Annotated in this window: 123 protein-coding genes, 1 tRNA gene and 8 pseudogenes (2 of these 132 only partly in view); 81 read left to right on the forward strand and 51 right to left on the reverse strand. The window is 53.8% G+C overall.

The annotated features are described in order from the left end of the window. Positions 1–411 carry the 5' portion of a class I SAM-dependent methyltransferase gene (locus PISL_RS06670; protein WP_011763036.1) on the reverse strand. It extends 87 nt beyond the left edge of the window, so only the first 411 of its 498 coding nucleotides appear in the window; it begins with the start codon at positions 409–411; its stop codon lies off the left edge, out of view. After that, positions 408–1,529, reverse strand: coding sequence for a hypothetical protein (locus PISL_RS06675; RefSeq protein ID WP_011763037.1), 1,122 nt, complete (start codon positions 1,527–1,529; stop codon positions 408–410). Before PISL_RS06675 ends, PISL_RS06670 begins: the two co-directional genes overlap by 4 nt. A gap of 49 nt (positions 1,530–1,578) precedes the next feature. On the opposite strand from PISL_RS06675, the gene glcV reads away from it, so the two are divergent. The 4 genes from glcV (at position 1,579) to PISL_RS06695 (ending at position 5,224) form a co-directional block, all read left to right on the forward strand. After that, complete coding sequence (glcV, locus tag PISL_RS06680; RefSeq protein ID WP_011763038.1) at positions 1,579–2,649, forward strand: glucose ABC transporter ATP-binding protein GlcV; 1,071 nt, start codon at positions 1,579–1,581, stop codon at positions 2,647–2,649. Between the two features lie 57 nt (positions 2,650–2,706). Then, complete coding sequence (locus tag PISL_RS06685) at positions 2,707–3,888, forward strand: thiolase family protein (protein ID WP_011763039.1); 1,182 nt, start codon at positions 2,707–2,709, stop codon at positions 3,886–3,888. A gap of 69 nt (positions 3,889–3,957) precedes the next feature. Next, positions 3,958–4,761 carry an NAD+ synthase gene (locus PISL_RS06690; protein WP_053240394.1) on the forward strand — a complete coding sequence of 268 codons (804 nt, stop codon included), beginning with the start codon at positions 3,958–3,960 and terminating at the stop codon, positions 4,759–4,761. After that, on the forward strand, positions 4,754–5,224 hold the full coding sequence (locus PISL_RS06695; protein ID WP_011763041.1) for a PadR family transcriptional regulator: 471 nt from the start codon (positions 4,754–4,756) through the stop codon (positions 5,222–5,224). Before PISL_RS06690 ends, PISL_RS06695 begins: the two co-directional genes overlap by 8 nt. 34 nt (positions 5,225–5,258) lie before the next feature. Here the strand turns inward: PISL_RS06695 and PISL_RS10875 are convergent, their stop codons facing one another. Further along, positions 5,259–5,429: a hypothetical protein gene (locus PISL_RS10875; RefSeq protein ID WP_167827644.1), complete on the reverse strand. Its 171-nt coding sequence runs from the start codon at positions 5,427–5,429 to the stop codon at positions 5,259–5,261. Positions 5,430–5,506: 77 nt separating this feature from the next. On the opposite strand from PISL_RS10875, the pseudogene PISL_RS06700 reads away from it, so the two are divergent. From PISL_RS06700 to PISL_RS06715, 4 genes and pseudogenes are all read left to right on the forward strand, one after another. Continuing rightward, positions 5,507–6,031 (forward strand): annotated as a pseudogene (locus tag PISL_RS06700) (hypothetical protein); the annotation flags it as partial. Between the two features lie 325 nt (positions 6,032–6,356). After that, positions 6,357–6,944, forward strand: coding sequence for a ribonuclease HII (gene rnhB / locus PISL_RS06705; RefSeq protein WP_011763043.1), 588 nt, complete (start codon positions 6,357–6,359; stop codon positions 6,942–6,944). Between the two features lie 49 nt (positions 6,945–6,993). Continuing rightward, positions 6,994–7,602, forward strand: coding sequence for a 30S ribosomal protein S5 (locus PISL_RS06710; protein ID WP_011763044.1), 609 nt, complete (start codon positions 6,994–6,996; stop codon positions 7,600–7,602). Then, positions 7,599–8,132 (forward strand): 50S ribosomal protein L30, encoded by a 534-nt coding sequence (locus tag PISL_RS06715; protein WP_011763045.1) that lies wholly within the window; start codon positions 7,599–7,601, stop codon positions 8,130–8,132. The genes PISL_RS06710 and PISL_RS06715 overlap by 4 nt, the downstream gene beginning before the upstream one ends. Here PISL_RS06715 and PISL_RS06720 read toward each other — a convergent pair whose 3' ends face one another. Then, entirely contained in the window at positions 8,133–8,738 is a 606-nt protein-coding gene (locus PISL_RS06720; protein ID WP_011763046.1) for a site-2 protease family protein, read from the reverse strand. Between the two features lie 1,001 nt (positions 8,739–9,739). Then, entirely contained in the window at positions 9,740–9,985 is a 246-nt protein-coding gene (locus tag PISL_RS06730) for a hypothetical protein (protein ID WP_011763047.1), read from the reverse strand. Positions 9,986–10,270: 285 nt separating this feature from the next. Between PISL_RS06730 and PISL_RS06735 the strand changes: the two genes are divergently transcribed. From PISL_RS06735 to coaBC, 3 genes are all read left to right on the forward strand, one after another. Beyond that, positions 10,271–12,037 (forward strand): S9 family peptidase, encoded by a 1,767-nt coding sequence (locus tag PISL_RS06735; RefSeq protein ID WP_011763048.1) that lies wholly within the window; start codon positions 10,271–10,273, stop codon positions 12,035–12,037. Positions 12,038–12,488: 451 nt separating this feature from the next. Then, positions 12,489–13,364 carry a polyamine aminopropyltransferase gene (speE, locus tag PISL_RS06740; RefSeq protein WP_011763050.1) on the forward strand — a complete coding sequence of 292 codons (876 nt, stop codon included), beginning with the start codon at positions 12,489–12,491 and terminating at the stop codon, positions 13,362–13,364. Further along, a complete protein-coding gene (gene coaBC / locus PISL_RS06745) occupies positions 13,357–14,574 on the forward strand; it encodes a bifunctional phosphopantothenoylcysteine decarboxylase/phosphopantothenate--cysteine ligase CoaBC (protein ID WP_011763051.1) in 1,218 nt (405 codons plus the stop codon). Before speE ends, coaBC begins: the two co-directional genes overlap by 8 nt. On the opposite strand, the gene PISL_RS06750 is transcribed toward coaBC, so the two are convergent. After that, positions 14,557–15,252 (reverse strand): ferritin family protein, encoded by a 696-nt coding sequence (locus tag PISL_RS06750; protein WP_011763052.1) that lies wholly within the window; start codon positions 15,250–15,252, stop codon positions 14,557–14,559. The genes coaBC and PISL_RS06750 overlap by 18 nt on opposite strands. A gap of 51 nt (positions 15,253–15,303) precedes the next feature. Here PISL_RS06750 and PISL_RS06755 point away from each other — a divergent pair, with 51 nt between their 5' ends. Together PISL_RS06755 and malQ are read left to right on the forward strand one after the other, a co-directional pair. After that, positions 15,304–15,735, forward strand: a complete 432-nt coding sequence (locus PISL_RS06755; protein WP_011763053.1) for a hypothetical protein — start codon at positions 15,304–15,306, stop codon at positions 15,733–15,735. Further along, positions 15,736–17,175, forward strand: coding sequence for a 4-alpha-glucanotransferase (gene malQ / locus PISL_RS06760; RefSeq protein WP_011763054.1), 1,440 nt, complete (start codon positions 15,736–15,738; stop codon positions 17,173–17,175). Positions 17,176–17,433: 258 nt separating this feature from the next. Here the strand turns inward: malQ and PISL_RS06765 are convergent, their stop codons facing one another. Genes PISL_RS06765 through PISL_RS06780 form a run of 4 tightly spaced genes read right to left on the reverse strand, consistent with a single transcriptional unit; the run spans position 17,434 to position 20,036 of the window. Then, complete coding sequence (locus PISL_RS06765; protein WP_011763055.1) at positions 17,434–17,664, reverse strand: hypothetical protein; 231 nt, start codon at positions 17,662–17,664, stop codon at positions 17,434–17,436. Continuing rightward, on the reverse strand, positions 17,664–17,969 hold the full coding sequence (locus PISL_RS06770) for a hypothetical protein (RefSeq protein ID WP_011763056.1): 306 nt from the start codon (positions 17,967–17,969) through the stop codon (positions 17,664–17,666). Before PISL_RS06770 ends, PISL_RS06765 begins: the two co-directional genes overlap by 1 nt. A gap of 18 nt (positions 17,970–17,987) precedes the next feature. Next, positions 17,988–18,893, reverse strand: a complete 906-nt coding sequence (locus PISL_RS06775; RefSeq protein ID WP_011763057.1) for a 2-hydroxyacid dehydrogenase — start codon at positions 18,891–18,893, stop codon at positions 17,988–17,990. Between the two features lie 15 nt (positions 18,894–18,908). Then, positions 18,909–20,036, reverse strand: coding sequence for a fucose isomerase (locus PISL_RS06780; protein WP_011763058.1), 1,128 nt, complete (start codon positions 20,034–20,036; stop codon positions 18,909–18,911). A 28-nt stretch (positions 20,037–20,064) separates the two neighbouring features. Here PISL_RS06780 and PISL_RS06785 point away from each other — a divergent pair, with 28 nt between their 5' ends. Together PISL_RS06785 and PISL_RS06790 are read left to right on the forward strand one after the other, a co-directional pair. Then, complete coding sequence (locus PISL_RS06785) at positions 20,065–21,195, forward strand: ABC transporter permease (protein ID WP_245218342.1); 1,131 nt, start codon at positions 20,065–20,067, stop codon at positions 21,193–21,195. Further along, entirely contained in the window at positions 21,192–21,929 is a 738-nt protein-coding gene (locus tag PISL_RS06790) for an ABC transporter ATP-binding protein (RefSeq protein WP_011763060.1), read from the forward strand. The genes PISL_RS06785 and PISL_RS06790 overlap by 4 nt, the downstream gene beginning before the upstream one ends. Here the strand turns inward: PISL_RS06790 and PISL_RS06795 are convergent. Both PISL_RS06795 and mqnC read right to left on the reverse strand, forming a co-directional pair. After that, positions 21,877–22,596 carry an MqnA/MqnD/SBP family protein gene (locus PISL_RS06795; RefSeq protein WP_011763061.1) on the reverse strand — a complete coding sequence of 240 codons (720 nt, stop codon included), beginning with the start codon at positions 22,594–22,596 and terminating at the stop codon, positions 21,877–21,879. The two genes, PISL_RS06790 and PISL_RS06795, sit on opposite strands and share 53 nt — an antisense overlap. Continuing rightward, on the reverse strand, positions 22,589–23,635 hold the full coding sequence (gene mqnC / locus PISL_RS06800; RefSeq protein WP_011763062.1) for a cyclic dehypoxanthinyl futalosine synthase: 1,047 nt from the start codon (positions 23,633–23,635) through the stop codon (positions 22,589–22,591). Before mqnC ends, PISL_RS06795 begins: the two co-directional genes overlap by 8 nt. Before the next feature lie 11 nt (positions 23,636–23,646). Between mqnC and PISL_RS06805 the strand changes: the two genes are divergently transcribed. Next, positions 23,647–24,768: a CofH family radical SAM protein gene (locus tag PISL_RS06805; protein WP_053240397.1), complete on the forward strand. Its 1,122-nt coding sequence runs from the start codon at positions 23,647–23,649 to the stop codon at positions 24,766–24,768. Positions 24,769–24,813: 45 nt separating this feature from the next. Continuing rightward, the gene (locus PISL_RS11715) at positions 24,814–25,050 is read left to right on the forward strand and encodes a mannosyltransferase family protein (protein ID WP_167827731.1); all 237 of its coding nucleotides are present in this window, start codon (positions 24,814–24,816) and stop codon (positions 25,048–25,050) included. 578 nt (positions 25,051–25,628) lie between these two features. Here PISL_RS11715 and PISL_RS06810 read toward each other — a convergent pair. After that, positions 25,629–26,063 (reverse strand): CBS domain-containing protein, encoded by a 435-nt coding sequence (locus tag PISL_RS06810; RefSeq protein WP_011763064.1) that lies wholly within the window; start codon positions 26,061–26,063, stop codon positions 25,629–25,631. Between the two features lie 1,256 nt (positions 26,064–27,319). Beyond that, positions 27,320–27,622, reverse strand: a complete 303-nt coding sequence (locus tag PISL_RS06815; protein ID WP_011763065.1) for an MTH1187 family thiamine-binding protein — start codon at positions 27,620–27,622, stop codon at positions 27,320–27,322. A 44-nt stretch (positions 27,623–27,666) separates the two neighbouring features. On the opposite strand from PISL_RS06815, the gene PISL_RS06820 reads away from it, so the two are divergent. Further along, positions 27,667–28,470, forward strand: a complete 804-nt coding sequence (locus PISL_RS06820) for a KaiC domain-containing protein (RefSeq protein ID WP_053240398.1) — start codon at positions 27,667–27,669, stop codon at positions 28,468–28,470. Here the strand turns inward: PISL_RS06820 and PISL_RS06825 are convergent. Beyond that, complete coding sequence (locus PISL_RS06825) at positions 28,467–28,823, reverse strand: hypothetical protein (protein WP_011763067.1); 357 nt, start codon at positions 28,821–28,823, stop codon at positions 28,467–28,469. The two genes, PISL_RS06820 and PISL_RS06825, sit on opposite strands and share 4 nt — an antisense overlap. A 282-nt stretch (positions 28,824–29,105) precedes the next feature. Between PISL_RS06825 and PISL_RS11180 the strand changes: the two genes are divergently transcribed. From PISL_RS11180 to PISL_RS06840, 3 genes and pseudogenes are all read left to right on the forward strand, one after another. Beyond that, positions 29,106–29,399: a hypothetical protein gene (locus PISL_RS11180; protein WP_011763068.1), complete on the forward strand. Its 294-nt coding sequence runs from the start codon at positions 29,106–29,108 to the stop codon at positions 29,397–29,399. A 72-nt stretch (positions 29,400–29,471) separates the two neighbouring features. Continuing rightward, on the forward strand, positions 29,472–30,740 hold the full coding sequence (locus PISL_RS06835; RefSeq protein ID WP_011763069.1) for an MFS transporter: 1,269 nt from the start codon (positions 29,472–29,474) through the stop codon (positions 30,738–30,740). A gap of 182 nt (positions 30,741–30,922) precedes the next feature. Next, a pseudogene (locus PISL_RS06840) lies at positions 30,923–31,645 on the forward strand (TIGR04084 family radical SAM/SPASM domain-containing protein); the annotation flags it as partial. 82 nt (positions 31,646–31,727) lie between these two features. Here the strand turns inward: PISL_RS06840 and PISL_RS10890 are convergent. Both PISL_RS10890 and PISL_RS10895 read right to left on the reverse strand, forming a co-directional pair. Then, positions 31,728–31,946 (reverse strand): annotated as a pseudogene (locus PISL_RS10890) (zinc ribbon domain-containing protein); the annotation flags it as partial. A 347-nt stretch (positions 31,947–32,293) separates the two neighbouring features. Then, on the reverse strand, positions 32,294–32,506 hold the full coding sequence (locus PISL_RS10895; RefSeq protein ID WP_167827645.1) for a hypothetical protein: 213 nt from the start codon (positions 32,504–32,506) through the stop codon (positions 32,294–32,296). A gap of 10 nt (positions 32,507–32,516) precedes the next feature. Here PISL_RS10895 and PISL_RS06845 point away from each other — a divergent pair, with 10 nt between their 5' ends. The 5 genes and pseudogenes from PISL_RS06845 (at position 32,517) to PISL_RS06865 (ending at position 37,487) form a co-directional block, all read left to right on the forward strand. Continuing rightward, positions 32,517–33,764, forward strand: a complete 1,248-nt coding sequence (locus PISL_RS06845; RefSeq protein ID WP_053240560.1) for a zinc ribbon domain-containing protein — start codon at positions 32,517–32,519, stop codon at positions 33,762–33,764. Between the two features lie 207 nt (positions 33,765–33,971). Then, positions 33,972–34,321, forward strand: a pseudogene (locus tag PISL_RS10900) (putative peptide-modifying radical SAM/SPASM domain-containing protein); the annotation flags it as partial. Between the two features lie 302 nt (positions 34,322–34,623). Next, positions 34,624–35,640 carry a pyridoxal 5'-phosphate synthase lyase subunit PdxS gene (gene pdxS / locus PISL_RS06855; protein WP_011763073.1) on the forward strand — a complete coding sequence of 339 codons (1,017 nt, stop codon included), beginning with the start codon at positions 34,624–34,626 and terminating at the stop codon, positions 35,638–35,640. After that, positions 35,637–36,245 carry a pyridoxal 5'-phosphate synthase glutaminase subunit PdxT gene (gene pdxT, locus PISL_RS06860; RefSeq protein ID WP_011763074.1) on the forward strand — a complete coding sequence of 203 codons (609 nt, stop codon included), beginning with the start codon at positions 35,637–35,639 and terminating at the stop codon, positions 36,243–36,245. Before pdxS ends, pdxT begins: the two co-directional genes overlap by 4 nt. Before the next feature lie 30 nt (positions 36,246–36,275). After that, entirely contained in the window at positions 36,276–37,487 is a 1,212-nt protein-coding gene (locus tag PISL_RS06865; RefSeq protein WP_011763075.1) for an Nre family DNA repair protein, read from the forward strand. Here the strand turns inward: PISL_RS06865 and PISL_RS06870 are convergent. Beyond that, the gene (locus PISL_RS06870; protein WP_011763076.1) at positions 37,455–38,003 is read right to left on the reverse strand and encodes a class I SAM-dependent methyltransferase; all 549 of its coding nucleotides are present in this window, start codon (positions 38,001–38,003) and stop codon (positions 37,455–37,457) included. The genes PISL_RS06865 and PISL_RS06870 overlap by 33 nt on opposite strands. Before the next feature lie 45 nt (positions 38,004–38,048). Between PISL_RS06870 and PISL_RS06875 the strand changes: the two genes are divergently transcribed. Further along, positions 38,049–40,262: a bifunctional alpha,alpha-trehalose-phosphate synthase (UDP-forming)/trehalose-phosphatase gene (locus tag PISL_RS06875; RefSeq protein ID WP_011763077.1), complete on the forward strand. Its 2,214-nt coding sequence runs from the start codon at positions 38,049–38,051 to the stop codon at positions 40,260–40,262. Between the two features lie 121 nt (positions 40,263–40,383). Here PISL_RS06875 and PISL_RS06880 read toward each other — a convergent pair whose 3' ends face one another. Together PISL_RS06880 and PISL_RS06885 are read right to left on the reverse strand one after the other, a co-directional pair. Continuing rightward, positions 40,384–41,607, reverse strand: coding sequence for a glycosyltransferase (locus tag PISL_RS06880; RefSeq protein WP_011763078.1), 1,224 nt, complete (start codon positions 41,605–41,607; stop codon positions 40,384–40,386). Next, entirely contained in the window at positions 41,604–42,197 is a 594-nt protein-coding gene (locus PISL_RS06885) for a mechanosensitive ion channel family protein (protein ID WP_053240400.1), read from the reverse strand. The genes PISL_RS06880 and PISL_RS06885 overlap by 4 nt, the downstream gene beginning before the upstream one ends. A 63-nt stretch (positions 42,198–42,260) precedes the next feature. Between PISL_RS06885 and PISL_RS06890 the strand changes: the two genes are divergently transcribed. From PISL_RS06890 to PISL_RS06895, 3 genes are read left to right on the forward strand one after another with little or no spacing between them, the layout of a single operon-like run. Beyond that, a complete protein-coding gene (locus tag PISL_RS06890; protein ID WP_053240401.1) occupies positions 42,261–42,479 on the forward strand; it encodes a hypothetical protein in 219 nt (72 codons plus the stop codon). Between the two features lie 13 nt (positions 42,480–42,492). Then, on the forward strand, positions 42,493–42,615 hold the full coding sequence (locus tag PISL_RS11550; protein WP_280531756.1) for a hypothetical protein: 123 nt from the start codon (positions 42,493–42,495) through the stop codon (positions 42,613–42,615). A gap of 16 nt (positions 42,616–42,631) precedes the next feature. Then, the gene (locus PISL_RS06895) at positions 42,632–43,774 is read left to right on the forward strand and encodes an LUD domain-containing protein (protein WP_011763080.1); all 1,143 of its coding nucleotides are present in this window, start codon (positions 42,632–42,634) and stop codon (positions 43,772–43,774) included. Positions 43,775–43,776: 2 nt separating this feature from the next. Here PISL_RS06895 and PISL_RS06900 read toward each other — a convergent pair whose 3' ends face one another. Genes PISL_RS06900 through PISL_RS06915 form a run of 4 tightly spaced genes read right to left on the reverse strand, consistent with a single transcriptional unit; the run spans position 43,777 to position 48,850 of the window. Next, positions 43,777–46,221: an aldolase/citrate lyase/malate synthase family protein gene (locus tag PISL_RS06900; RefSeq protein ID WP_011763081.1), complete on the reverse strand. Its 2,445-nt coding sequence runs from the start codon at positions 46,219–46,221 to the stop codon at positions 43,777–43,779. 30 nt (positions 46,222–46,251) lie between these two features. Continuing rightward, positions 46,252–47,634: an FAD-binding oxidoreductase gene (locus PISL_RS06905; protein ID WP_011763082.1), complete on the reverse strand. Its 1,383-nt coding sequence runs from the start codon at positions 47,632–47,634 to the stop codon at positions 46,252–46,254. Beyond that, positions 47,631–47,930, reverse strand: a complete 300-nt coding sequence (locus PISL_RS06910; RefSeq protein ID WP_011763083.1) for a 4Fe-4S dicluster domain-containing protein — start codon at positions 47,928–47,930, stop codon at positions 47,631–47,633. The genes PISL_RS06905 and PISL_RS06910 overlap by 4 nt, the downstream gene beginning before the upstream one ends. Continuing rightward, complete coding sequence (locus PISL_RS06915) at positions 47,927–48,850, reverse strand: heterodisulfide reductase-related iron-sulfur binding cluster (protein ID WP_011763084.1); 924 nt, start codon at positions 48,848–48,850, stop codon at positions 47,927–47,929. The genes PISL_RS06910 and PISL_RS06915 overlap by 4 nt, the downstream gene beginning before the upstream one ends. A 267-nt stretch (positions 48,851–49,117) precedes the next feature. On the opposite strand from PISL_RS06915, the gene PISL_RS06920 reads away from it, so the two are divergent. Then, positions 49,118–50,704 carry an L-lactate permease gene (locus PISL_RS06920; RefSeq protein ID WP_011763085.1) on the forward strand — a complete coding sequence of 529 codons (1,587 nt, stop codon included), beginning with the start codon at positions 49,118–49,120 and terminating at the stop codon, positions 50,702–50,704. Positions 50,705–50,728: 24 nt separating this feature from the next. After that, on the forward strand, positions 50,729–51,889 hold the full coding sequence (locus PISL_RS06925; protein ID WP_011763086.1) for an LUD domain-containing protein: 1,161 nt from the start codon (positions 50,729–50,731) through the stop codon (positions 51,887–51,889). Here PISL_RS06925 and PISL_RS10905 read toward each other — a convergent pair. Beyond that, positions 51,877–52,175 (reverse strand): annotated as a pseudogene (locus PISL_RS10905) (oligopeptide/dipeptide ABC transporter ATP-binding protein); the annotation flags it as partial. The gene PISL_RS06925 and the pseudogene PISL_RS10905 overlap by 13 nt on opposite strands. 149 nt (positions 52,176–52,324) lie before the next feature. Beyond that, a complete protein-coding gene (locus PISL_RS06930; protein WP_011763087.1) occupies positions 52,325–52,765 on the reverse strand; it encodes an SRPBCC domain-containing protein in 441 nt (146 codons plus the stop codon). A gap of 46 nt (positions 52,766–52,811) precedes the next feature. On the opposite strand from PISL_RS06930, the gene PISL_RS06935 reads away from it, so the two are divergent. The 10 genes from PISL_RS06935 (at position 52,812) to PISL_RS06980 (ending at position 60,238) form a co-directional block, all read left to right on the forward strand. Next, a complete protein-coding gene (locus PISL_RS06935) occupies positions 52,812–53,597 on the forward strand; it encodes a hypothetical protein (RefSeq protein ID WP_167827646.1) in 786 nt (261 codons plus the stop codon). Between the two features lie 101 nt (positions 53,598–53,698). Then, positions 53,699–55,291, forward strand: a complete 1,593-nt coding sequence (locus PISL_RS06940) for a cytochrome ubiquinol oxidase subunit I (RefSeq protein WP_011763089.1) — start codon at positions 53,699–53,701, stop codon at positions 55,289–55,291. After that, complete coding sequence (locus tag PISL_RS06945; protein WP_011763090.1) at positions 55,288–56,391, forward strand: cytochrome ubiquinol oxidase subunit I; 1,104 nt, start codon at positions 55,288–55,290, stop codon at positions 56,389–56,391. Before PISL_RS06940 ends, PISL_RS06945 begins: the two co-directional genes overlap by 4 nt. Before the next feature lie 94 nt (positions 56,392–56,485). Further along, a complete protein-coding gene (locus PISL_RS06950; RefSeq protein WP_245218344.1) occupies positions 56,486–56,854 on the forward strand; it encodes a PaaI family thioesterase in 369 nt (122 codons plus the stop codon). Then, positions 56,851–58,497: a citramalate synthase gene (gene cimA / locus PISL_RS06955; RefSeq protein ID WP_167827733.1), complete on the forward strand. Its 1,647-nt coding sequence runs from the start codon at positions 56,851–56,853 to the stop codon at positions 58,495–58,497. The genes PISL_RS06950 and cimA overlap by 4 nt, the downstream gene beginning before the upstream one ends. Next, entirely contained in the window at positions 58,482–58,697 is a 216-nt protein-coding gene (locus tag PISL_RS06960) for a hypothetical protein (RefSeq protein WP_011763093.1), read from the forward strand. The genes cimA and PISL_RS06960 overlap by 16 nt, the downstream gene beginning before the upstream one ends. Then, the gene (locus PISL_RS06965; protein ID WP_011763094.1) at positions 58,697–59,251 is read left to right on the forward strand and encodes a PIN domain-containing protein; all 555 of its coding nucleotides are present in this window, start codon (positions 58,697–58,699) and stop codon (positions 59,249–59,251) included. Before PISL_RS06960 ends, PISL_RS06965 begins: the two co-directional genes overlap by 1 nt. Further along, on the forward strand, positions 59,191–59,394 hold the full coding sequence (locus PISL_RS06970; RefSeq protein WP_011763095.1) for a hypothetical protein: 204 nt from the start codon (positions 59,191–59,193) through the stop codon (positions 59,392–59,394). The genes PISL_RS06965 and PISL_RS06970 overlap by 61 nt, the downstream gene beginning before the upstream one ends. Before the next feature lie 266 nt (positions 59,395–59,660). After that, a complete protein-coding gene (locus PISL_RS06975) occupies positions 59,661–59,990 on the forward strand; it encodes a hypothetical protein (protein WP_011763096.1) in 330 nt (109 codons plus the stop codon). After that, a complete protein-coding gene (locus PISL_RS06980) occupies positions 59,969–60,238 on the forward strand; it encodes a hypothetical protein (RefSeq protein WP_011763097.1) in 270 nt (89 codons plus the stop codon). The genes PISL_RS06975 and PISL_RS06980 overlap by 22 nt, the downstream gene beginning before the upstream one ends. Positions 60,239–60,660: 422 nt before the next feature. Here the strand turns inward: PISL_RS06980 and PISL_RS06985 are convergent, their stop codons facing one another. Together PISL_RS06985 and panB are read right to left on the reverse strand one after the other, a co-directional pair. Then, the gene (locus PISL_RS06985; RefSeq protein WP_011763098.1) at positions 60,661–61,419 is read right to left on the reverse strand and encodes a 4-phosphopantoate--beta-alanine ligase; all 759 of its coding nucleotides are present in this window, start codon (positions 61,417–61,419) and stop codon (positions 60,661–60,663) included. After that, positions 61,416–62,201: a 3-methyl-2-oxobutanoate hydroxymethyltransferase gene (panB, locus tag PISL_RS06990; RefSeq protein WP_011763099.1), complete on the reverse strand. Its 786-nt coding sequence runs from the start codon at positions 62,199–62,201 to the stop codon at positions 61,416–61,418. Before panB ends, PISL_RS06985 begins: the two co-directional genes overlap by 4 nt. Before the next feature lie 28 nt (positions 62,202–62,229). On the opposite strand from panB, the gene PISL_RS06995 reads away from it, so the two are divergent. The 3 genes from PISL_RS06995 (at position 62,230) to PISL_RS07005 (ending at position 64,538) form a co-directional block, all read left to right on the forward strand. Beyond that, positions 62,230–63,081 (forward strand): ketopantoate reductase family protein, encoded by an 852-nt coding sequence (locus PISL_RS06995; RefSeq protein WP_011763100.1) that lies wholly within the window; start codon positions 62,230–62,232, stop codon positions 63,079–63,081. Next, positions 63,054–63,830 carry a hypothetical protein gene (locus tag PISL_RS07000; RefSeq protein WP_011763101.1) on the forward strand — a complete coding sequence of 259 codons (777 nt, stop codon included), beginning with the start codon at positions 63,054–63,056 and terminating at the stop codon, positions 63,828–63,830. The genes PISL_RS06995 and PISL_RS07000 overlap by 28 nt, the downstream gene beginning before the upstream one ends. A 438-nt stretch (positions 63,831–64,268) precedes the next feature. Next, positions 64,269–64,538 carry a hypothetical protein gene (locus PISL_RS07005; RefSeq protein WP_011763102.1) on the forward strand — a complete coding sequence of 90 codons (270 nt, stop codon included), beginning with the start codon at positions 64,269–64,271 and terminating at the stop codon, positions 64,536–64,538. Here the strand turns inward: PISL_RS07005 and PISL_RS07010 are convergent. From PISL_RS07010 to cbiS, 3 genes and pseudogenes are all read right to left on the reverse strand, one after another. Next, positions 64,492–64,734: a TIGR00304 family membrane protein gene (locus PISL_RS07010; protein WP_342364419.1), complete on the reverse strand. Its 243-nt coding sequence runs from the start codon at positions 64,732–64,734 to the stop codon at positions 64,492–64,494. The genes PISL_RS07005 and PISL_RS07010 overlap by 47 nt on opposite strands. A 138-nt stretch (positions 64,735–64,872) precedes the next feature. Continuing rightward, a pseudogene (locus PISL_RS07015) lies at positions 64,873–65,238 on the reverse strand (molybdopterin-dependent oxidoreductase); the annotation flags it as partial. Positions 65,239–65,602: 364 nt separating this feature from the next. Next, a complete protein-coding gene (gene cbiS, locus PISL_RS07020) occupies positions 65,603–66,592 on the reverse strand; it encodes a bifunctional adenosylcobinamide hydrolase/alpha-ribazole phosphatase CbiS (RefSeq protein ID WP_011763104.1) in 990 nt (329 codons plus the stop codon). A 73-nt stretch (positions 66,593–66,665) separates the two neighbouring features. On the opposite strand from cbiS, the gene cobT reads away from it, so the two are divergent. The 4 genes from cobT to PISL_RS07040 all read left to right on the forward strand — a co-directional run bounded on the left by cobT (position 66,666) and on the right by PISL_RS07040 (position 70,385). Further along, complete coding sequence (gene cobT, locus PISL_RS07025) at positions 66,666–67,655, forward strand: nicotinate mononucleotide-dependent phosphoribosyltransferase CobT (RefSeq protein ID WP_011763105.1); 990 nt, start codon at positions 66,666–66,668, stop codon at positions 67,653–67,655. Further along, a complete protein-coding gene (locus PISL_RS07030; protein WP_011763106.1) occupies positions 67,643–68,569 on the forward strand; it encodes an aminotransferase class I/II-fold pyridoxal phosphate-dependent enzyme in 927 nt (308 codons plus the stop codon). The genes cobT and PISL_RS07030 overlap by 13 nt, the downstream gene beginning before the upstream one ends. Further along, complete coding sequence (locus tag PISL_RS07035; protein WP_011763107.1) at positions 68,548–69,231, forward strand: adenosylcobinamide-GDP ribazoletransferase; 684 nt, start codon at positions 68,548–68,550, stop codon at positions 69,229–69,231. Before PISL_RS07030 ends, PISL_RS07035 begins: the two co-directional genes overlap by 22 nt. A 278-nt stretch (positions 69,232–69,509) precedes the next feature. Continuing rightward, a complete protein-coding gene (locus tag PISL_RS07040) occupies positions 69,510–70,385 on the forward strand; it encodes a CobD/CbiB family cobalamin biosynthesis protein (protein WP_011763108.1) in 876 nt (291 codons plus the stop codon). On the opposite strand, the gene PISL_RS07045 is transcribed toward PISL_RS07040, so the two are convergent. Next, positions 70,351–70,812, reverse strand: coding sequence for a cob(I)yrinic acid a,c-diamide adenosyltransferase (locus PISL_RS07045; protein ID WP_011763109.1), 462 nt, complete (start codon positions 70,810–70,812; stop codon positions 70,351–70,353). The two genes, PISL_RS07040 and PISL_RS07045, sit on opposite strands and share 35 nt — an antisense overlap. A gap of 39 nt (positions 70,813–70,851) precedes the next feature. Here PISL_RS07045 and PISL_RS07050 point away from each other — a divergent pair, with 39 nt between their 5' ends. From PISL_RS07050 to PISL_RS10915, 3 genes are all read left to right on the forward strand, one after another. After that, complete coding sequence (locus PISL_RS07050; protein ID WP_011763110.1) at positions 70,852–71,688, forward strand: NTP transferase domain-containing protein; 837 nt, start codon at positions 70,852–70,854, stop codon at positions 71,686–71,688. A 428-nt stretch (positions 71,689–72,116) separates the two neighbouring features. Beyond that, a complete protein-coding gene (locus PISL_RS07055; RefSeq protein ID WP_011763111.1) occupies positions 72,117–72,530 on the forward strand; it encodes a hypothetical protein in 414 nt (137 codons plus the stop codon). Further along, a complete protein-coding gene (locus tag PISL_RS10915; RefSeq protein WP_167827647.1) occupies positions 72,455–73,117 on the forward strand; it encodes a hypothetical protein in 663 nt (220 codons plus the stop codon). Before PISL_RS07055 ends, PISL_RS10915 begins: the two co-directional genes overlap by 76 nt. Positions 73,118–73,164: 47 nt before the next feature. Here PISL_RS10915 and PISL_RS07060 read toward each other — a convergent pair whose 3' ends face one another. Beyond that, entirely contained in the window at positions 73,165–74,343 is a 1,179-nt protein-coding gene (locus tag PISL_RS07060; protein WP_011763113.1) for an ATP-binding protein, read from the reverse strand. Positions 74,344–74,822: 479 nt separating this feature from the next. Between PISL_RS07060 and PISL_RS07065 the strand changes: the two genes are divergently transcribed. Beyond that, positions 74,823–75,089, forward strand: a complete 267-nt coding sequence (locus tag PISL_RS07065; protein ID WP_011763114.1) for a HEPN domain-containing protein — start codon at positions 74,823–74,825, stop codon at positions 75,087–75,089. 84 nt (positions 75,090–75,173) lie between these two features. Then, positions 75,174–75,359 carry a hypothetical protein gene (locus PISL_RS07070; RefSeq protein ID WP_053240405.1) on the forward strand — a complete coding sequence of 62 codons (186 nt, stop codon included), beginning with the start codon at positions 75,174–75,176 and terminating at the stop codon, positions 75,357–75,359. Here the strand turns inward: PISL_RS07070 and PISL_RS07075 are convergent. After that, a complete protein-coding gene (locus PISL_RS07075; RefSeq protein WP_011763115.1) occupies positions 75,356–75,814 on the reverse strand; it encodes a PaREP1 family protein in 459 nt (152 codons plus the stop codon). The genes PISL_RS07070 and PISL_RS07075 overlap by 4 nt on opposite strands. A 42-nt stretch (positions 75,815–75,856) precedes the next feature. Then, complete coding sequence (locus PISL_RS10920) at positions 75,857–76,006, reverse strand: hypothetical protein (RefSeq protein ID WP_167827648.1); 150 nt, start codon at positions 76,004–76,006, stop codon at positions 75,857–75,859. Between the two features lie 86 nt (positions 76,007–76,092). Here PISL_RS10920 and PISL_RS10925 point away from each other — a divergent pair. Both PISL_RS10925 and PISL_RS07080 read left to right on the forward strand, forming a co-directional pair. Continuing rightward, positions 76,093–76,269, forward strand: a pseudogene (locus PISL_RS10925) (zinc ribbon domain-containing protein); the annotation flags it as partial. Between the two features lie 446 nt (positions 76,270–76,715). Then, on the forward strand, positions 76,716–77,078 hold the full coding sequence (locus PISL_RS07080) for an aspartate 1-decarboxylase (RefSeq protein ID WP_011763116.1): 363 nt from the start codon (positions 76,716–76,718) through the stop codon (positions 77,076–77,078). 266 nt (positions 77,079–77,344) lie between these two features. Here the strand turns inward: PISL_RS07080 and PISL_RS07085 are convergent, their stop codons facing one another. Further along, positions 77,345–78,550, reverse strand: coding sequence for a zinc ribbon domain-containing protein (locus PISL_RS07085; RefSeq protein WP_011763117.1), 1,206 nt, complete (start codon positions 78,548–78,550; stop codon positions 77,345–77,347). 280 nt (positions 78,551–78,830) lie between these two features. Between PISL_RS07085 and PISL_RS10930 the strand changes: the two genes are divergently transcribed. After that, entirely contained in the window at positions 78,831–79,073 is a 243-nt protein-coding gene (locus PISL_RS10930) for a hypothetical protein (RefSeq protein ID WP_167827649.1), read from the forward strand. A 266-nt stretch (positions 79,074–79,339) separates the two neighbouring features. Then, positions 79,340–80,446, forward strand: coding sequence for a 4Fe-4S binding protein (locus PISL_RS07095; RefSeq protein ID WP_011763120.1), 1,107 nt, complete (start codon positions 79,340–79,342; stop codon positions 80,444–80,446). On the opposite strand, the gene PISL_RS07100 is transcribed toward PISL_RS07095, so the two are convergent. Continuing rightward, entirely contained in the window at positions 80,427–80,642 is a 216-nt protein-coding gene (locus PISL_RS07100; RefSeq protein ID WP_011763121.1) for a hypothetical protein, read from the reverse strand. The genes PISL_RS07095 and PISL_RS07100 overlap by 20 nt on opposite strands. Before the next feature lie 55 nt (positions 80,643–80,697). On the opposite strand from PISL_RS07100, the gene PISL_RS07105 reads away from it, so the two are divergent. Both PISL_RS07105 and PISL_RS07110 read left to right on the forward strand, forming a co-directional pair. Further along, a complete protein-coding gene (locus PISL_RS07105) occupies positions 80,698–81,030 on the forward strand; it encodes a hypothetical protein (RefSeq protein ID WP_011763122.1) in 333 nt (110 codons plus the stop codon). 80 nt (positions 81,031–81,110) lie between these two features. Beyond that, positions 81,111–81,797 (forward strand): DUF973 family protein, encoded by a 687-nt coding sequence (locus PISL_RS07110; protein WP_053240406.1) that lies wholly within the window; start codon positions 81,111–81,113, stop codon positions 81,795–81,797. A 19-nt stretch (positions 81,798–81,816) separates the two neighbouring features. On the opposite strand, the pseudogene PISL_RS11320 reads toward PISL_RS07110, so the two are convergent. Together PISL_RS11320 and PISL_RS07115 are read right to left on the reverse strand one after the other, a co-directional pair. Continuing rightward, positions 81,817–82,087, reverse strand: a pseudogene (locus PISL_RS11320) (zinc ribbon domain-containing protein); the annotation flags it as partial. 129 nt (positions 82,088–82,216) lie between these two features. Then, positions 82,217–82,540 carry a hypothetical protein gene (locus PISL_RS07115; protein WP_053240407.1) on the reverse strand — a complete coding sequence of 108 codons (324 nt, stop codon included), beginning with the start codon at positions 82,538–82,540 and terminating at the stop codon, positions 82,217–82,219. 500 nt (positions 82,541–83,040) lie between these two features. Between PISL_RS07115 and PISL_RS07120 the strand changes: the two genes are divergently transcribed. From PISL_RS07120 to PISL_RS07140, 5 genes are all read left to right on the forward strand, one after another. Further along, a tRNA-Met gene (locus tag PISL_RS07120) sits at positions 83,041–83,117 on the forward strand. A 104-nt stretch (positions 83,118–83,221) separates the two neighbouring features. Next, positions 83,222–83,488: a hypothetical protein gene (locus PISL_RS07125; protein ID WP_011763124.1), complete on the forward strand. Its 267-nt coding sequence runs from the start codon at positions 83,222–83,224 to the stop codon at positions 83,486–83,488. Continuing rightward, the gene (locus PISL_RS10935; RefSeq protein WP_245218345.1) at positions 83,479–83,616 is read left to right on the forward strand and encodes a hypothetical protein; all 138 of its coding nucleotides are present in this window, start codon (positions 83,479–83,481) and stop codon (positions 83,614–83,616) included. The genes PISL_RS07125 and PISL_RS10935 overlap by 10 nt, the downstream gene beginning before the upstream one ends. A gap of 145 nt (positions 83,617–83,761) precedes the next feature. Next, on the forward strand, positions 83,762–85,030 hold the full coding sequence (locus tag PISL_RS07130; RefSeq protein WP_053240409.1) for a zinc ribbon domain-containing protein: 1,269 nt from the start codon (positions 83,762–83,764) through the stop codon (positions 85,028–85,030). A 305-nt stretch (positions 85,031–85,335) separates the two neighbouring features. Then, complete coding sequence (locus PISL_RS07140) at positions 85,336–85,986, forward strand: class I SAM-dependent methyltransferase (protein WP_011763126.1); 651 nt, start codon at positions 85,336–85,338, stop codon at positions 85,984–85,986. Here the strand turns inward: PISL_RS07140 and yjjX are convergent. The 3 genes from yjjX to PISL_RS07155 form a co-directional block, all read right to left on the reverse strand. Further along, entirely contained in the window at positions 85,974–86,507 is a 534-nt protein-coding gene (gene yjjX, locus PISL_RS07145) for an inosine/xanthosine triphosphatase (protein WP_011763127.1), read from the reverse strand. The two genes, PISL_RS07140 and yjjX, sit on opposite strands and share 13 nt — an antisense overlap. After that, positions 86,504–87,115, reverse strand: a complete 612-nt coding sequence (locus PISL_RS07150) for a methyltransferase domain-containing protein (protein ID WP_011763128.1) — start codon at positions 87,113–87,115, stop codon at positions 86,504–86,506. The genes yjjX and PISL_RS07150 overlap by 4 nt, the downstream gene beginning before the upstream one ends. A 187-nt stretch (positions 87,116–87,302) precedes the next feature. Next, positions 87,303–88,310, reverse strand: a complete 1,008-nt coding sequence (locus tag PISL_RS07155) for a M20/M25/M40 family metallo-hydrolase (RefSeq protein ID WP_011763129.1) — start codon at positions 88,308–88,310, stop codon at positions 87,303–87,305. Between the two features lie 74 nt (positions 88,311–88,384). On the opposite strand from PISL_RS07155, the gene PISL_RS07160 reads away from it, so the two are divergent. The 3 genes from PISL_RS07160 to PISL_RS07170 all read left to right on the forward strand — a co-directional run bounded on the left by PISL_RS07160 (position 88,385) and on the right by PISL_RS07170 (position 91,171). After that, entirely contained in the window at positions 88,385–88,648 is a 264-nt protein-coding gene (locus tag PISL_RS07160) for a Fis family transcriptional regulator (protein ID WP_011763130.1), read from the forward strand. Beyond that, positions 88,645–88,953, forward strand: coding sequence for a cupin domain-containing protein (locus tag PISL_RS07165; protein ID WP_011763131.1), 309 nt, complete (start codon positions 88,645–88,647; stop codon positions 88,951–88,953). Before PISL_RS07160 ends, PISL_RS07165 begins: the two co-directional genes overlap by 4 nt. Before the next feature lie 565 nt (positions 88,954–89,518). After that, complete coding sequence (locus PISL_RS07170) at positions 89,519–91,171, forward strand: S49 family peptidase (RefSeq protein WP_011763132.1); 1,653 nt, start codon at positions 89,519–89,521, stop codon at positions 91,169–91,171. On the opposite strand, the gene PISL_RS07175 is transcribed toward PISL_RS07170, so the two are convergent. Continuing rightward, positions 91,152–92,087, reverse strand: coding sequence for a DHHA1 domain-containing protein (locus PISL_RS07175; protein ID WP_011763133.1), 936 nt, complete (start codon positions 92,085–92,087; stop codon positions 91,152–91,154). The genes PISL_RS07170 and PISL_RS07175 overlap by 20 nt on opposite strands. A gap of 432 nt (positions 92,088–92,519) precedes the next feature. Between PISL_RS07175 and PISL_RS07180 the strand changes: the two genes are divergently transcribed. After that, positions 92,520–93,203 (forward strand): ABC transporter ATP-binding protein, encoded by a 684-nt coding sequence (locus PISL_RS07180; protein ID WP_053240413.1) that lies wholly within the window; start codon positions 92,520–92,522, stop codon positions 93,201–93,203. On the opposite strand, the gene PISL_RS10940 is transcribed toward PISL_RS07180, so the two are convergent. The 7 genes from PISL_RS10940 to PISL_RS07210 all read right to left on the reverse strand — a co-directional run bounded on the left by PISL_RS10940 (position 93,123) and on the right by PISL_RS07210 (position 98,382). Continuing rightward, the gene (locus tag PISL_RS10940; RefSeq protein WP_425331202.1) at positions 93,123–93,491 is read right to left on the reverse strand and encodes a hypothetical protein; all 369 of its coding nucleotides are present in this window, start codon (positions 93,489–93,491) and stop codon (positions 93,123–93,125) included. The two genes, PISL_RS07180 and PISL_RS10940, sit on opposite strands and share 81 nt — an antisense overlap. A gap of 1 nt (position 93,492) precedes the next feature. Further along, positions 93,493–94,575 carry an ATPase domain-containing protein gene (locus tag PISL_RS07185; protein WP_011763135.1) on the reverse strand — a complete coding sequence of 361 codons (1,083 nt, stop codon included), beginning with the start codon at positions 94,573–94,575 and terminating at the stop codon, positions 93,493–93,495. Between the two features lie 55 nt (positions 94,576–94,630). After that, a complete protein-coding gene (locus tag PISL_RS07190; protein WP_011763136.1) occupies positions 94,631–95,419 on the reverse strand; it encodes a type II secretion system F family protein in 789 nt (262 codons plus the stop codon). Continuing rightward, entirely contained in the window at positions 95,416–96,894 is a 1,479-nt protein-coding gene (locus tag PISL_RS07195; protein WP_011763137.1) for a type II/IV secretion system ATPase subunit, read from the reverse strand. The genes PISL_RS07190 and PISL_RS07195 overlap by 4 nt, the downstream gene beginning before the upstream one ends. Then, positions 96,867–97,613 carry a type II secretion system F family protein gene (locus tag PISL_RS07200; protein ID WP_011763138.1) on the reverse strand — a complete coding sequence of 249 codons (747 nt, stop codon included), beginning with the start codon at positions 97,611–97,613 and terminating at the stop codon, positions 96,867–96,869. The genes PISL_RS07195 and PISL_RS07200 overlap by 28 nt, the downstream gene beginning before the upstream one ends. Positions 97,614–97,642: 29 nt before the next feature. Then, positions 97,643–98,071 carry an archaellin/type IV pilin N-terminal domain-containing protein gene (locus tag PISL_RS07205; RefSeq protein WP_011763139.1) on the reverse strand — a complete coding sequence of 143 codons (429 nt, stop codon included), beginning with the start codon at positions 98,069–98,071 and terminating at the stop codon, positions 97,643–97,645. 65 nt (positions 98,072–98,136) lie between these two features. Further along, complete coding sequence (locus tag PISL_RS07210; RefSeq protein ID WP_053240414.1) at positions 98,137–98,382, reverse strand: hypothetical protein; 246 nt, start codon at positions 98,380–98,382, stop codon at positions 98,137–98,139. 48 nt (positions 98,383–98,430) lie between these two features. On the opposite strand from PISL_RS07210, the gene PISL_RS07215 reads away from it, so the two are divergent. The 9 genes from PISL_RS07215 to PISL_RS07250 all read left to right on the forward strand — a co-directional run bounded on the left by PISL_RS07215 (position 98,431) and on the right by PISL_RS07250 (position 107,878). Then, positions 98,431–98,829, forward strand: a complete 399-nt coding sequence (locus PISL_RS07215) for a hypothetical protein (protein WP_011763140.1) — start codon at positions 98,431–98,433, stop codon at positions 98,827–98,829. Beyond that, positions 98,826–102,329 (forward strand): hypothetical protein, encoded by a 3,504-nt coding sequence (locus PISL_RS07220; protein WP_011763141.1) that lies wholly within the window; start codon positions 98,826–98,828, stop codon positions 102,327–102,329. Before PISL_RS07215 ends, PISL_RS07220 begins: the two co-directional genes overlap by 4 nt. A 1-nt stretch (position 102,330) precedes the next feature. Further along, positions 102,331–102,555 (forward strand): hypothetical protein, encoded by a 225-nt coding sequence (locus PISL_RS07225; RefSeq protein WP_053240416.1) that lies wholly within the window; start codon positions 102,331–102,333, stop codon positions 102,553–102,555. 270 nt (positions 102,556–102,825) lie between these two features. Beyond that, positions 102,826–103,881: a DUF1646 family protein gene (locus tag PISL_RS07230; RefSeq protein ID WP_053240417.1), complete on the forward strand. Its 1,056-nt coding sequence runs from the start codon at positions 102,826–102,828 to the stop codon at positions 103,879–103,881. A gap of 54 nt (positions 103,882–103,935) precedes the next feature. Then, positions 103,936–104,196, forward strand: a complete 261-nt coding sequence (locus PISL_RS07235; protein WP_011763144.1) for a hypothetical protein — start codon at positions 103,936–103,938, stop codon at positions 104,194–104,196. Positions 104,197–104,339: 143 nt separating this feature from the next. After that, positions 104,340–104,555, forward strand: coding sequence for a hypothetical protein (locus tag PISL_RS11325; protein ID WP_245218347.1), 216 nt, complete (start codon positions 104,340–104,342; stop codon positions 104,553–104,555). Beyond that, positions 104,515–104,853, forward strand: coding sequence for a DUF996 domain-containing protein (locus PISL_RS07240; protein ID WP_245218348.1), 339 nt, complete (start codon positions 104,515–104,517; stop codon positions 104,851–104,853). The genes PISL_RS11325 and PISL_RS07240 overlap by 41 nt, the downstream gene beginning before the upstream one ends. A gap of 436 nt (positions 104,854–105,289) precedes the next feature. Further along, entirely contained in the window at positions 105,290–106,159 is an 870-nt protein-coding gene (locus PISL_RS07245; RefSeq protein ID WP_053240418.1) for a S1C family serine protease, read from the forward strand. Positions 106,160–106,429: 270 nt separating this feature from the next. Further along, a complete protein-coding gene (locus tag PISL_RS07250; protein WP_011763146.1) occupies positions 106,430–107,878 on the forward strand; it encodes a hypothetical protein in 1,449 nt (482 codons plus the stop codon). Here the strand turns inward: PISL_RS07250 and PISL_RS07255 are convergent. Then, a complete protein-coding gene (locus tag PISL_RS07255) occupies positions 107,859–109,109 on the reverse strand; it encodes a zinc ribbon domain-containing protein (protein ID WP_011763147.1) in 1,251 nt (416 codons plus the stop codon). The genes PISL_RS07250 and PISL_RS07255 overlap by 20 nt on opposite strands. A 325-nt stretch (positions 109,110–109,434) precedes the next feature. Here PISL_RS07255 and PISL_RS07260 point away from each other — a divergent pair, with 325 nt between their 5' ends. The 3 genes from PISL_RS07260 to PISL_RS07270 all read left to right on the forward strand — a co-directional run. After that, positions 109,435–109,758: a hypothetical protein gene (locus tag PISL_RS07260; protein WP_011763148.1), complete on the forward strand. Its 324-nt coding sequence runs from the start codon at positions 109,435–109,437 to the stop codon at positions 109,756–109,758. Positions 109,759–109,820: 62 nt separating this feature from the next. After that, a complete protein-coding gene (locus tag PISL_RS07265) occupies positions 109,821–110,213 on the forward strand; it encodes a hypothetical protein (RefSeq protein WP_011763149.1) in 393 nt (130 codons plus the stop codon). Positions 110,214–110,368: 155 nt separating this feature from the next. Beyond that, a protein-coding gene (locus PISL_RS07270; RefSeq protein WP_167827650.1) for a hypothetical protein crosses the window boundary here: on the forward strand, positions 110,369–110,386 show its 5' end (the start). The gene runs 357 nt beyond the window's last position; 18 of the gene's 375 nt are visible here — the first part of the coding sequence; the start codon lies at positions 110,369–110,371; the stop codon falls past the right edge of the window.

Consider the following 110,386-nt stretch of genomic DNA (forward strand, 5'->3'; position numbering starts at 1 on the left):
CATCTTTTTCTCTAGCTCCCAGGCGCTGTGTGGATTTGTGACGCCGGCCGACTCGGGGGTCCAGTCGTACACTACCACGAGCCGCTTTGCCACACGTTCCATTTCCTTCAGCGCGGCGGCCACGTTTTTTATGTGGTGTAAGGCGGCGACTGAAACCGCCGAGTCGCACTCGCCGTCTCTAAACGGGAGGGACTCGGCTGGCGCCAGTATTGCCTTCAGGAGACCGGCTTTTACGAAGTCTCTAAAGGCCGACCTTAAATAGGAGATAGCTCCCGGATCTATGTCTATTGCGCATACCTCTAGCCCACGTCTTAGTAATAAGAGAGTTGTATTGCCGTAGCCTGCGCCTACCTCTACGACTGTGTGTCCAAGGTCGAAATCTTCGAGATCTTTTACAATTTCCTCTATCACAATTGTTTCAATGCTAGCTTGGCGGCGGCTTCGGCGTTTTCGGCTTTTACCACGGCGAGGAAGCCCGACGCATGTTTAAAGACGACCTCGGATCCTTGTAGTTTTCTAAAGTCTATAACGTCTGCATGTCTGTCAGGGCGCCAGAGGGTATAAGCGCCTGGATTTCTTTTATCTTTTACTACGATAAAAACAGGCTCTACGGAGATTATGCCAAGGTCTTGAAGGGCATTCCAGAGGGGGCCTGGCGGGAGGTAATCTTCTACTGCCACCGCCGTGATAGGCCCTCTAATTATGGTATAGCGACCTGTTGCCGCCGCTTCAGCTGCCTTTCTAGCCTCTGAGTAATGCCTCTCTAGGCCTTTCAATACATAGGGCTCAAGCTCGGGCACTGCCAGTACGGCGTAACACCCAAAGTCTATTCCAAAACTCGTCTCTAGCGCGTCTTTACTCATGGAAGTGGTTAAAACGTCTTTTGTGGCGGCTAGCATAAGTCTCAGTGTATTAAATGTCCTTGGGAATTTTTCGACTAGGTCTATAAATGGGATACGTTCGGCGATTTTAAAAGCCTCTGCAAAACTGGGGAGGTCTACTTCGAGCTTTGAATACACAGCCTCGGCTAATAGATCTAGGAATTTTGTCTCTTTAACTAAGCCGAAGGGGGTTGTCTCGGCGAAATATTTAGCTATGCCGTTGTTAAGAGAGTTCCCATAGGGCCCCGACCAACGTTTCGCCACGGGGCCAAAACGGTCGTAGAGATCTATATAATGTAATAGCGTAGCGATGAGAGGTCTAGTCTTAAGGTCAAGAGCTACTGTCACCTGTATTATTGTAGAAGGTTCGTCTGCAGGGTCTTTAACACCATGGTGATCCAATACTACGAATCTCTCTGGCAATACGTCTCTAAATGTATCTCCGATGTCAAATATGATCACATCGCCGTCTAGTTTAATTATTTCCTCTGCCGTGTTTAGCCTATATATGGCTTCAGCGCCGTGTCTATAGAGGAGGGCTGCGGCAAGTGTGTCATCCATATGGGCTACGCCTCCGTGTGTTACAGCCTTGAACTTTGCCCTCCTGATAATTTCAGCCGCCTTAATAACATCATTTAGCCAACTCATTTAGCTTTAGAACATATCTAAACTTAAATTTCTGTGTCTTGTAAAATACGTGGTTTCTGTTATAGTTCAAAACTTGTGGAAGATTTACCCCCCTAATGTTCATGCCTTGAGAGATGTAAATGTTGAAGTTAAGGACGGCGAGTTTTTAGTGATGTTGGGCCCCTCAGGGTCTGGCAAAACGACGTTTATCAGATGTATAGCTGGTCTTGAAACGCCTACTAAAGGCCGCATTTTCTTTGGCGATAGGCTCATAGTAGACATAGAGAGAGGTGTAAACACTCCACCTGCCAAAAGAAGTGTAGGTATGGTTTTTCAAAACTGGGCGCTTTACCCACATATGAAGGTTTTTGACAATATAGCCTTTCCACTTAAAATCAAGAAAGTACCAAAACACGAGATTGAGAAGAAAGTAAGAGAGATTGCCGAGGCGTTAGATATCGCAGATCTTTTAGACCGCTATCCGCGGCAACTCTCGGGAGGTCAGCAACAGAGGGTTGCCATAGCGCGGGCGTTGGTGAAAGAGCCACAGATACTGCTTTTAGACGAGCCTTTTTCTAACCTAGACGCCCGTCTCCGTATTTCTGCAAGAGAGTTTGTCAAAAGTCTCCAGAGGAAGCTAAAAATCACGACTATACTCGTTACACATGACCAACACGATGCCTATGCTTTAGCCGATAGGATTATGATAATTAACAACGGCGTTATTCAACAAGTAGGCACCACAGAGGAGATCTTGAATAGCCCGGCTAATACATTTGTAGCACAGTTCTTTGGCGATCCCCCCATAAATCTTGTCGAGGGGGAGGGACGTGGCGAATATGTGGATCTTGGCGATCTTAAAATACCAATAATGGCGCCTCTCGGCAAATTACAAATAGGCATTAGGCCAACGGACATCTATATTGCAGAGACTCCACTATCTCCAGAAGACTTGGAGCTCCCTCCTGGCCGTGTGAAACTCGTAGAGTATCTGGGTTTTACGCCTATTGCCGTAGTTAAATGGGAAAGAACAGAGTTGAGAACCGTGGTATATAACAGAGTTAAAGAGGGCGATTTAGCTAAAGTGTATTTAAAGAGAGACGGTATAAAGCTTTTCAAAGATGGAATAAGAGTGCGTTAAATATATTTCATAAAGTTCAAATCCACAATCTTTAATTACCACACCTAGATTCTCATTATGGGCGTCGTTATAGTGGGGTATGTACGCACGCCCATAGGGAAGTTCGGTGGTGCGTTTAAAGATGTAAAAGCGCCCCAGCTTGCCGCGTTTACAATTAAGAAGTTACTAGAGAGAACAGGGATAGAGGGGAGGATAGTAGAGGAGGTAATCTTTGGCTCTACTTTGCAAGGAGGGATGGGCCAGAATCTATCTAGATACGCAGCGCTACTGGCTGGACTGCCTGTAGAAGTTAGTGCATACACAGTCAATAGGGTTTGTTCCTCTGGTATGCAAGCCATCATTGATGCATATAGAGAAATTGCCCTGGGAGATGCCTCAGTTGTTATAGCCGGCGGCGCCGAGTCTATGTCCACTCCGCCTATTTGCCTACCTCAAGACGCTAGATGGGGAATGAGACATTTCATCGGGAGACGCGTAGAGCTTATAGACTTGATGGTGTACGACGGCTTGATTGATCCAACAAACGGCTTAATTATGGGAGAGGAGGCCGAGATGGTTGCCAGAGAGCATAAGATGACTAGAGAGGAGCTCGATCGGATTGCATACGAAAGCCATATGAGAGCCTGGCGTGCCACTGAAAATAAGTGGTTTGACGACATGGAGCCTGTAGATGGCGAATTTGGCGGAGTTAAACTAGACAGAGACGAGGGGATTAGGCCTGATACCTCTTTGGAAAAACTCGCAAAACTCAAGCCAGCCTTTAGGCCAGACGGCCTTTTGACAGCCGGTAATTCAAGTCAGCTTTCCGACGGCGCCGCCGCCCTCTTACTAATGTCCGAGGAGAAGGCGAGAGAGTTAGGCGTAAGGCCTATTGCGCGTATATTGGGGTACAGCTGGCACATGGTAGAACCATGGCGTTTTACAGAGGCTCCAGTATATGCAATCCAGAAGTTGTTAAAGAAACTAGGCGTTGGCTTGGACTATTTTGACTATTTTGAAGTAAACGAGGCGTTTGCTGTAGTTAACGTTTTGGTACATAAGCTACTGGGTATACCATATGACAAGCTTAATGTCTTTGGAGGTGCCATAGCGTTAGGGCATCCGCTTGGCGCATCAGGAGCGAGGATTGTGACTACCTTGATTTCTGTTTTAAGGAGAATGGGCGGCAGACGTGGTATTGCAGCGTTGTGCCACGGCACGGGGGGTGCTACAGCATTAGCAATAGAGTTAGTGACGTAAAGTCAAAAATAGTGGTTGCAAGTTTTCACATATAATAACAGTTATATAGGAACAGACTTGTTTGTGTTTATGGACTATCGTATCGTAGTGGATGCTATAGATTACGAGAAGGCGCGTCTAATAATTACGTCGTTTATCAAAGAGTACGTTGCCGGAGCTGGCGTCAATGGGGTGGTTATAGGCCTCAGCGGCGGTGTGGATTCAACAGTTACCGCGGCGCTTGCAGTAGAGGCCCTGGGTAGTGGGAGAGTTTTGGGTTTGTTTATGCCGTCTATTTATACACCTAAGGAGGATGAGAAAGATGCCATAGAAGTGGCTAATAGGTTAGGCATTAGACTTATCAAAGTGGATATCATGCCAATAGTAGAGGCGTATGCCAAGTCTATCCCAGATTATTCGCCTGACGATAGAGTATCTGTAGGTAATATAATGCCGAGGGTTCGCATGTCGATACTCTACTACTATGCAAATAGATATAATATGTTAGTCGTCGGTAGTGGCGATAGAAGTGAGTTATTACTGGGGTACTTTACAAAATATGGCGATGGGGGGGTGGACTTTTTACCAATCGGCTCTTTATATAAGGTACAGGTTAGAGAAATGGCGAGGAGGTTGGGCTTTGGTTGGATATCTGAAAAGCCAAGTAGCCCCCGGCTGTGGCACGGCCATACGGCTGAGGGCGAGCTCGGCGCGCCGTATGAGGTCTTAGATACAGTACTTTATGCCATATTTGATAAAAAGATGCCGTTGGACAAGGCTAGGGAGATGTTTGGAGAGGTCGTAGATCTAGTAATTAATAGAGTAAAGACTAATGCCCATAAGTTAAAGCCTCCTCCTTACCCTGATTTAACGCCGGCACGAAGAGATGTTTAAAAGACGGCGCGGGATTTTCAAAGGCGTTGTTCTCTATATCTTAAAGTCTAAACCACTCAGTGGGTATGAGATACTGAAAGAACTTAGTAAATTGACGGCGGGTAGATTCGTGCCGTCTCCTGGCACTCTCTATCCGCTTCTTTCATATTTAGAATCTGAAGGATTTATAGAAGCTAGAGAGACGTATGTAGGTAAAAGGAGGAAAAAGATATACGCCTTGACGCAACGTGGAGAGGAGTTCTTAGGTAAACTCTTAGAAGACGAAGAATTTAGAAGTCTCATACAGACATTAGAAAGCGGCGGTGTTGAAGACGATTTATTAGTGGCTATAAGAGACGAGCTTGTATACATAGACGAAGTTTTTGACGAAGTCGAGGGCAGAGATAAAGCAGTTCTAGAGGAAATCTATATAATCTTAAGGCGTCTAGAAGACAAAGTTTTAGCTAAACTAAAGCAAATATGAAATCCCTCTTACACAGGGGTTAAGCTTGTGACTACTATTCCAGAAGTTTTTGAGCTATCCTTACTTTGTGTATGTTATATAGATGAAGCGCGGCGTCTTTTAGCGTAAAGAACTTCATTTTACATTTTGTACAGACTATGTGTTTCACCCCCCATTGATCTATTTCCACAGAGAGATACGACCTAAGTTCCTGAGGCACATCCATACCTTAGATAGATGATCGTTTAATATCTTATTATGCCCCTCTTACACGGCGCCGGCCCTCTTCGGAGGGGCTCGGGGGATCGTCTCCTTATGCCAGACAGGCTGGAGTTTGCGCATGGGATAATCGAGGAGGTGTTTCCTAAGTACGGGTTGGGGAGGTACTTCATAAAGCAGGGAAAGGTGTTCTGGCGTGATGTGGCATTTCACAGAGCGGTCCCCCTTGACGCTCAATTGAGAGTTGAAAACGAGAGAGACGTGGGCAGAGCGGTCTTCGTCGACCTCAAGAGTGGCGTTGTTAGAGTGCGGCGACTACAGAGGACGTTCACAGTTCGTCTTAGGAAACAGACCGTCGAGTGGATTAGGCGGAGGTTGGAAGAAGACGCCAAGCTCAAGTTGGCGTTTCTTGGCATAGAGAAGCGGAAGGACAGGAAGGAATTAACATACGGAAAGCTCTATATAGCGCTTGTCTTTGCTAGAGAGGCCCAACCGATCATGTCGAAAGCTATCGTCGCCGTGTATGTCAACCGCCTAGACCACGGCATGGTGATCGGCGTTGTAAAAGACCGAAAAATTGTGAAACGATATAGGATGAGAGAAGTGGGAAACAGACATATGCAGTGTCTCACTCGTGGCCTCAACGACGCACGTAATAACATCCCCATACACTGGGCAAAGAGGAGGTATTGGGAGTTGTTGGAAAAGACTAAACAACCCGCTTTCCCCCGGAGACCACCACACTTTTAAACTCGTAAGTTTCTTCACTCATGAACCAACCGGCCCTGGGAACCGGCCGACTCCGCCGAGCCCGTCCGCGCGGGCACGGCCGGTTCCCCCTGTCCCCCGCGGCCCGAAAGGGCGTCGGCGGGGGCGGGCTCGGAGTCTCCAGGGAAGGTCGGCGTCGTGAAAAGAGGGTACATTAAAGAAATGTATGATTTGTGGAATTGATGAAGCAGGAAGAGGGCCTGTTGTGGGGCCTATGGTGATTGCAGCCGTGGCAGGAGACGGGGAGAGGTTGCTACAGCTAGGGGTGAGAGACTCTAAGACGTTGAGTCCTACAAAAAGAGAGGTTATATATGCCAGAATTATTGAGGTTGCAGATTGTGTAAACTACGTAGTGGTGGAGCCTCACATAATCGACGAGTATGTAAGACGCAGGATGTTAAATTCGTTAGAGTTGGATTTTACGGCTAGGCTTATAGAGCTGTGTCCAGCCGAGTTGTATTATGTAGATTCTCCAGATGTTAACTCTAGGCGGTATGGAGATGCCTTATCTTTCATAACTGGTCGTAGAGTTGTAGCGTTACACGGCGGAGAATCAGTGCCTCAAGTCGCCGCCGCTAGTATTGTAGCTAAGGTTATCAGAGATAGGCTGATAGATATACTTAAGCGTGAAATTGGCGACTTTGGTAGCGGCTATCCTTCAGATGTAAAAACTATAGAGTGGCTTCGTTTGGGTAAGATACCTGTTGAATGTGTAAGACGCAGTTGGAGAACGTTGCGATATCTTAACACATAACCTTGCCCTATGGTAGAAATTATTTAAATAGGTTTTGTTTGCCTCGTATGTGAGCGTCGTCGATTTAAGTCTTTGGGAACCTCGTACAGAGTTGGGGAGGTTAGTAAAAGAGGGGAAGATAAGGACGATAGATGAGATATTTGCAAATAACTACATTATAAAAGAGCCCGAAATTGTAGACATACTACTGCCAGGTTTAAAACAGGAGATTTTGAACATAAATGTAGTTCAGAGACAGACGCATGCCGGCGAGCGTAGTCAGTTTCAAGTTGTTGTCGCAGTCGGAAATGAAGATGGATACGTTGGCGTCGGCATTGGAAAGGCGAAACAAGTGAGACAAGCCATAGAGAAGGCTGTTAGAGAAGCTAAGCTTAATTTAACGCCTGTGAGAAGGGGGTGTGGTTCTTGGAAATGTTCATGTGACGAGCCGCACAGCGTGCCCTTTGTAGTAAGGGGAAAGTCCGGCTCTGTGGAGGTTACTTTAATCCCAGCGCCTAAAGGCGTTGGGCTGGTGGCTGGAGATGTTGCAAAAGTCGTGCTTAGGCTTGCTGGGATTAAAGACGTTTGGACACAAACACGGGGAGACACTAGGACAACTCTAAACTTCGCCATGGCCGTTTACAACGCGTTAAGAAACACCTATTACTTCAAGATATGATGGAGACAAAGGAGAAGGTAGTATATCCACGTTACGCAGTAATACGGCTCAGAGGTATACCAACGACGCCTAGAGATATAGCGACTACATTACATTTGCTAAGGCTCAGGAGGAAGTTTACTATGGTAGTCGTGCCAGGGACGCCGAGTATAATTGGTATGATACAGAAGGTGAATGACTGGGTTACCTGGGGTGAGATTGATGCAGATACTCTTGCAGAAGTTTTGAAAAAGAGGGGACGTATAGTCGGCGACAAGCCTTTGACATTGGAATACCTCCAGAAGTGGGGCTGGCAGTCTTTTGAAGAGGTCGCGCTTGCCTATATAACAGGCGAGATAGACAGCCTCTCCTGTAGAAAAGTCAGAGTAAGAGAAGGCCAGAGGCCGCCTTGTATACCATATCTAAAGCCGTTCTTTAGGCTACATCCGCCGCGCGGCGGCCTCAATAGTGTTAAACTGCATTTTTCAGTAGGTGGAGACTTGGGGTATAGAGGGCCTTTGATAAATGACTTGATACGTAGGATGTTATAACTACCAAAGTATATACACTAGCCAACCGGCTGTTATTATTAAGATAAGCCACATAATAAAGTTTGACTTAGCCATTTTACTTCCGTCTAGCGTTGGGAGTGGGAGCATGTTAAAAAACGCTAGCCACGCGTTTATATATGCAAAAAACCAAAAGATACCCGATTTAAACAGCTCCATGAACAATATGCCGAGTAGTGCAAATGCGACATTGGCAAGAGGGCCGGCTGCGGCTATGTAAAATACGTCTCTTCTCTCGTCGCCGCGGCCGTAGAGTCTAAATGGTGATATCACCACCGCCCCAGGTGCGGCAAATACAAATCCAAAGAATAGTGGGAGGATTATCGCAAGGGGTAGGAGTGTGTAATCGGCTTGAAACATTGCAAAATACCCCAGTCTCCGTGCCACTTGTCTATGGGCAAGCTCATGGCCTATAAATGCAAAGAGTAAGACAAAGAAAGTCACCGGGAGATACCGGGCTACGAGCCCCCAGTTTATCCCTCCAAAAATGCCCCGTCCAGCCATCGAGATGGCAAACCCTATTGACAAGACTACAAGCGCTATAGCTAAATCTATCAACTCTCTTTTCCTAAGATGTTGATCATACACACTGACATCCAATTCCTAGAGTTTAAATCTCTTAATGCTAGGAGAGCTCTCTTAAACAGCTTACGAAGGCGGCCACCAGATCTATGAACTTCTCTCTTTTAGTACAGCCTCCTTTGTTACACCGGCCCTCTCCGGGCCCGCGGGTACGCCTTTTGGCGGTCGCTGGCGTGGAGGTCCGGCCGTGCCCGCGCGGACGGGCGTAACGGACTGCAACGCCAGTCGATCCCTAAGGCCGGTTGGCTCATAGTAAAGAAAGACTTGACCTTTAGCGTCCCATATGTGTACATGTGCATATATGTGGTGGGGGTGATATCTCTACTAGTTATAAGGAGCACGCGAGGGTATCCAGCCGCGAAGATGGCGAGGACAACCACATCATCGCAACATCGGCATTGCCTATGCGACAAACTGAAACAATTCCCTCTTCCGCATCCCATTTGTTCTCTGTTTTCCCTTCTATATTTTCACTACCTGACATTGAGAGCCTTAAACGTCAGGTGATGCTTTTGTATCGACACAGACGCATATACCGCCGTTTTTATGAAGATTAAGGTTTAGAAGAGGTGCGATATGCCCCCCTTTGTACAACCGGCCTTCCCCGGGGGGCTCGGGGCTCGCCCCCGCCGGACGCCTTGGTGGGCGGGGCGGGGGCGGGGGGCCCGGCCGTGCCCGGGCGGACGGGCGCGCCAGATGTAACAGTCGGCCGGGGCCCCAAGGCCGGTTGGTTCATGAGTGAAGAAACTTACGAGTTTAAAAGTGTGGTGGTCTCCGGGGGAAAGCGGGTTGTTTAGTCTTTTCCAACAACTCCCAATACCTCTTCTTGGCCCATATCAGCGGCACGTTGTCTCTGTGGTCTGAGAGACTGTTGATGGACGCCGCCGAGACGAACCCGCCCCTTGCCGAGGCGCTATGGTGGCCAACATCCTTTTTGTAACGTTGTTGCTGTACGCGTCTGGTAGAGAGAGTAGGCGTCGTTAAAGGTCGCGCCGTCTCTGCCCCATCTAAATTTGTTCGCTAAGTGCATAAAGCGCCTTTTCGATAGCGCCTTTCTCTATGACGTAGACCCCCTGCTTATGGCGTGTTGCGATACCCCTAGACACTAGAAACATCATTAATTTCCGCAATTCCCACCCACAGCGTCTATCTGTGCCACATATTTCACGAGTTCTTACAACGACTATGTTTCCCTTCTCTGCCTTTTTATTGTGCAGGTAATATATCAAGGCAGAAATCCATTTGTTTTTCACATAAAATTCTTGAAGATATTAAGCAACTGAAGCATAGGGAGACTTAGTTTATTAATAGAGACAACTAAGACGGTCTTGCGTGGGGGAGATCCCACTAATTGCACAGTTGTTTTGTCAAGCCCCTATAACCTTACAAAGATACAACAGACGCATTAGTAATAATTCTAAGAAAGACTATGGTGAGACCTTCCGTGAGGCTATGGCTTGCACCTCTTTATCATGGGCACCGCCTCACTGGCGTATAAATCGTGCGTAGGAGATATAAACATATTGAGATAAGTCGGTATGCCTAATAACGTCCATATGTCACGCGACGTTAATCTCTATTTTGGCGTATCACTCTCAATCAAGCGGGCTCTTTCAATACGTTCTGCCACATCTCCAAGGTTTGGAAAAGGAAAGGCAATTTACTACCTAAGCGACGTGACAGGATCTATGCAGTTGTGGCAGTTCGACGGCACTAGACACGATGTGGTAGTGCCATGGGAAGGCAGAGTCTCTGACTATCGCATCGCAAACGACGGCACTATCGTAATAGCGACAGATTTTAACGGAGATGAAAAATGGCGTCTTTACATAATTAACGACGACGTCGTAGTTCCAGTATCTCTCGAAGGGGTGAACTACCTAGGCGCGTGGTCTCCCGACTCACGTAAACTAGCTTTTACATCTACACTAGACGACGGCCAAAACTTCAACCTTTATGTCTACGACCGTGACACAAACTCTGTCGTAAAGCTGGCTGACATCCCAGGTATAAATATCGTAGAGGAGTGGTCAGACGTTGGGATATTTATAACACATTATGAAACTAATTTACATAGCACAATATATTGGTATAGAGACGGCGAGTTAAAAGAACTCACAAAACATAGCGGAGAGACGTGGAGTCACTCGCCTAAGTACTTAGGCAATGGCAAACTATTATATCTCACAAACGCGGACTGGGAATACGTTGGTATTGCACAAATAGATTTGACAACTGGGAACTGGAGATATGTCATTCAACTAGACCGCGATGTTGAGCTTTTTGACGTATGGAGAAGCTACCTAGTTTTTACCCTTAATGAAGAGGGGAGCTCTGGTCTCTACTACATGCACATGCCCTCCGGTCTGACACATAAGATAACGATACCGAGGGGCGTAATAACTTCACTACAGTATAGAGAGGAGAAGTTGCTTTTTTCTCTCTCTAGTGTAAATAGAGGGCATGAGGTATATTTATACCAAAGCGGCGTGGTAAGACAAATTACAGATTCCCCCAAGTTTGGCCTGGCGTTAGATAAGATTCCAGAGCCGGAATCTGTTTGGTATACAAGCCACGACGGTAGGAAAATACAGGCAAATATATACAGACCCCCAGGCGAGGCAAAGGGAGTTGTGGTTTATTTACACGGCGGTCCCGAGAGCCAAGATAGGCCGGAGTTTAAGCCTCTATTAGTTGCTCTTCTCATGTCTGGCCTCATAGTAGCCGCCCCAAACTACAGGGGTAGCACCGGGTTTGGAAAAACCTTCGTACATCTAGACGACGTAGAGAAGAGGTGGGATGCCATAAAAGACGTCGAGACCTTCGCAAGGTGGTTAATGTCAGAAGGCATAGCTAAGAAAAAGCCATGTGTAATAGGCGGCTCCTACGGCGGTTATTTGACATTGATGTCTTTAGCAATGGCTCCGGAGATTTGGGCATGTGGTGTTGAAATGATGGGAATCTTTAACCTAGTTACATTTCTAGAACGTACAGCTCCGTGGAGGAGGAGATATAGAGAGTTTGAATACGGCTCGCTTGAAAAACACCGAGATATTCTTATACAACTCAGCCCATCTACACATGTAGAAAAAATAACCGCGCCTCTAATGGTAATCCACGGCGCAAATGACATACGTGTACCTGTATATGAAGCCGAGCAGCTGGCTAAAAGACTGAGCGAACTGGGGAGAGAGGTTAAGCTCATAATACTTCCGGACGAGGGACATACTATCACAAAAGTAGAAAACAGAGTAAAAGTATATACAGAGGCTATAAAATTCATTATGCAACACATATCTACATAGATCTCTACCGCCGCCAAACCCCGAAGGCTCAGACTCCTCCCTCCGGTTGCCGACTGGGGCCAGAGGAGAGCCAGACATGACTCGTCTCCCCGCCCTAAAGGTCGGGTTTCTCCTCGCCCACGCCTTTATGGGCATCCATGATGCCTCCGGCGTGGGGTCATTGGGCATGGGGCCGGGCGGCACGCGGCCCTCCTCGAGTACCTCCAGCGTCTTCCTCTCGATGTTTACCACCGTAGCGATATCTCTACAAAAATTTTTCAACAATTACGAAGTTCAAAAACTGTCCTGGGGTGGCAGATAATGGTGCTGGACTGACGTCTGACTCTGCGCGAGCTATCCACTCGTTCCGGTGTATCTGGGCGAGCTCGTAAGTCTCCCAGGGAGGGGCCGGGGAAAAGATAGGGACCTCTACTTGATCAATAGTTTTAAAAACTTAGTGATAAGACCTACGATGGTAAGCGTACCTGGGCCTGTCTCCCTAATTGAACCGCTGAGTGGAAACACAATATTGGTGATTAAGATAAATGCGCTACATGTAGTAAAACGTTCTAAGTATCAGGAAATCATAATAGCAGATACAGAAGACTTCGGCCGCGCCTTGATACTAGATGAGTATATTCAATCGTCTTATTACGACGAGGCGTATTACCATGAGAGTCTAGTGCACCCCGCCATGGTTACACACATATCACCGCGAGATGTATTAATACTCGGCGGCGGAGAGGGGGCAACTCTAAGAGAGGCGTTAAAACATTCTACAGTTAAAAGGGCTGTGATGGTAGACATCGATGAGGACGTTGTAGAACTCTCAAAAAAATACCTTCCGCAGATGCACCAAGGCGTTTTTGAAGACCCACGCGCGCAGGTGGTAATAGAAGACGGCTTTGTATATGTAGAAAAAGCTCTTAAAAACGGGGATAAATTTGATGTAGTTATTATGGATCTTACAGACCCGTATAGTTCAGAAATTGCAAAACAGCTCTATTCGCCAGAGTTCTTTAAAAAACTCGTTGGACTGTTAAGAGAAGACGGAATTATCGTGACTCAAGCCGGCAATAGCTTCTTCTTCCCAGAGGCTTACGACATGGTGTTACACGGCGTAAAATCAAGCTTCCCCGTCGTCGCAGAATACAACGTGTGGATACCTTCTTTTGGATATGCAGTAAATTACATCATCGGATCGCTCAAATACGACCCCACTTCATTAACAGCGGAGGAAGTTGAAAAACGACTTAAAGAAAGAGGTGTAAAAACACTATTCTACTCTGGCAAAACACACGTAGGCCTTATGAATTTACCTATTTACCGCAAGATCCGTCATGTATGAAGTAGAGGTAATAAGGGGGACCTACAGCAATTTACTACACAACCAAAAGATAGCTCTAGTAGTATCCTCAGGAGTTTCGCTTTATAAATCTATAGACACAGCACGTCTATTAATTAGACATGGGGCCGACGTCTATGTCTTTATGACGCCGCAGGCAGCACGATTAATTTCGCCACATCTCTTCTGGTGGGCCACTGGACACAAGCCTGTTGTTAAACTCACAGGCGCCACAGAACATATAGAAATATGTGGAAGAGTAGATGTGGTAGTTGTTGCGCCAGCTACTGCAAATACTCTTGTCAAAATGTCTTTAGGCATAGCCGATAACGCTGCTTTGACATGTGTCCTCGCGGCGTCTAAAGCCAAGAAGGTGGTTGTCCCAGCCATGAATTTAGCGATGTGGAATACGCCCCAAGTACAAGAAGCTATAGAGAGACTTGGCAAACACACCATAGTTGTCCCGCCGCTTTTTGAAGAAGGTAAGGCGAAATATCCGCCGCCTGAGGAAGTAGTTGAATATGTAATAGATGCCACTGCGCCGAGAGATTACGAAGGCATCCGCGTTTTAGTAACAGCAGGCCCCACATACGAGCATATAGACGACGTAAAATATATCACAACGCCTAGTAGTGGCCTCACGGGGTATTACTTTGCTAGGGAAGCCGCCGCGAGAGGCGCAAAAGTGACGTTGGTGACAGGCCCCACAGACCTCAAGCCTCCTCCAGGCGTAGACCCCATAAAAGTAACGTCTGTGCTTGAGATGTATCAAGCAGTTGTAGAGAGAGCAGAAAGTCATGACGTATTTATCTTCGCAGCGGCCCCCCTAGATTTCTATGTTGAGAATAAAATAGGCGGGAAAATCGATAGCTCTCTATCACAATACGTTGTTGTATTACGCCAAGCGCCAAAGATAGCCCAAGACGTTAAAAAATACAACCCACGCGCCTTTGTAATAGGCTTTAAGGCAGAACATGGCGTTAGAGAAGAAGAATTAATCAAAAGGGCGAGACAAAGGATGGAGACAGGGGGTTGGGATATCGCCTTGGCACATGATGTATCTAAGATGGGGTTTAGAACGCTAAAAGACGAGTACCTCCTCCTGACGCAAGACGGGATAGAGAAGATAGGGCCGGCTCACAAGCGGGAGTTGGCAAGGGCCATATTGACTATTGCATTGGATAAACTTCGAAAATCAACTAGACCTACGTAGAGTCAACTGTAGAGTTTTTACCAGCTGATAGTGTTTTTGCTCATCTAACTCAATAGAGAGAATTAAAGCCCTTAGTACGGGATCTCCCAATTTGTAAAGGTCGGCGATACTTTCTCTCATCGAAGACTCCTCTTGCGCCAGCGTCTCAAGCTCTTCCACAGTTATGCCTAATTCATCTGCCTTTAGCCTCCCCGAGAGATAGTCTAGAATCATCGTTAATATCTCTGCATGGCGGAGGCTATCTGTGGCAATCTGCATAAACAACGCTCTCACAAGAGGATTACGTACTTTGTACGAATAAGCCATAGCTCTTGTAGCAGTCTCTTGTTCAAGCCGAATTCGCGTCTGTATTAATTCCTCTAGTTCTACCTCTGGACTTTTTTGAGCAAGGATATTAGAAACAACTTTCGCAAGCTCGGTGAGATCGATAGGCCCCCTAGCCCCGCGTTTTGCCGCATCGGCAAACATTTCGGCATGGCTTTTAATAAGCGACATAATTCTCTCATCGCTAGTCAATACATTAACAAGCTCTCCACCCCTCTTTCCAGACAGATACATAGAAACGGCGGCTGGCGTCAAGCCAAGAAGTCTCGCAGTTTCGTTTACGCCCAAGCCCCTCTCTACTAACTCCCGTGCGAGGACAGCCCTAATAGCTGAGAGCACTCTCTCTAAACTCATAATAGCTTATTGCAATATAAACATTTATAAATTGCGGCGAAGAAATCGGCTATGTACAGAGTATATGAACGAAGGGTGGAGGTGCCTATTAGAATTTCTAAAGGCGCAGACGAACAAGCAAGACTGAGAAAACTAGAGAGATGGCCACGTGAGGCCGGAACCACAGTTGTCTTAGACGAATCTGGCTCTAACTTTAGCAAATTGACACAGATATATGCAACAGACTACGGCCTTGAAATTGGCGAAAAGAAGTGGGATATTAAGACAGAGGGAGATTCTATAAAAGCTAGGCTCGAAATTCCACTTCTAAAGGGAAGGGAGGTCAAGGGCCTAGCTGTAATGGAGGCAGCTATACCCAAGGCGCCTGTTGGCGAAGAGGGAAATAACTATGTCTATAAGGCAGAGGTTCTATACTACATAGAAATCGACGAGCAAATACTTGCAGAATCTACAACCAGCGGAATGGTAGAGTTCAGCTTGTAGGTGCTCAGAGGCTTTGGAGTACTCCTACATATATCTAGTCTCCCCGGCGGGTGTCTAGCCGGTGATCTGGGGCCATCCGCTTATAAATTTGCCGAGTTTCTCTCTAAAGCTGAGGCTACCTACTGGCAAATCCTCCCCCTAAGTCATACACTTCCAGAGTATGACGACTCTCCTTATAGCGCAGTCTCGCTATTAGCCGGAAACCCCGCTCTTATAAGTCTTGAAAAAATGGCGCAAGACGGATTGTTGGTTAGATCTCCCCCCAAATGTCCGTCTGTAGAGAGGACAAGTTTTGCAGAGTCATGGGAGCTAAAAAGGCGGTATGTTGAAGAGGCATTTGAGACCAAACTCGGCTGGCGAGACTACGAGGAATTTATAGCCGAGAACTCCTGGTGGCTAGAGTCCTATGGCAGATATATGGCACTTAGGGAGACTTTTAGAGTGCCATGGATCCAATGGCCAGAGTGGGCTCGAAGACTAAACACGCCGCTACCGCCTAAATTGGCCAAGTTGGCAGAGTTCTATAAATATGTCCAATATGTCTTCTGGCGTCAATGGGATGATCTAAAGAGATATGTCAACAGTCTGGGGATATTCATCATAGGCGATCTCCCGATTTATCCAGCGTTAGACAGTGCCGACGTTTGGGAAGGCCGGAGATACTTCAAGCTTGCGCCAGACGGAACCCCCCTCTATGTCTCCGGGGTGCCGCCTGACTACTACTCGCCAACTGGCCAGCTCTGGGGAACCCCAGTATACAACTGGGAGGAGCTGAGGAGAGACCGCTACGTCTGGTGGACGCGGCGGCTTACGCGGATGTTGTCTTTATTCGATTACCTACGTCTCGACCACTTCAGAGGTTACGTGTCATATTGGGAGGTGCCGTATGGCGAGCCCACGGCGGTTAGAGGTAGATGGGCGCCAGGTCCCGGAGAGGAGCTCTTTAAGGCTGTCGAAGAGACTCTCCCAAGGCTTATAGCGGAGGATCTGGGCTTTATAACTCCAGACGTGGTGGAGCTTAGGAGGAGGCTGGGCATTCCCGGCATGCGCGTCCTACAGTTTGCCTGGGATGGAAATCCCGCGAATGAACATAAGCCGCATAACTACGAGAGAAACCTTGTGGCGTATACCGGAACTCACGACAACAACACTATAGTCGGTTGGTGGAGAGAGGAGACAACACCGAGGTCAAGGCGGGAGGCCCTCGCATACATAGGCGGCTGCGGGAGAGAGATAAACTGGTGTTTCATACGCCTTCTTTTTTCTACGGTGGCAGACGTGGCGGTCGTCCCAATACAAGACGTCCTTGGGCTGGGTAGCGAGGCCAGGATAAACAAGCCCGGCACCCTTAGAGGCAACTGGAAATGGAAACTGGCTAAAGACCCGCCTATAAATTTCGCCGTAAGACTAAGGCGACTCGCTAAGCTCTACGGCCGTTAGCTCTTCACACAGAATAAAAACTCGTACAACTATTATGTACCATTCTGTGATGTTGTGTGCCGCATCTGAGATGTGACGACAAACCTCCGGCTGACGTGGGGAGAAGCTCCCTTTGTTACACCGGCCCTCTCCGGGTTAACGGCTGATGCCATAAGAGTAGCAATAAAATAACCCCGTCTTTACTTGCGTTAATCATTGGGCTTTACAAAAACTCAAATCCGACAATAGACGCCACTGGGAATCCAGAACTATGGGCTTTTAGTGAGTCTGTATCTTTTCTATAGATTCACGTATTTTCTCGGCGAGCCAGAGCAACTCTTCCTTGTCCCTGTTGGTGAGGTTCTCCCGCCACTTATCCACTAGTCTGCCTAAAAGCTGAAGTGTAAAATGTAGTGCCGGCCAATAGGGGTGGTGTTCTGCAATACTGTCAGCCAGCTGCTGTAGTTCCTCTACTCGCCTTAACATTGCTGTAGTTACGTCAGGCTCCATCACCCTATCGAAACCGCCTTTTTGTCTTCTAGACGGCGCTCTACACCTAGATATTGCTTAAGCAGATTCGGCAGTACGATTTTCACTACTTTACTCCAATCGCGCCGGATGGCGTCTTCAAGCCAGCTACAGTTTACACCACCGTATTCGGCATAATACATTGAGAACGCCCTGTCTAAGAAGTCATATATTGGATGTGCCATACCATTTCGTTCTACATCCACAGCGAGGCGTCTATAACCCCAGCTTTCTAATAACTTAAGCACCTCTGGGTGTAGTAATTGAAATATGACCTCACGACTCATATCTGCACTACGCGTTATCTATATATAATCTTGACGTTTTGCGATATTTTTCGGCGTCCCGCCTGAAGCCCAGACTAATAGATTCTTAACGGCTTCTTCCACCATCTTTCTCCATACCTCCTCACTTCCATACCCCCCAGCCACCCAAGGCGTTGCAATGACGTTAGGTAGTGAGAAGAACTCGGCGTCTTTAGAAAAATCGTGACGCCCCCACCAGACGTCGCTGGCGAATATAAAGCGGGGTCTTTCTTTTACAATCCGGAGGGCGCCCTCTCTATCCACTACCTCCGCCCTACCCACGTTTACAAATACTGCATCCTCTCTCATCAAGGCGAGATGTTCATACTTCACAAGCCCCCTGGTGTGTTTTGTAAGCGGTAGCGCACAGACGGCAGCGTATGCGTCGCGGAGGGCGTCCTCCAGCCTATGGGTAAACCTCCAAGGCCCCTCTCGCGGCGTGCGAGAGAAACCCCATACTTCAGCGCCCAGCGCCGCCAATATCCTAGCTACCCTAGTCCCTATTTCGCCGAGACCGAGAACGGCGACTTTCTTCCCGGAGAGGACGGGCACGGAAACGTCCTTTTTATAGTCTCCTCTTCTCATCTTTTCATTGTAGTAAAAGACCTTTTTAAACGCGGCTAGCAACATGGCTAGCGCAAATTCGGCGACTGCATCTGCGTTAGAACCAGAGTTTCCAGCCACAACTACATGCGGAGGAATATGCTCCCACGGCAGGTGATCTAAACCAGCCGTCACCACTTGTATAAATCTTAACCTAGGCATCTTTGCCAATTCCTCTGGCGTGAGCCTAGAGACAAGAGCAGCCTCTACGTTGCTTAAATCGCCGCCTTTTACAACCTTAAACCTCCTACTGAGCTCCTCCTCGAGTTCATGCGGAATTTCAAAATTTATATAGAGTTCCATATGTTGAAGAAAGCCTTAGTATATAACGGTTGAGATAGAGAGGAGCTTTAAGACGTCTACAGCCTCGGCGGCCACATCGCCAGGCGCAAAGACATGGTGGTTTGCTGGCGCCTCCGCCTCCAGGCGGACGGGCCTCCCAAACCTAACCGTGGCCTGAGTGCGGCATGCGCTCTGTAGGTAGTTGCCGCTTCGCTCGACGTATACCCGGCCCACAACCGCTTTCTCAAACCCCGGCGAGATAGACACAGTCGTGTAGACGCCTCTCCTCAGCTCCCCGGCGATTCCATAGGGCAGACCCGACTCGAAGTGTGGCATAGTCCACCACCGCTCTACGAGGTCTAGCGACACCGTGCAGTGGGCGAAGGTGGCTCTCTCGCCGCGGCTCTCCACAACGTTGGCTATCCAGCTGCTCTCTCCGGCCAGTCTCCTCAGCAACAACATGGCGAAGCCAGCCGAGAGGTCTCCCTCGCACGCCACTGTGGAGCCCTTGGCGTTCAACAATGCGAGAGCTGGACACGGGGTGTATCTGGCCTTTATCAAGAAGGGGAAGCACTGTATAGCGATGAGGTCAGCCCCAGATGCCAGCTTGCGGAGGGCAGCCGCCACCTTCGCCACCCTCTCGTCTTTAAATAACGAAAGAGCCTCGCCGTCGGGCTCCGAGTTTGCCGCCGCCGATTCGAAGTCGGCCAGAGACACAACTTCCACGTGCCATCCGAACCTCTCTCTCACTATGTCGGCCTGGCGGGTCTTCGACCCAATCAACACGGCCTTTACGCCAATGAGAGAGGAGGCGGCGGCAGAGACCCTAACCGCCTTAGCCAAAACTGGGCCGCACTCAGCGTAGGAGGGGCAGTGGTAGACGACGGCCGTGCGGCCCGAGGCCTCCAGCTCGGCCTTGGTGTGTAGTGCACTTGCGAAGCTGTTGTACTCGCCGAAGCCCACGAGAACTGCGCCACGTGCACCAGCCTTCTCCACGAGTTCTAGCGCTTGAGCTGTTGTCCCGCCGGTGCCGTGGATTATAACGGGGAACCTCTCCCCCTCAGGTCTCTCCGGATTTTTGAGAGAGACATATCTAGCGACATATCTCTCCACCTCGGCGACGTAGTCGACCCCGTGTACAGCCGAGGCCAAGAAGTAGGCCATACATTTTTAAACTCACCTCTATAAAAACGTGAGTGTCTTCATCACTCTCGTGGTGAAGGATATGAGGGAGATCTTGACTTCGCGATACTTCCTCCTCTCCCTCCTAGGCGGCTTCGTTGCCTTGGTTTTCGTGGGCGTCCTAATGGGGGTCTCTATCCGCGGAGCCGCGGCGGCGCAGAAATTCGCCGTAGTGGTAAACGAGACAAACGACCTGGGGCATCGGTATGTGGAAAAGCTGAAGGCTCTTGGCGGCGTGGTGTACAGCGAATTTACGCCTGCGTTGCTTGAGAAGTACAGCTACGTCGTGATAGTGCCGAGGAACTTCACCTTCCCGGCGAGGTTGGAGGTGTACAGGAGATATGGCGGCTTTCTTTCGCTCGCCGCTCCAGCAGTTTTGAGAACCGCGGCGGAGGAGCTGGCAAGAGAGGCGGGCGTGCCTCCCACGCTCGTCAACGTCACCCTCCGCCTGTACTTCGACGGGGCGTGGCTGGGGGAGGCCGAAGCCGGCGCCCTGTTGAGTCTCTACATGGCCTCCTTCGTGATCACCTTAATGGTGCCTCTACTTGTGGCGGCGACTGCTGCCATCGCGGTGGGGGTAGAAAAGGAGAAGAGGACGTTAGAGCTCATACTCGCCACGCCGGCTACGCCAAGCGCGTTAGTTCTGTCCAAACTGGTCAGTTCTATCCTCCTCATGTTGATACAGTTCGCCGTTTTCATGGTCGGCTACGGGGTGTACTTCGCAAACTTAGCCTATCTGCCCGAAGTCTCCCAGCCTAGAGAGATCCCACATCTGTCTCTGCCCACGGGAACCCTGGCACTCTCGGCGTTGTCTATCCTAGCGATATCTGTCCTTGTGGTAGCTGTGTCTTTTGCCTTGGCCAGCCGCGCCGAGGATATCAAAACTGCGCAGAGCGTCGCAACTATGGTGGTGTTTTTCTTCGCCGCACCTGCGGTAGTTGTGTTTTTCGCCCCGACAGACTGGCTTAAGCTAGACCCTCTTCTACACCCACTCTATATTGCCGTGGCCTCTCTCTTCGGCAAATGGAGCGAGATGTATCTATTACTTGCGATAGACTGGGCGCTGGCGGCCGTAGCTCTCTATGTCGTGTCTAAGGTCGTCACCGCGGAGTACCTAGTGACCAGCCGGTGGAGGAGATGATCCGAGCGGTGGGGGTTAGGAAGAGGTTCGGCCGCCTGGAGGCCCTCAAGGGAGTGGACCTAGAGGCGCGGGCGGGGGAGGTCGTGGGGCTTGTTGGACCAAACGGCGCTGGGAAAACCACCACGCTGCGAGTTCTCGCGGGCCTTCTCAAGCCCGACGGAGGCTACGCCGAGGTTCTAGGCGTTAGGACAGACTCGCCGGAGTTTCAGAAGAGACGGAGGTATCTCGCGTATCTGCCAGAGGAGGTTCTGCCCTACGACAACCTCACAGGGAGGCAGTTTATAGAGTTTATACACGGCCTATACGGCGTCGACAACGTGCGAGAGGCCGTGGAGATCTCGGGCCTTGGCCCACGCGTAGACGACAAGGTCAAGACCTACTCAAAGGGCATGAGGCGTAGGCTCGTCGTAGCCGCCTTGCTAACAGTGGGCGCGTTGGCGCTACTCCTGGATGAACCCACGGCAGGAGTCGACGTGGTACACGCCGTCGAGATGAGGAGACTGGTGAAGAACTACGCCAAGTCGAGGGGGGCCGCCGTGGTTTACTCAAGCCACAACATGCTTGAGGTTGAGTCCGTCTGCGACCGGGTGTACTTCATAGACAAGGGGGTCGTGATAGCGCACGGCACGCCCAAGCAACTCATGGAGCTGTACGGAGCGTCCGACCTGGAGGAGGCCTTCGTCAGAGCTCTAGGAAGCGCGGGCGGGGGAGGCCCAGCACCTCCGTCTCCTTGACTATGTGCTGTATATAGCCGCTGTTCAACAGATAGCGGGATCTCTGGAAGTACTCCTCAACGAGCCTCCGGCTTACGCCGAGGCGTCTTGCCGTGGATTCAACAAGAGGGGTGGGGTTCTCGTAGAAGTGGGCGAGGGAGTTCTCCATCTCGGCTACCGCCTCCTCAAGCCCCTCGGTCCCCGGCTTCGCGACCAAGACAGCGAAAAATAGCGGTGTTCCAACGCGCTCTTGCCAGAGCTCGCCGATGTCTAGAAGGGTGGGGACCCCCTTGTCGATCATCCGCAGAGCCTCGTCGCCGATTGCCAAAACTTCGGAACATGCGTCAAGAGCGGCCCAGGGGTCCTCCACAGTCTCTAGCGAAACGCCGAGCAACTTGTTCACTACCCTTGCGCTTACAGTGGTTTCACTCACCGCGCAGAGCCCCCTCGCCCCGCGCCCCTTGAAGACTCTTGCCGACAGTATAGGCCCTGTGCTGTATATAGCTAGTCTCGGCACTATGGGAAGGCCTAGCTCGGCGGCCATGGTTATTGGGACAAAGCCTATGTCGGCGGCGCCTTCCCTCAAGAGGCGGGCCGCCTCTAGGTTGCCGGCCTCTACCACGTCGAGTTTTGCCCGCCAGAAGAGGGGGTCGCTGTGGGCGTATCGAATTCTTACAACTCTAACCATATACCTTGACGACGTTGTACATATTATCCCGCTCTGCTGGCGTAAAACTAGCCGATCTTATGATTTGTATTACATCTTCTCTCTTATCTATCGGCGTTTCAACGCGTTTCCACTCGAGGACTTTCTCCTCGTACAATGTGCCTCCGAAGTCGTCTGCGCCAAAGTACATAGCCAATTGCGCAGTCTCCGGCCCCGTGGTGAGCCAGCCGCTTTGTATATGGGGGATAATGCCGTCGAAAACTATCCTCGCCACAGCTATAATTCTCAACAACGTAGCCGATGTCTTTGGGTATTTTATACGTTTGCCAAGTTCGCTTGTTCCAGGTTCAAAATTCCAAGCGATAAAAGCCAGGAAGCCTTTTGTTTTTTCTTGGAGTTCTGCAATTTTGTACATGTGCTCTGCGATGTCGCTTATAGTTTCAACATGGCCGTACATCATCGTAGCTGAGGTTGGGATGCCGATTTTATGTGCCTCCTCCATAATTCTAAGCCAAGTCGAGCTATCTATCTTCCTGGGCGCGACCTCCTTCCTCACTCTGTCGACAAGTATTTCACCGCCGCCACCTGGCATAGAGTCCATGCCAGCCTCCCTCAGCCTCTCTAACACCTCCCGATATGTGGCGCGTTCTCTCCGCGATAGATAGTCTATCTCTAGTGGCGAAAGTGCATGTATAGCTATGTGCGGAGCCTTTGTCTTTATGGCGCGGAAAAGCGCCTCAAAGTATTCAATGCCTACGTCGGGGTTAACCCCGCCTTGTATCAAGACTTGTCTAATGCCGTATTTAGCGTCTATAGCCAACACTCTCTTGACCGCCTCCTCCACCGTATATACATAACTCTCGGGGTGGCCCGGCGGCCGGTAGAAAGCGCAGAAAGAGCATCCAACTACACATACGTTTGTATAGTTCAAAACCATATTTGAAATAAAGGTAGTGGTTTTGCCATACGTCCTCAGCCTTATTTCATAGGCCCTACGGCCGAGCTCCCAGAGATCTGCCTTTAGGAGCTCTTCTATGTCGTCTCTTTTAAACAAAGGCACGATCGGTGGGGATGACACTTTTTAATATTTTAGCAGAAGTCGTTGTGCTAGATACTTCCTACATTATCGAAAGTGCTCTCAGAGACCTTGACAGATCAGAGGCGGCGCGTATATTTAATGAGGCGGACGTCTTCGTTCTAGCAAAAGCCGCCGACTACTTGACAAAGAGGTTTTTTGGAGATGTCGTTACTTTTGTTAACAACGTCGTAGTAAACTATAGTAATATCTGCGTGGCGAGATGTCCTATATGTGCTTTCTACAGACCTCCGGGCCATCCAGAGGGCTACGTGAAAAAGCCGGAGGAAGCCGCCGCCCTTGTCGAGATGTTTGTTAGGGAATACGGCGTGACAGAGCTCCATATAAACGGGGGTTTCAACCCCCTCTTAACGCCTGAATATTTTGACGAATTGTTTAGGGCTGTTAAAAGGCGGGTGCCCCACGTGGTGATAAAAGGCCCGACGATGGCCGAAGCTGCCTACTACGCAAAGCTTTGGAAGACAAGCGTCCGCGAGGTACTCTCCCGTTGGAAAGAGGCTGGGCTCGACGCTATTTCTGGCGGCGGCGCCGAGATATTTGCAGAAGATGTAAGAAAGGTAATTACGCCGTATAAAATATCTGGCGAAGAGTGGGTTAGAATCGCCGAGATAGCCCACGAGTTGGGAATTCCAAGTAATGTCACAATGCTCTACGGCCACGTAGAGAGGGTAGAACATGTAGTTGACCACATATTTAGAGTTAGAGAACTACAGGAAAAGACAGGCGGCCTCTTGCTCTTTATACCTGTCAAATTCAACCCGTACAACACAGAGCTGTACAAGAGGGGTCTTGTCAAAACTGTCGCCCCCTCTATATACGACGTAAAAATCACCGCAATAGCTAGGCTGATCTTGTTAGACAGACTCAAAGTGGCGGCGTATTGGCTTTCAGTTGGGAAAAGACTTGTTTCTACGCTGCTTTTAGCTGGCGCAAACGACCTCGTAGGCACGATGTATAACGAGACTGTGTTAAGATCTGCAGGCGCTACACATAGCGCAACAATAGAGGAGCTTGCCGCGATAGTTAGAGAAGTTGGAAAAATACCCGCCCTCCGCGATACCTTCCACAGAAAGACGATAATTCTCAACGCGTCTTGATAAAGAAGACGCCGCCTTAATTCTCCTTCTGACAGTCGCCAAGTTCTGTGTTGCCCCGGATGGACCAGCGCCTGGGATGCCCAACACTTCCAGCGAATTGCTACGTTTGGCTATAGAGAGGAGATAGACTACACCTTCCCTCTACTATTCCCCTTAGCAGTAAAAACATTTACAGTAGCCACAGGCATAGACGTCATTAAGACGTCGGCTATCATGGCGGATATATTTAACTATCTAACGCCTTTTGTGGTTATTTTGATTTCAAAACAGCGCTTTTCCTAACTCTCTTTTCCCACCTACGTGCTCTATATTACTATGCCATATGCAGGGAGCACAGCCCTTTTCTTTGCGGCAGCCGCCCTACTCTACGCCACGAAAAGACCTCTTCTATCCTCGGCCTTTTTCTCCCCGGTAGTATTGACAAAATACAAATTGGCGCTGGGGCTACCGGCTATGGGGGATGTGGCGTCTGTTTGATGTCTGCACGCCCCCGTCTGCCGCCTTAGGGGGCTGGACGTCGTTCATGAGATAGGTGTAGTTACGAAGTTAGCCTAGCGGGGTCCACGAGATGTCTCACATACCTCTCGTGGGCGTAGGTGAGCTTCCCCAGATGATCCACATCCCCCTACCTCAAAGACGTATGTGGCAACTATGGGCTCGCCCCCGAGAAACCTCGCCACCCCCTCCATAGGTTCCCACTTCATCCCCATGGATAGGCTAAGCTAATGAGCCGGCCGGCGCCAACACGCGTGACGACGCCGGATTTACGTCGGCGATAGACCCCCGTGGCTCTCCTCCCTCTGCTACAGACACAGGCATAGGTGGAAGTGCTGGGGTAAAACACTTCACTTTGGCGCAAACTACAGAGACATAATCTCTGGGCCTCCCACATCTGGCGGTTGCCACGCCTGGAAGCCTATGTAGGCCAGTACATCCTCCCTCATGAAGTCCCTGATAGATAGTACACCAATCAGCCGTCCGTCGCGGTCAACCACCAGCACATGGCGGACGCCGCGTCGTCTCATCTCAAGTAGTGCGTCGTAGACGTTGGCGTCAGGCATGACGGTCACCAGCTCCCTTCTGGCGACCTCTAGAGCCGGCCTATCCAGAGGCACCCCGGCGGCAAGCGCCTTAATCACGTGCCGTTCTGAGATTACGCCAAGCGGTCTTCCCTCTCCGTCAACTATGGGCAAAACCCCCACGTTGTGCTTCGCCATAAGTTGGATAGCCTCCAGGATGGTTCCGTCGTGTTTGAGAACTATCGGGTTTTTCCGAACCAACGTGCCCACTTCCATAAAACAGATATTGCCATAGAGTTAAAAAATCTTTGCCCAAGATGCAAAAGATACAGCCAGAAAAGCTTATAAATCAACCACTAGCAGGCACGCCCTGGCGGTAGAGGGGGCCATAGCCAGCCGGCTACCCAACCCGGTAGTCTAGCCCAGTCGGGTGGCCCGATGCGACCGAGGACGAGAACTTCTGAGAACTCAGGGAGGACAATTAGAGCGGAGAGAAGAAGCTACGACGGCCCTACAGCATGAACTGCCCTCGTTACGGTGCCGAGATGATTGAAGAGAGGAGCCCTCTGGCACACGGTGGCACTGGGCTCGCCATTCGCCTATTTTGAAATACAACGGAAGTACTGAGGCGCGGAGCCCGCTACCCCCATTCAGCAGATCCAGTGGCCACTAGATGGCTAGTTTATAACTGAATGCCCTGCCCTTTACTGGTGTCTATATTTCTACGGCTGAGTTGGTGAAGACTGTGGAGGGGAGGGGGCGTGGGCGCCGCTTGACTCAAGTGCGAGATGGCCTTGGCAAGGGGCGGCCAATACTACTTGGAGGTTTACCGTCTTTAAGGACTTCGGCGTGAGGATACGCCGGGAGGATAAAGTGGTCTAGAAGACAGGGCCGCCTAGAGGTCATATACAAGCGGGGAGGTGGCTCGCCTACCTCCCCATAGAGGTCGGCGCCTGGTCGCCCGCCAGCAACCCCAGGGGGTATACGACCACACCTAGATAAAGCGGCTAAATCTACAAGAACGGCGGAGTCCACCGCGGCCTCTGCAAGAAGTTCAACATCGCGCTAAACGCCGACGTAAACGCCGCGAGAAACATAGCCGCGAAGCTCGGCCACAGGACGCCAACGCCGAGGAAGATAGAAGCCTACTATCCCACGTCGAACGGATTAACCCCGGAGAGGGGCAACGGCCGAGACCCCCACAGTGGAAACCCCGCATGAGCGGGAAGTGGTTACTGTGAATACAGGCAGAAGACCTAAATACATGCGCACACCCCCTTAGGGTCTCTGCCCCGAAGACGCTCGAGGAGGGCCGCGTGCCGCCCGGCCCCATGCCCAATGACCCCACGCCGGAGGCATCATGGATGCCCATAAAGGCGTGGGCAAGGAGAAACCCCGACCTTTAGGGCGGGGAGGCGGGTCATAATTTGGCGTATACAAGCCTTTTTTGCGTAGTTGTCCGGAGCCCCTTTCATAGGCGGCCTACGGCCGTCTCGGGGACTGATCCTGCCGTTTTTTAAAAACTTTGAGTTTTAAATCCCTTCTGCTCGCGCTATCTTCTCTTCTATAAAAAGCTCTTTATCTATCCTCCTATCTATTTTAACAACGTAGGAGATACGCTGGACGCCCATGTCTACCAACGTCTTTTCGATTTTGTCTAGCAAGTCGGCGAGTTGGCGATATGAGTCTAGTTCTATATCTGTAAAGCCGGCGCCTGTCCGATACCTAAGGCCTGACTCTCTGATAATATCGGTGACCTTTTTTACATGCTTAGAGAGGCTAGTGGAACCTGTGCCAAGTGGCGTTACTGAGAGACTTACTACCATTTTTGCCATGTTATAGAAAGAGAGGGTTTTTAAAATAGTACATGTACAGCCACGTGAAAAGAATTTCAACCGGCGTAGAGACGCTAGACCGCGCACTTGAGGGAGGGATCCCCCAGGGGTCTTGGGTTGTAGTTACTGGAGAACCCGGCGTGGGAAAGTCGATCCTCTGTATACACTTTGCCTACGCGGGGCTAAAGTCGGGAGACCCCGTGGTATATGTCACCACTGAGCAAGAGTTTAGAGACGTGATGGAACAAGCTAAACAGCTTGGGATGGACTTCTCCCAGTTTTCTGTTTACAACATCGCCTGGAAAAAGGAGCCGGAGGAGCTTCCAGAGATTGTCGTCGTCGATATATTCGGGCTTCTAAAGGTGGCGCGCCAACTGACAGAGAAGTCTAAGGAGGAGAGCCCAGACAAAGTGAGACGCTACGCCGCGTTATCTATAGACACCCTAATCGAGGCTATAAACGAGGCCTACGAGATCCTGGCCGTGGCTAAGGAGCGGGGGACCCCGGAGCGTCATGTCCGCCTAGTCATAGACTCTATGTCCGCCTTCTGGGTAGACAAGCCGGTCATGGCGCGTAAGTACTCGTACCAACTCAAAATTGCTACACATAGAGAAAACGTAACAGCCATGCTTACAAGCCAATACGCGCCTACGACAAGACAAGCCTACGGCTTTGGGCTTGAGCATATTGCAGACGGCGTAATTCATATGTGGATGGATGACGTAGAGAGCGCCAAGGAGATAAGGCGCTGGCTAATAATAAAAAAGATGAGAATGACGGCACACGCCACAAAGGCGTTTAGAGTTAGAATAGAGTCTGGCAGAGGGATAGTGCTAGAGGAGGCCTAGTAAAGGCGCTTGGCGGCTCTCCTCCACTTATCTAGTATGGCTCTTATGTCAGCGCTTGAGTCGCCGGTGTTAATATAGCGCCAAAAACGCGGGAGGTCGGGCCGGCCAGATGTAACGTCTTCAAACGCTAGAGCTACAGCCGTTGGGACATCTCTACCTCTCTCAGCAATTGCCGCAAGACTTATATTCAGCTCTTTAACAGCCATATAACAGAGCATCCTATACGGCCTTGGACACAGTCTCAACACCTCTTCTACGACCTCTCCTTCTTCAGCTCTAACTCTCTTCACAACAGGTCTATTCCTAAATGTGAGGTAGGCCCATAAGTAACGAAGTTGTGCAAACCGCTTCACGCTCTATAAAAGTTACAAACTTAAAAAGGTTCAAAAGAGTATATTGGTTACACCCGGCGAGATGAGGTATACCTGAGTCTCCGACGTGTGAAGAGACGGCGGATTGCCGATCGTTAGATAGAGGACGTTAAGCGAAAGTAGCGAAACTAGACGTCTAAGATCAATCAACTAATGCCGTAGTCCGTCTCATAGAAAAGGGACTTTCATCGCGTATATGACTCCCTCCCCGCCCTAAGGGGCGAGGCCTTCTGTTTGTAGTAACAATCGTCTTCTTCCCGTAGTGTGGGAGGCCGGTTAACGAGAGACATCGTCTCAAGGTTCCCCCACTGCCTCGCCAGGGATGGAAGGGGCTGTGACGTTGTCGCCATCGCAAACATCGAGAGGAGGGCGCTTGCGGAGGGCCGCGTGCCGTCCGGCCCCATGCCCGATAACCCCGCGCCGGAGACAGTTTGGCTACCCATGAAGGCGTGGACGATGAGAAAGCCCCCAGGCATCACTGCCTGGAGACAAGCGGTCTTTAGGCGCATGTGCCAGAGGGGGCAGAGGGAGGGAAGCGAGGGGCCAAGAGAGAGATAGGGGGATGAGATGTGTTGATAGCCATTTTATATAGGTCTGTCAAACTATATATACACCTCTTTTATCTAACCTATGTCTATAAGACTTGTAACTTCAGCATCGATGGCCGGAACTCTAATTGAATGGTATGAGTTTTTTGCATATGCCTCGTTATCTCCCTACATAATGGCGAATTTCTTCCCAAAGGGAGACCCCATAGCAGCTAGTTTACTCACGTGGCTAGTGTTTGCAACAGGTTTTGTCGTCAGGCCGGTCGGTGCCGTGGTTTTTGGCCACCTCGGCGATAAAGTGGGTAGAAAAACCACCTTTATTGCCACTCTTCTCCTAATGGGCATGGCGACGTTTTTCATGGGGCTTCTGCCGACGTATAGCCAAGTGGGAATTCTAGCGCCTATATTGCTGACTTTATTACGAATCCTACAGGGTATTTCCCTCGGCGGCGAATACGGCGGGGCTATAACATATGTACTTGAACATGCGGCCGGCCGTAATAGGGCGTTTTATGCTGGTTTTGTTGCCGCCACTCCGCCGTTGGGCCTTGGCCTTTCTTCGCTGACGCTTGTAACGGTGGCCAAACTTCTGCCGCCCCAAGACTTTCAGACATACGGCTGGCGCATGCCATTTCTCGTCTCTATCGTGTTAACTATACTTGGCTTAGTGTTACGTCTAAAGCTGACGGAGACCCCCCTCTTTGAGAAAATTAAGAGCGAGAAAGCCGTGGCGAAGATACCTCTGATAGAGGCGGTGGTTAAGTATCCACGTTATATCTTAGTCGGCATAGCTGTGGCGGCGGGACATTCTGTCCTTGCATATACAGCGACCGGCTATATATTCCCATTTCTCACAAGCGTGCCTAAGCTCAGCCCTGTCGATGCCAGCTTCGCTGTGGGAATAGCCGGCGTACTCCAGCTACCGTTCTACATACTCAACGCCTGGCTTTCAGAAAAAGTAGGCCGGAGGGTAATCTACTCGGCCGGCCTCGCTATGGCGTTGGCCACGTACTATTCAATTTTCAGTTGGCTGACAGGAGTTAAAGACCTAGCTCTAGTCACGCTTGGCGTCTTTGTTCTCATACTCGCCACGGCGTTTACCTTCAGCGTGCTTGGCACGGCGCTAGCTGAGCTATTCCCCACTAAGGTGAGATACACGGCCATGTCTCTCTCATTTAACCTAGGCATTGGCGTCTTTGGCGGCTTTACGCCATCGATAGTACAAGCGATTTCCTACTGGCTTAACAACCCAATTGCAGGCGTGCTATTTTACACATATATAGTAGCCGGCTTCGCCCTGGCTGTAGCACTTACACTCATGCCTGAGACTAAGGACAAACCTCTAGACTAGTTCCCCTTTGTTACACCGGCCCTCTCTGGGAGGGCGCGCCCGGAGCTGTGGCCCCGGGCGTGGGGCGTCAATTAGCGATAAAATTAACACCCAGATGAGCCGCCCCTATAGGGGGCGGGTTCCCAGAGGGCCAGGGAGAAGTAGGGGGTGTTCCACATAAATAAAGGCAATTCAAAACCTACGTGCTTTGGTTTATCTTAACCACTGGGGCTTGCAATCTCAAGTGTAAATACTGTGGGGGCTCTTTTGACAACAACTACTCCCCCTGGAGGCCCAAGATTACGGCAGGGGAAGTCGTTAATTTCATAGCGCAGAGAGATAGAAAGCCCATAGTCTTTTTCTACGGCGGCGAGCCTCTACTTAATGTCCAATACATAGTAGACGTCCTAAAGGCTTTGCCCAACGCGCGTTTTGGCATACAGACAAACGGAACGTTTGTGAGAAGGCTCCCGCCCGAAATCTGGCAGAGGTTCTCCACTGTCCTCCTCTCCATAGACGGGCCTCCGGAAGTCACTGATTACTATAGAGGGCCTGGGGTGTATAAAAGAGTGGTAGAGGCTTTGAAATGGCTTAAAGACGATGTGAGGTGTAAGTGTAAAATCGTGGCGAGGATGACTGTTGCGAAGAGGTCGGATATATATAGAGACGTCACCCACCTCTTAGCCCTCGGCTTTGATGCAGTACATTGGCAACTAAATGTCATATGGACAGACGAGTGGACACCCCGCGAGTTTTTAAATTGGGCCGAAGAGAGCTACCTCCCCGGCGTTAAAAAGCTGAGAGATCTCTTTCTCGCGGAGGCCGAGAGGGGAAGGGTGTTGGAAGTGATCCCCATCCTCGGCATATATAGAGCCCTTTTGATAAGACCCTACAGCTGGGTTCCCTGCGGGGCGGGGAGGTACGCCTTGACAGCGCGATCGAGACGGTTTATGTCAATGGTAACAACGGCCTTTGGCTCCACCAACGCTGTCTCGCGAGCGAACTCGATAACCTAACACGCAAACTATTGCTTGTTTGCGTGAGAAGTCTGTCTAGCTTCTCCGTCGTGAGTCTGGGCTCCTCCTGCCCCGTAACCTCTTTCAACAACCTTCTGACGTACTCCTCAACGGCCAAGTGCATTCTTGTCACAAGGTCAAGGACGTCCGGCCGTTCCTCGACGAGGCGCCAGGGGATTCTGATCTTCAGTGTTCGGTAGGCTTGGCTCATATGCGTAAAGGGCGTGGGGGAGAAAAGCTAGGTGTTGAGACTCCGTTGTGGGCGGGTAGGGCGCCGGTCTTGGGGAAGCTGTCGCTGGGTAAACGGGGAAGCCGCGATCAATATCCGCCAGGCGGCGTCTGCAATGTATGCGGTAGCTTCACACCTCCCCCGCCACATGCGCGAAAAAGCCAGAGACGCCCTTTCAACTATTTCGACTCACCTGCCTGACAGCGACGACGTAAGGCAGGTGAACCGAGGGAGTTGAAATTGTGAAAGGACTACGTTAGAGGTGTGGGTGGGTTAAAAACGAGTTTGTTCTATTGTGGTTTTCACCATAAGCGCCGCCAACATTGCAATTATCGGCACTGGTATGAACAACGCGAGGGGCGGCGTATGACGCCGGCGGGTGTCAACACGTTGCTAGCGACGGCAACAGCCCTAGTGGCGGCGGAGGTCAACAACATGGCCGGCACGCGTCTCTCAACGTCGGCGCCGTGGGTTTGTCTTGTAAAACTTTTGGCCTGCCCCCATGCGCCTTTTATAACCAACAGAGATTTCAGCCACTCCACATACAAGGCCATGTACGCATACAGAACGCTGAGGATAGAAATCCCCTGGAAACTCATCGAAGAGCGGCCAGACGTCTTAGACCTAGTGACGCGTATGTATTTAGCCGTCGGGGAATATGTAAAGAGACTGCTTAAGGAGTTGACGGGGCAAGAGGAGCCGAAGCTAACTACGGAGGAGCTAGACCGCCTGCTTACTCCCGAGAAGCGGGAGTTGGCGTGCAAGATCATTGAAGAGACCTTTCCCAGGTACGGGCTTGGGAGGGCTCTTGTGAGATATTCCAAGTTTCTCTGGCGCGACGTGGCGTTCTACCGGGCAATCCCCCTCGACGTCCAACTGAGGGCCGAAAACGAGAGAGACGTGAGTACGGCGGTCTTTGTCGACCTAAAGAGTGGCGTCGTTAGAGTGCGTAAGCTCGGCATACCGCCTTTCGCCGTCGAGTTGAAAAAGAGCGACATCTCTTGGATTAGGCGAAGGTTGGAGGAGGGCGCCAGACTCAAGTTGGCGTTTCTTGGCGTTGAAAAGAGAAATGGTGAGAAGCCGACCTATGGAAGACTCTACGTTGCTCTTGTCTTCGCCAGAGAGGTGACGCCAGTAGAGCCCAGAGGTATTGTAGTTGTTGATGTAAACAGGTTGGATCACGGCATAATGGTGGGTGTTGTAAAAGACGGCAAGATTGTCAAGCGGAAGAGGCTACCCGACGAACGCGCGGTGAGGAAGCTGAGAAAACTCCACGAAGAGATAAGTCGCCTTGAGGAGCGGGCCGCCAAAGAGGCGGATCCCGCTAGAAGGGGTCAGCTTGAGGACAAAGTTAATCGTCTCAAGTCCAAACGGTATAGGAAGATCCGCGACGTCGTAGCGCGGATCGCAAAGGAGATAATCGAGCTCGCCAGACAGAACAACGCCGCCGTCGTGGTGGATACGATAGAGGAGAAGACGTATTCGGCGAGGAAGCAGAGTGGCGAAAGCGGCGATAGGAAACACCTCTACGACGGGCTTGGCCAGCTGAGGAAGCGCCTACAAGCGCTAGCGCAATGGTACGGGCTGCCGTATATGGAGGTGCGTCTCTATAGTACAAAGTGTCCAAGGTGTGGTGCGAAGATGGTGGAGGAAAGAAAGCGCATAATGCGTTGCCCCTCCTGTGGCTTCAGCGATACACGCGACAACATCCCGCTACTCTGGGCCAAGAGGAGGTACTGGGAAATCCTCCAGAAGATAAAACAACCTGTTTTTTCGCCCATCAAACTTTTAACCTCGTAAGTTTTCCTCTTCCATGAGCCAATTTCCCCGGCCCTGGGGGCACGGCCGATCTGTTGCGCCCGTACACACGGGCACGGCCGTGCCCCTCTCGCCTCCGCCCCGCCCGTTAAGGGCGTCTGGCGGAGACGGGCCCCGAGCCCCCGGAGGAGGGCCGGGCGCCGCTCTTTGGAAGGGGGCACGGTACGCCTTTGCCATAAACACAGCGTTTTTGCCATAAATACAGATGGGAGGATTCTCCACTGCCCCATTGCAGTTTCGGAAAAGTGGGCTACCGCCGGCCACATAAAGACTGGGCTCAACGGCGTGGCGCCACGCCTAAAGGACAAGTGTTTCTTCTGCGAATATAGACACGTCTGCGGCGGCCGTTGTCTTTATACTCACTATGAGAACTACTGGGGCGAGGAGGGCTTTGATGCAGTATGTATGGTAACGAAAAAGACGATTAAAATATTGGAAGAGGAGGCCCCCGGCTGAAGAGACTTGTCAACGCCGGGGTAGTAGAGGAGGAGCGGTTAGAATACGACCCTCTTTTAGATTCCACAGAAGTTATACCATGACGAAGTAGATATTACTTCGGGATTATACACATAAATTTAATTATCTACTTCCCAGAGAAGACATGCCCTGTAAGAAAAAGAAATCTGAAAACAAAGGCGAAACAAAATAGCTCCCCATAGAAAAAGTTCTCGAAATTTCCCCCATTTTTATGGAGAGAGTCTCCAGAAGCCGGTTGGAAAGCGGTTGGAACGGGCACTGTACTCCACAATTGAGAGTTACATGGAGGGAGGGGCGGTGAAGAGAGTCGCGACGCGGAGACGGCTACTAGAAAAATTTATTATGGAGAGGTAATATGTGACTTATGATCGGAGAGGTGTACACCCAGCTGGAGAAGATCAGGGACTTCTTCTACGGCCTTGCCGAGGTGAGAGATAGGCTTAGGGAGGCGGGGGTGACCTGGCCCAAGCCTCTCCCCGAGGCCGAGGTGGGGACTGTCAGAGTTAAGATAGGCCTCCCGGCGATGCTCAGGCGGGGAGTCATCATGGACGTCACCAACGTCGAACAAGCACAAATAGCAGAAGAGGCGGGCGCCGTGGGCGTCATGGTATTGGACAAGCTTCCCTACGACGTGAGAAAGGCCGGGGGCGTCGCCAGGATGGCAGACGTGAAGGTGATAGAGGAGGTCATGAGCCACATCACCATCCCGGTCTCGGCTAAGGTGAGGATCGGCCACTACTACGAGGCCGTGATCCTACAGGAGATTGGGGTGGACCTCATAGACGAGTCAGAGGTCCTCACGCCTGTGGACGAACAACATCACATAAACAAGTGGGCCTTCGCGGTGCCCTTCGTCAACGGGTGCCGCGAGCTGTGCGAGGCGCTGAGGAGGATATCCGAGGGCGCCTCAATGATTAGGTCCAAGGGCGAGGCGGGGACGGGCAACGTAAGCGAGGCCGTGAAACACTTCAAGGCTCTATACGGGGCAATAGAGGAGCTGTCGGCCGCGCTGAGAGCCGGGGACGAGGAGAAGATCAGGGACTACGCCAGGAGGTGCCAAGCCCCAATAGAGCTGACAGCCCTCACGGCGAGGCTCGGGAGACTCCCCGTGGTGACCTTCGCCGCCGGCGGAATAGCGACGCCGGCAGACGCTGCGTTGATGATGTGGCTCGGGGCAGACGGGATATTCGTCGGTAGCGGCATATTCAAAAGTCAAGACCCCAGAGAAAGGGCGGAGGCCATCGTGCTGGCGACAGCCTACTGGGACGACCCGGAGAAGGTGGTGGAGGCCCAGAGGATGGTCAGCGAGAAAAGCGCCATGATGGGCATAGACATCAAAACGCTGAAGCCCGAGGAACTCCTCCAAGTAAGAGGAGTATGAAGGCAGGTGTCTTAGCCCTCCAGGGCGACGTAGAGGAGCATATACAAGCCTTTAAGAAGGCGGCTCAAGAGCTGGGTATATCTATAGAGGTGATACAGGTAAAAAAGCCGCAGGACCTCAAGGAAATCGCAACTTTGGCTATACCTGGAGGCGAGTCGACGACAATAGGAGCCCTTGCCAAGAGGACCGGCCTCCTAGACGCCCTCAGAGATGCCATCAAGGAGGGGCTCCCGACTCTGGGCACTTGCGCCGGCGCGATTTTCCTCGCCAAGGAGGTGAGAGATTCGGTAGTCGGCGAGACTAAACAGCCGATTCTTGGGCTTATGGACATAGCCGTTGTTAGAAATGCCTTTGGCCGACAGAGGGAGTCTTTCGAAGTGGATTTACAAGTGGGAGAACTTGGGACTGTGAGAGCCGTCTTTATAAGAGCTCCAGCTTTTATAAAGGCTTGGGGAGATGCAAGACTAGCCGCCCCCCTCAAACACCCGGAGTTAGGCCAGATATACGCTGCCGCCTTCCAAGGCCACATGGTGGCCACGGCCTTCCACCCTGAGCTATCTACTACTGTGGTGCATAAATATATGCTCAATTTAGCAAAGAAATAGTCGTTATTAATTTTCGTAGTAGAGTAATTTGTGAAGCCAGAGCTCTGTATAAAGTGCAGAGGGGGTAGATACCTCTGTGGCTTGTCTTACTGCCCTCTTCTTGTAAGACAGCTAGCGGCGCCTTTTAGGATAAAAATTTCGAGAGAGCTATCTGGCTCAAGCCCGCCGTCTGTCTTTGTTGGGAGAGTTGGATATCCAAAAGTTAGGATCTACCCCTCCGCCCCGCCCGAGCTCGGGGACACCTCGCTATATGAAGACCCAAGGAGGTGGCTTGAGATCCCTCTGGAAAAGTTCATCGCCATGCGTCTCTCCCTATATCGGGGCGGCTTGGAGATCCGCGTAGACAACGCGGCTGACCCTCCGAGGTCTCTTCAGGAGATCCAGCTGATCGCCCTCTCCGAGAGACCTGTAGATGTCGATCTACGTTTTAGAAGAGAGCCGAGGGGGGTATATTTAAGTGAGTACGCCCCGCCAATGGGGCCCGCCGCGCCTCTCGCCGAATTTAAAACAGAGGGATCGCCGAAGTTGCCGAAGTCAGCCGAGAAGGCATACAGCGATTTCGACCTAGACGCCAGAGAGGCGGTTTTGACGCTGTACAGGTCGGGGTTTGACATGGGCTACATATCTAGAGCCCTCAGCGTCGGGGCCCTGGGAACCCGGCGGCGGAGGAGGCTCGTGCCGACGAGGTGGGCCATCACGGCGGTGGACAAGATAGTGTCTGACCACCTAGTGGAGAAGATCAAAGAGTTCGACACGGTGGACGGCTACTACCTCTACCTGAGGAGAGCCCCCGGCAACCTTTTCCTCGTGATACTGGCCCCCTCGAGGTGGGCTTATGAATGGGGAGAGGCCTTTGAGCCAGGCACCGTGTGGAACCCCGGGCCTGGCCTCGCAGTTGAGACAGATTACGAGCTGTATCGTGGCAGAGACGACTACCCGGAGATCGGCGGTTGTTACTACGCAGCTAGGCTTGCTGTAGCTGAGGCGCTGTACCGCATGAGGAGACAGGCGGCGGTGGTGGCGTGGAGAGAAGTATATACAGGATTTACAACTCCCGTCGGCGTGTGGTGGGTAAGAGAAAACGTGCGGGAGGCCCTCCGTAGCGAGCCAGCCCGTTTCGACACGCTTGAAGACGCGCTCTACGCCGCATCTACCCTCATGAAGATACCGATAGAAAAGTGGCTCTCCGCCTCTAGACTAGTCCATATTTTAAGATCTAGGCTTTTTGGCGAAAGCCAATAGTAGGGGGAATCTCCTCTCTATAAAAACTTCGAACTCTGCGCTAAGCACATCCTGCAGACAGCGGATGGTGCAACCATGGCTCCCCACGAGGGGGAGCCTCGCTTGGTCTGTCTCCACCACGATGAAGAAACCGCCGGGCTTTAGCACTCTCTTAACCTCGCGTAGAGAGGGGCCGTGCTCGCCCCAGTGGTGTAGAGTAAAGAGCGCCACTGCGGCGTTAAAGACCTCGTCCCTAAAGGGGAGGAAAAAGCTCACACCTGCTACACTTACTGACTTGGCTCGGGACCTCTTAAGCATGTCAGGAGAGGCGTCTATCCCCACGGCGTCGTAGCCGGCGCTAGACAGCTTCCTAAGGAGGACTCCGACGCCAGGCCCCACCTCTAGCACCCGGCCGCCATGAGGTACCAACCTCTCCACCGCCTTGTAGGTGGCGCCATATGCCCATTCAAACACGCCTAGAGACACCAACAAACTGTAGAAGGCGGAAGAGAGGGGCCCGAACCTTTCAAATTTCACACGCCATAGGGGAAACCTTCATATATATTTTTGCCCTGTGGTAATGTGAAACTCATCGTTGTCTCCAACCGTCTCCCCATTACGGTCGTATATAGAGATGGGAAGGTGGAGTTTAGAGAGGCGGTGGGAGGTCTCGCCACAGCCATAAACTCCTTTCTAAGAGCGACAGAGGGGGGACGGGGGCTCGGCTTTACAAAGGTCCTGTGGGTGGGATGGTCTGGGGTTAAGGCAGAGTTAGAGACCGACGAGGTGGAATCAGAGCTTAGAGAGCGGGGGCTCATCCCGGTGTCGCTATCTGCGGAAGAGGTGGAGCTCTTCTACGAGGGGTTCTGCAACTCAACTCTCTGGCCTCTTTTTCACGGCTTTACAGTATATACAGTCTTTGAAAGGAGGTTTTGGGACACCTACGTCAGAGTGAACAAGAAATATGCAGAGGCTGTGGCGTCGATAGCAAAACCTGGCGATATCGTGTGGATTCACGACTACCACCTCATGCTCATGCCGGCATTTCTACGTCAGCTTTTGCCGGATCTGGCTGTGGGCTTCTTCTTACACATTCCATTTCCGCCTGCCGAGATCTACCAACTAATGCCGCCGACGTGGAGAAACACGCTATTGGAGGGAGTGCTGGCGGCCGACCTGGTGGGGTTCCACACGTATGAATATGTGAGCAACTTCCTGAGGGCTGTGGCTAAGTTTCTGGGATATAGAGCTGAGTCCGGGATTGTGCGCGTCGGCCGGAGGAGGGTGCGGGTTGGGGCGTATCCCATAGGCATCGACTACGCCTTCTTCCACGACTCATCCCAGAGGGCCGAGGTTGCGGCGGAAATAGACAAGTTGAGACAGAGGTTGCGTGGGCTGAAGATAGTGTTTTCTATTGACCGGCTGGACTACACCAAGGGAGTTCTCAACAGGTTGAAAGCGTGGGAACGCTTCTTGAAGGAGCATCCACAGTGGCGGGGGAGGGCCGTCTTTGTGCTCGTGGTTGTGCCATCGAGAGTCGGCGTGCCTCAGTATGAAGCTATGAAGAGGGAGATAGAAAGAGAGGTTGGGCGTATAAACGGCGAACTCGGCGAGGTGGACTGGACCCCCGTCGTCTATATATCGCGTTTTATCCCCACGCCGACGCTTCTGGCGCTTTATAATATCGCCGACGTTGCCCTAATCACGCCGCTTAGAGATGGCATGAACTTAGTGGCAAAGGAGTACGTCGCTTCGAGGAGGAACTGTACGGGGGTTCTCATACTCAGCGAGACGGCGGGCGCCTCGCACGAGCTTCTAGAGGCGCTTATAGTAAACCCCAACGACGAAAGCAGCGTGGCAGAGGCCATCGCAAGGGCTCTGGAGATGGATCTCCAGGAGCAGTGCAGGAGGATAAAGGCAATGCAGAAGAGGCTTAGCCAACACGACGTTGTTAAATGGGCAGCCGAGCTTATACACGCAACGGCTCTAGCCTATGCTGAAAACCGCGAAGCGGCCTACACGAAGACGCCGACCCCGGTCGATGAAAATACGGCTGCGGAGATAGCGGCGAAGTTCAGAGCCTCAAGCAGAAGGCTACTGTTGCTTGATTACGATGGGACGCTTGTCCCGCACTACCCCTACGCATACCAAGCCGTGCCAGACCCAGAACTGCTAGGCATCCTAAAGGCACTATCCAACGTTCCAAACACCAGTGTCGTGGTCGTCAGCGGCCGCAACAAGGAGTTTTTAGAGAGCTGGTTCGGAGACCTCCCCGTCTATCTCGTGGCCGAACACGGCGCTTTCATCAGAGACGTGGATAAAAACTGGACGCAACTTTTCCCATTTGACGTAAGCTGGAAAACCGCTGTTAGAAAGGTGATGGAGGACGTAGTTGCGGCGACTCCGGGGTCCTACATAGAGGAGAAGGAGTCGGCAATAGCTTGGCACTATAGAAACGTGGAGCCAGAGCTAGGTGAAACTATGGCGGCTAGACTCATCGAAGCCCTAGAGAGTCTCCTAGGCGGTGCAGATTTCAGCGTAATACGCGGAAGCAAGGTCGTCGAAGTTAGGCCAGCCGGCGTAAACAAAGGCGCAGCGGCTAAGCTACTTCTGGAAAAAATCGCCCCCGATTTCGTACTAGCCGCAGGAGACGACGCCACAGATGAGGACATGTTTAAAGCCTTGCCAGAAGAGACATACACGATAAAGGTAGGCGCAGGCGAAACCACAGCTAGATACAATCTTCCATCTTACCGAGAACTAAGAGAGTTGTTGAAACGGCTAGCTAACTTTTAATGAATTTCCCTCCCACGAGCTAACACCCCGGCTCTCTGAGGGCATCGCCAGCCCCGACGACCCTCGCCTGCGACTGTCGTCATGTCGTCTCTGCGGGCAGAACCGAGCCTCAGAGGGGGCGCTACGGGCGAGGCGCGCGTCCTTCGACAGCTTTTAGCAGAAGCTCGGCAAGTCTCAAAGCGGTAAGGCCCTCGGCCCTCCTCCTAGCCCTAGTAGCCATTTCGTCCCTTAGTTCAGGCCTTTTCATCAACGTGGAGACCCAGTTTACGAAGCCCTCGACGTCATCGGGGTTGCTCAGCTGGATGCCGTCTACGCCGTTGGAGATATACCACGCTCCTCTAGAGGCAGGCGATGTGGCATACGGCACGCCCATGTATAGGTAGTCCAAAGCCCTTATTCCCATGGGCTCGTAGCGTGAGAAGTCAACGCCGACGAAGGAATGCTTGATTACGGAGGCGACTGTTTTTAAATCGGGGCTTTCAACGACGACGAGGTTTTTCCGCCTCTTCGCTTCTTTCTTCACTTTTTCTAACGCGTCGCCGCCTCCCGCCGCCACTAGAGCCACATTGCCAAGGCGAGAAAGTCTTTCTGCAACTTTGATGAGCGCTTGGACGTTTCTTTCCTCATCTAAAGGCCCCACGTATGACACATACAAGTCGAAGTCCTCGGCGGCCTTAGGCCTCTTGACGTCTTCCACGTCTATGAAATCTGGGTCTACCCAGCTTTTTGACTCAACGACTTTGCCAGGCGATATGCCGTATTGTTTAAGCTCCTCGGCCTCCGCTTGGCAACAGACAAGAACTAGATCTGCCTGTCGCAGGATATAGGGCATATTAAGCATAGACCACATCAGCTTCGCCGCGGCGTCGATAGGCCTAAGAGCTGTAAATCTCACGAAGTAGGCAGGTATGAAGACAAAGAAGGGCCTTCTAGGAGCTTCTCCCAATTCGACAAGCGATCTTCTTATAGAAACCCACCTAGCAACCTCCTCGGGGCCGTTCCAAAAGCTAGCTATGACGACGACCACATCCAGGCTATACCTCTCCTGGAGAGTGCTAAGGATTTTCCCAAAGCTTCTTAAAACAACGCCGCCGGGCGGAGTAAGGGATTTCATGCTGAGGACTCTAATCGTGGGGACCCCAGCCACGTCCGCCTCAATCTCCACATATCCGTTTTCGCTTTTTTCTACAATCTGGGGGTCTACGACGGGTCGGCCCTCGTGATATACGCTAGTTACAAGCCACGTCTTGCGACCCAGTCTTTTAAGCGCCTTTACTAAAACCAAGGCAGCGCGGTGTAGATCTTCCCAGTGAGAGCTCTGCGGCGCGACAACTGCGATGTTCATCTCTTTTTTAAAGCCTCCGCCACAAGTACAGCGACTACAGCAGCTGTGAGACCCCAGGTGATGGGAGTTAACATAGCGCTTAACGTGGCCACGTTGATACCGCCTTGCTCCAAGGCGAAGGTTATGACGACGAGATACAGTATGACCCTAATATACTCCGCCACGGGGCCTACGACTTCGCTTTTGGATAAGGCGCCCTTGTATATATATTCAACAAAACCGTCGACAAGTATAAAGCCCAGTATCGAAATAATAAAGAACTTAATAAAACCAAAAAAGTAGACGCCTATCACTATGATAATTAAACTATATATCTCAGTATTGCCGAGATTTAGAGAAAGATATGCTGTCGCAAGCAGAATGGATAAGATGTAGATAAGCCAAGCCGTTACGGAGCCGAAGAACTCTCCCGCTGTATAGCCAGAGCGCAGTAGCGCCTTACCAATGTTAAAGTTCCTAAACCAGTCGTCAAACCCAAGTCTCAGCAGTAGACGCACCAGCAGAAGCCGCAACAGCCGCCCGAGCACAAACCCAAACACGGCGATTAACACGGAGACCACCACGTGGTACACAAAAAACCAGACGTCCATGGCGAGATCTCGGGACAAGTTATTAAACATTAGGTAGATATACTACCACACCCAAATATTGAGATGAAGAAACCGCTCCGTTTTTACGACATCGCCGCCGGAAAGCTCTTCACCACAGCCAGCTACAGGCTGGCGGAGGTGGAGATCAGATACCCACATGGAGTCGAAAGGAGACTTATGGCTGTCGCCGTTTCTCCCCACACTGGCAACCTCTGCTATAGTTTTGCCCCCAGGAGAAGCGAAATTAAAGCAATACCTCTTACAACATTTTTCAAAAGATAACAATACTCGCGGCGTGGAATTTAATGAGAATACGGCTAATGCACCGTTTGGAACGGCCCCCCGCCTCCCATCTCCTTGGGAGGTTGGTAAACAGATTCGAAACCCCAAGAGGCCACAGAAAATTATAGATATATGACCTGTGTCTTGTCTATATGAGTTGGGACGAGGCCTTTCTCAGAGCCTATAACCACAGCGTTCCTAAGACCTACGCTGTTTTAGAACGATATCGACATGTCAGGGAGCTCGCCAGAGAAGTTAGGAGGGTTAGGGAGGAGGTGGTGAGGAATTTAGATCGTTATGTTGAAGAGTTTGGGAAGTCTGTGGAGAGGGTGGGCGGTAGGTTTTATCTAGCGGAGACGGCGGAGGAGGCGCGAGAGACTGTGGTAAAGATAGTGGGGAGGGGGAAGGTTGTGGTGTTGGGCAAGAACAACGTGGCGATAGAGACTAGGCTTAGAAAACGGCTTGAGGAGGAGGGCAACGAAGTCTGGGAGACAGACCTCGGCGAGTTCCTAGTCCAACTCAGCGACGGCGAGCCAAGCCACATCATCGCCCCCGCCATCCATATGACTAGGGAGGTTGCGGCCGAGCTTCTGAGGAAGAAACTAGGCGTAGCAGTGGCGCCGGACCCCGTTGCGATTGCCCAAAGGGCGAGGGAGTTTCTACGAGAGAAAATACTGAAGGCGGATGTGGGTATAACAGGCGCCAACGCCCTAGCGGCAGACACAGGGGCTGTTGTACTTGTGGAAAACGAGGGGAATATCAGACTAGTATCTACAGTCCCGCCTGTCCACATCGTCTACGACGGCGTAGAGAAAATAGTCCCAACGCTGATACACGCCCTACTTCTGGCAAATGTACAAGCGGCATACGCCGGGATATATCCACCGACATATATCAACGTATCAGCCGGCCCAAGTTCTACAGCAGACGTCGAAAACTACCGCGTCTCCCCTGCCCAAGGCCCTAGGGAGTTTCACGTGGTGCTTGTGGATAACGGCCGTAGGAGGGCTGCCCGCGACCCTGTCCTCTGGGAGGCCCTCCTCTGTATTAGATGTGGGAGGTGTCATTTCCACTGTCCAATATATCGTGTTTTAGATGGGAAATTCGGCGTACCCCCTTACACAGGCCCCATGGGCGTAATGTGGACTGCCATAACACGCGGCATAGAAGAGGCAGGCCCCCACGCCCTAAAATGCGCCCACGCGGGAAATTGTAAAGAAGTATGCCCCATGGAAATAGACATACCCAAGATAATACAAGAAATAAAGATGAGATACCTAAAAAAATATCGCTAGATTTATCGAATATCGTGTATATAATCGTATAGTTCAAGCACGTAGGACTTTAGTTTGCCCTCTTTAACTAATTTCTCTACCTCCTCTCTTGGAGTGAAGAGAGCGCGTAGTACAGTGCTCCTCTCCTCATCAGGTAGGGGAGCTAACACCATAATAAGACGGCCGCCGTGTTGCAAATACATCGGAGATGTTAGCTTCACCTTTAGGATATCCATAATGACTGAGGCGAAGGATCTGTCGAATCTAGGCTGGTTTTCTATAACTGCTTTCTCAAGCTCTTCTACCTTAAACAACTCGGCGATTTTTCTGGCTGTGTCTATGGGTGTTTGGAATCTAAATGGCCCTGCCTTATAGGCGTTGTGAAGTATATTCTTTACGTTTTCTACAAAGCGTAGTAGTATTCTCTCGGCAGATATTCTATCTAAGTCTTCGTAAAAGGCGTAAGTCCATTCCATATGTAACTCCCAGAGCTTTTCAAAGAGTTCTTCGTCGAACTGGGTTCCAGCACTTATCTTAATTCTGTCATCAGCCGGTATAACGCCGAGTCGCGTCTTAGCAGGCCCTTTTAATGCGCCATCTTTTGTTATACGTGCTTTATGTCTAAGGAGCGTCCAAAGCCAGGTGGAGAATATACGATATGTAGCTAAGTCGTTCATAAATCTCTGGCCCAGTTCGTAGTCGTCTATTGCAGCTGCTAAGTTGCCATTTAGAAGTTGGAAGCCGTAGTTAGCTGCCATATAGAAGGCGTGCTGTATATGTTCAATTGTAATATCGCCCTTAGGAGGCTCATAGAGAGCTGACCAAAGGTCTTTTCCTCCCCATAGTTCCACGTTGTTAAATAGTTTCTCTGGACTGTCCAACATCTCAGGCCGTATTACCCATGGAGTGATATTACCATTTTCGTCTATAAGCCCAAGTCTCTGGAAGAGTTGTCTCTCCTGTTCTGTCAATCCGCTGTCTACAGCTGGGATCTTAACGCTATCGACTTCTACATATTTCACAGGCCTGTTTATCATTGCCTGTAGCTCCTCCAGGCTTGCCTTAAGCGGCTCGTTACCAGCTTTTACATAGGACTCTTCAGGCGTCGCCACCCAGCTCTGTCGGAATAAGTCATAAAGCCTACCCTTCACCTTTCCTTCAAGTATGTCTTTGAGAGTCACTTTGCTAACGGCCTCTTCTGTAACAAAAATCAAGCCGATTAGTCTCTCCCTTAGCTTATCTAGCCATATGGCCCTTAACGCCCTTGCGTTATACCTATTTCGCTGGTATGGGTCATCCGGCCTATATAGCATGACCGCGGCCATCCCTCCGACAGGCGCCGCGTTGAGCTTTCCCTCTCTGTCAAGACCAGCCATTAGGCAGAGAAGCGCGTTGTACTTCTGATAGGCCATCATAATGGGGTGGGTCATTGTTATATTCTGAGGATCTGGGTACACTGCTTCGTCTTTCCACATCTCAATAAGAGAGCCCAAGTAGTCCCACCGGCCGTTGTTGCTTTTAACAAGTCTCTCTCTCCATATCCAGAAGATCACCGGCAGATATAGCCCAGCTCTGGCCTCTTCATACAGCATAGCAATTTTTATCTCGCCTCTCTTTAGCCCCAGTTCATCTTCTACACGTCTCAAAATTTTCTCTATGACTAACGCCTCGTCTGGTGTTTGAACCTTTGGGACATAGAAATAGACGCCAGAGCCTACTTTTTTAAGCTGGTCATAGTTATTCACGGTGTATATCACAATAGATGTAATAACAGCGGGGACCGGCCTCCCGTCAACTCTGATGTCAAAGTCTAAAATATGGAGCCCAGGTATTCTGTGAATTAGAGTAGGCCACTTAGATCTCTCCTTTTTAACGTAATACGCCTTGCCCCCCTCTATATACGGCGTCGGTATATCTCCCTCTAATACCCTTTTTACAATTCTCCTAGCTTCCCACACAGCCGCGACAGATCTGCCAGAGCCCCAGGGAATGAACCACGCGGGACTTGCGTCTTCCTCGTCTTCCATCATAGATGCGACATCGGCGTTAATTTGGTGGATAGCTCTACTCATGGGGTACCAAGGCCCTGTTATCTCAAGCCCGGGGTTTTTAAGTGGATGTAAATCGTCTGGCACAGGCGTGTTCCAGTTGAGACCCCACCTCAGCGGTGTGTCTCTACCTAGGAAATTGTCAATAAGGCCTTGTACAATTTCTCTAAATGTTCTTACGTTTCCATCGGCGTCTACAAATTTCTCATCCCAACGAGGAAACGTTGCTTTCTCACGGACAGGTCTTCTATCATTAAGCCACTCCCTTCTCGCTCTCACGACTCTATCGATATCAGAACGGAATTCTCTCGTAAGTTTCTCTATTAAATCTTCGACTACAACTTTTCTTCCATTTACAATCTTTTCACCAAACAACTCGGGAAATTTCTTTAATACTTCTCTATTAATTTCTATTACCATAGTAAAGATAATATAGAATTTTATAAATTTTTAGTCGAATATCTTGCCAGGGTTAAATATGCCGTAGGGATCAAATATGCGTTTAATTTCTCTAAATATTCTGAGGACGGCCGCCGAGTTCTTTGCTTCATACGTTTTCTTCAGGAACTCTTTCTTATGAAGCCCTATGCCGTGTTCTGCACTTATAGTACCTTCATGTCTTAGTGCAATTTCGTCAAACCTTTCATAGAGCTCAGCGACTTTCTTTTTCTGAATTTCATCTGACTTATTAAACCACAGTATAGGGTGGATATTGCCATCGCCTACGTGTCCGCCAAATATCGTTGGTATGCCGTAATCCTTGGCGGTTTGTTTCATCTCCTGTAACGCTTCAGGTAGCTTAGAAAACGGCACGGCCACATCGCCTATAAGTACTAAAGCGTCTCCGCCGTATTGTTCTATGGCTTTTTTGACGGACGCTGGATATAACAGACGGCGGGGTCCCAGTAGTTTGAAGAAGGTTCCCCAGTCTCTCGCCTCGGCGCTTATTTTCCCGCCGACTTTATCTATAACTTCTCTAAGACGCGTTAACATGACATCTTCAGACCCTTTTGTGGCATCTATGCCGAGCCAAAGCGTGTACTTTCGCTCAAGCCCCACGAATTCAGAACTGTCGTCATCCATAAACTCCGCCACTAATAGCCACAGCCTTCTCCGTCTGCTTTCAACAACGGCCTTCGCCAGTGAGACAACGTCTTCAAATTGGGCTACGACCCCCACGAAAGACTCTGGCAGAGGCGCCAGTCTCAGCATTGCTTTGGTTATAATCCCCAAAGTCCCCTCGCTACCCACGAACAAATGGAGTATATCGTAGCCCTCTCTACATTTGACTGTGCGGCATCCGACTCTGATAATTTCGCCAGTGCCAATTACCGCCTCTAGTCCGAGTACCCAGTGAGAAGCCGGGCCATATTTAGCCCCCCTCATGCCGCCGCCACCGTTAATTATAGTGCCCCCTACAGAGGCCGTCTTAGAAGATGCAGGATCCACCGGCCATTGTAAACCGTAGCGCATCAGCTCTAGGTTAAACTCGTCTATTCTTATCCCAGGTTCGACCGTAGCTAGCCAGTCCACTTCTGACACCTCAAGAATTCTATTCATTTTCTCTGATGAAAGCACTATGGTTTTCTGCGCTGTGGTGGCGGCGTTGCCGGAAAGAGAGGTTGAGTGGAAGACAGGCGTGATATATAACTTATTCTCAATGGCAAACTTAACGACTTCAACGACGTCGTTTACAGATTCCGCATATACCACGGCTAACGGAAGTTGGTACTCCAACAAGGTGGGATCTCTGGCGTATATACGCAATATATCTGGATCTCTAATCACTTTTTCTTTGCCTAAGCGTTTCTCTAAATCTACTGTCACACTCATACCCTACCCTCAGAGAGTCTTTGAGAAATAAGAAATGTTTTAAATGTGTGAATAACTTCTGTAATCTTTATCTCGGCAGGGCATTGTATTTCACATGCTCCGCAAGCGAGACAAGTCATAACTCCTCTATAAGCCTCTTCTGAAATTTTTCCATCAAAGTTTTTTACTATATTTATGCGGCCACGAGGTCCAAAATGTCTCATCCTAAATACTCTATAGGTAGGGCACGCAAATTCACAAAAACCACAGAATTGACATTTTGAAGCCTCTGTTATAATCCCCTTCATGTCTCTCATGTCTGTACTACTTCAGGAAGGTAATACAACTCTAGCCCGCCTCCAGAAGCCCTCTTTAGATTTACATAACATATTGGACATAGTAAAACAACACGCTTTGATAAACGGGAGAGCTCTCTCACTCTTGTCTCGGCAACCTTCCGCGCGACATCTGGAAAGAGAGATTCGACGGGCCCCCCACAACACTGGGCGGTCTCTCTCCCAGTCACAAAGGGATCCTCCACCGGCTCTCCAGCCGCCAGCAGCTTTCGCACGGCGTCGTATCTGCCGAGAAATCTCGCATATAGACAGGAGTCGTGTATGGCAAATCCCTTCAGTGTAACTCCGCCTGGCTTTATCAGGTCGAGATAGCTTACAACCTCTATGTCAAACCCATCTACATACTTGGGGTATATCTTCTCAAGGACGTAATGGGTGTGGGGGTCTACCGTGATTATCCTCTTTATGCCGCGTTCTTTAAAAAACAACGCGACCCTCCTAGCGTATGCGGCGAAGTCGTCAACAAGGCCAAGCTCATATAGGAGGGCCCCCGAATATATCTCTCTATCAAGCAGTCTAAACTCCACGCCACTTTTCCTCAGTAGACCGTAGATTCTCTTTAACACCTCGTCAGCTCGTCCCACCTCAGCTCTATCTGGCTTAAGCAAAACCCCGCCAAAGGTCTTGGCCGCAATAGCCGCAAGAGAACTCCTCAGCCCACCCCTAGTCGCGCCGTATTTCTCAAGGCTCTCCACAGCCTTCTCAATTACAGGAGCCAAGTGGTACATACATGAGGTGTAGAGAGCCGTAGAAGAATTCGCGCTTTCAAGACCCCTCTTCCAACTCTCACAAAGCCCCTCGTCGATGGGAAAAGGAAGCCAAGACTTGTTTAAAGAATCAACTACGATGTCGCGGAGCTTAGATATCCACTCGATACTCATTACCAAATTTGTTTTAAAGTACTTATAAATCTCATATATTGATTAATATATATGTAGATAAATATCTATGTCCAGCATAATGTAGGAGTTTATCAATGATTTTTTGATGTAAAATAAATAATATAGCATATGTTAAAATAAAAATATATTCATATTTTGTAACTTGTTCATAAAGATGTAGAAAAATAGCTCTTATACACATTTAAATGATAACATTTCCTATATTTAAATGCAAAATTTAAAATTATAGATAAGTATAGTATTTTCATGATATATACACAACCTAAACTCTTCTGGGGTGACCCAGTGTTAACTATTATCATAGACATAACGCCAATTGTAGTTCTTTTCATATTATTGGCTGGCCTAAAGTTATCGGCATGGAAAGCGACTTTGATATCTTCCATCTTCACATTACTACTTGCCTTCTTGGTGGGTGCGCCTCCGGATCAAACTATGTATGCATGGCTTATAGGTGCTTTATTTGGTTTATGGAGTATTTCGTGGTTGATCTTTTGGGGTATCACTTGGTTTAATACCTGGCGTCTCACAGGTCATCTTGACGCATTTACCTCCTGGCTGTTGAGGAATATTGTAAATGATATCAGAGTACTTTCTCTCGCTCTTGCATGGGCTCTCGGAGCATTGATAGAAGGTTTGATAGGGTTTGGCACTCCCTGGGCTTATATTGTCCCTATGTTAATCTCGCTAGGGCTGCCAAGTCTCAGGGCGATAACAGTAGTCGCCGTGGCCAATACCGCGCCTGTTTCATATGGCGCATTTGGGTTACCTATAATAACTATAGCTGGAGTTACCGGGCTTCCCTTGATGTTTATGTCTTCGGTGGCGGCGCATATAGTCGCCGTACTTTCTTTCTTTATTACATTTATATTACTGTACGTAGTAGACGGCTGGAGAGGTATTAGGGAAGTGTGGCCATTTGGGCTTGTTGGAGCTTTCGGCTATGTCATTGGACAATATACAACAGCTGTATATATGGGACCTTATCTTGCGGATGTAATCGGCTCCATTCTCTCCTTTATTTTTATAATAGCATTTTCAAAAATATGGAAGCCAAAAAATATTATTAAACCAACAACTATTAAAATAAATAATATTCAAGATAAAGGTATAGTCTTAAAGGCCTGGATTTCTCTAGTGGTATTTATAGCTGTAATGGGGCTATGGAACTCTCCCATATCGCCCATGAAGCTTAATCTCGCTACATTTTCTGTATCAGCATATTCAGAAGTGTTAGAGAAGAAAGTCTCTGTATCTTATACATTTAACCTTCTCGCCACAGGAACTTCTGCATTAGTAGCGTGGCTCATCACTATTCCAATTATGGGCGCTAATAGGGAGGTTGTGGCTAAGGCTCTAAGAACCACTCTCTCACAGACATGGGGTGCTGTGTTGACAGGCATATTTGTAATAAGCCTAGCATTTGTTTTCAACTTCAGTGGAATGGCGTACAGTCTTGCCTATTTAGCCTCGGGCCTCGGTATCTGGTTTATCTTTATATCTCCATTTCTAGGATGGCTCGGGGCTGCGTTAACCGGAAGTAACACTTCGTCCAACGCATTATTTGGGCCGTTCCAAGCAGCCATGGGAACTTTGCTTGGACTACCCCAAGGTCTTCTCCCAGGCTTACAGACTATCGGTGGTGAATTAGGCAAGCCGGTGGCTCCACAGACAGTCTCAGCTGGCGTATCTACCACAGAATATGTTAGAAGAGAAGGCGAGGTGATTAGGAATAACCTAAAATACTCCATAGGACTAGTGTTTCTCTTGCTATTAATCGGCATAGCCTATCTGACTCTCTACCCCTATCCATTTATTCTACATGGCAAGTAATTCGGCATTTTCTAAGGCCTAGTTATGAGTTGGGAATTAGCTATAGAACGCGCAGTAAACTACATGGTGCCAAGAGCGTATGCTGTATTGTCTAGGTACAGACACTTAGATGAATTGCGCAAAGAAGTTAGGAGGGTTAGGGAGGAGGTGGTGAGGAATTTAGATCGTTATGTTGAAGAGTTTGGGAAGTCTGTGGAGAGGGTGGGCGGTAGGTTTTATCTAGCGGAGACGGCGGAGGAGGCGCGAGAGACTGTGGTAAAGATAGTGGGGAGGGGGAAGGTTGTGGTGTTGGGCAAGAACAACGTGGCGATAGAGACTAGGCTTAGAAAACGGCTTGAGGAGGAGGGCAACGAAGTCTGGGAGACAGACCTCGGCGAGTTCCTAGTCCAACTCAGCGACGGCGAGCCAAGCCACATAATAGTACCCGCTATTCATCTAACGAGGGAGAAAGTTGCCCAACTTTTAAAAGAGAAATTGGGGGTTGATGTACCACCTGATCCTGTTGCTATAGCTCAGAAAGTTAGGGAGTTTCTTCGTGAGAAATTTACTAAGGCGCATGTAGGGATTACTGGTGCTAACGCTCTTGCTGCTGATACAGGCGCTGTATTTCTAGTCGAAAACGAGGGGAACATTCGGATTACTACTTCTCTTCCGCCTGTCCACATTGTCTACGACGGCGTAGAGAAAATCCTACCTACTATGATACACGCATTTATGGCAATTAATGTACAGGCGGCATATGCCGGTTTGTATCCGCCTACCTTTGTAAATATCACCGCAGGCCCCAGCTCTACCGCTGATATAGAGTTTTACAGAGTTTCTCCTGCCCAAGGCCCTAGGGAGTTTCACGTGGTGCTTGTGGATAACGGCCGTAGGAGGGCTGCCCGCGACCCTGTCCTCTGGGAGGCCCTCCTCTGTATTAGATGTGGGAGGTGTCATTTCCACTGTCCAATATATCGTGTTTTAGATGGGAAATTCGGCGTACCCCCTTACACAGGCCCCATGGGCGTAATGTGGACTGCCATAACACGCGGCATAGAAGAGGCAGGCCCCCACGCCCTAAAATGCGCCCACGCGGGAAATTGTAAAGAAGTATGCCCCATGGAAATAGACATACCCAAGATAATACAAGAAATAAAGATGAGATATATGAAACAGATAGGGGTCTCGTCTCAGTACAAGTGACATGCTACGTAATGTCCACTTTTTACCTCTTTTAACTTAGGCTCTTCTCTATTGCATTTTCCCTTTATTACGTATGGGCAACGTGGGTGGAAGCGGCAGCCAGGTGGCGGATTTATGAGGTTCGGTATTGTGCCGGGTAGGCTCAAGTTTCTCTTGTGGATTTATTGGGTTTATCACCGCTTTTAATAAACCTTTGGTGTAGGGATGTTGGGGATTTTCAAAAAGCCCATAGACATGGCCCCTTCTACCTGTCATATGTTACAATAACTCTATCGGCGAACTCGGCCGAGGATCACATGTTGTGCCCTAAGGATTTATAAATATGCCAAACTCGTCCCCAAGATGATTAAACTGCCGAGGCTGTTTATACAGCCGCAAGTCTTAGAGAGAGGTTTAGACGTAGACTAACATGAATTATTATGTTGTGTAGAGAGTCTATTGGGACAGATACTTAGCGAAATTTTTCGCAGCGTCTTCTGCCATTTTTCTCAACGCGTTTTTTACTACAGTGGGCGCTAGAGACGCCACGAGCCCCCTCGCCGCCCCCTCAAACCGCCATTTAACTAGAGATTTGCCGTCTCCGCTTGGCTCAACATCTACGCTTATTTTAAAATCCGCCGCCGTCTGCATACCCTCTGCCCTCCCCACCACGACTACTCTGTCGTCCCTCACCTCGGCGTATTTAAACCTCGCCGTCATTCTTCCAGAGAGGTGGCCGAACTTTACCGTGACCTCGCCGATATATTCATCGCTGGACTCTCTCACGCCGCCTACGCCAGGTATGAGACGGGCCACAGCTGCCGGATTTTTCAACAATTTTACCACCTCCTCCGGGGGTTTATCCACTATAAACTCGCCGGATTCAGCCACCTGCATATTGCTATGAGACACTTGGTTTATATAGATGATTTCACGCCTCTCTGTGAGTGAGATATTACGTAGACTATTGAGAAGGGGCGCATATAACATTTTTGAAAAACTTCTTGGCATTGAGAGGGAGAAACATGGGCTGCGGTATGTGCCTGCCGACGCAGTGGGCTACGCAGTTGTATGTCCGCGCTACGCGGCGATGTACGCCGCAGAGAGGGAGGTGGCGGTTTTTGCCAGGGCGCTTATCGATAGGGTGAGATACGCCGAGGAGCTCAAAATAGTAGACCCGTCGGTTTTAAAATCGACAATACGTAAAGCTCTAAGGGGAGACAGAAAGGCTGCCGAATCTCTGCTAGAGGTGGGGCGCGGCCTCACGCCGAAGGATATTGAGAGGATCTTCCCGTCTTTAAGACAGGAGTTTGAGAGATATAGAAAAGCCGCCAGGGGGCCCCCGCCGGAGGGATTTGGCGAGGAGACTTACTACTTCTACAATTACGCAGAGCCACTTCCATACGCCGGATTTTCAGACATATGGGGAAGCTACGTAGTATACATTGTCGCAGGTATCGCCAGCGACTACGTCTACGTTTTTAAATACGTCAGGGGGCTTGACTATAGCATTGCTAGATCTATGGCGGCCGCAGAGGGGGACGTGGCGGCAAAAATCTGGCAGAGGCCGAGGGTAAAAATCCACATTCAGAAGCCGGAGAAGACGCCAAAAATTACCTACGTCGATCCGCACGACCCCGAGCCGCATTACAAGGCGTTCCAGAGAGGCGAGCCAAGGGCAGGCCCCCTATGTCATAGATGTCCATATAAAGACTTGTGTACACTCTAGGCGTGATGAATCGGTTCTATCCAGAGAGGTGAAGAGTGCCGAGTTCGCTGAACGAGAAATAGTTTCTGGTAAAACTTAAAAATCTATACAATTCTTTATACATGCCGGATCCAAACCCGCTTCTGCCTGTAAGCGCGCTGGGCGTGTATTTCCACGGCGTGTTTATATCGCTGACTTTCGGCCTGCCGGTGGCGATCGGCGTAATGCTCTGGAAGTGGTGGAGGACCGGCGACAGAGACTACTACAGGGCAGCTCGCTTGATGACCGCCGTCCTCGGCGTAAACTTCGCCCTCGGCGCCATTACGGGTACCCTAGTGGAGTTTGGGCTTGTCCAGATTTGGCCTGGCGTCAACCTAGCGATAGCTACCTTCGCCTTCGCCCCCCTAGCTCTTGAGCTGATAGCCTTCGCCAACGAGATAGCCTTCCTGATCCTGTTTATAGTCACCTTGGGCAGGGTAAGGCCGCCGGTCAGCATGGCCATCCTCGCCCTGTATGCGGCCTTCGCCTACTTCTCCGGCGTGTTAATCACAGCTGTGAACAGCTGGATGCAGGCGCCCTGGGGCACCGGCCCAGTGGCTAAGGCACTGTATCCCTTCATGCCGGAGTACGGCCCCACCGCCGTGGACGTGCCCAAGCTGGTGGCCGTGAAGCTCGCTGCCGTGGTCACAGGCCAGCCCATCTCGCTTATAGTTGAGAAGCCCGGCGTGGCTAAGGAGGTGGGCATAGTGCTCAAGGACCCGATGGTGGCTATGTACAGCCCATACGCCCTTGCATCAGTTTTCCACAACATCCTGGCGGCGATTTTGATCGGCATGGCGGTGGCGACGGCCGGCTGGGCCTATAGATACTTCAAGACTGGGGACGCCAAGTACTTGAAGATAGTGAAGCCGCTCGCCGGGGCCTTCGCCGTGTTGTTCGTGATCCAGGCTCCGATCGTGGCCCACTTCATGGGCGAGATGGTGGTGGAGTACAACCCCACCAAATTCGCGCTTATGGAGGGCGCCGAGAAGACCTTCACCAACCCCATCCTCGGGCTGGTCGCGTACGGCGACCCCAACAAGCCCATCGTGGGCTTCGACCAGTTTAAACAGGCGTGTCTCAGCCACGGCAACAAGACTGTGGGCGATCTAGCCAAAGCGCTCGGCCTACCCTCGACGCTGCAGTTGGCGGGCAAGTCCATCGACCTATCCGGAGTCGCCTCCGTCAAGCTGGCCGACCTGTGCCTCGCCGACGTCCAGAGGGCCGAGGCCTACATGCCGCTAATCCACGCCACGTACTACACAAAGGTGGCCTTCGCCATCATAGGCGGTTTGGCGGCCGCCGTCCTCTTCTTCTACTTCTACAGAGTGCCGGGTCTCTCCGCCATAGCCACAGCCATCGCCAAGTTGCTTGGAGACGAGAGGAGGAGGGTGTTTATACTGGCCCTCCTGCTGGTCCTCGGCACTGTCATCCCGGCTGTGGCTGGGTGGGCGGTTAGAGAGATCGGCCGCAAGCCCTGGACGGTATACGGCCTGCTCTATCCGTCTGAGTTGGTGACGCCGGTGCCCTACGCCACAAGCCCCGGCTTCTTGGCCGTGCTATATCTAATTATCCTCGCTGTGAACCTTGGCGGCTTGTACGCCATGTATCTGGTGGCCACTAGGGAGTACAAGTTCCTAGAACTTCTGAAGAGAGGCGTCGGACAGAGCCCATGAACGAGGCGGTATTTGTCGGGTTCGTAGGGCTGGGGCTGTCCGTCACGCTACATATAATCTTCACCGCGATGACGCTTGGCGCCGGCCTAATCGCGGCTCTGTACAGGTGGATCGCGTATAAGAACAACGACGTGTGGGCCGAGTTGTTCGCCAGGAAGGCCTTCAAGGTGCTCATAGTGTCTGAGCTATTCAGCGGCGTGTGGGGCACCATAATTACGGTCTTCCTCGCCGGCTTCTTCACTGCCGTCACCACTCTGGCCACAAACACGCTGTTTATACCCATCTCCATAGCGATAGCGTCTATAATGGTGAGGATACCCGCCATCGCCATCAGCTGGTACACATGGGGCAAGATATCCCCTAGGGCCCACTCCATCGTCATGTGGATAATGGCCCTATCCGGCTTCGGCATTCCCTTCGGCTTCCGCGCCATATTCGCCGAGATCAACCATCCACAGGCCATCGGCTACTACCTCCAGACAGGGGCTAACCCCGGCTGGATGGCCTACGGCAACCCGCTCTTCTGGACGCTCTACCTACATACGGTGGCCGCCGTCATATCAACCGGAGGCTTCGTGGTGGCTAGCCTCATGGCGCTTGAGAAAGACCCCCGCGGCGTGAGGGTCGGCCTCACATTCGGCTTCGGCCTGCTCACAGCCCAGCTCCTATTCGGGCCACTGTATTGGCATTCTCTCGGCGTCTACTCGCCACTCCTCTACCAAGCGGTCAACTCCACCTTCCTGCCCATATTCGCCGTGAAGCTGGCCGCTGTGGTCGCCCTACTGGCGCTGGGATACACGGCGCTTAGGGCGGCTAAGGCCGGCTCCATCGCGCCACATGTGAAGTTCCTCGGCCCCCTAGCCCTCTTCGTGGTTGCGCTTGGCGAGATACTCAACGACGGCGCCCGCTACCCCAACCTCGTGATCGTGGGCGACAAGGGCCTCCCCGCCGACCTCTTCGCCAACTTCTACATGGACATCCCGATGCCCGCCGTCAACATGATACTGGCGTTTCTAGTTCTGTCAATAGTGGTGTTCACCACCGCCGCCTTCTACGCCCTATATAGGAAGTTCCTCGCTGAGGTGCCGGAGACTGAGTAATTTTAAACTCGTCTATTTTTTCATGGGTCTCAACGCGATCCTATCTATGGGTGTTGAGGAGGTTAATAAGTTTATATACTCTGCCGAGCCTATTATGGCGTTTCTCGGTTATAGACTTGTGGAGCTTTCAGAGGGACGCGCCTGTGCCGAGTTTAATATGTCGCCAAATGTACAAAGGGTAGGTGGGGTGTTACACGGCGGGGTTATCATGGCTGTGTTAGACGAGACCATGGGCTTCGCCGCCTTGACTCTAAACGAGGGGGTTGATCAAGTCACCGTAGAGCTTAAGGTGAACTTCCTAGAGCCAGGCGTGGAGGGGCCGTTTAGAGTATGTGGCACTGTGGTGAGGAGAGGGAGTAGGATTGTGGTTGTAGAAGGCGAGGTGGTAGACAGCAGGGGGCGTCTCATAGCTAAAGCCCTAGGCACTTGGTATTACATGTCGAAGAGAGTAGGCGATAGATAACTTTATATACACTACATTTTCTAAATAGACATGCCGGGGATTATGTAGAAGTCTTAGACACCACATTAAGAGACGGTTCGCAAGGGGCAAACGTCTCCTTTACTCTCCAGGACAAGATAAGGATTGCCCTTAAGCTGGACGAGCTGGGGGTGGACTATATTGAGGGCGGTTGGCCCTACTCTAACCCGAAGGACTACGAGTTTTTCAGAGCGATGAAGGAGTACTCCCTCACGCGGGCGAAGCTGGCGGCCTTCGGGAGCACCAGGCGTAAAAACGTGCGGCCGAAAGACGACGAGAGTCTCAACTCAATAATAAAAGCTGACGTGCCGGTGGCTGTTATCTTTGGCAAGAGTTGGGCCCTCCACGTAGAGAAGGTGCTAGAGACCACCTGGGAGGAGAACCTCTCTATGATTGCCGAAAGCGTGGAGTATCTCAGGGAGCACGGCATGGAGGTAGTGTACGACGCCGAGCACTTCTACCAGGGGTACCAGGAGGACCCCGAGGCCGCCCTTGCTTCCATAGAGGCGGCGTGGAGAGCCGGCGCCAGGGTGGTGGTCCTCGCCGACACAAACGGCGGCACTCCGCCGCATGAGGTGTACAGAATTACGGCCGAGGTGAGGAGGAGGTTCCCCGCCATGGCGCTGGGGGCCCACATGCACAACGACATCGGCTGCGCCGTGGCCAACACACTCATGGCGGTGGCCGCCGGCGCTAGACACGTCCAGGGGACTATCAACGGCATTGGCGAGCGGACAGGCAACGCCGACCTCACCGCCGTCCTCCCCACCCTGGAGCTCAAGATGGGGTTTAGGGTTCTACGGGACGAGCCGCCCCCCGTGAAGTACAGCCGCCTCAGGGAGGTGTCTAGGCTAGTTTACGAGGCGTTGGGCGTTCAGCCGAACCCATACCAACCGTACGTTGGCGAGTTCGCCTTTGCCCACAAGGGGGGCGTCCACGCAGATGCCGTCATGAAGGTGCCGAGGGCTTACGAACATATAGACCCGGCGCTGGTGGGCAACAGGAGGGTATTCGTGGTGTCTGAGGTGGCTGGGGGCGCAAGCGTAGTGGTGAAGGCGGCTGAGGAGCTGGGCATCCCCCTGGACAAGCGGCACGAGGCGGTGAGGAAGGCGCTAGACGAGATAAAGAGGCTGGAGAGGGAGGGCTACTCTTTCGACCTAGCGCCGGCCTCTGCCCTGCTCATACTCATGAGGCACCTCGGCCTCTACAGGGAGAGGTTCAGGGTCGTGGAGTGGAGGGTGGTGACTGGGCCCAGCGAGGCGGCCTACGCCATAGTCAAGGTGTGGGTCAACGGCGAGGAGAGGCTGGAGGCGGGGGAGGGCGTGGGGCCCGTCCACGCCATAGACGTAGCCCTGAGGAGGGCCCTCACCGTGTCCTTCCCAGAGCTAAGGCCAGTGGCCCTAAGAGACTACCGGGTGGTTCTCCCCGGCTCGGTGAAAAGCACAGAGAGCATCGTCAGAGTCACCGTGGAGTTCGGCAACGGCGACAGGATATGGCGGACGGTGGGGGTCTCCAGCAACATAGTCATGGCGTCTATAAAAGCGCTTGTAGACGGTTACGACTTCGCCCTCCAGACAAAAGAATTAAAAACACGCGCCGTGGAAAACATGTGGAAGAGGTCTTAAAGGCCCTCGAGGAGGCTAGGGAGCTTAGGAGGAGACACGCGGACTGGCAGTTCATAGAGAGCCAGCCGCCTAAGCTAAGGGCGGCCCTTAAATACTACGTGGAAACCGGCGATATATACGTCGCCTCCCGAATCGCAGGCATGACGGTGGACGAGTTCAACGAGCTGAGGATCAGAGCGAGGATCCCAAGCGTTACCTAATGGAGGCGATAGCGGACGCCTCTTTCCTAATAGACTGGAGTAGGTACGGGGGCAGAGATCTGCTGTTCCGCATCTTCGACGTTGTACACATACCGGAGTCGGTCCTTAGGGAGATAAAACACCCGCCGGCCGTGGATTGGGTGGCGGAGAAACTCGCCGAGGGGGCCCTCGCCCTCTTTACCGAGACGTCGGAAGTAGAGGCTAGGGCAAGGGAGGTCATGGCCGCCAGCAGAAGGAGGCCGCTTAGGGCGGTGGATTACCCAGAGGCGGTGTGTTTAGCCGCTGGGCTTATGTATGGCTACGTGGTGCTTACAGAAAATGGCGGCGCTTACTTTGCGCCGCAGGTATTAAACCTCAACGTCACAGTATGGCGGGCCTTCGAGGTCTTAGTTGAGGGCTGGAAAAGGGGATTGGTGCGAGACATAGAGGAGGAGCTCAGGCGATACGAGCGGGAGACGCTACATTTATTTAGGAGGAGAGATTGGGAATATGTATGGAGTCTGAAGAAGAGGCTAGGGAGCTTAGGAGGAGACACGCGGACTGGCGGTTCATAGAGAGCCTACCCCCGAGACTTAGAGCAGCCCTTGTATACTACATCGAGACGGGCGACTTGAGGAGGGCGCAGCAGATAAGCGGGCTTGACCTCGACGACTTTAGAGAGCTCATGAGGAAGGCAAAAGTTCCGCTTGTCCTGTAGATCAGTAGTGAGAGAAATTGGCCACTGGGTAGGCCTAAACAACGCAATACACGCGGCGAGGCGCAACATGGGATCACATATCAACAACCTACAAGGCTTCACCACGCGCTAACTCACCACCCCAAGTGGTGCGAAATACCCCCGCGAATCTTCGACGAGCCGATTAACTCCATAGCGCCTGTCCTATCTGTCGCTGGCTGAGTAGCATTTCAAAAAGGTAGGTATACACCGGCAGTATATCAGGTATAAAAAGCTGGGTCTCGGCCATGAGGTTGGGCGTGGTGGTGGCTGCGGCGGCTTTGGCAGTGTACGCCTTAGCCGTCTCGGACAGCAAAGCGCAGTCTGCGCAAGATGCGGCGATCGAGGGGCTGGCGATTGTGGAGCCCGACTACTACGACTCCTTCTGGTACATGTATGGCAGACTGCCGAGGAAGATGAATATTGAGGTTGACGACGTGGTTAGGCGTGTTTTGGAGAGGCTTGTTGGGGCTCCCGGCCCTGCGAGAGGCGAATTTCAGATTGACGAGAGACAGTGGTTTCACAGCGACGCGGCGGGTGGGGAGGTTTACGAGAGGTGTCTTGGGGGATTTTTGTAGACGCGGCGAGGATATACATCGTGGTGACAGATAGAGCCTGCGGAGAGAAGATAATGAGGGCTGTGGAAGACCTCACGAGACAATACGGCGCCGAGCTGATCTTCCTCAAAGGCAAATACATACAAACAGCTGATAGAATGGATGGAGGCGCTGATAGAGAAGCTACTAGGTGGCGGGCAACAGGAGAGACTGAAACAGATGTGTGGAAAGATAGTTGTCACCGGGGTTGGAGTAGACCAAGCAACTAACCAGATCGTCGTGGGCATAAACCCAGCTGCATAAGCCGGGCCGTCATCAGTAGCCAAGGCTCTTGACGAGTTGGGAATCCAGAAAGACGCCGTAATCCTAGAGAAATTCCCCGGAGCCGTGCTGGCTGCACTACCAATTTACAGCGGTACGGGAACCAAAAGCTACAGCGACGAGGTTGGTGTCTCTATGTCTTGCTCTCTCGGGTCTTGGGGTTGACGCCTCTGGGAGACCCGTCGCCCTTACGGCTGACCACTGCGCGGCTTCTAACGCGTGGCGCAACCACCCGGGTTGAGGAAGGCCGATGACCTCCACGCCTTATCGTTGACGTCGGCGAAGGCGTGGACGGGGAGAAGGCCCCCTTGCGTGAATCAGCGACTGCTGGCGGTGATGGCTTGGGGGCAGACGGCTGAGGGTGGTTGTTCTATAGCATCTCTGCGGCTATTTTTTCTAGCCGTGTTTTTATGTGGAGTAGGGCTTCTGCCAGCACGGCGTTGTTGTTGTATTTGGCGAGGATGTCCTGTATCCGGTTGCGGTCTTTTTTGAGGTTTTCTACCGCTTCTACGAGGCGGGGGAGGGCTCTGGTGAGGTTGTCTACTATGGTGATGGTGGCGGCGCGGGCTGTTCTGCTTAGGGGGTTGAGGTCTATGGCGATTACGGTCTTGCCCATCTTCCTAAGCGCCTCTGTCCTATCGCCGTCTTCTAGGGGGACGAGGACCACGTCGGCGGTGTATATGCCTCGGCAGCTTACCCTCCTCCTCTCGCTGAAGAGCTCCGGTATTGTGCAGGAGGCGTCTTCCCCCACGCCGAGGACCTCCTCGGCGCCGTGTCTCCTCAGTATCTCGGCTATTTTCTCCTCCCGCTCCCGCGTCCGGTAGAAGAGGTTGACCTCTATTAGCGCCGGGACGGCCTTGGCTAGTCGCACCACGTCGCCGGGAGCTAGGGCGGCCACGTTTCCGTTTACGCTAATCACCGGATGTCTCGCGGCGAGGAGGGCAGCGGCGGCCGCCTCTATTGCCTTCTGGGCGAAGGGCTGGGTCTCCTCGCCGATTAGGTAGTCAAAGCACTCCCCCCTGCCCTGTGCGATCAGCCCCTGGAGGGCGACGTAGCCCTCCCTGGCCCCCTCCACGATCTTCTCCCTCTCCAGGAGGGATCTGTACCGGGGGTGGGTTGGGGGGATCATTCCCTGTAGTGCTCCCTCGCTGGGAAGAGGCCTTTCCTCACCTCCTCCGCGTATTTAGACACGGCCTCTCTTATCGCTGCGGCAACGTCGGCGTATCTCTTGGCGAAGCTGGGAGGCCTCTCCGAGAGGCCTATCACGTCGTGGAGGACGAGGATCTGGCCGTCGCAGTGGGGGCCGGAACCTATGCAGATGGTGGGTATGTCTACGGCCTGTGTCACCTCCCTGGCGAGGGACGCAGGCACGAACTCGAGGACTATGGAGAAGGCGCCTGCGTCTCTAAGGGCTTTGGCGTCCTCTAGCACCTTCCGCCTCTGCTCCTCTGTCTTGCCCACCATCCTGAAGCCCCCTATTGTGAGAACCCTCTGGGGGGTTAGGCCTATGTGGCCCATCACTGGTATGCCTGCCTTGACTAACCTTTCCACTATATGGGCATATTCGGCACCTCCCTCTAACTTTACTGCGTCTGCCCCCGCCCTAATGAGGCGCGCCGCGTTTTTCAGCGCGTCCTCTGGCCCGGTCTCGTAGGACATGAAGGGCATGTCGGCTACGACGAGGGCCCGCGGCTTTGCTCTGGCCACCGCCTCGGTGTGTCTAACCATGTCCTCCATGGTGACGCCGAGGGTGTTGGGGAGGCCTAGGAGGACCATCCCGAGGCTGTCGCCGACTAATATGCCGTCTACCCCCGCCTCGTCTACCGCCTTAGCCGTAGGGTAGTCGTAGGCTGTAATCCAGACGTAAGGCCCGCGGCCTTTGGCAAAGTCTAAGACGGTCTTTCTACGCATAGATTTATTTTCCCCCCTCTATAAATTTGTGTTCGTCGTTGTTGGTCTGGGGGCGGTGGGGAGTCTCTTGGCGTATTTTCTAAACGAGGCGGGGCTTGAGCCATATGCGGTCTCTAGGTCGAGGTGTGATGAATATATCTTCTGCAATGGCGACAGTTGCCACAAGCTTAGAGTCAAGATGATCGATAGGGCGCCCCCCGACGTGAAGTATAGCCTTGTTGCTGTGAAGGGGCCGGACACAACTGGAGCACTTAGGGTGGCTTCAGGCGTGCCTGTACTCTTCCAGAACGGCATCGGGGGGCTTGAGTTGGCTCGGGAGGTGTTTCCAAACGCCATGGCAGCCGTAGTGACCTACGGCGTATACCGGGAGGGCTGTAGGGCCGAGCTGAGGGGCAGGGGGGAGATAATCCTCCCGAAAGAGGCTGCGGAGGTGGGGGAGGCGCTTGCGAGAGGCGGCGCGGCTGTGCGACTTGTAGACGACGTTGAGCCGTACCGCTGGGCGAAGCTTGTTGTCAACGCCGCGATAAACCCAGTCACAGCTATTTTGCAAGCTCCCAATGGGGTACTGTTGGAAAATCCCTGGGCTCGCGCCCTCGCCGAGAAGTTGGCACTAGAGGCAGCGGCTGTGGCGGCGGCCGTGGGGTATCCAGTGGAGGGGGCTGTGGATACCGTTTTTACCGTGGCTAGGGCAACTGCAAGTAACATCTCGTCTATGGCGCAAGACTTGGCCAGGTGTAGGCCTACGGAGGTAGACTTCATAAACGGCGCCGTGATGAAGTACGGGGCGGCGCGGGGGGTGGCGACCCCTCATAACTATGTCGTATACACCTTGGTCAAGGCGCTGGAGGAGAGATGCGGCTTAAGATTCCGCACCACGTGACGGGCTTTTGGCTCCCCCACTACGGTGGGAGCCCGTTGGAGACGGGGTCGGTGGGAGCCGGCCTCCTCTTGGACTATGCAGAGGTGTATCTCTCTGGCGCCGGCGTTAGATACAACGGCGAGCTCCTCGAGGCCGGCCCGGGGGTGGATATTAAATCGCCCTATCCTCTTGGCTATGGTTACGCTGGGTCGGCGGTGGTGAACATCGCAAAACACGTCGCCGTTCTTGGTCTCGGCCTTGAGGCGTTTCAAAGAGCGCATATTGCCGAGGTAGAGGCTGGGACTGGGTTGGGCGACGTCCTTGCGATATACACAGGCGGGTGTCTTGTAGTCAGAACCTCGCCTGGGGCGCCCGGCGTGGGAAAGGCATATGGATATGACTGCCCCCGCCTATTTGTAGCGACAGTAGATTTACGTAGGGCGGAGACAGCTACGATGTTGAAAAGTCTCCGTCTGCAGTTGGAAATAGAGGGGAGGCGGGCTGTGGAGGCGATGATAGATGGGGACTTCCAGACTTTTCTAGAGCTTGCTAGGAGGTTTTCTCGGGCAGTCGGCTTTTTGACACCCCAGCTTGAGGAAGAGCTTAGGAGGCTGGCCGGGGTGTCAGGCTTCTACGTGAAAAAGGGAGTCCTAGTAGTGGTGGCAGAGAGAGACCACGTTACAGACGTGGCGGAGACGTTGAGGAGATACGGCGCTGTACATATAGCGGAGTTAAAGTGGCGGGCTGTATACCTATCCTGGAGCTACTAGACTGGAGTTTGTCAAGTCACACCTCAAGTGAGATGTATTGCCTTCCTGAGTTCTGAGACTCAGGGAATCCGCAACCTCTCCTATTTCGAAACGGCTCGCTCGATCCAGGGACGGCGCCAAGTTGTTATATTCTGACGTCTGTCTTAGGTAGGCCGTCCCTTGCCTTAGTACATCCAAGGCGGAAGTCCTCCGGGGATGTGCCAGGAAAGAGATGGGGAGATATGCACATTTAGCATTTGTCCAAAGAGAAGCTGTGGTATAGTATGAACATAGGTCGCTAAGTTTTTACGCTTAGCGTATAGATTGCTTGGTGATGTGAAGCGGCTGCAGGCGGAGTTGTGGCGAAGATGGGAAGAGCTGATGTCTATTAGTTTTGTGTCATGGCAACACTTGACATGTTGTAAGATTAAGCTTTTATATTGGGAGATATATAGATATGTGAGACTGTTTATCCTAGCGCTTACGATGATTTTTACAGGATTTCTGATTTTGTTCGTAGCGCCGTTTCTCTCATTAGCGGGGCGTGTAGAAGTGGCTGGCGGCGGTTGTATCGTCTTGTTTTTTATACCATTTTGCTTCGGCGCTGGCTCGCCACAACTCCTTTCTATTGCTGTTGTCATGTCAGCTGTCCTTGCGGTAATCGCGGCGTTGATTATGTGGCTTACCGCCAGAGAGCTAGCAAGAAGAGGAGGAGAGACAGGAGAGTGAGAACTACGGCGAGAACCATTGTTATAGTGGCAATGCGCTGGCTTGTACCAAAGACGATGGGGACGGGGCCCACGATGAGGACTCCGCCGGCCTCAGCTCTCTTGGCCTCGTCTTTAGCAACTCTCAGTGTTGCCAGTATAAACAGTATAAAGCCGAGGAAGATGAGCAAAAGCCCCAAAACCACAAGCTCGATCACATATACACTATAGCACTGGCTATATAAATCTTAGGGCCGTAATGGAGGAGATACATACGACATAGTCAAGGTTTTAAACGCGTAAAAAATATCGCCTATGATGACTTCGGCAGGAGCGGAGGGTGAAGAGACTTAGCCCTAGCTGATTGAGACTCTCCTCCCCCGCATGACCGGCCTGCCGAAGTCGAACCTCTCCTCCCGCCAGGGGTCTGCGTTGAGGGAGTAGCCCTGCATCTCCCAGTAGCCCGGCACGGGCTCAGTCAAGACCTCCACCGCGGCGAAGTACCTCACGGATTTCCAAGCGTAGCGCGTGGGCACCACGAGGCGAGCCGGGGCGCCCTGTTTCTTGGGGAGGGGCTCTCCGTTGAGCGCCCAGGCGACTATCGTGGCCTCCTCCATCAAGGCATCGAGGGGGAGCGAGGCGGAGTAGCCGTCTGCCCCCCACGCGAGGGCGTACTGGCCGTAGGGCTTCGTCTCCTCGAGGAGAGACTTCAGCGGCGCCCCTAATAGCCCAGGCAGACGGCGAGAAGCAAGCCGCCATATTGAAGGCCGAGGGCCAGAAGCAGGCAGCGATACTGCAGGCGGAGGGCTAGCGCCAAGCCGCAATATAAGGGCTGAGGGGCAGGCCAAGGCTCTGGACTACATAAACGAGGCCGCTTCCAAGCTAAGTCAAAACGCCCTTCCCCTGTACATCGAGGCGTTGAAGACCATCGCCTCCTCCCCATCCACAAAGATAGTCGTTCCCTGGAGCTACTCGCCGCTGTCCAGAAGATCATAAAGCTTAACTTTTTATTTACCTCTCCTGTTGCATCCGCGCATCGACAAAAACGCCTCTATTCAGCAACGCCGATGAAGAGCCCCGCCTCGGCTAAATCCCGTGTAGTAGCTTGTCGTAGAGTCTCGAAAGTAAGCCTCCGGCTAGGGCTGCGGCTACGTCGTCGGTGTACATGGGCAGTCTATCTAGGGGCGGGGGCTTTCTTCTGTCGAGCCAGTACATGGCTTGTAGTGCTTTGAAGCCGTTTATGTACTGGGCTAGCGCCGCGCCTATTGCCTCGTCTGCCACTATCTTCTTGCTGTCTTGGGCGTGCTCCTGTGGGCTTAGCCCGCGGTGGGTGCCCGAGGCGGCCTTTACATCTAGCTCCCCCGCGGCGTAGATGAAGGCCCAGACGTTTGGGTCCTGTAGGAGGCGGCTCAACATATCTGCCGCGGACTCCTCCACGCCTTGGGCGCCGGGGACCGGCGCCTGGCGGTAGGTCTCCAGCACAAGCCTCAGGAGGTCGCCGACGCCCACCCCGAGGTACCTCCGGAGCTCTTGGTCCAGGTCGGGGGGTCCTGCGGCTTTTTTCACTGCCTCTTGGACTAGGGCGTAGACCTCCTCGCCCACCTCGGTCCCCAGGCCCATGTATCTGGCCTTGACGCCGCCCGTCGCTATCACGGCGACGGCGTCTGACACGTCGCCGCCTAGTCTCGCCAAGCCCCTCCTAAGGCCCATGTCCACCGCCGCCACGGCCTTTGCCTCGACGGCCAGCCTGTAGACGTCGGCGAGAGCTCTGAGGTCGGGCTCTGCCTGCACAACCACGAGGACGTTTATGGTGTTTCCGAAGCCGGCCGTTGCCACTGCCGCGGCGTATCTCCCCCGGGCGGCCCAGTGGTGCTTTGCCACGTCTACCGCGGTGTAAAAGTTGAGGTAGCCGGGGACAGCGGCCTCCTCCATCTCTCTACAGGTCATGTGCGTCGTCACCTGCCTAAAGACCGCCCCTTTGACCTTCCTCACCCCTCCGTCCACTGTGCTAGACAACGCTACGCCAGGCGCCTCGACCCAAAGCGCTCCATCTACTAGCTTGGTCTCTATACGCATGGCTTTTAGAAAGACTCTAATATTTATATGTTGGAATTCATTCAAGTTTATAAATATTTGGAAGTGGGCGGGCATGGGCGATGTCCTTGTGATTGTCATAGGGACGACAGATGTATCGTTGATCCCCGGCATCTCTATAGCCGGCCCATCTCCAGAAGCCACCCACTACACGCCTGCTCTTGATGTAGAGTATCTACTCACGGGTCGCCCCAAGACGCTGGACGCGGTGCCGGTCACTCCAGACGGCATACCGACCCCGGCCGTGGTGACGAGAGCGCTGACGAGGGATTTGCCCAAGCTCGTCGTCGACGCCGGTAGCAGAATTCCGCCAAGGGTGCCCCGTGTAGTCTTGGGCGGAGTCCCGGGGGGCGACATCAGGCAGGGCGCCATGCCTAGAGAAGCCGCCGAGGAGATAGCGGCCGGTGGGCGGCTACTGGGTAGGCAGCTGGCCCCGCTGGGGAGGGTGGTAATTGGCGAATCTATACCTGGCGGAACGACCACAGCCATGGCAATCCTCCTAGCCCTGGGCTACAATGCGTGGGGGAGGACAAGCAGCTCATCGCCAGATAATCCCAAGGAGCTTAAAATTAAAGTAGTTAGAGATGCGCTGGCGCGTATTAGTCCTCCACTTGACGCTATTACAGCGGTGGCCGAGGTAGGAGACCCTGTCCACTTGGCTGTGGCCTCTATCGCGCTGGGGGTAGTGGAAGGCGGCGGAGAGGTTATCCTCGCCGGCGGTACACAGATGGCGGCAGCGGCGGCGTTGTACAAAGCGCTTGGCGGCGACATGGAGCGGCTTGCGGTAGCTACAACCCGCTGGATTGTGGAGGACAAGTCAGCTGACTTCCTAGGGTTAATGAGGGAGGTGGGAGTGAGGAGGATATATATCTCAAAGACGTCTTTCGCTACTTCTAGATGCAGAGGGCTTAGGGCCTATGAGAGAGGCTATGTCAAAGAGGGCGTGGCCATGGGCTACGCCCTGTGGCATGCCGAAACAAAAGGCGTGGACCCCCTGCCCCATGTTGAAGCCGAGCTAGAGAGGTTAGGCTCATGTTTCGCCTAGATGTCCACGGCGGCTCTACCTGGGCCGAGGAGGTCCGCTATGACTTTTCGGACAATTCCAACCCCATAGGACCGCCCCCCGGGCTTGAGGAGGCCCTTGTCCAAGCGGCGGCGCGGGGGGTCCACAGGAGGTTCCCTGCACACCTCGCCGAGGAGGTGCTCCGAGAGTACGAGGGGGTTGAGGTGACTCTCTTCAATGGGGCGACGGAGGCCCTGCTCTATGCCCTACTCGACCTAAGACCCCGTAGGCTGTTGGTGGCGTGGCCCAGCTACGGCGACTACGAGCGAATTGCCCGCCTCCTGGGCGTCCCGGCCGTGAGGGTGCCCCCTCCCCTCCTGGAGAGGGAGGCGCGGCCTGGTGATGTCGCTATCCTCTGCAACCCCAACAACCCAACTGGCTTCTACATGCCAAGAGACGCCGTCCTCGACCTCGCCGGGAGGCTGAGGAGGAGGGGGGCGTTTCTCCTCGTAGACGAGTCCTTCATGGAATTCGCGGGAGGCAAGTCGGCGGCTCCGGATCTGCCCGTGGTGAAGTCCTACGGCAAGTTTCTAGCCACCCCTGGCTTGAGAATCGGCGCTCTCTTGTATAAACACAGAGACCCCCCGCCCTGGAGGATAAACAGCATAGCTGACTACGCAATATACCACACAGGTGCCGAGTTTCTACGCGCCCACAGAGAAAAGACGGTAGCCTACGTGAGGGAGGAGGGGGCTAGAGTTCAAGCGGCCATCTCCAGGTGTGTAAAGACTCTCCCCACCTCGGTTCACTTCCAAGTGGTGTTTGGGCCGCCTCCCCCCGGCGTGAAGGTGAGGCCTCTCTGGGACAAGGGGATAGCGGGATTTAGGTACTCGCTGAGGAGGCCTCCCGAGAACGACGTGTTGATAGAGGCGGTATGCGGTGTCTCAAGGCGGTAGTGGCCTTCTTTACCGCCCTCCCAGTCGGCGGGGCCGAGCTGGACTTCTCCTGTATTTGGGCCACCCCCTATCTGGCGGGGCTAATGGTGGGGGGCGCCGGGGGAGCCGTCTACTTCCTCACCCACAGCCCTGCGGCCGCCTACGCCGCTCTCCTCTTGGCCACCGGTCTCCACCACCTGGACGGCCTTGCTGACGTGGGAGATGCGCTGATGGTGAGGGATAGAGAGAGGGCGCGGCGGGTGTTGGAGGATCCTAGGAGGGGCGTTGGCGGGATATTCGCCGTGGTAGCCCTCTTTGTGCTTGCGGCCAGCGCGAGACCAGAGAGCTGGCTTGACTACATAGTAACTGACCTCTATTCAAAAGCGTTGGCCCTCGTCGTAGCTGCCTACTCAAAGCCGTTTAAGGAGGGGCTCGGTTCTCTTTTCATCGTCTCTGCAAAACGCCAATGGCCAGCCGCCCTACCAGCTCTCGCTGTTGCTGCTTGGCTCCACCCAGCGGCCTTTCTTGCCGCAACAGTACTTTCGCTATTCTTCTATGTAGCCGCTTACAAACATTTGGGTGGTGCAAACGGCGACCTTCTAGGCGCTCTGCTGGAGGTCACAAGGGCGCTCTATCTGGCAACAGTTGACCTTAGCACATCCCTTATAAATGGGCTCTTCTAATGCTATGGAGGTGGCCGTGGTCATGTCTAGGGTTGACAAGACACATCGTAGTGGCTTTTGGTTGTCCAGGCTAGGTTAGACTGGCGTTCTCAAGCAGTGACGACCGTGGTTACACTATGTGTAGCTAGTAGAAACGGCGTGAGGAGTTTTGCTCCAGCCGCCTAGGATACGAACCTATTGTCGTAGTAAGTATGGAACTGGATAATATATACCGTTAGCGGAATATGACATTTGCCGCAACGACGTAACATGTTTTTAACAGTCTCTTCTCTCAGAGTGTGGATCCCATAGCGTTGGCCCTCGCCCTCGCTCTTGAGACTTTAGACGTGCCCGCGAGGTGGCGCGGTTACCTAGTCACGAGGCTTATCCACCCGGTACTCCACCCGGTGGCTATTATATATAAGGCTGCCTCTCCCCTTGCGAGACCAGGTGGGTACACGCGCGGCCTCGCTGTACTTGCTGTAGGTCTCGCCGTGGGGCTGGCGCCTGCTCTTTTAGCAGTCTTGGCTAAGCCACATTTAGGTATTCTCGGCTCGTTACTAGAGGGCTATCTCCTCAAGCTTGCCTTTGGCGTCGCCCACATCATATATCCCTGTAGCCGTAGTAATGATCTGCGATGGGTAGCGCAACAATTTGTGAGGAGAGATCTCTCAACGGCTTCTGATGGACATGTGAGATCTGCATGTTTAGAGGCAGCTGCTGAGTCTCTCGTCGACTCTTACATTTCTCCGTTGATGTGGTACGCTTTCCTCGGCCTGCCCGGGGCGTGGCTTCAGAGAGCCGTCAATACGTTAGATGGGTTGGTGGGATTTCCCTACTTCGGCAGAGCGGGGGCTCCCGCCGCCTATCTAGACACAGCTCTTAACTATATCCCGGCGAGATTAGCCGCCTTATGCATAATTGCAGTAGCCGGTTGGTGGAGTCCCGAGGTCCTCTCCCACAGAAGAAGAGTTGTCAGTAGAAACGCCGGGTGGCCTATTGCAGCGCTTGCCTCAGCGCTTGGAGTTGTCTTAGAAAAGTCGGGGAGCTACGCAGTGGGAGTGGGCGGCCTCCCCACGCTTTTTGACGTGGCACGCGGCCTCTCGATTATTTCCAAGGCGGCGGCAGTTTTTATCCTCCTCACCAGTCCAGCCCTTTTACCCCCACTCTCTTAGAGTAGTAGTGTCTAACCGCCTCCACCCTGGATATCAAGTCAGCCACCTGATATAGCTCTGGGTATTCAAAATCGCCAGTGAGTATGAAGTGGGGTCTCTCCCGGCTCAAGCTAAGGAGGGCCTTGGGATCTATGAAGCCCTGTCTCACGGCGTAATTTACCTCGTCAAGGATAACTAAGTCGTAGTCATTTGCCCTTGCCAGCGCCTCCTTGAGCACTTCTTCAGGTCTTCTGAGGTCCCACAGGGTGAGCACGTCTATTCCCAGCCTCCTTAGCGCTTTGTACTCGCCAACCTCCTCTCCCATGTAAAATGGCGTCTTCATTACGAAGGCCGCCAGCACCCTCATGCCGTGGCCCCAAGCTCTTAAGGCTGTTCCGAGGGCGGCTGTGGTTTTGCCTTTCCCACCGCCGACGTATGCTAAGATCACAGTTCCTGGGGCATTATTTATATTTAAGTTGTTTCTTACGTGAGAGCCGTAATAATGGCGGGGGGCAAGGGGAGTAGGCTCGGCGACCCCCAGAAGTGCCTAAGGCCAGTCTGCGGCATTCCGCTTTTGTTTAGAGTAGCGGGCGTCCTCCACCAGCTGGCTGACGAGATCTACGTCGTGACGACGCCTAGCCACACTGAACTCGTCCAGGCGGCGGAGAGGTGGGGCCTAAAGGTTGTCTACGGAAGCGGCCAGAGCTACCCCCAAGACTTTCCCATAGCTGCCCGCCTAGCCCCGGCGGTGGTGGCGGCGTGCGACATAGCCGACCTAGAGCCCCGGCACATACAGCTTCTCACAGCGCAAGAGGTCTTCGCCACGGCGGTGACGCCGAGGGGCTACGTGGGGCTGTCCTACCTCCCCAGCGCCGACATGGACAGATGGGTGGAGGTAGACGTGGGCCCCCTCCTAGACGTAGACACCCCAGAGGACCTCGAGGAGGCAGAGAGGAGGTGCCCAACCGCCTACCCCCTCTACGTCGACGTGGCCTGCCTAAAGCCCCACGAGGAGACCCTAGACGCCGCCCCCGAGCCCCAAGGGGAGATACCGCCCATCGCCGTGGACTACAGAACCGGCGTCGTTCTCGACGGACATCACAGGCTCAAGGCGTTGCTTAAATATGGGTCGGCCCCAGTCCTCCTATTTGACTACCGGGTGGTAGAAGTGAATATCCCCAAGGAGGAGGTGGTCCAGAGAGCCCTAGAAGGCAGGCTCTACCCGCCCAAAACCACTTGGCACACCTACCGCGGCAGACACATATCCCAAATCCCAGCCGCCAAGGCGAGGCCAGCCGCCAAAAAACTCCGGTGCAGAACATAAACCGTATGTCCCTAGGCGGTCACCGCTGGCAATTCTTGACTTGCACCTATGGGGGCACGCGGCCCCCTCCGCCAGCGTTCGGGACAGGCCCGGTCGAGACAGCTCATGGAACTGCCCCTCACCGCCGCAGATAGACACGCATTTAATTCCTCCGCCTGCGCCAAACGCAGAATTTTTCCCATACCCCCAAGAAGAAAACAGCCAAACCCATGACAAAACCCGGCCCAAGACACAGCGTCGGGATATGTTATTCCTCGGCTCTAGTCATGTAGCAAAGGTAGAGGGGACTTCACTGGTTATACATATCCTATGAGATGTAGTTTAAATTAAACTAGTATATCTTAAAATTTATTAGTATTGATGTATATATTGTAGCTGTCTTTTACAGATATCAAACGAAAAAAATACTGGCAAATTCAATACCGTACATGGATAGAAAAAAGATAGCGGGATTAGCCACAATACCAGCCGCAGTAGCAATAGCGCTGATCTTGGCAACCAACTCGCTGTATCTACCTGTCAAGGTGGTACCTAAAATACCGATTACATACTCCGTGTTACCTAACGGCACCGTCATACCGGGTATACACTATGTGGGCAACGAGAAAGAAGCTAGGGTCATCCTTACGTACCCCAATGGGAGTATGCTGGAGTTTGACCTAAGCCGGCCCGAGGAGTTCATGAGGCTGTACAAGGCGGCGCCCTACTACTTCATAGAAAGCAAAAAAGAGAAGGTGCTACCTATCGGCGGAGGGGTGATCAAGGGATGGGTCAAGATAGAGAAGGGCAACAAGGCCGTCAGGCTGACCCTATTATACTTCCCCGAGGGCCCCCGACAGTAAATGGGTCGTGGATCCTCAAAAAATTCAACCTGTTCAACTGGACTGAGACGAAGTCAGTAATCGAGAACATAGAGCCAAAGGCGCTAGAGTACATACCACATGAGATACTACTGAAGGTACAACTTATCAAAGATGCACAGAGCCTTGCCATCACTACGGTTTATCCGCCGCCGATAGAGTGGGAATTCAAAAGTGTAGTTGGAGTGACTGTTGCTAGGGTGCAACACGGCGTGGCATACGACACCGACTGCTCATCAGGTATCTATAGAGGACTTGGCTGGATTAATACTGCCGGCATTTTTGGCGTCACCTTCTACAACCAGATCACCATGGAAGGTCAGCAGTGGAGCGGTTGGAGCGCTATCTCAACCGGTTGGGTGTCGTTCTCGCCGCCTAAGACGCGGGTAAAAATAGCCCAATCAACGAGTGTTTACTTCGGCATCAACATAGGTGGTAGTGGCGTTTATGGCCAAATCGGGTCTGTATCGACGTCGTGGGATCTACTTCCAAAAGAGGTCTATGTGGTGTCCTATGCTACGGGTACCGCTGGCTCTAATTATCTGACGCGTTACATAAGAGTGTGTTGATATAGGTGTGGCTGAGATCCTTTAGAGAGTAAAACTTTTGCCCCTTTTCAGCTTTTTAGTTGTTTTAGGAAGTGTGGTATGTCCTCTTTTGTTAGTATCTGCACGTCTGCTGGGTAGGTTTTCCGGGGCCGTGTCTTCTTTATCTCGACTTTGTAGGGGCCGGCTACTGCGTCTACCTCCTCCTTGTTTTTCCAGTAGTATATCTCGCCGAACTTCCGGTAGAGGTGTTCCTGTACCACGTGTTCGAGGAGGGCTGCCTCGTCGACGGCTCTGGATGTCCACTGCGCCAGCGCCCGGTAGAGCAGGGGGTCTCTGAAGAATATCTTCTTCTCTTTCCTCGGCTGGGGCATCCCGCCGGATATCTGCAGGGCGATGCCGACGGCGTATATGTCGGCGAGGAACTCCAGATACTCCCTCACCGTGTTGTGGGAGACCCCCACGTCCTGTGCCAAGGCGTGGTAGGACGTTGGACTCGGCACTCTGTCCAGCACAGCCGCCACTATGTCCTTGAGGAGGTGGGGGCTTCTGCCGTGTCTATAGGCCTCCGAAACCACGGCGTCTACGACGGTCTCAGCCGCGTCGGGGTGTCTGTTTACAGATCGGGGGAATCCGCCCGTCTCTAGGTACTCGTGGAAGGCCTCGGCCAGAGCCGCCGGGTCGCCGCCGGCTGCCCCAGTAACCTCGGCGTAGGTGGGGAAGTCGAGGGGTAGGACGACCACGTCGCGGCCGTTCCCCCTTCTGCCGGGGAACCGTTCCGGCGTTTTGACAAGGCCCACGGTGGAGGAGCCGGTGGCCGTCACCACGGCCCTCTCCAGGGCCCCCACGTCTATGTAGTACTTGAGCACGCGCCACCACCCCCTGACCGAGGTCACCTCGTCGAGAAAGAGGTAGAGCGTCTTTGCCCCCCGCCTGGTGGCGCGCCCAAGCACATACTCCAGAGCTCTCCTCAGCTCAGCCGGCGACAGGATGATGTCTAGGTCTAGGTAGGCCACAGCATCCGGCGGGACCCGCCTCAGTAGCTCCCTAATGAGGAGCTTCAAGCCCGTGGTCTTGCCCGTCTGCCTAGGGCCATAGACGAAGTTCAACGCCGGAGGATCCAGAGAGACTGCCCAGATCCAACTGGGGACCCAGCGCACCTTCTCCCCCTCCCACGCCCGAAGATGGCGGTCTCTCTCAGCCCAGTTGGTCTCAAACCACCAGGGGTTTGCCCTATCCACCACGTCCATTGTCAAAATACTGACAATAACCTTAAAAATATTTGTCATAAAACTGACAACATAAGAAGGTAGCTGAACGCCGTACTGCCAACGGGCTACACGGCAGACATACATCTGTAACATTGGCGAGAAGCCGCATTTGCATGTCCCGGGCCTAGCCGGGGCTCGGAAGGTGTAGAGAAGAGAACTCCGTGCGCCTCAGCCAGCCATGTGACGCGGAAGCCCTAGACGGCCGGGTGGCGACGACGGGGCTCCTCCAGCCACTGGCGCCAAGTGCCCCGCCTAATTCCCCAGCCTAGGCGACGTCGCCTAAGGTGACGTCGTGAAGCCTCGTCGTAGAATCGCTGTGGGGTGTGGAGATACATCGCTGAGGGGTATGGAGTTTAAATAATCTCGCGTGGTGATGTATGTGAGTTTTCTTCTGGAGAACTCGAGGGCTTCTCTGCGGGTGGCTAGGAGGGATCTTGAGGATGGTGTGAAATCTCGCCATGTTTCACGCAGAGCAGGCGCTACAGCTGTGTCTGGAGTACAAGCTCTACAGCCGCTTGGGGGATTTCCCCCCGAAGAACGACCTTAAGACTCTGGCTTCGGCCTTGTCAAGGTTTGAATGCGTCGACGTCGACCCCCTCTTTCTCGACTTATTGACGCTGGCCTACACGGCGTCTAGATACCTCCCATTTACCTTTTCTCCGGAGGCCGCCGGGAGGGCCGTGGAGTACGTGGAGAAGCTCTTGGGGGAGTTGGGATGTTTGTAGAGTTGCTGGCTGATCTGAAGAGGGAGCGCGATAGATACGTGGCTGAGGCGGTATCTGTCGGCGATAAAGGAGGTCGTCAGGAAGGTGGATCCAAACGCCCGGGTTCTGGCCTTCGGGAGCTTCGTAAGGGGGGGGGGGGGGACTCTAGGCTGGACAGCGACAGCGGAGACCGTCGGCAGAGGGCCCCACCCCTTCGAGATCCACGTGGCTACCCCCCAGGAGTACGAGAGCTGGTGCAGGAGGTTTATCGACGTGTGGCGGGAGGTCTAGCGGCCTCCCAGCGCTGCCCCTAGCTTCTCTCTAAGCGTCTTCGCCGCCTCGACGAAGACGTCTACGTCCCACCTCTCCAAGTGCCCCTCGTAGAAGTTCACGTGTAGTTGCTCCACCTGCGCGAAGAGCTTCACAACTTCACGATCTCCCAGCTCCTGGGAGATCCTCCTCACGGCGGCCCAGACAAGCCTATGTGTATCGTGCGGCCAGCGCCGCGCCTCCGCCACGGCCTTGACTAGTTGCACTACTGAGTTCCAGATCTTCTCGCCGCCTTGTCTAAGATCGCCGGCATTGATAAGCCTCAGCCCCTCCTCCCAAAAGTATTCAGACGCCTTTAGGTACAGCTCTACGCGCTCCGGCGGATCTAGACCCTGGGCTACCGCGTCGTGCAACACGGCAAGCGGGCCAAGCCCGTGCACCCTAAGGATCTCCAAAAGGTAGCTGGGGATCTCCATAAGATAATCTAAGATATACAATTTAAGACTTCTCAGCCGTCTTCAACATAGGGCATCGTTTAGGTAGGCGGGGTCAGTGTGTGTTCCCCATTGGATTACCCTCTCTAGGTTGACTAACAGCGTCGGCTTGCCGGTTATGAATGCTGTACACCCGTTTTCGCAGTACCTAGTTTCAAATTTTACGTCGCCCATGCCCATGTCGCCAACGCCTCTGGGACGGCGGCGAGGCTGGGCACCTCTCTTCTAACGTCGGCAAGTGCGAGAGCCCTTGCCTCGCCTGTCCCCATTGCGAAGCCAAGATGATCGAAGAGAGAAACCGCGTAATGCATTGCCCCGCCTGCGGCTTCTCGGACCGTAGGGATAGAATTCCGTTGCTCTGGGCAAAGAGGAGGTACTGGGAGCTCCTCCAGAAGCAACCCGCTTTTTCGGCGACCACCACACTTTTAAGTTCGTAAACTGTCGCTCCTATGAGCCACTACCCCGGCCCTGGGGCCCGGCGACCAAGGGGGCACAGCCAGCCCCCAACGACCCAAGCCCCCTCGCCCGCGGCCGCCCAAAAGGCGTCTCCGCGGGCAGGCCCCGAGCCCCCCGGAGAGGGCCGGGCGCCACAGAGGGGGTTTTTGTCATGTTGCCCATCTGGCTGAGGCTCTCGGAGAAGTGTATAAATCTCTGGGTCTATTCTGCGTTGGTGATGATGTCCAGGGCGCCGATGTGTGGGGAGGGTTTCTGGTCGCTGACAGGTCTGCCCAGTCTTACAGCAACCTGTACACCTCTCTACAGATAGCTACAGAATTCAATAGGATACATCGCTATTCGTAACTCTGCCGTGGAGATATATCTGTTCTCCCGTTATATGCGCTTAGGCACGATCACATATATAAACTAAACTGTTAGGGGGTGTATGCCGGTTTTGCTGAGAGCTAAAGCACACGGACTTGTTGTGACTGGCAAAAATCTACACTACGAGGGATCTCTGACGTTGGGAAGAGATATCATAGAAGCGGCGGGGTTCTACCCGTTGGAAAAAGTAGAAGTCTACAACGTCACAAATGGGGCACGATTTACTACATATGTAATCCCGGGCAGGCCGGGGGAGGTTGTACTAAACGGCGCCGCAGCGAGACTCGGAGAGGTAGGCGATGTGATTATTGTTGCGGCGTATGAATGTGTAGCTAACCCAGCTTCCCACATCGCAACTATTGCAATTTTTGAAGGTAATAAATTGAAAGAAGTTAGGAAAATTTCTCTCAGTGACATGTATTGATACAAGCCTTCCAGCTATTTCAATAGTAAAGTCGGTATGTGTGTCTTGCCTATTGGCATGGGGACCTTTGGCGCGGGAGACGACTTCCTTATCTTTTTTTCGGCCCCTCCTCCGGGGGGCTCAGGGGCCGTGCCGGGGCGAGGGGCGGCTCACCCGGGGGTCGGCCGCGAGTCGCTTGTTGTAACAGTTTGGCGCCCCGGGGCCAGGCGTCGTTCATGTGGGAGGTGTAGTTGGGGGGTTAGGTGGTGGTCGCCGGGGGGTTGTTTCTAGCCCCCAGTACCTCTTCTCCGCCATGTCATGGGGGCGTTGTCTCTGTTGTCTGAGAAGCCGCAGGTGGGGCAATGCATTACGCGGCCCCTCTCCTCCGCCATCTTAGCGCCGCAACGGGGACACACTGTGCTGTAGAGTCTCTCCTCTAGATACGGCAATCCATACCATTGTGCGAGCGCCTGTAGGCGCTTCCTTAGTTGTCCCAAACCGTCTAGGAGGTGTTTCCTCACGCCGTTTCCGCCCCTCTCCTTCAACTCCCGGTAGCTCTCGTCTTCCATTGTGTCGACGACTATGGCGGCTTGGTGCTCTCTTGCCAACTTTATGATCTCGCGGGCGGCGTTTATAACAACGTCGAGGATTACGCCGTAGCGCTTTGTCTCAAGCTTCCACAGCTGTCTCTGGAGATCCAACGCTCTGCGTGGATCCCTGTCCTCGTCCACACGCGCGAGAGCTCTGCTTAATTGACTTATGTGGGCGTGGATCTTCTCAAGCTTCCGTATCCGCTCTTTCCTAGGAAACTTCAGTAGCTTTACGACTCTGCCGTCGGCCACGAGACCAACCTTTATGTAGTGGTCAAGGCGGTTGACATCGACGACGACAAGCGCCCTGGGCTCTATCTGCGTCACCTCTCTAGCGAATACGAGAGCGACATATAAACCACAGTATGTCTGCTCCTCCTTATCGTCTCTCTTCTCAATGCCCAAATATCCCAACTTGAGTCTGGCGCCTTCTTCCAACCGCTTTTTAATCCAAGCGACGTCGCTTTTCTTCAGCTCGATGGCGAAAGGCGGTATGCCCAACCTCCGCACTCTGAGGACACCGCTCTTTAGGTCAACGAAGACCGCTCTACTCATATCTTTCTCGTTTTCAACCCTAAGTTGCGCATTCAGCGGAATTGCCTTGTGGAACACCACGTCGCGCCAGAACATCTTGGCTTTATGTACCAAGTACCTCCCCAACCCGTACTTGGGAAACACCTCATCTATTATCTTGACAGCCAGCTCCCGCCTGTCTGGCGTGAGGAGTCTGTCCAACTCCTCCGTAGTTAGCTTCGGCTCCTCTTGCCCCGTCAACTCTTTCAACAGCCTTCTGACGTACTCCTCCACCGCTAGGTGCATACGCGTCACTAGGTCTAGGACGTCTGGACGCTCCTCGATGAGGCGCCACGGTATCTCCACCCTCAGCGTTCTGTATGCATACATGGGCGTATATGTGGCGGAGGGTGAAATCTCTGTTGGTTATGGGAGGCGCATGGGGCAGGCCAAAAGTTTCACAAGACAAACCCACGGCGCCGTGCCCCGCCTCTTCTCAGAGCTGGCGAAACACTGACCCCTCCCCCGGGACTGCGATATACGCGGCGCCCGCCGATGCGTTGACTACGGCGGCTGTCTAGGGGCTTCGTCGATAAATCCGTTGTTTGAGCGCGAGATTCGCCGTGGTGGCCAACGCCGCAATCGCGATGACGATCCTTTACGCGGGGAGATGAAGCCACATAGAAAGAGCCGGCGCCGCTGGCCACGCCGCGGCGATGTTGGCCATAGTCGCCGCCAAGGCGGTTGCCATCTTGAACAACCTGTCCTCGGCGTTAGAGACTTTTCACTGCCGCCAGCGGCGATGTATGTCATAATGGCAACCGCCGTCGCAGGCATCGCCGTGTTGGTGGCTGACGCAGTGAGGAGGGTAAAACAACCCGTTTTTCCACTCCGACGGCCATCAAACTTTTAACCCCCTAACTACTTCTTACTCATGAACGACGCCGGCCCCGGGGCGGCAGACGGGGGCGCGCATAAGGTGAAACACAAACGGCTTGTGGCCGACCCCCGTATGACCCGCCCCCTCGCCCCGGTGTACCCGAGACAGGCCCCCGAGTCCCCCAGGGAGGGGCCAAGAGAGGTAGGGGGATGTTTCAGCCGACGTTGGCGCTTTAAAGGATTTATACACTGGCCATTCTATGGCCGTGTTGGGCGTAGGCTACGCAAGAAGGTGGGGGCATGAGCGATAAGCCCGCTATCATCATTGTTGATGGTAGAGAAGACCTTTCTAAACGTCTCTCTCAGACGCCGCTATATTTCGCATATCGTGGGCCCCATGGGAAGTGGTTTAGAAGCGTAGCCGAGAAACACTTAGACACAGACTGGGCCTCTCTCCCACCTGCTGAAGTTAAGACGGCGACGAGGAGAGAGCTAATAACAGGGGGCTTCATAAGGCTGAGGGACACAGTGGTGGTAGACCAAGCCAAGTGTATCTGGTGCGGCATGTGTGTCAGATCTTGTCCAGCTACGGCTTTTGAATATGTTGAGAGGAAATCTATTAGAGTGAGGTACGACCGGTGTATAGACTGCGGCCTATGCAACGCCGTGTGTCCCGTCGAGGCTGTGAAGATGCCGTCTCTACCTGACGGCTTTCTCGCCGAGCTTATAAAGACGGCTCCAGGGCCGTTGAAATTTATCTGTGACTATGCCTTCCAAGATGGCGACGAGGAGGGGGTGAGGGTCAAGTGTATCGCAGCCATACCTAAGCAATATCTCTATATTGCGGCGGCGAAATATGGCGAAGCCAGAGCCCACTGCTCCCGCGGCGAGAGGTGTCCCCTGTGGCCAGCCGTGGAGAAGTGGGGCGCGGGGCTTGTCCGCGAGGGCAGAGACTTCGTGGTGAGGGCCGAGAAGGCTCCTCTACAGCCTGGAGACAGGTGGCAGACGAGGATGCTCGCCGTGGCCCTGGGAATGTCTGTCGGCAGAGTGGAGGTGGCAGGGGGGTGCACCCTCTGCGGGGCCTGTGTCAACGTCTGTCCTACAGACGCCCTCTCCATAAAGGGCTTTGAGCTCCGTCTCACGCCGGCGTTATGTATCGCCTGCGGTGTTTGTGTAGAGAAATGCCCAGAGAAAGTGATAAAGATTGGGAAGACCCGGGAAGACAAGCCCTACGAGTCTAGGGTCGTCTTCCGCGACAGCCCCGCCAGATGCTCTTCCTGCGGAAAACCTCTGCCATACACGGAGACTATGGCGCGGAAGCTGGCCGAAAGATTAAAAGAGAGGGGGCTCCCCTACGAGTATATATACCTCTGCGAGGAGTGCCGTCTCAAGTCTTCGCCCGTCTAGCCTTAACCACATGTAGGTCGCCCTCCTTATACACGTCTACAATTACGTAGTTGAAAAGGGGGAGGACAAGTCTCAGCACTTTTATACAGTCTTCGTCTGGCGTCCTTACCGCGAGTTCGGCCGGCTGTCTCTCCTGGATATATGCTACGACTTTGAGAGAGCCCTCTGGACAGCCGGGGGCCTCAACCATATCCATAGAGCTTCATAGTCACACTCTTAAATACATATAAACCGTTAATTTACATCTTGCTATGTCTCTGGCAGGAGAGGTAATTGGACTCATAGTTGGGTGGTTGGTCTCTACTATCGCCGTGTGGCTTGCGCTTAAGATTTTCCCAGGTAGGCAGAAGAGAGAGGATTTGGCTGGGGCGGCGCTTACTGCATTAGTAGGCGCGTTGATCTATTGGTTTTTCCACGCCGTATTTAGAATCCCCTTTATAAGCGGCATAATAGCTTTCTTCGTCTGGCTTTATGCACTTCGGAAGCTACAGGGAGTTGGATGGCTCGGGGCGTTTGCCCTCGCCATATTGATATGGATAATTAACGGACTATTCAGCCTATTCCTCCCAACGCTTAGATTATAGAATTTTTTCCACGATTTTGCCAGAGGATATTTTGACGTCCCTCCACATCTACATATTTAAGTTATAAAAGACTAATATCTATGGAGACGAGGGGCGTGGAATTAGATGCCCTTAATATGCTTAAGACAGGGTTTTTGTACATTTTAGTCGCAACGCTTCTGGCTATTATAGGTATTTTCGTCGGCCTGGCTTCTATATTTGCTGTAGTTGGCGCAGTTTTCGAACATCCATTCCACTATGTAGCTTCTGCGGCGGGCGCTTTAGCTGTATTTTTCATACTGTTATTAGTAAGCGCCGCCGTGTCTCTATACGCCATTTTTGGCAAAATTAGGCCGGGCATGCGTCTAATGTCTCAGATAGATAGGGGTTTTGACATATGCCACACGGGGACTACGCTTATGCTTGTAGGTTTAATAGTTGTAATTCTCGGATTGATAACAGGTCTGTTGGTGATAGGCGCAGGAGCCGCGGCCGCCATGCCGTTCAGCGCCTTATCTGGCGTCTTCGTTATACTGGGCGCAGTTTTTATAGGTGGTATAGTCATTCTCATAGGCGAAATACTTGCCTTTATAGTAGGCGCCTTTAAGCTATATGGCAGATATAACAACACGCTATATATTGCAGCCGGCATCCTCTACATAGTGGACCTAGCCCTGGCTTTCGTTGGAGTAGGAGGCATACTGTCGCTAGTGGGGACTATACTGATGTATGTCGCATTAAAAGAGACGATAGAAAAAATCTCGTATAAATCTGCCACGCCGAGTTAGCGGTTGCTAAGCCTTGCAAACTGGACAACAGAACCGCCCGGTAGAACACCACGTCGCGCCAGAACACCCTGGCTCGGTCTACGAAATACTTCTTAAGCCCATATTGGAGAAACACCACCTCAATAATCCGGCGCGTCAACTCCCGTCTGTCGGGAGTGAGGAGACGGTCTAGCTCCTCCGCCGTGAGTCTGGGCTCTTCCTCTTAACTCCTTAAGCAGTCTCTTTACATATTCTCCGACGGCTAAATACATATGCGTCACGAGGTCGAGGACATTCGGCCGTTCCTCGATGAGCTTTCAAGGGATTCTGATCTTCAGTGTCCTGTAGACTTGGTTCATATGCATACAGGGCGTAGGGGAGAAGAGCTAGATGTTGAGATCTCTCGTATCGTTGCGAGCAGGTAGGACGGGCGGGAAAGGCTATCGTAAGTCGAAAGCCGCAATTAGTAGCCGCCTGGCAACGTTTGTGATGTATGCGGCGGTTTCCAACGGCGTGACGGATCCGAGGTTCATGAACAAGATGGCGAGTACGGCGGGTGTAGTGATGAACATACTAAACGCAACCGATTCAAGTGCGTCAGATTCGTAGTCCTTTCCGCGATTTATAATAGCGATTAGGGCAAGAGTGAGTGCAATTGCATCGATCGCCACGACGTATACAATTGGAGAAGAGAAGTCGCTCAAAAACAAGACATCGCTGGTCGCCACGGCGATGAGCCCAACTACAAACGACAGTAGGTTCACGCCCCACCTTCCACAGACGCAAAAAAGTCAGATACAACCTTTCAACTCCTTTCACACACCTGTCTTACAGCGACGACGTGAGGCAGGCGAATCGAGGAAGTAGAAAGTGGCAAAGAGGTTGGCGGGAGACATGACAGGGAGATGCAAAAAACTAGGTTAGGTAGGAGACGAGATCCTCTATGGTGGGAGCACAGATAAGGCCGTAGAGCTCTTGGACGTGCAGCGGCTTAGTTCTTATATTTTTTAGCACCCGTTATTTTTGCGTATAGAAGCATGGCGGCGATGGCCGTAGTTATATCAGCCCTGAAGTAGACGCAGAGCCCCTCTGGCTGGCTCTCGGCATAGGCGCGACTATGGTCAACACTGCCGCGTATGTCGCAGTCCCGGGGGAGGGATCAGTGTTTCGCAGGCTCTGAGGAGAGGCGGGAGACGCGAAGGGGACATAGAGAAAAACTTATAAAGCTGTTATGAAATTACCATACAGCGCAGTGGGCGCCAGAAGCGGGGTAGGCCAGCCTGGTAGGCCGCGGGGCTCATAACCCCGAGGTCCCCGGTTCAAATCCGGGCCCCGCTACCAAATTATCCTCTTGTATACGTAGGGAGCCCACCCGTAAGTCTAAAATATAAGGGCGTTATAGTATATACGCAGATTATAACTGTCCTCAGGGGTTTGTGTCCGAGATGCGGAAGACCCTTCATCTTGGAGATGGCGCCGGGTGTTACATCTGTAGCCCCCACTGCGGCCAGCCTGCGGATGTTAATAAGTGTGAAAGAGATAGTGTCGTCAAGTTGGGAGATTGCGAAATTAGAGATTGGGATAGGGTAGCTACTTTAAGCCCCACGGTTCAACAGATGGTTCTACAAGCGCTGGAGTCTGGGAGGGCGCCTAAAGAGTTGTACCCCATATTATTAAAGCTCAGAGAGATAGGAGCCTTGGTATGTACATAGACTTTCCCTCTGTATGGAGATACTTCCGGGAATATATAGTGGCGTCCGGCAGCATTTTAGAACTTAAGAAGGCGCTCGACTGGAGCATTTGGTCCATGGACACATGTGACGCGGAGGAGAAAAGCTAGTTGAGAGGCACATTTTTCAAGAGGGACGGGGTTGTTCCACAACGTCGGGGCCGCTGTAGACGCGGTTTGTCTTGTGAAACTTTTGGCCTGCCCCCATGCATCTTCTATAACTAACAGAGATTTCAGCCCCACCACATATACACACATGTACGCATACAGAACGCTAAAGATAGAAATCCCCTGGCGCCTCATCGAGGAGCGTCCAGACGTCCTAGACCTCGTCACGAGGATGCACCTAGCGGCGGAGGAGTACGCCAGAAGGCTGTTGAAGGAGATTACGGGACAAGATGAACCAAAGCTCGCGCCGGAGGAGCTAGACCGTCTCCTCACGCCAGACAGGCGGGAGCTGGCGCGCCGGATAATCGAGGAAGTGTTTCCCAAGTACGGGCTTGGGAAGGCTTTTGTGGATTACGCCAAGTTCCTCTGGCGTGATACAGTGTTTCAACGGGCAGTTCCGTTGAACACCCAGTTAAGAACCGAAAACGAAAGAGATACGAGTAAGGCGGTCTTTGTCGACCTAAAGAGCGGTGTCGTCAGAGTGCGGAAGTTGGGCATACCGCCTTTTGTCGTAAAATTGAAGAAGAGCGACATCGCTTGGATAAGGGAGAGACTACAGGAAGACGCCAGACTCAAGTTGGCATATTTGGGCGTTGACGTGAGGAGGGGCAAGGATCCTACTTACGGCGGCCTATACATCGCCCTGGTGTTCGCTAGGGAGGTCAAGCCGGTGGAGCCCAGGGCTATTGTCGTCGTAGATGTCAACCGGTTGGACCACTACATAAAGGTTGGCCTCGTGGCCGACGGTCGTGTCGTGGAGCTATTGAAGTTCCCCAAGAAAGAGCGGATACGGAAGCTTGAGAGGATACATGCTCACATAAGCCAATTGGAGAAAGCCCTCGCACGTGTAGACGAGGACAGAGACCCGCGTAGAGCGCTAGACCTTCAGAGACAGTTGTGGAAACTTGAGACGAAACGCTACGGCATAATCCGCGACGTCGTTATAAACGCCGCCCGCGAGATCATAAAGCTTGCGAGGGAGCACCAAGCCGCGATCGTAGTGGATACAATAGAGGACGACACCTACCGGGAGCTGAAGGAGTGCAACGGAAACGGCGTGAGGAAACACTTCCTAGACGGGCTTGGGCAGTTAAGGAGACGCTTGCAAGCGCTCGCACAATGGTACGGCCTTCCGTATGTGGAGGAGCGGCTATACAGTACGATCTGTCCTAGATGCGGCGCTAAGATGGCGGAAGAGGGGAGACGCGTAATGCATTGCCCCGCCTGCGGCTTCGGGGCACATAGAGACAACGTCCCCATGATATGGGCAGAGAAGAAGTATCAAGAGCTGATAGAGAAGACAAAACAACCCACTTTTTCCTCCGCACCGGCGACCGTCACATTTTTAACCTCGTAAGTTTTCTTGCTTCACAAACGACGCCTGGCCCCCGGGGCGGCCGACGGGGGCGCGAAGATGGGGAAAGTTAACGACTTGGCGTCACGTCCCCCGGGTGAGCCGCCCTCTCGCCCCGGTGTACCCGGGGCGGGCCCCCAAGTCCCCCAGGGAGGGGCCAAGAAAGAGATAGGGGGACAAAATGGTGGAATGAGATAAAAGAGAAAGATCTAAAAAAGCCCTTTGTTAAAGCTCTCTACATATCGCTTCTCAAAAGGGGGATAATAGACGAGAGAGGCGAGTTCAAGAAAGAGGTTAAGAAACCCGAGATGCCAAAGGGGCTATATGCGAGAGAGTGGGTGGAGATGCATATGCGTTTTGACGAAATAGGAGCTATCAAAATAGCACAAGACGAAGTCGATAGAAACGCCTTAGACCTCTTCTACAGCGATATACAAGTACAAGGCTGGCATAGAATTATGGTAAAAACCTTCCTAAAGGCAGCGGGGGTTACAGACGGCCAAGCCGTACTAGAGCCCTACTCCAGAGAGGGCCACATAGCCGCCTTCTACCACGAGGACTATAAGCCAGCCTCTTACCTCGGCTACGACCCCAGCGCCGTCTTTGTTGAAATGGCAAAAGCTGTGGCGCCCTCAGCGACTTTTGTGACAGTTTCGACAGCATGCGAAATTTCAGGTCATTACGACGCCGTGTTACTCATAGAAAAGCTCCAGTGGATGCCCGACCCACTCCGCGAGCTTGAGTGTATTAGCCGAGTCTTAAAGCCAGGAGGAAGGCTATATGTCGCCCAGCCCGTAGCAGAGTCTATGCCGGGCTACCTCGCCATCCTCACGGCGGTGGGGGCACAACACGTCTTCACTTGGAGAGAGGTTGAAGATATGTTGTCATCTAGGTTCCACCTAGAGAAGCGCCTCATTAGAGCTCTGCCCTTCTACGGCGCGGTGTTTCAGAAGCGGTAGAGCGGGGCGTTTGTAGAGAGCCTAGGCACAAGCGCCATAACTACCGCCGCCATGTTTAAATCGAAGCGAGACACCACCCCTTTGGTAAGCACGCCTATTATGCCCTCTTTATAGCCGATTGCAACTCTTCCAAAGTACCTCTCTGCCAGAACCCCCAACTCAACCCCCCTTAACACATCGTTGAGAAATATGTCGGGGACTTGGAAGGCAGGGCCAAAGCCTATTGTAACAACGCCGTTTCTATCCGCTATTGCAGCCACAGTGACGTCTAAATAACGCCCGCCCGCCTGTAGTACGCCTGCCTCAATCCCAACGCCATGTTCTGCATTTTGCACAACGGAAAGCGCCGCCCTCGCCCTCTCTATGGCCCCCGCGACCACAGTCTCAACGCCAATGGGCTGCGGAGGGAGAGACACAGGCTTTTCGACGGGGACTACTTGCGCCCTCATCCCAAAGAGCTTATACGCCGCTTGAACAGCCCTCAGCTTATTTGGATTTCTAGACGCAACGGCGACAATCATACTTTAAACTCGATACAGACAAAGCCCATACGCTCAGCCTTTTCTATAGACACCTCTCTAGCCTCCTCTACCTCTTCCTTCTCGCCTGGCGGCCTAGAGAGAGTGGCGACTATACGCAAAGGCCTCATCCCCTCGGCTATTTCTACTACCTCTCTGACGGTGTAGAACCTCGCCCTCGAGTAGAAGGGGTGGCCCCTCGCGCCCATCTCTACGTACAGTCTGCCCCAGGGCGACTCTCTCGGCACTATACACGCCACAACCCTCTCGGCCACCCTCGCGGCTTCGCGCAAAACCGCCCTCGGGTTGTCCACGAAACAGAGGGTAACGACCAGGAGGGCGCAGGGGAGGGATTTTTCCCTCAGCGGGAGGGCCTCCCCCACCGCCTCCACCAGCTCCAACTCCCGCGGAGCTAACTTAAGCATCTCTCTCACGGGGTCTACGCCCACTCTTAACCCAAGCGGCGCGGCGAACCTCCCCGTCCCGACGCCCACTTCCACGCCCCCGCGGCAGTCGAACCTAGATACGGCGTCTAGCTCCGACTTATACAGCGCAGGATGCGCCGCGTACCACCTATCGTAGTCCACCGCCCTAGACCTAAAAACCTCCACAACTAGAAAAACACGGGGTATATTTACCGTTTTGCCTATCCCAGATGTGGGGGGTGCTCACCCCCTTTGTTAACCACAACGCCTGTTGGGGCGGGTCGGCCTTCTGTAAGCGTTCAATTTGTAACCTGTGGGGGTCTGTCCGCCGTTGATCCCGCCTTGGACTTGACAGACGGAGGTCCCCAGACGGCTATTTTAGTTCGGCGATAGCGTTTTTCAGAACCTCCGCCGCCAACTCTACCTCTTTGACGTCTATGTGTTCATCCTCCGTGTGAGCTAGCCGCGGGTCGCCGGGGCCAAAGGCGGCGATGTCTCTGGTGAGGTCGACGAGGAGGTTGAAGTCGGCTGTGCCCCACTTCTTGCTGAGCTTGGGCTCTAGGCCGAGTTTTAACAGCCCTCTGATGAGCGCCCTGGCGGCTGGGTTTATGGGCGAGACCTCGGCCGGCTCTACGCAGCTCCTCGCCCTTGCCTGCGGGGGGAGGGCCGAGAGGAGGTCGTGGCATGTCCTACCGGGGGGTATCCTCACGTCTAGAACCATAGTGCATCTCGTCGGTATTTTGTTTGGGGCGTCGCCGCAGTTAATCACAGTGGGCGTGACAGTGAAGGCGTCGTATCTCTCGGCGTGTCCAAGGGCCCTCTTGATCTCTTGGTATATGGCGTAGAGCTCCTCCACGATGTTGCCGTATATGGGGGAGCTGGCGTGGCCGCCTCTAGACTCCAGCTCTATGTACACCTTGGCGCCGCCTCTGTAGGCATACGCCACGTGGAGAGAGGTGGGCTCCCCCACGTAAATATAGCGGGGCCTGGGGGGTCCCCCCTTCAGGAGGGCCTCCGTGCCGGCGCTGTCATCTTCTTCGGCAGTGACAAGGGCAAGCACCAGAGTCCCCCGGGGCTCTGCCTCGAGGAAGGCCTTTGTGTAAGCTGCCAAGGGGCCTTTGTCGTCTACCGCCCCGCGGCCCCACAGCACGTCCCCCTCCCTCCTCACTGGCAGGGGGCCGGGCACTGTGTCCATGTGGGCGTGTAGCCACACGACAGGCTCGCCGCGGCCTTTCACAGCAATTACGTTACCAGCCTCGTCGATCCATACGTCTGGGACGTATTGTCTCAGATAGCGCTGGAGCCACCTGGCCAACTCGCCCTCGCCGTGGGGAGGGCTGTAGATTTTGAGCACTTCCTCAAGTAAGGCGGCGACGTCCATAAGCCAAATTTCAGGAGGTATAAAAATTGTTGTAAAACCACAAAATATATATCAACCCCTGTGTAATAGAGGACATGTTTCTTAGGTCGGCGTTGGAACTTGCGAGGAAACTAGGCGCCTTTACTGCAGCTCAAGCCGCGTCGTATCTTGGGATCTCTTTAGAGGAGGTCGAGAGGAGGCTAGATAAATTGGTAGAGGGGGGAGCGCTGAGGGCTGTGGTGATAGCTGGCGTTAAGTTTTATTATAGAGACCCGCAGACTGCCGCCGAGGTGATACTCGACTCAGTAGATATCTCTACACTTCCCAGAGAGGAGCGGGAAAAGCTTATGAGGCTATGACCTGGCGTTGGGAGAAAGTAAACGAATGTATGGAGAGGCGCTATATATCTGGAGAGGGAGCCACAGTGGCGCAGTTTCGATTAAAGGCCGGCTGCGTCGCACAGAGACACAGCCACCCAAACGAGCAGATCTCTGTGGTATTAGAGGGTGTTATAGAGTTTGACATAGGTGGGATGAGATTTACTGCATCTACAGGAGATGTGGTATATGTACCGCCGGGCGTAGAACATGAGGCCGTGGCAATAACCGACGCCGTGGTAATAGACGTCTTCTCACCGCCTAGAAAAGACTGGGTTACTAAATAGGGCCAACGGCAATCGCCTGTCCCTAGGGACTTTCTCCCCGCCCATGCCATCATCGGCATCCACGGTACCTCAGGCGTGGTGCCGGACAGCACGCGGCTGCACGTTTTTCGACGTTTAGAGAGGAGGTCCTCCTCGGATTTACTTTTATCACTTCCCCTCCCTCGCCTTCTATACGATCTCTCTAATTCTAAAGCCCGCCCTATAGATCCCGTCCCTTGGCTTAGGATTGCTATCTCTGATATCATGTCCTTCGACGTCTCCTTTGGCAAATTTTTGGCCGCGGTGGCAGCGCTTAGCCTCTCTGTCTCCCTTACGACGAGATTTGTCACTTTCCTCCTCACGTCGTTCTTTTGCCCGGTTCGCTCCTCTTGACGGTGCAGCTTGCGTGCCACGGGCCCTTGGTAGATTGCAAGATCTCCCTGTAGCTGTGGTATCCAACCGTTATGTCTCTTAATATTTGTCTCAAGGATGTAGATCTTGTCGCCGACATTCACTGTCACATTTTCGTTCAAATACTAAGGACATTAGCGCGATAGAAGATATATACCCCCCACACCTCTTTTCCATGGCTGAGAAAGCTCTTGCCGTTGGAATTGCACTAGCTCTTGCCATTGGCGTGGCGGCCCTTTTCGCCGTGTTTTATATATGTCAGCCAAAGCCGGCGGCCCCCCAGCCTGTTAAGCCAAAAATAGTCCTCGTCTCTGTGGATTTTGTCATCGGCGGCCCCGAGACAGATAAGTTAGTAAAGGCGCTTACAGAACTTTCACAAAGAGACGACGTGGCAGGCATAGTGCTTGTGATAAACTCGCCAGGCGGCACAGTCTCTGGGACAGAGACACTCTACACTACTCTCCTCGGTTTAAACAAGACGAAATACGCCGTGATTGTCGGCCTCGGCGCCTCCGGCGCCTACTACACCGCCGTGGCGGCCGAGAGGATATACGCGGCGCCCTCCAGCTGGGTGGGTAGCATCGGCGTTGTGGCCGTCATCTGGCCTGACCTATACCTATACGACGCAGCTGACTATATATACACCACAGGGCCGTTGAAGTACTACGGCGAAGATCTCCACGGCTATTACGACGACGTAGAGAAAATCAGACAAAACTTTGTAGAGGCTGTGTTGAGGGGGAGGGCGGGAAGAATCAAGGCGGACCCGGCGGTTTTAGAAACCGCAGGCCTCTTCACGGCGGAGGAGGCATTGAAGCTAGGCCTCGTGGATAAAATAGGAGGGGTCCTCGACGCCGCGAGAGATATGGCAGAGGAGCTGGGCCTTAGGAACTACTCCCTGGTCTACCTAGGCGATTTGATGAACATGACGGCGGCGGCCGCCTCGGCCTGGAGAGTGCCTCTGTCCCAGCTCCTCAACGCCTCTCCCATCCCCATATTCTATATCTACCCCGGCGTGCTTCAGATCGACGTAAGAGCCGGCGTCCCCAGAAACGTTACTCTCCCCACGTCTCCGCTGGGGAAGCCCTACGTGGTGTTGGACATGTCCCACGGCAACATGGTGCCAAGGGGCTTTATCGAAGTGCTTAGGGCCGAGCTGGCCGTCCGGGGCTTCGCGCTGGTGGCGGCGGCGAGCGAGAACCAACTGACCTCTCTCCTGGCCAACGCCACGGGGCTGGTCGTGGTTAACCCAACTGCGCCGTTTTCAAGAGACGCCCTGGCGGCTGTGTTAAACGCGACGGCCAGGGGGGTGAGGACGGCCTACTTCTACGACATGAGGGCAAGCGCCGTCGTTATTTCAGGAGGGGCGGCCTACGTGGCGCCCTACTCCGCCTACGCCGTCTTCGACCCCCTTCCTATGTACTTCAACATGTCCGGCCTAAGGGCAGTCTACAACTTCACAGCAGGGGGCAGGACCTACCTCCAGAACTGGCAGTTCGTCTATGTGGAGCCCAGCGGAAACTGGACCCTTTTGAGCGGCGTGAGGAGGCTGGTCCTCTTCAGCCCCTCGGCGGTGGCGACCAACGCCCCCCATAGGCTGACGGTGAGGGGCTACGTCTTCGGCTACGGAGAGGGGAACTACACCGTGGCTGCGCAGGCCGGCAACTTCCTCTTCGTGGGGTCGGTCAGATCCTTCACGCCCTACTTCATAACCCTGGGCGACAACCGCAGGTTCTTTAGCAACGTGGTGGCGTGGCTGACGGAGCCCAGACAGATAAAGGCCGCCAAGGCGCCCCACGCCTCCGGCGTCATCTACGTAGGCGGCTGAGCTCCTCCACGAGGACGGGGAGGAGGTCTCTTGGAATCCTCGCCCCGGCCGCATTTGGATGGCCCCCGCCCGAAACGCCGTATCTCCTGGCGAAATCCCTCAGAAAGGCGTTTAGGTCAAGCCCCCTGGAGCGGAGGCTCACAATATACATGTCGCCTCTAGCCTCAGCCGCCACCCCTACCTCAGCCCCCGTCAGCCCCCTGGCCAAGTTGGCGGCTAAGCCAAGCGGCCCCGGCGGGTTGACCACCAACGCGACTGAGCCGCGGAGCGAGACGTTCTTCTCCACCCACCAGACGAGCTCCTCGTTGACCCTCGCCTGCTCCTCAGCCATCTTCATAAGCCTAGCCATCGCAGACGGCGGGAGGTTCTTCGCCAGATGCCTAACCACCTCCCTCTTGAAGTCGTGGTCCCTCCTAGCCCTCTCCAAGCCTTGCATCAGAACCCCCGCCTCGAAGTATATAATCCGGCGGTCCCAAGCCTCCAGCGCCTCCCTAACCCACGGCGTGTGATCCATATAGTCGCTGATGGCGCCGTAGAGGGCAACTCTACTGTAGGACTTGGGGAGCCTCCCGCCGAGGAGTCTATACGCCAGCTCGGAGGCCGAGGAGCCCACCTCGTGCACAACCTCCACACGAGGCAAGTCGGCGGAAAGGGGGTGGTGGTCGACGTAGACCACCCTCCCCCCGTACCCGGCGAAAACCCGCCCAGCCTCCTCCGCCGCCTTCTCGTCTATCGCCACGTCCACTATGTAGACGTCGCCCCGGGCGAACTCCCTAAAGTCCTCCAGCAGGTCCACTGGATGTGTAAAATAGACCTCAACCTCGTCGTACTCCCCCGCCAGTGCCGCCACAACAACAGCCGCTGAACAAACGCCGTCGGCATCACCATGTGCAAAGACCGTCAAAACACGGCCCATAAATTTATATAATGACCCACTATATAAAATACGGCGGCAGAGGGCCCCGCGGGGGGCGCCGTGAAGCTCCCGCAGTCGGTCCCCCTTGTACACACAGTCGTCAAACGTCGTCATGTATCAAACGACAGAGAGTAAATCGCTAGCTTCAGCTGTTGACTTTTATACTACCGCCGTGGAGACAAGCCGATAGAGCCAAGGGCGAGTGACATCAACCGTCTAGACCGCGGCATTACATTTGCTTTGGTTAAAGACGGCAAGATTTCAAAGCGTTGTAGACTGCCCGACGAATGCCCAAAAGGCGTATCTGCGGGCGCGCGCCGAACCCCCGGGAAAGGCCGGTGAAGCAAAGGGGAGCGCCCGTCGAGAAAGAGACTCTCTCGTACAACACCTTTAAGTGCGTAAACTATTTATAGCGCGTTCATAGGCACGGCCGTGGAGATCGTTGTGAAAGACGTCGTTAAGTACTACGGCGACTACCCGGCGCTTAGAGGAGTCACTCTGGAGGTGCCGAAAGGCGCCTTCCAATGCATCATCGGCCCCTCAGGCTCTGGCAAGTCGACGCTTCTCCACATCATAGGGGGCGTGGACAAGCCCACAAGCGGCGAGGTGACGGTGGCCGGGGTGAGGCTAAATGACCTAGGCGATGACGAGCTTGCCGAGTTCAGGAACAGAAACGTCGGCTTCGTCTTCCAGATGTTCTACCTCATCCCCCGTATGTCTATCCTAGAAAACGTGGAGCTACCGCTGATCCTCAGGAGAGTGCCGAGAGAGGAGAGGAGGAGAGCCGCCCTAGAGGCGTTGAGACTTGTGGGGCTCGGCCACATAGACCCCAGGAAGAGGCCCACCCAGTTATCCGGCGGAGAACAACAGCGCGTGGCCATCGCGAGGGCAATAGTGGCGAGGCCGAGGATACTCCTGGCAGACGAGCCCACTGGCAACCTAGACAGCGCCACCGCAAAGGTGGTGATGGACACCTTCCTAGAGCTGAAGAAAACCCTCGGCATAACAATAGTGATGGTCACCCACAACTTAGAGCTACTGCCCTACTGCGACGCCTATGCCAAGATGAGAGACGGGAAGATAGTAGAAATAAGCAGCAAGCAGCAGCCTACCTAGCCCCCCCCCCCCCCACATCTCTCTCGTGGTTAAATATTTCACCAGCTGTTCGTGGGTTAGCCTGCATCCATTTCTCTCGAGCCAGCTTCTCAAGATGTTGATTATCAACTCGGCGTTGTGTCTGCCAAGCGCCTTTTCCAACACTTCGTAGACGCGCCAGGGCTCCTCCAGGAGGAAGTAGTCCAGAGGCTTGCCAAACGCCGCCAAGACACGGTAATGCGTCAAAGTACGAAGCGACATGTCAAGAGAGCCGTAGAAGCGGGCTAGGAGGTCTCTCGTCAGACACATATCAACACTTGACCTTCTCCCCTATCTTCCCGCCCGGCGCCCTCACGCCTGTGACTGTCCTATTCTCTACGTTTACAATCACGTCGAAAAGCACGTCGAGATCGTGTAAATCTCTAAGTGATATAACTACGGCGGGGCCCGACCTGGCTACCCTCAGTAACGTCTGTAGGGTGGAGTACAGTAGTTGTTCGCCATATAATCTAAAAAGAGCTTCTAAGCCTCTGATAAAAACGACGTCTGCCTTAACTGTAGCTAACGCAGCGTATAACTCGCCTAAGTCTAGATTTACGTCTATGGATTCTACACCAAATTGTTGAACATACACGAAGCCGCCCCCAGTTACGCTTATATACTCTGCTTTTACACCCCGCTCTCGTAGAGATTTAACAGCCTTCAACATAAGCCAAGTTTTTCCAGCCCCAGGCGGTCCCACAAGGACATGTAACAGCCCCTTGTAAAGCCCGCCGACAGCTACGTCGAGACACGTCCCAGTCTCTATCCGCATTACACGCGCCTCTGCTGCCTCTGTCGGCGTTACAAAGAGTATGCCAGTGCCTTCTCTAATTACAAAGGGTAACGTGTAACCCGCCTTCCCCCCGCGTATCTTCCTCACGACGGCCTCTCTCACGGCGCCGTAGGGGTAGACCTCGTAGGCCAGCTCAATGACGTTGTCCGCCACATAAGCCACCTTTGGCGCAACCTCCCTCTCCGCCGTCAGAAAGACGTCGACCCCTCCCTGTTTTATAGCTCTGTAAATAACATTGTGGAGGATGTCCAACCCCCCTCCCATGGCGAGAAACTCCGTCACGGAGTCTATTACCAGGGCCTGCGGCTTTTCGCGAACTACTGCGTCTAACAGGGTGTTGAAAAACGCCTCCGCGCCGGCCAACACCGCCTCCCAGTAGACGAGCTTCTCGCCGAAGTTGTAGCCCAAAGCCGCCATATTCCTCCTAAAGGTTCTCTCATCTTCAAAGGCAGAGACCCAAAAAATTTTATCATAATTGTTATAGGTATACCATGCGGCAAAGGTAGTCTTTCCAGCGCCAGGCGGCCCATAGATAAGCGTGACTCCCCTAAGCATCATAAAGCTGATTATAACACATTCCTAAAATATTTTTTGATATAGCCTCCTTTCTGCACTATATCTTAGTTATGGAATCGAATATTAGGTAGAAGACCACGCCCATTACGGGCGTGTACACCAGCCCTATGAGCACCATAAGGGTTAGGGGGTCTAGGGCGAGGCCGCCCACCTGCAGTGCACCGAGTGGGCTGAAGGAAAGCGCCACTATGTAGACCATTATGGGGAGGAGCATGACGGCTACGACGAAGACTTCGAACATTAGGGAGAGTGACCTAACCAGCGACTGGGCTCTGACTTGTTTAGCCCTCAACATCCAGTCCAGCCTGGCTAGGAGCACTAAGTCGACTCTCTGGGTTATCCTAGCAGCCTTGGTCAAGACCTCCACGGTTTCTCTATAGGTGGGGCTTGGGACTCTCGCCGCGCTGTTTCTCAGGGCCTCCTCGGGGCTTGACCCCATGACGACCATCTCCCTCGCCGCCAGGGCGAGCTCTCTAGCTATGTATCTATCGTCCTCCACCTCGGCCAGCCTCGTCACCGCCCTCCCCAGGGGCACCCCCGCCGCGAGAAGCGGGAGGAGGACCGAGAGGGTGTATACGAAGTTGTTCTCGAAGTGGCTACGTCTCGCAGACACGAGGTGTACCGGGTATAGGAGGAGGCCGGCGAAGGCGAGGAGGCCGGCTATCGCCGCGAAGGCGGCCCCCGCGGCTGGCCCCAGGAGGAGCAGGCCGGCGGCCCCGGCCGCGGCTGCGGCGCCGGCGGGAGCGGCTGTCAGCGTGGCTAGGTAGCGGCGGTAGGAGAAGGCGAGGCCGCTCTGTCTATAGAGCTCGTAGAGGAGGCCCCTCATATCGAGCCGGCTCTCACCGCCTCTAGCGCCTTCTGGGGGTTTAGGTGGTACTGGGTGAAGATCTTCGCCACAACGTAGGGCGTCGAGTAGCCTTTCTCCACCATGAGGGCGATGAGCTCCTTCCTCCTGCTGTATTCCTCCCTCAGCTTCTCCAGGGGGACGAAGCGCGTCCTCGATATAGACTCTAGGTGTCTACTCTCCTCCACCTGCTCCAGGAGGTCTCTCTCCGGGTTCCACCGGAAGACGTAGTGTAGCCGGGGCCTCCCGCCCCTCGCCACGCCCATGTTTTCGGCGATCTCCACCACTCTTCTGACAATCTGGCCGCCTACCTTAACCCTCATGATGCGGACAAACACGTGGGCGAGGCCTATCAACATGGGGGGGACGTGCATCGGCCTAGTGAGGAGGCGCCGCACTGCGTCTTCGATAGTCTCGGCGTGCATAGTGGTGGCCCCCGCGTGGCCTGAGCCGAAGGCTTGGAAGAGGACGTAGGCCTCCTCGCCGCGGATCTCGCCGACGACCACGTAGTCCGGCCGCGACCTCATGGCGACCGCTAGTAGGTCGAAGGCCGAGACGTCTCTCACGCCCTCCCACCTGGAGGGCCTCGTGAGGAGGGCTTGCCAATGCTCGTGAACTATGTTTATCTCCCTGGTGTCTTCGATAGTGAGGATCTTGGCGTCGGGCCTAATGAGGTATAGGAGGGCGTTCAACAGCGTCGTCTTCCCGGCGCCGGTGGGCCCCACGATCACTATGTTCCTCCCGTAGTCGAGCATAAGCCATAGGTAGGCCACGGCGTCGGCGGAGATTGTGCCCGTCTTCACCATGTCCACCAGAGTTATCGGCGAGACGAAGTACTTCCTTATGACGAAGGAGGGGCCCCGCGGCGATACAGGCGGCGTCGCCAGCTCAAGTCTGTAACCCTCGGGGAGCATCCCCTCGAGTATGGGGTCGGCGTAGGAGACCGACTTGCCCACCAGGGCGGAGAACTTCTGCACATAGCTGTCCAACTCCTCCGCCGTGAGGACTATGTCTGTCTTCAGAGACTCCCACCTGCTGTGCCAGATGTACACAGCACCGGGCCCGTCGACGTGGACGTCCTCGATGTAGGGGTCCCTCATGAGGGGGTCCAACACCCCGTAGCCCAGGAGATCCCGCCGCAGGTAGTACAGAAGCTTGCCCCAAGCCCTCTCGTCTACCTTTATCTTAAACTCGGCGGCCGCCCGCCTAACCAACTCCTCTAGATACTCCACCCGCCTCTCCCGCGCCAGCTTCAACACGCCGTCTCTAACCTCGCCCACGTTTTGCACAGCCCGCTTCAGCCTCTGAAGCGTATCGGCCTCCTCCTTAGACAACGGCGGCTCCACAGCCCTATACCGCCTAAAGCCGTCTCGATCCACGTACACAATGGCGTGGACCAGCTCGGAGATCTCGTACTCGTCCAAAATCTCTAGTAGCCCATCCACGCCGGCGCCCATAGCCCCACCGCCAGAACCACAGCCCCAACCCCCGCGTGGAGGAGGCCAGCCCTCGCGCTGTTGTAGACAACCCTCCCCACCACCAGCCCACCCACGAGGACTCCCGCAAACCCAGATAAATACAACGCCCGGAGGACGGCAGACTTGTCTAAGACAGCCGCCTTGATTCCGCCCTGGGCCGGGGCCGCTGCCATCATCTGGGCCAGCTGAGGCAGAAGCATGTAGATCAACACGTCTGTCAACACGGCCAACACGACGACTATTGCGTAATACAGCGCCACGTACGGCCTGAGCTGTGAGGCGACGCTCTGGCGGAACTCCACCACCGTGGCGAAGCTCCTAGCGGACACGTCTAACACCTCGGGAAGCCTGGCGCCGCTACGCGCCGCCTCAGTCACAATAAGGGCAAACCTCCTAAAGTTGGGGGACGGGACCTCCCCCGCCACCCGCCACAGAGCCTCCTCCACCGTAAGCCCGCCCACTTCAGACAGAGTTAGGACGCGCCTAAGCACGTCGGCCATAGGCCTAAGCGCCAGAGCCGCCGCAGACTCCACAGCCCCCCTCAGGCTCAGCCCCGCCGACACGGCGTCAGAAAGCACGCGCAGGACTTGGGGGATCTGCCCCTCCAGCCTGTAGACGTACACAGCCCTGCGCCACCCGCCAAACCCAACCCCCGCCAGAACCAACCCAACCAAGACAAAAACTAAAAAGTCGGACATGTAAAAAAGAAGGCGGCCTTTATATAAGCCTAACTCGCGGTAACCGTAACCGCGAACTCGGTGCCCTTCGACGTCACTATCTTGATGACGTAGTCACTGCCTGCCGTAAGTGTGGCAGTACATGTAGCTTTAACTTGTGTTAATGTGCCCGGGTCTATAGTAGTACTTAGGCTAGCTGTACATATCGGGGTTAGGGTGCCTGGCTTCATTATGTATGCAGTGACTATTGTGGCTTTATCTCCGCCGAGGTTACGGACGTAGAGTGTTGCCGTACCATTCGTGAGTAGTGTAGCGGCTTCGATTTTTAGTTTTTCTGAGGTGGCCATCTGCTCGGCCTGGCTTGTGGCTTTTGTGACGTAGCCGGCAAACCAGAGGTATACCAACACGGCGCCTATCACCGCCACCACTATCAGCAACACGACGGCGACGATCGGTTCTAGACCTTTCACCTTGTTCATGGGTATAAGAAACGTGCCACTATTTATATTCTGTGGTGGGGGTTCCGTACTACCAGTGTAGCATATTAACGCGTTCTTTTCGCCCGGCGTATTGTATACGCCACGGCGACGCCGGCAACCACAGCTCCGACGGCAAGCGCTACCGCAGGCGTCGGATCTAGCGTCCAAACCGCTTCGGCCTCTACGGGCCCTGTCACAGCTATGCTCTTGGTCACAACGCCGTTGATTGCCCATCCGGCGAATGTGTACCTGATGGGGAAGGGGTTCCACACAGCCGCCGGCGCCACCTCCGGCGTTATCGTCGTCCCCACGGGGTTTTGATCGTAGTAAAGTTTTTCTTTTACTGTGGTGTAAGGTCTATGCGTGGTGTTTCTGAGGTTGTGGTGTCTGTGCTTCTTCTTGTGGTGTCTCTTGTACTGTCTGTCTTTGTCGTGTCTGTCTTCTTCAACGTGGTCTATTCGCCGTCGCAGTCTGGCATGGCTGTCGAGGCGGCCAAGCCGTTGTGTGTGGCGCGGGCTGTGGCTGTGGCTAACGACGGCGGCGTGGCCGTCGTCTATGTCTACAACGTGGGGGGCGGCCTCTGTGTCTTTGACAAGGCCTACGCTATATACGGCGGCGTGGTTTATCCGCCGTCGAATATAAACTATACAGTCCCCCCGGGGGCTGTGGCCAGGATAAACACAACGCTTAGATACGGCCCCGGCTTTATCTACCGTCTGACGGGGCCTAGGGGAGAGGTTGTGGAGGGGAGGCCATGAGGGGTCTCTCTACCGTAGCCTCCTTCGTAGTGTTTCTAGCCGCGTTTACAGTGGTGATGTTTTCCATATTCTACTTCTACGGCTTGCTTCGGGAGGCTACTCAGAAGGGGGTGGCGGCTATCTACTCCTCTATCACATACGACACCGCGGCGAACATCTCCATGTCGGGAGGCGCTTGCGGAGTGGGCGGCGGGCCCTACCTCTACTACGTGGTGACAGACTCGGGAGGCGGCTTGTTGTACAACGGCACCTCTCCCCCGCCGTGTCCCCCGGGGAGGCCTGGCCTATATCTATACAGAGCCGTTAGGAGAGACGGGGGTGTATCTACCGCCGTCGTGTCTATAGGCGGCGTTTGGCTCTCTGCGGCGTCTAACGCCAGCGTAGTGGTGTTAAACGACTACAGGAGGACCTTCGCGCTGGCTTTAAACGTGACTATATACAACCCGACGGGCGGCTACGCCGTAGTTACAAACATCACGGCGTCTCTAGGAGCGCCTCAGATTAACTGTAGCGGGCCCCCCGCCTACAACCAGCCGGTGGTGGTGCCGCCCGGCGGCTCAAAGACCGTACAGCTGGGCGCCGCAGTCTGCGCCGCCAGCTACGACTTTGTGCTAGGCGGCCGGCCGGCGTCTGTTGTGGCAAACATCTCGGCGCGGTACAAAAACCTGACCCTCTACACGTCGTCACAGCCTGTAGCCACGGCCTACACAGCGCAGCCAACCCGCGGCAACTTCACGGCGGGCGGGGGCCGCTGCCTAGTTGGCTATATGCCAGAGGGGGCGGTCTACTACGTACTCCTCAGCGGAAGCACGCCAATTTTAAACGGGACGCCGCAGTGGCAAAGCCCTGGATACGCCGTGGTGCCCTGTCCAAACTCCGGGGGGCTCTTCCGCTATAGGGTGGTGTCTAGTTCGGGCTCTGTCGTCGAGGTGCCGGTGGCCGTGGGGAGGATCCTGGCGTGGGCCGAGAGCAACATCACAGTGGCCTACGTCAACTCCATAAACCAGACTATACGCTTCGACCTATACCTCCGATTCACAAACCCAAACACTGGCTTCACCCCATTCAACGCCACCTACAGCCTCGTATACAACAATAGCCTCCTCAGTTGCAGTCCCACCAATGGTTCATTAAACAACATCGTGCTTCAGCCTGGGGATACCCGCGCCGTGTATGCCGACACGGTCGCCTGCACAGTCTTGGGTAAGTTCAACGTTACAAACGTCGGGGTGAAAATCGACGCTGTATACACCGGCGGGGGCTATAGCCAGACGTTATACAGCGGCGTGGTCGGCGTGGCGAGCTACGCCGCGGCCCCCAACTGGGTTGTGGTGAGGGTGGTGTGGGGGAGCGGAGCCGCGGCGGGTACCCCCGGGTACGGCGTGGCTCAGTTCGTCTACCGGAGGGGGTTGGTTTCCCTCCTGTGGACGCCCGCCGCCGCGCCCCCGCCGCCCGTGTGTCCAGCCACCCGCGTATATCTAGACACCTCTCTAGCCCCGCTTCTCTCCGCCAGCTGGAGGCTGGTAGGCAACTATAACGTCACGACACTGTCGATGAAGATATACCCAGGTTGGCCAGAGGATTACACAGTTGCCACGCTGGCCCCCACAACTGCCCCCCAGCAGGTCTCTCTTGTAAAAGCCGCCTCGTATGGCTCCGCACAGTACTCGGTGTACCTCGGCGGCCTCCTGCAGTTCAATGAAAGTCTCAGTTTCAACAACCCCGTCTCTCTGCCCGCCCCTCTGCGGTGGGTGACGAAGGCCTCCGGGCCGTATTGGGTTACTGCAAACGCGTCTGTGGCGGCGTTGTGTAGCTACCCCCTTCTCAACCTCACAGCCACGCCTATGTCTAAGCTCTACAGCCAGACCTTCTCATGCGGCACTACGACGTATGTTGAGGGTTTTGGAGGTTACTGTAGTTTTTTTGGGTTTGATACGACGCCGCCGTGGCTAATTCTAAAGGCGAGTAATCGCCTTTCAGCGGCTTACATAAGCGATAGGGTTGGGAATCCAGTGCCGTCGTTATATACAGAGGGTAACAACGGCTGGGGCGCTGGGTTTATAAACGTGACGCAGTGGGTAGGCCCGGTCTCGGCTGGGAGTAGCTTTTCAATACAGTACTACCTCCAAGCTGCGCTGTCTGGCACAGACTATCTACAGGTGAACTTCTTCATCGACGTAAATGGAGACGGTAGGCCAGACCAGGAGGTTATATACTACTACTCCGTAAACGGGAGGACGCCGGCTGCGCTGGCTTACAACTTCTACGGCTACGCCATACCCACCACATCTATATTACTGACCAACTTCCAGAATACACAAACCACCTGGCTTACTCTCACAATTCCACAGGTGTACTCCAGCGGCAAAATAGTCGGATTCGCAGTCGCCACGTATTCTCCAAACGGCAACACAAAGGTGTACTGGGACAACATAAAACTCTGTGTATTGCCAAACAACATCGCCGTGTACACCAGAGGCTATAGCTACACCCAGGTATACATCGACCCCAACACCGGCAACCCAGCGCCTTCTCTAGCTACTGAGGTGGATGCCTACGGCGCCTCCGGCAACCCCCAGACGGATTGGGGAGCCGCCATCGCGGTCTACAAGCTGGCTCAGCCCGTCCCAGCCCTCGGCACCACCGTCTCCGTCTGGGGGCTCTACCAGAAGGACGCCAACGACCTCTCTAACAACGTGGCGTATGTCTCCGTCGGCGTCGACGCCAACGGAGATGGCCAGGTGGATAAGGAGTACATCCTCTACAGAAGCGACACGGGAGGAGGCCCCGGCGCCATAGTGTCGGCCTTCTTCAAAGACGCAGCCGGAAACCCAGTCTACGTATGTACAGTAGACACCACCGGCGCCTGCGCCGCCACAGACCCCCGCTTCGTCGTCGTAAACCTCGGCGCTATGACAAGCGGCAACAGCTACACCTGGAGCTACACCCTAAACGACCAAGGCGCGGTGGTGGCCATAGCCCTAGCCGCCACAGACGGCAGCTACTACGGCGAAGGATACAGCGGCGACGTCTGGGTGTACTGGGATAACCTGCAGCTTCAATACAGCGCGTGTCCTCTCCCCGCCGGCTGGAGCGTCTTGGGCGCCTACGCCTGGCAGTCGTATAACTACCTCCTGGCCTCTGGGAGCGTTGCTGTGTATAGGGGGCTCGTCGCCGGTGGGCTTACCTACGTGTCTAACTTCACGGGGGTTGGGGCCTACGCGGTTTTTGACTCCTCTCTCACGCCGATTTTCGGCGTCTCCATAAGCGGTAGCGGCTTCTCAGCCCTATGCGGCTCCTCCGCCGTCTCGCTCGGCTCTCTGCCGTCGGCTGCGTGGGTTGAGCTTAGGCCTCTCTCGGGGCTAGGCGACATAATCGTGAGAGACCAGTACGGAAACATCCTAGCTAGATACGGCTGCCCCTACACCGCGGCGCCGCAGTACATAGGGTACAAAACCACAAACACCCTCAAAATATACAACATAACAGCGCTGGGCTAACATGGGAGCAGAAAAGACGGCGCAGGCCGAGGAGAGGAGGCAACAAGCCGAGGAGGTCGAGGAGAGGAGGCGGGGCGCCGTGTTGATCATACTAGGCCTGGCGGCCCTCCTGGGGGCTTTCTGGGGCGGCTTGATCCTGCCCGCCGCGGCTGGGGCGCCCCGAGCCCTTCCAGGGAGAGGCAGTTATACAAGGGGCTTGTCTGTGGGTAAGACCCCCTCCCCTTAGGCGGGGTTTCCACTGTGGGGGTCTCGGCCGTTGCCCCTCGCCGGGGTTATGGGCCGCGACGGGGCGGGCATTGCGGCGGGGTGTCCCCCGCCGGGGCCATCTTACACGTAGGTTGACCCGTCTCGCCCTGTGGAAGGCGCCGCTGTCTAAGCCTTTCTCTGCCCTCTTCACCGCTCTGCCATGAAAAATATACTCGCAGAACCCATCCCCCGCCCTGAGGGGCGAGGCTTTCGGTTGTATTTTTTAAAAGCTGTTGTTTTTGCGTGGGGTATGGAGCTGGTTTTACAGGTGGTGTTTCTCGTCTTGCTTGTGGCTCTTCCGCTGGCCTCTAGGCGGGTGGAGCATAACCTCGAGCTGTTTTTCTTGGGGGTTGGCGTCGTGGCGGCGTCTGTTGGGGGGGTCTGGAGCCTGCACCTTCTTGAGGAGGCTCTTCTCCACCCCGTGGCTGTCTACCAGCCGGGGGTCGGCTACGTGCCGGTGGGCATCACGCAGGTTGTTCTTCTGGCCGGGCTGGCCTTCTACCTCTTGAGGCGGAGACTAGCGGCTTGGGCCGGCGCTCTGGCTAGGCCTGGGGTGCTGGCTGCTTTGGTCCTGGCGCTGGGGCTCTCTAGTAGCGTGGTGTCTGCGGTTGTGGCGGCGGCGGTGCTGGCGGAGCTTCTGGCGTTTGCAAGGGCGCCGCACAGCTACAAGGCGGTTGCGGCTGTGTCCGGCGCATACGCCATCGGCGCCGGCGCGGCTCTACTGCCGCTAGGCGAGCCACTGTCAGCCATCGCAGTGGCTAAGCTGAGACAAGGCTTTTTCTACCTCGTAGATGTCCTCCTCGACGTGGTCCTCATCTTGGTGATCTTCTTCGCCCTGTACACCTACTTCGCGCTGGCGAGGCGGAGGGGCGCCGGGGCGGAGGTAGAGCCGTATGAGCCGGAGCTTAGGGAGGTCTTCGCCAGGGCGGCTAGGGTGTACGTCTTCATCTTCGCCTTGACCATACTGGGCGAGTTTTTCAAGCCGCTCGCCGCCGCCGTCTCTGGACTCGGCAGAGAGGCCCTCTACCTCTTCGGCGCGGTCTCCGCCGTGGCAGACAATGCCACCCTCGTCGCAGCTCTGGTGGGCCCCGAGATGGCCCCAGAGGCGCTCCGGAGCTTCCTAACGTCGCTCATCATCGCAGGCGGCTTCACGGTGCCCGGCAACGTGCCCAACATCGTGCTGGCGGGCGCCCTAAAGATCGGCTTTAGGGAGTGGCTGAGGCTGGCCCTCCCCGTCGGCATCCCCGTGTTTACAGCCGCAGGGCTCTACACCCTGGCCCTCCTCCCACACCCGCCGCTGTTGTAGGCCTACCGGCGCGCGGTTACTAAAATATATATATCTCCGTCTGTTACGGGTCTTGTGGATGAGTTGAGAAAGGTTAGGTCTATTGTTGCGGCTTTTGCCTCTGAGGCTTTGGGGAAGTTGGAGAAGGGGAAGGCGGTAGGCGAGAGAGAGCTTATCTTCCTAGCCCTCTACCTCATCTTGAGGCGGCTGGAGGAGCTGGAGGAAGAGCAGCGGAATACGCTAAACGCCTTCCACCGCCTCGACGAGCTTGTAGACGTAGTAAAGGAGCTGAAGGCGGCGGTGAAAAAGCTCGCGGGCGAGGGTCAGATGACATAACGAAGGGGGTTGCCTGTTGTAGCCTTTTGTTGGCGAGACTCAGTGGGTTGCATCTCTGCTGGATCACAGGCGTCTCGAGGGTGCAGGGAGGGGTTCGGCCTTGAAGGGCGGATTACTATATTAACTTACAGTTTTGTGGCCTTATGGATTTGGATCTCGCTAGGGTGTTTGCGGCTGTGGGGGCCTTCTTGGCTGGGGCGGGGGTTGTGTCGAGCTGGGTTGCCACCTTGGTGGGGGCCGTTTTGATTTATGTGGGGGTTTTGGAGTTTTTGGGGAGGCTGGGAGACGCCAAGGGAGACGCGTTGAGTTGGTTGGTATATGTTATTGTGGCGTCTGTGGCATATACTATATGCATATAGCGTCGCCGGCTTCTCCATCTCGCACTTGCTCTGGGGGCCTGGTCTCCACGGCGTTGCGCTTGTCGTGGCTGCTGTCGCTTGGGTGGTTGGCTGGGTTTTTCAAGTGGCTTCTGCATATAGATTTAGGCGTGTTTTAGATACTCTAGCCAAGGGAACCGGGGAGGAGGTTTTTAAGACCGCGGACAAGCTCTACTGGTGGGGGTCTGTATTTGCAGTCGTAGCCGTCGGGATCGTTCTACTTTTTGTCGCATATATACTCCTGGGGGTTGGATTTCTTACTACAAAAATCCGCAGCTGATTTCTAAAAGAGCCAAAGAGTCTCTATAGCTAAAGGCCCGTCTTCCTGCTTTCTTTTTCACTATTGAGGTTTTGTCGTTGGCGTGGGAATATTCCAATGTTGAAAACAAGGGGCTGGTTGCAAAGGGCTTAAAGTCTGTCTCCCAGCAGGCATGGGGGCGCCGCCCGAGAGGGCCCCATACCTGCTGGTCTCACGCCGGAGACGCCTTGGATGTCCGTGGCAGTGCGGGCGAGGAGAAAGTCCCTAGGCGCGAGTCAACTATTACCGACAACAATGGCCTAAGGACGCGGTGATACGTCGGATGGCCCTGGCGGGAGCTCGCCGCGGTGAAGACGCAGACGGAGAAAAACCGCGTCCCCGCCCTAAAGGGCGAACAGTTGTAAGTCACTGCGTTTTTGCCGACAGATATGTTAAAAATAGTGGCGCACCTTTGTATATGGATTTGAGTAATTTAGTTGAAAAGGTGGCGCGTTCTGTCGTCGGCGTTGTGACGAGGGGGTTTGGGGCCTTTGGCGAGGGCTTCGGCTCCGCCTTCGCCATAGACCGGGGGGTCTACGCCACGGCATACCACGTCGTGGCGCAGGCGGGGGAGGTGGCGTTGATCACCCCCGAGGGGGAGGTGGCCGACGCCGTGGTGGCGGCGGCGGATCCCGCCGAGGATCTAGCCATACTCTACTCCGACCTCTACGCCGTCCCGCTGGCCCTTGGGAGCGCGCTGAGGCTGAGGGTCGGGCAGGGGGTAGTCGCCGTGGGCTTCCCCCTAGCCCTCCTTGACAAGCCCACTGCGACCTTCGGCATCGTAAGCGCCGTGGGGAGGAGCTTGAGGGCTGGCGATAGGTTTTTCGAGTACCTCGTCCAGACAGACGCGGCGATCAACCCCGGCAACTCGGGCGGCCCGCTCGTGAACCTCTCCGGAGAGGCGGTGGGGGTCTGCTCGGCCGTAATCGCCGGGGCCCAGGGCCTGGGCTTCGCGGTGCCTATAGACCTAGTCAGAATCATGTACCAGATGGTGAAGAGATACGGGAGATACGTAAGGCCGGCGCTCGGGGTATACGTCGTCGCGTTGAACAAAGCTCTGAAAGCCCTATACGGCCTCCCCACAGACAGAGGGCTCCTCGTTGTCGACGTCATGCCTAACTCGCCCGCCGAAGAGATGGGCATCGCCCGAGGCGACATCTTAACCAAGGTCGACAGCCGCGAGGTGGCCAACGTCTTCGAACTCCGCCTGTTGATAGGCGAAGCGCTGGTCCAGGGCAGAACCCCCAGGATAGAGGTCATCAGAGGCGGAAGGAGTATAGAGCTCTAACCGCAGACGCCGACGGCGCGGGGAACACCGGCGTGCAACACCACGCCGCTCTCCCACAGGCGTGAGCAGAGCCGTGACTCACCGGCGTTACGGCCCGTGCCGCTGGAGACAGAAGCCGGCGCTGGATACGCCGAAAACGGGCAGACGCCCCCTACGGGCCAATGAAGGGCATCCGAAGCCCCCAGCTTGCCGCTCACACGACGTCCGCATCGATTTGAAAAAGGTTTCAGCAAAAGAAGAAGTAAAAAATACACCTGAATTGTCCCACATATGGGTGTGGACCCCCCGCGTGGAAAAGCCTCCGCGGCCTCAAGGCGGCTGTCTGTGGGGAGGCTGGCGCTGGCGTCTGTTCTAGCCGTGGCGGCCGTGTTGTGTGCTCTGTACTACAGGGCGCCTTTTTATCCGCACATAACCGTCGTGGTGAAGAGCCCAAGCGGCTCTCCCCAGCCCCGGGCCTACGTCCAGGTCTACGCCTTGTTGCCGCCCGGCATTAACAAGTCGCTGGCCCTCGTGTGGAACGGCACAACCGACGGGCAGGGGAGGGCATACATACCACTGGGGAGGCTGGCCCCCATAGCTAGGAAGTGGGCTGAGAAGGGCTTCGGAAGCTCCGACGTCGGGCTACAGATAGTAGCCACATACGGCAACGCCACCGCCTTCTTCACGCGGTTCCTCTTCGTAACATACAAGCCGAAAGACGTCATAGAGGCGGACAACCCCCTCGGGTGGCTCTACTACAGCAAAACCGTCGAGGTAAAGCTGAAACAAGTCAAGATCAAGGCGCAGAGAGACGGGAGCCGCACCGCGAGTCCCTACGACGTCTCGGCCCCCCAGCCGCCGCCACCGCCCGCATCGGTATGCGGCGGACTAATGCCGATCTGGATGGAGGTGTGGGAGTACCAGACGCCAACGACGTACATACCTATAATCTGGCTATACGACAAAATGGGATACAACGCCGGCGGATATATCGAGGGCATAGCCTCCTCTTCAACAACTATGAGCTTCGCTGCTAGCGTCGCGCTCACGCCCGATACACAGTTGGGCAGTTCCAGCATAAGCAACGCCGAGTTTGAATTCGCCGGCACCAGCTTTTCAGACACCACCTTTGCGTTTAATAACGCGCCCTGGGGATATATGGGATTTGAAAACCCGACTTCTGTCGCATTGAATGTACGAGGTACTCTGGGCACGGCGGAGTTTCAAGTCTACTGCTACGACCCAATTACGGGTTACACGGCGCCGGTCGACTACTATGCCGTCGAGGTGTACATCCAGTCGGCTGATCTAAGTCGAATCTACAGGTCTACGGCCGTCGGCATGACGCCCGTGGAGAACATGCTAAATATTCTGAGCCAATACGGCTATATAGGCTATTACCCCTTTGACCATTATCGAGTAGGCCCCGGTAACCCATACATTTATTCATTCATAAGCATTCAGCAGAATTCAAATTGGGGATTCTCTTGGGAGATTCCGGCGGGTGCTCTACTGATATATGTACTCGAAGGTATTGGCATTACGCTACCGTGGCTCCCCTTCGCAACGCCGGCCTTCCCCGGGGGAGCTCGGGGCGCGCGCCCGAGCCGCGTTGGGCAACCCAGGCGCGCGGGGGCCCGGCCGTGCCCGGGCGTTCGGGCTCGTTGGCTCTTGCAATCGGCCGGGTCCCCAAGGCCGGTGGGTTCATGTGAGAAAAATGTTACGAGGTTAAAAGTATGAGGGGTACCGAAAAAGTGGGTTGTTTTGTCTTCTGGAGGATTTCCCAGTACCTTCTCTTTGCCCATATCAGTGGCACGTTGTCTCTGTGGTCTGAGAAGCCGCAAGAGGGGCAACGCATTATGCGCTTTCTCTCCTCCATTTTCGCGCCACAACGGGGGCAGATGGTTGAGTACAGTCTTTCCTCAAGGTACGGCAGTCCGTACCACTGCGCTAGCGCTTGCAAACGGCGACGTAGTTGGCCGAGACCGTCGTAGAGGTGCTTCTTCACACCGCTCTCGCCGCTCTGCTTCCGCTCTAGATACGTCACATCCTCCATCGTGTCGACGACTATGGCGGCGTTGTGCTCCCTCGCCAACTTAATTATCTCGTTTACGACGTCTTTGACAACGCCGCTTATCTTTCTATACCGCCTTGATGCAAGGTGGCGGGCTCTGTCTTCAAGACGTCTCTTTCTGGCGGGATCCGTCTCCCTCGCTGCTCGCTCGTCGAGACGGCTTATCTCCTCGTGGAGTCTCCTCAGTTCTCTCACCGCGTCTTCGTCTATAAGTCTCAACGTCTGTCTCAACTTCCCGTCCACGAGGAGACCCACCGTGACGCCGTGGTCGAGACGATTCACGTCAACGGCGACTATCGCCTTGGGCTCCACAGGAGCTGTCTCGCGGGCAAAGACGAGGGCGACGTAGAGCTTGCCGTAGGTCGGCTCCTTCTTACCTTTCCGCTTTTCTATGCCCAAATATGCCAACTTGAGTCTGGCGCCCTCTTGAAGTCTCTCCCTTATCCAAGAGATGTCGCTTCTCCTCAGCGACACGACAAACGTTTTTTGCAATCTTCGCACTCTGAGGACGCCGTCTCTAAGGTTGACGAAGATCGCCGTACCCATATCTTTCTCGTTTTCAACCCTAAGCTGGGCGTCGAGCGGAATTGCCCGGTAGAACGCCACGTCGCGCCAGAACATCTTAACTTGCTTTACGAAGTACCTCCCCAACCCGTACTTGGGAAACACCTCATCTATTATCTTGACAGCCAGCTCCCGCCTGTCTGGCGTGAGGAGTCTGTCCAACTCCTCCGTAGTTAGCTTCGGCTCCTCTTGCCCCGTCAACTCTTTCAACAGCCTTCTGACGTACTCCTCCACCGCTAGGTGCATCCTTACGGCGAGGTCTAGGACGTCCGGCCGCTCCTCTACCAACCGCCAAGGTATTCTGATCTTCAACGTCCTGTAGACTTGGTTCATATGTGTGCCCGGCGCGGGGAAGAAAAACTAGTTAAAGAGACACTCTTTCAACTCTTTCGACTCACCTGCCTGACGGCGTCGCTGTTAGGCAGGTGAGTCGAGAGAGCAGAAAGAGAGGTCTCTGGCTTTTTGCACCAGAAGGAAAGGAGCCTATGAACGGCAAAAAGGAAGAGAAAGTGTATATAATCAGAGACGGTAAGACTGTTGCAGAGCTCCGGCCCCTTTAACATCCCCATTTTTTCCTCCACCGAGTCTTCTGGTGGAGGAGACATCCGCCAGACCATAGCGACGCTCTTAGTTTTTCTCTTCTGTATCATTCGTGTCTATGGACGACGTCGTGAAAGAAGTTATGAGTAAGTTGAAAAGCGACAAATATAGTGTCCGGAGAACCGAGGGAGACCATATGATTACGCACCACATTAACATACCGCCGTATTATGTTCTCGTCCACGGAGAAAGAGGATGGCGGATTTTCAGCGTTGAGGTGAGAGTAAACAACGTCACGCTGTTTGAGGCCGTGAGCGCCGACGGCGGCTACTTCATTCTCCCCGACGACGTCGTAAGGACGCTTTCCGGGGTATCCGCACTGGAGTTCATCAACGTGGCTCTCGCGGCAGTGGGAGCCGCCTACGCGTCCGGCGCAATCTAACCCCCTTTTTCCCCCTTCGTGGTTCAGCCCACTCCCACTTCGTTCCCTGGGGTTGGAGACGCATGCGCCTGGTTAGGGTTGCGGCGTATGCGCTCGCCGCGTCGGCCGTTCTCGACGTGTTGACTACGGCGGTTGGGCCGTCCGCGGGCTTCGCCGAGTTGAACCCGTTGCTCGCCGGCGCGCCGTGGCTTCTGGCGCCTGTCAACGCCGCCGTCGCCGCCCTGCTCTATCTCGTGGAGAGACGCGGCCGTCTCCTGCAACGCTACTCGCGCCACCTCGCCGCGACTATGCTGATCGCCACATCGGCGCGCGCCCTCGCCGCCGTCAACAACGCGCTCCACCTCCTCGGCGCCGCAGACACGCCCCTGCTGACGCCGCAGACCGCGTTTCTATTCGCAATCCCCATCGCCGCCATCGCCGCCGACGCCGTGAGGAGGCGTACTCTGAGGCAATAGCCGCCGCCCTTATTGCGTCGGCATCTTTTTCATCTACTACCACTGCTGTACAAGCTGTTACATTCTCTGTGATATACTCCTCTCCTCCATATGGCGATGTGCTTGTCAGCTATTTGACGATCCCCTACCAAAACGGCGGAAGCTTTCAGCCGTTTATGGTTGGTGTCATAATT

The organism is Pyrobaculum islandicum DSM 4184 (genome assembly GCF_000015205.1).
In the GTDB taxonomy this organism is placed as follows: Archaea; Thermoproteota; Thermoprotei; order Thermoproteales; family Thermoproteaceae; genus Pyrobaculum; species Pyrobaculum islandicum.

Bases quoted from the DNA above. Each gene is read 5' to 3' on its own strand.
- PISL_RS06985 (WP_011763098.1), bottom strand. From the start codon at position 61,419: ATGATCCCCCCAACCCACCCCCGGTACAGATCCCTCCTGGAGAGGGAG.
- PISL_RS06885 (WP_053240400.1), bottom strand. From the start codon at position 42,197: ATGGACGTCTGGTTTTTTGTGTACCACGTGGTGGTCTCCGTGTTAATC.
- PISL_RS06905 (WP_011763082.1), bottom strand. From the start codon at position 47,634: ATGAGTGTGACAGTAGATTTAGAGAAACGCTTAGGCAAAGAAAAAGTG.
- PISL_RS07225 (WP_053240416.1), top strand. From the start codon at position 102,331: ATGGGAGCAGAAAAGACGGCGCAGGCCGAGGAGAGGAGGCAACAAGCC.
- PISL_RS07250 (WP_011763146.1), top strand. From the start codon at position 106,430: ATGGGTGTGGACCCCCCGCGTGGAAAAGCCTCCGCGGCCTCAAGGCGG.
- cbiS (WP_011763104.1), bottom strand. From the start codon at position 66,592: ATGCGTATAGAGACCAAGCTAGTAGATGGAGCGCTTTGGGTCGAGGCG.
- PISL_RS11325 (WP_245218347.1), top strand. From the start codon at position 104,340: ATGGATTTGGATCTCGCTAGGGTGTTTGCGGCTGTGGGGGCCTTCTTG.
- PISL_RS07200 (WP_011763138.1), bottom strand. From the start codon at position 97,613: ATGTCCGACTTTTTAGTTTTTGTCTTGGTTGGGTTGGTTCTGGCGGGG.
- PISL_RS07165 (WP_011763131.1), top strand. From the start codon at position 88,645: ATGACCTGGCGTTGGGAGAAAGTAAACGAATGTATGGAGAGGCGCTAT.
- panB (WP_011763099.1), bottom strand. From the start codon at position 62,201: ATGCGTAGAAAGACCGTCTTAGACTTTGCCAAAGGCCGCGGGCCTTAC.
- PISL_RS10935 (WP_245218345.1), top strand. From the start codon at position 83,479: ATGTACATAGACTTTCCCTCTGTATGGAGATACTTCCGGGAATATATA.
- PISL_RS07130 (WP_053240409.1), top strand. From the start codon at position 83,762: ATGTACGCATACAGAACGCTAAAGATAGAAATCCCCTGGCGCCTCATC.
- PISL_RS06920 (WP_011763085.1), top strand. From the start codon at position 49,118: ATGATATATACACAACCTAAACTCTTCTGGGGTGACCCAGTGTTAACT.
- PISL_RS07060 (WP_011763113.1), bottom strand. From the start codon at position 74,343: ATGGACGTGGTGGATAGGGCAAACCCCTGGTGGTTTGAGACCAACTGG.
- PISL_RS06970 (WP_011763095.1), top strand. From the start codon at position 59,191: ATGGAGTCTGAAGAAGAGGCTAGGGAGCTTAGGAGGAGACACGCGGAC.
- PISL_RS07195 (WP_011763137.1), bottom strand. From the start codon at position 96,894: ATGGGCGCCGGCGTGGATGGGCTACTAGAGATTTTGGACGAGTACGAG.
- PISL_RS10875 (WP_167827644.1), bottom strand. From the start codon at position 5,429: ATGGATGTGCCTCAGGAACTTAGGTCGTATCTCTCTGTGGAAATAGAT.
- PISL_RS06685 (WP_011763039.1), top strand. From the start codon at position 2,707: ATGGGCGTCGTTATAGTGGGGTATGTACGCACGCCCATAGGGAAGTTC.
- PISL_RS07245 (WP_053240418.1), top strand. From the start codon at position 105,290: ATGGATTTGAGTAATTTAGTTGAAAAGGTGGCGCGTTCTGTCGTCGGC.
- PISL_RS07035 (WP_011763107.1), top strand. From the start codon at position 68,548: ATGCGGTGTCTCAAGGCGGTAGTGGCCTTCTTTACCGCCCTCCCAGTC.
- PISL_RS07175 (WP_011763133.1), bottom strand. From the start codon at position 92,087: ATGGGCCGTGTTTTGACGGTCTTTGCACATGGTGATGCCGACGGCGTT.
- PISL_RS07155 (WP_011763129.1), bottom strand. From the start codon at position 88,310: ATGGACGTCGCCGCCTTACTTGAGGAAGTGCTCAAAATCTACAGCCCT.
- PISL_RS07110 (WP_053240406.1), top strand. From the start codon at position 81,111: ATGGAGACGAGGGGCGTGGAATTAGATGCCCTTAATATGCTTAAGACA.
- coaBC (WP_011763051.1), top strand. From the start codon at position 13,357: ATGTATGAAGTAGAGGTAATAAGGGGGACCTACAGCAATTTACTACAC.
- PISL_RS06910 (WP_011763083.1), bottom strand. From the start codon at position 47,930: ATGAGAGACATGAAGGGGATTATAACAGAGGCTTCAAAATGTCAATTC.
- PISL_RS07230 (WP_053240417.1), top strand. From the start codon at position 102,826: ATGGAGCTGGTTTTACAGGTGGTGTTTCTCGTCTTGCTTGTGGCTCTT.
- PISL_RS07055 (WP_011763111.1), top strand. From the start codon at position 72,117: ATGGATAGAAAAAAGATAGCGGGATTAGCCACAATACCAGCCGCAGTA.
- yjjX (WP_011763127.1), bottom strand. From the start codon at position 86,507: ATGATTGTCGCCGTTGCGTCTAGAAATCCAAATAAGCTGAGGGCTGTT.
- PISL_RS10915 (WP_167827647.1), top strand. From the start codon at position 72,455: ATGGGTCAAGATAGAGAAGGGCAACAAGGCCGTCAGGCTGACCCTATT.
- speE (WP_011763050.1), top strand. From the start codon at position 12,489: ATGGTAAGCGTACCTGGGCCTGTCTCCCTAATTGAACCGCTGAGTGGA.
- PISL_RS06945 (WP_011763090.1), top strand. From the start codon at position 55,288: ATGAACGAGGCGGTATTTGTCGGGTTCGTAGGGCTGGGGCTGTCCGTC.
- PISL_RS06915 (WP_011763084.1), bottom strand. From the start codon at position 48,850: ATGAGTATCGAGTGGATATCTAAGCTCCGCGACATCGTAGTTGATTCT.
- PISL_RS07190 (WP_011763136.1), bottom strand. From the start codon at position 95,419: ATGAGGGGCCTCCTCTACGAGCTCTATAGACAGAGCGGCCTCGCCTTC.
- PISL_RS07160 (WP_011763130.1), top strand. From the start codon at position 88,385: ATGTTTCTTAGGTCGGCGTTGGAACTTGCGAGGAAACTAGGCGCCTTT.
- PISL_RS06895 (WP_011763080.1), top strand. From the start codon at position 42,632: ATGAGTTGGGACGAGGCCTTTCTCAGAGCCTATAACCACAGCGTTCCT.
- PISL_RS07205 (WP_011763139.1), bottom strand. From the start codon at position 98,071: ATGAACAAGGTGAAAGGTCTAGAACCGATCGTCGCCGTCGTGTTGCTG.
- PISL_RS06950 (WP_245218344.1), top strand. From the start codon at position 56,486: ATGGCGTTTCTCGGTTATAGACTTGTGGAGCTTTCAGAGGGACGCGCC.
- PISL_RS06880 (WP_011763078.1), bottom strand. From the start codon at position 41,607: ATGAACATCGCAGTTGTCGCGCCGCAGAGCTCTCACTGGGAAGATCTA.
- PISL_RS06835 (WP_011763069.1), top strand. From the start codon at position 29,472: ATGTCTATAAGACTTGTAACTTCAGCATCGATGGCCGGAACTCTAATT.
- PISL_RS06805 (WP_053240397.1), top strand. From the start codon at position 23,647: ATGACACTTTTTAATATTTTAGCAGAAGTCGTTGTGCTAGATACTTCC.
- PISL_RS06690 (WP_053240394.1), top strand. From the start codon at position 3,958: ATGGACTATCGTATCGTAGTGGATGCTATAGATTACGAGAAGGCGCGT.
- PISL_RS07065 (WP_011763114.1), top strand. From the start codon at position 74,823: ATGTTTCACGCAGAGCAGGCGCTACAGCTGTGTCTGGAGTACAAGCTC.
- PISL_RS06925 (WP_011763086.1), top strand. From the start codon at position 50,729: ATGAGTTGGGAATTAGCTATAGAACGCGCAGTAAACTACATGGTGCCA.
- PISL_RS07265 (WP_011763149.1), top strand. From the start codon at position 109,821: ATGCGCCTGGTTAGGGTTGCGGCGTATGCGCTCGCCGCGTCGGCCGTT.
- PISL_RS07185 (WP_011763135.1), bottom strand. From the start codon at position 94,575: ATGATGCTTAGGGGAGTCACGCTTATCTATGGGCCGCCTGGCGCTGGA.
- PISL_RS06975 (WP_011763096.1), top strand. From the start codon at position 59,661: ATGAGGTTGGGCGTGGTGGTGGCTGCGGCGGCTTTGGCAGTGTACGCC.
- PISL_RS07220 (WP_011763141.1), top strand. From the start codon at position 98,826: ATGAGGGGTCTCTCTACCGTAGCCTCCTTCGTAGTGTTTCTAGCCGCG.
- rnhB (WP_011763043.1), top strand. From the start codon at position 6,357: ATGATTTGTGGAATTGATGAAGCAGGAAGAGGGCCTGTTGTGGGGCCT.
- PISL_RS06775 (WP_011763057.1), bottom strand. From the start codon at position 18,893: ATGGAACTCTATATAAATTTTGAAATTCCGCATGAACTCGAGGAGGAG.
- PISL_RS06845 (WP_053240560.1), top strand. From the start codon at position 32,517: ATGTACGCATACAGAACGCTGAGGATAGAAATCCCCTGGAAACTCATC.
- PISL_RS07095 (WP_011763120.1), top strand. From the start codon at position 79,340: ATGAGCGATAAGCCCGCTATCATCATTGTTGATGGTAGAGAAGACCTT.
- PISL_RS06735 (WP_011763048.1), top strand. From the start codon at position 10,271: ATGCCTAATAACGTCCATATGTCACGCGACGTTAATCTCTATTTTGGC.
- pdxT (WP_011763074.1), top strand. From the start codon at position 35,637: ATGAAGGCAGGTGTCTTAGCCCTCCAGGGCGACGTAGAGGAGCATATA.
- PISL_RS07085 (WP_011763117.1), bottom strand. From the start codon at position 78,550: ATGTATGCATACAGAACGCTGAGGGTGGAGATACCGTGGCGCCTCATC.
- PISL_RS06930 (WP_011763087.1), bottom strand. From the start codon at position 52,765: ATGCAGGTGGCTGAATCCGGCGAGTTTATAGTGGATAAACCCCCGGAG.
- PISL_RS07215 (WP_011763140.1), top strand. From the start codon at position 98,431: ATGCGTGGTGTTTCTGAGGTTGTGGTGTCTGTGCTTCTTCTTGTGGTG.
- PISL_RS07080 (WP_011763116.1), top strand. From the start codon at position 76,716: ATGCCGGTTTTGCTGAGAGCTAAAGCACACGGACTTGTTGTGACTGGC.
- PISL_RS06765 (WP_011763055.1), bottom strand. From the start codon at position 17,664: ATGGAGCCTGACGTAACTACAGCAATGTTAAGGCGAGTAGAGGAACTA.
- PISL_RS06815 (WP_011763065.1), bottom strand. From the start codon at position 27,622: ATGGCAAAAATGGTAGTAAGTCTCTCAGTAACGCCACTTGGCACAGGT.
- PISL_RS06940 (WP_011763089.1), top strand. From the start codon at position 53,699: ATGCCGGATCCAAACCCGCTTCTGCCTGTAAGCGCGCTGGGCGTGTAT.
- PISL_RS06750 (WP_011763052.1), bottom strand. From the start codon at position 15,252: ATGAGTTTAGAGAGAGTGCTCTCAGCTATTAGGGCTGTCCTCGCACGG.
- PISL_RS06770 (WP_011763056.1), bottom strand. From the start codon at position 17,969: ATGAGTCGTGAGGTCATATTTCAATTACTACACCCAGAGGTGCTTAAG.
- PISL_RS06795 (WP_011763061.1), bottom strand. From the start codon at position 22,596: ATGGTTAGAGTTGTAAGAATTCGATACGCCCACAGCGACCCCCTCTTC.
- PISL_RS10940 (WP_425331202.1), bottom strand. From the start codon at position 93,491: ATGTGTCTGACGAGAGACCTCCTAGCCCGCTTCTACGGCTCTCTTGAC.
- PISL_RS06755 (WP_011763053.1), top strand. From the start codon at position 15,304: ATGTACAGAGTATATGAACGAAGGGTGGAGGTGCCTATTAGAATTTCT.
- PISL_RS07140 (WP_011763126.1), top strand. From the start codon at position 85,336: ATGCCAAAGGGGCTATATGCGAGAGAGTGGGTGGAGATGCATATGCGT.
- PISL_RS06965 (WP_011763094.1), top strand. From the start codon at position 58,697: ATGGAGGCGATAGCGGACGCCTCTTTCCTAATAGACTGGAGTAGGTAC.
- PISL_RS07125 (WP_011763124.1), top strand. From the start codon at position 83,222: ATGCGGAAGACCCTTCATCTTGGAGATGGCGCCGGGTGTTACATCTGT.
- PISL_RS10920 (WP_167827648.1), bottom strand. From the start codon at position 76,006: ATGGGCGACGTAAAATTTGAAACTAGGTACTGCGAAAACGGGTGTACA.
- PISL_RS07240 (WP_245218348.1), top strand. From the start codon at position 104,515: ATGTTATTGTGGCGTCTGTGGCATATACTATATGCATATAGCGTCGCC.
- PISL_RS07170 (WP_011763132.1), top strand. From the start codon at position 89,519: ATGGCTGAGAAAGCTCTTGCCGTTGGAATTGCACTAGCTCTTGCCATT.
- PISL_RS07260 (WP_011763148.1), top strand. From the start codon at position 109,435: ATGGACGACGTCGTGAAAGAAGTTATGAGTAAGTTGAAAAGCGACAAA.
- PISL_RS06695 (WP_011763041.1), top strand. From the start codon at position 4,754: ATGTTTAAAAGACGGCGCGGGATTTTCAAAGGCGTTGTTCTCTATATC.
- PISL_RS07100 (WP_011763121.1), bottom strand. From the start codon at position 80,642: ATGGATATGGTTGAGGCCCCCGGCTGTCCAGAGGGCTCTCTCAAAGTC.
- PISL_RS06675 (WP_011763037.1), bottom strand. From the start codon at position 1,529: ATGAGTTGGCTAAATGATGTTATTAAGGCGGCTGAAATTATCAGGAGG.
- PISL_RS06890 (WP_053240401.1), top strand. From the start codon at position 42,261: ATGAAGAAACCGCTCCGTTTTTACGACATCGCCGCCGGAAAGCTCTTC.
- PISL_RS06900 (WP_011763081.1), bottom strand. From the start codon at position 46,221: ATGGTAATAGAAATTAATAGAGAAGTATTAAAGAAATTTCCCGAGTTG.
- PISL_RS07075 (WP_011763115.1), bottom strand. From the start codon at position 75,814: ATGGAGATCCCCAGCTACCTTTTGGAGATCCTTAGGGTGCACGGGCTT.
- PISL_RS06715 (WP_011763045.1), top strand. From the start codon at position 7,599: ATGATGGAGACAAAGGAGAAGGTAGTATATCCACGTTACGCAGTAATA.
- PISL_RS07030 (WP_011763106.1), top strand. From the start codon at position 67,643: ATGTTTCGCCTAGATGTCCACGGCGGCTCTACCTGGGCCGAGGAGGTC.
- PISL_RS07000 (WP_011763101.1), top strand. From the start codon at position 63,054: ATGCGGCTTAAGATTCCGCACCACGTGACGGGCTTTTGGCTCCCCCAC.
- PISL_RS06780 (WP_011763058.1), bottom strand. From the start codon at position 20,036: ATGGCCTACTTCTTGGCCTCGGCTGTACACGGGGTCGACTACGTCGCC.
- cobT (WP_011763105.1), top strand. From the start codon at position 66,666: ATGGGCGATGTCCTTGTGATTGTCATAGGGACGACAGATGTATCGTTG.
- PISL_RS06810 (WP_011763064.1), bottom strand. From the start codon at position 26,063: ATGGAAGTGGGCACGTTGGTTCGGAAAAACCCGATAGTTCTCAAACAC.
- pdxS (WP_011763073.1), top strand. From the start codon at position 34,624: ATGATCGGAGAGGTGTACACCCAGCTGGAGAAGATCAGGGACTTCTTC.
- PISL_RS07105 (WP_011763122.1), top strand. From the start codon at position 80,698: ATGTCTCTGGCAGGAGAGGTAATTGGACTCATAGTTGGGTGGTTGGTC.
- PISL_RS07255 (WP_011763147.1), bottom strand. From the start codon at position 109,109: ATGAACCAAGTCTACAGGACGTTGAAGATCAGAATACCTTGGCGGTTG.
- PISL_RS10930 (WP_167827649.1), top strand. From the start codon at position 78,831: ATGAAGCCACATAGAAAGAGCCGGCGCCGCTGGCCACGCCGCGGCGAT.
- PISL_RS06790 (WP_011763060.1), top strand. From the start codon at position 21,192: ATGATCCGAGCGGTGGGGGTTAGGAAGAGGTTCGGCCGCCTGGAGGCC.